This is a genomic window from Rouxiella sp. Mn2063 (assembly GCF_049319665.1).
Taxonomy (GTDB): Bacteria; Pseudomonadota; Gammaproteobacteria; order Enterobacterales; family Enterobacteriaceae; genus JBMOUD01.
In genome coordinates, this window is the sequence record NZ_JBMOUD010000005.1 from 1 (window position 1) to 115,343 (window position 115,343).

Sequence of the window (115,343 nt, forward strand, 5' to 3'; positions counted from 1 at the left end):
ATGGCTGCAATACCTGAGCGCTATTTTCAAGAAAACCACGTGCAATATTGGGAGCGTCCATATACGTCTGCTTTAGGTTGAGCCGGGCAGGACGCCCGTCTCAACCGACCCGTCCGGCCGAAGTAGAGAGTGCGGGCAGTCGCGCAGCGACCCGACAAGCTAAGCGCAGGCGTCGGGTGCAGGGGCCTTCGCCCTAAGGCCCCTGCCGGTCGCGTTCGGCAATCTAGACATATAACTCTGCAAACAAAAAGCGGCCGAACTGGCACAGTTCAGACATGAGTTAAGTAAATTGGCATAACGGCTTTTTGCCCTAAAAGCCACCTACAATGGTTTATTCGCCGTCTCCTTAGCAATAAACACACAACACAAAGTGATCAGCAACGTCACCGTAACATAAGCCGAAATGACCAGCGTGGTGCTGTACTCCTCATAAAGAGAAGTAATAATCAACGGCGCAAAGCCCCCGCCAATAATCCCCGATAAAGTGTAAGCCAAGGATGACCCCGCGTAGCGCACGCGCGTTGGGAATTGTTCGGTGACAAATGCCGCCTGCGGGCCGTACATAATGGCGTGAACCTGCAAACCAATAATCACCGCCAGGCAGATCCATAGCGGTTGGGCGCTATTAAGCAGTACAAAAAAGGTAAATGCCCAGACAATGCCCAACACTGCACCGAGAATAGAAACAGGACGACGCCCCCATTTATCCGACAATGCCCCAAACATCGGCACGGTAATCGCATTCCCTAATGCACCCAACATGGCGGCGGTTAACGCCAACGGGCGAGGAAGATGCAATACGGTCGTGACATAAGTCAGCGTAAAGACCACCACCAATGCATAAAGCACGTCACAACCAATGCGAGCCCCACCGGCTACCAGCAACGAACGAAAATGTTGGGTGAAAACTTCTTTAATTGGCGTATGCGTGGTGTTTTTATTTTTCTCTAGTTTCAGGAAAGCCGGTGTTTCCCCCACGCCACGACGCAACCACAAGCCGAAGATCACCAGCACCAGACTGAGAACAAACGGAATACGCCATCCCCAATGTTGGAAATCATCGGCTGATAACGCCAGCGTAATCAGCGTAATAAGGCCGGTACCAATCAAGGTGCCAAACGATGGACCAACCTGGGCAAAGGAAGCATTGCGTCCGCGCTGATGCGGTTTACCATGTTCCATCGATAACAGCACGGCACCTGCCCATTCGCCACCTAACGCAATACCTTGAATAAAGCGCAAAGAAACCAGCAGCAACGGACTCCAAATCCCCCAGGTTGCATAGCCCGGCAATAATCCCATTAGCGCGGTTGTCACGCCCATCATCACCAGCGTAGTGACCAACACAAAGCGGCGGCCCAGTACATCACCAAGATGGCCAAATACCATGCCGCCAATTGGGCGAGAAATATAACCGACTGCATAGGTGGAGAAGGCCAGAATGGTACCGACCAGCGGATCAAATGACGGGAAAAAAACATGGTTGAAAATAAGCGCCGCCATAATGTTGTAGACGGTAAAATCATACCATTCCAGCGCGGTGCCGATAGAGCTGGCCGCAGCCAGACGCGCCGTTTTTGGCGAACGATCGCCAGCGCCATCTTTGTGATCAAGAGGCGTATTTTCAGTGGAAGAAAGGCTCATTATTTTTGCTCCTGATAACAGTCAGTAAAAAGACAATGAGCGGTAGCGCGCTCTATGTTGTATTCCCGGTCAACCCACTGATTAGCCACAACACCCTGCGTGGCAGCAGAAAGCGGTGCAATAGCAGAAAACATGCCTTGAGAAGAGATTTTCATCGGTCATTTCCTTCACTCAGGTTTAACGGGAGGCGAGCCCCCGTCAGAAGTTAAGCATTTTTCAGGCAATCTTCGATAGCTAATGCCCAGCTCATCATTTCTGCATCCTGCAAAGGTAACGCGGCCACCATCAGTCCAACCGGTGCGCTGCCTCCGGCATGGCAGGGAAGAGAAACGGCACAGCCATCAAGGAAATTGATCACCGAAGGATTACGTAAGGCGGCACCGTTAGCGCGGAAATAAGCCTCTTCACTGGCTTCGAGTTCAGCAATCTGTGGAGCAATAAGTGGCACTGTCGGCATTAACAACGCATCGAAGCCGCCAATCGCCGCACTCACCCGCTGCTGCCAATCGGCACGTTGTTCAAGCAGCCTTTGTCGGTCGGCTTCCCCCAAGGCTTCACCACGACGAATGCGCGATACTACGCGCGGGTCATAACCGGCCTCATTTGAAGCAATTAATGATTCATGCCAGGCCCAGGATTCTAATGCGGTAAATCCACCCGTGGCGTTGATACTCGCCAGTTCAGCGAACTCATGGCATGGGATATCACTAATGCTCGCACCAGCATCACGCAAGCGCTGCAATGCGGCGTTAAATGCATCAGCAACCTGCGGCTCTAGCCCATCAAGCACTAAAGTTTGCGGTACGGCAAAATGCGCATCGGCAAGAGAATAGCGATGTAATTGCAGCGGTTCGTCGGCAATAATTCCATCGAGCGCCACACAGCTGGCAACGTCGTGTGCCAAGGTGCCGACAGAATCAAGCGCCTGCGATAATGGCAGCACGCCCTCCATCGGAATACGCCGGGCGGTAGGTTTAAAGCCAGTTAATCCACAAAATGCGGCCGGAATACGCACCGATCCGCCGGTATCGCTGCCGATAGACCCGAGACACATGCCATCGCTTATTGCCACCGCTGCACCGGAAGAAGAACCGCCGGGAATGCGTCGTGATGCGCGATCGAACGGGTTAGCTGGCGTGCCGTAATGTGGGTTAATACCCAGCCCGGAATAAGCAAACTCGGTCATATTCGTTTTGCCTACCACAATGGCACCGGCAGCCAGTAAGCGGCTAACGACTTGGGCATGAACCTTGGTAGCCAGCGCATCGGCTAATACGCGCGACCCTGCGGTGGTCACTTGGCCGGCGACATCGAACAAGTCTTTAATCGAGACCGGAATACCATCTAACGCAGATAACGGCTTGCCATCCAGACGCCGTTTTAACGAGGCTGACATCTGTTCTTTAGCCCAAGCATCATAGACCTGAGTAAATACCGCTTTGCCTTCACCCTGTGGTTGGTAGATGCATTGCAAGGCGGCTTCACTCAGTTGTTGAGCGTTCAGCTCACCACTCGCCAACCCCTCTACCGCCTGCTGTAAACTCAATGTTGTTTTGTTTTTCATCATGAAATTCCCCGCCATTAAGAGACGATAGGCAGCTCGATGCTGGAATAACTATGTGTGATGGTGCGATCGAGTTTCTCGTCCGCCAGTTCCATATGGAATTCCGTTGCAGGACGGATGCCACCGATTGCCGACATGGTGCCGCAAGTCATCCCGAGTCCATTAGCTGGCAGTTCAGCGCTGGAAAGGTAACGATCCAATAGATCGTTAGGCGCGCGCAGGCTGGCCAAGGTACCTTGCTGGTACAGCACCCACTCGCCCTCTTCTTTGATCCACGAGCGCAGGATCAAATCATCCCAATGTCCAGCCACCTCTTTAAGCGGCCATGCGCTGCGGGCCACCGGCTTGACGCAGATTTGCTTGGAAAGTGCCACGCTGTGCGCTTCTAATTCGCGATCGGTATGATCTGATGCCAGCGAAACGTAGAGTTCGCCCTGGTGGCTAAATAGAAAGACTTCTGCTTCACCTGAACTCGCGTAGCCAACCACTTCGATCTGTTCTTCTTGGGTCAGTTGGTTAGTCGCTACACGATAAAACAGCGGGATTGCACTCGGACGGGGCACGCCGAGCTCAGCTAATTCACTGATATGGTGCTCAAGCGCCTCGGGATCGCGTCCTGCCCATCCGGCGATCACCAGTTGATCGATTGCCGCTTCAATCGTTGTTGCGCCTGTCTTCTCACTCAAGTTGAAGGTTAATTTCATGGTTATTTCCCTTGGATAATATTGCTTCTAAAAAATCACAGTGAAATTTCACTCTAGTTTCTTAAAGAGAAATAAGCGATTTCCATGCCATGTTTTTGTGTAGAATGTCTAAATATTTTTTTCAGCAGGAGCCGGACGTGAAATCTGTTGATGCCGAAACTGAGCAACAACCAGCCTCTGAAGAGCCGGGATTATCCTTAAACGAGCAAGCTTACCGGCGGTTCAAACAGGCATTAGTGACCCTGAGTTATAAGCCGGGCGAATACCTGAACACTGCGCAAGTGATGAACGAGCTGTCCTTTGGCAGAACGCCGGTTAACCAAGCCATTCACCGCTTGGCTAATGAAGGTTTATTGCAGATTATTCCGCGTAAGGGTGTGATGGTATCGCCGCTGTCGATAGACGATGCGCTGGAGTTAATCGAAGTGCGGCTGGCCAATGAAACGCTATGCATGCGCCTGGCGAGCAACAGAGTGACGAAAGCCGATATCTCAGAACTAGAGAACATCAACCACCGTCTTGCTCAAGCAGGTGAGGCACGCGATCGCCACCAAATGATGTTGTTGGATTATCAGTTTCACCAGTTACTTGCCAAGATATCAGGCAACAGCATGTTGGCAGATATCCTCAGCGTACTTCACGCAAGAGCCCAACGTTTCTGGTCGAGCACGCTATCTCAGGAAGGGCATATCCATGAGGTCGTTGCCGAGCATCAAGAGATAATTAATGCGTTGATGGCTTTGGATGCCGAGGCGGCGGCCAGCGCGGCAGAAGTACATATATTATCGTTTAGGAATGCCTTATTGCGAGGGTAATACCCTCTAGGCCGAAAATTATGCTCGTGATACGACAAGTCTCCACTGCGTCGACCACTTGATCTAGTTGGCTCATCCTTGGGCCACACACTGCCGGTTGTCCACATAGATTTCTGGCAGATTTTCCTTTCGATTGAGCATAATGACTTCTCGATGCTTATTAAAAATAAACCTTATTTTTAATAAGCTGATAGACAATGCTAAATATAGTTCTGTATTTTTAGGGAATAAGCATGGTTAATTATCATAAATTTTATCAATTGGGGCATTATCCAGTTCAACACCACAATTTAGGATAAACACTGCCGTCATGATGTAATGGCCAATGAGAAGCGTAAGTTCGACAACTTCTCCCTCACTGAAAAATCTACGTAACTTCGCAAAAGTGGTATCACAAGAAACCTTATCCTTAACGATTTCATCAATATAATCTACCATCGCTTTAATTTCCGCATTGTTAACCCCGCCATCAAGAATACTTTTTATATCCTCCTCTGATAGACCTGATTTTATTCCATTTGGAATATGATGCATTAGCTCATACTCACAGTTAAATAGTTTCGCCACTCGGATAATCGCAGCTTCACGCAATTTATTACCAATTTGTATTGAACCAAACCCCAGGCCAAATTCAGTATATTTACTTGCAATATCAACATCACCTACAAGCATAGTTCTCATTACATTTATAGGGCATTTATTAAATACGGCCTGCTGACTATTATTCATTTTATCTAAAGGTGTAATTCTTTTCATAAAATACCTTCATTAACATTTCCACATTGAACAACGTGGAAATGTATAATTTATTTTTTATAAATAGGAGATGCGTCGATCAAAGCACCAATTAATACACATGGTTTATCATAAACATTCTGCCACCCATGATATGTACCACGCTGTACAATACAATCACCTTTAGAGATAAGCACTTTCTCTCCATCTTCCATTATCATATTCATTTTACCTTCCGCTACGTAAAGATAATCAATACTATTGGTAAAATGCATACTTGGGTGAAGATCTCTTATACTATCAGATGGCGTATTCCCGCTACCAATTGAATCAAAAGCTTCTGATGTATTAATTTCTCCGCTACTTTCCGGTGGAATCTCTACTATTCTAAAGATACTGCCATTTCTTACTGGGTCATGAACTATTTTTCTGGCACCGAGATCGACACTACCACTGTTATCTACCGGTGTTTCTCCGGTTGCCCAAAGATCAGTAATATAACAACCGGCCCATCCATCGACAGCAAGCACATTGCTTGAAATATCATTAAATATAACACCAGCCTTGTTATCTTCTTTTAATCCGGTAACGATTCTCTTAAATTTAAGCATAATAGCCTCTCACTGGTTATTTTTAATAAATTCACCACCTAGTGTATTGACTATTTAAAATTGTGCTATACTAAAAAATTAAAAACACTTTTTAAAAAAATAAAAATGAAAAAAGATATAATACTTACATACTCAACATTCTCCAAAACAATGAGTTATACAAAAACGGCAGCTCAACTCGGCATTTCTATAGGAACAGTCACAAACCATATAAACGAACTTGAAAAAACTTATGGAGTTAAATTAATCAGTCGTAACACACGCCAAGTAGAAATAACGCAAAAAGGAAAAGATTTCCTGATAATATGTGACAACATATTAAATGAGTTTGATAGACTTTTAAATTTAAAATCGGAAAGAAAGCATCAGGAAGAGATAAATATTGACGCACCAATAACTTTAATAAAATCCATAACAAGAATAATAAAAAAAATAACACAACGTTACCCAGAGCTTAAAATACAACTAAATTCAAATGATTCATCATCTCTCATCTCGGGTTCAAAGGCAGATGTTCTATTTAGTCATAAAAAAATTGAAAACTCCAAAATGATTCAGAAAGAGATCGCACATTCAAAAACTGTGTATTGTGCATCTCATGAATATTTAGATAAATACAGCACACCAAGTCACCCAAATGAACTTTTATCACACAAGTTGATTGGTGTTATTTTGCCTAATCATGCAACTTCTTTTGCATGGGTACTCGAGAAGGAGGGAGAAACAGTTAGCATAAAACCTAAAGATTTAATTACTAACACGGTAGATATTGCATTATCAATGTGTAGTGATGGATTAGGTATAACCAGTGTTTTTAACTTTTCATCAAGAACACGTCATGATGATGGCCACCTGATCTATATTCTCGATGATTGGAGTATTCCAGGTCCTATTTTATATGCAAGATATAATCCCGAAAATAGAGGTTCTGAAATAATCAATTTAATTATAAAAGAATCGATATTGTATTTTAATGAGACTCAAGATACGCAGTATCTTTAAAGGCAGAGATGAGATATCCCCGCCTATGACAGATCACTTACATCAAATTTATTTCCCCCCGGCTAATTCAATAAAGCTCCCCGTCACATATGACGCCGCATCCGATAGTAGCCAACTGATTGCCTGCGCAACTTCAATAGGCTCGCCGCCGCGCTGCATTGGCAGCAGGCTTTTTACTCTGTCTACCCGCCCTGCTTCACCACCGCTGGCATGCATTTCGGTATAGATAAAACCCGGTCGCACGCCGTTAACACGGATACCTTGTGCCGCAACTTCTAGTGACAATCCGGTTGTTAGCGTATCCACCGCACCTTTTGACGCCGCATAATCAACATACTCACCTGGTGAACCTAACCTCGCGGCCGCAGAAGAGACATTTACAATGGCGCCGCCGTTACCGCCGTGGCGGGCTGACATGATTTTTACAGCCTCGCGACAACACAGGAAATAACCGGTAACGTTAGTCGACAACACGTTATTGATACGTGCTGCCGTCAGGTTCTCAATCGTTGATTGTTGGAACAAAATTCCGGCGTTATTGACCAATGCCGTAATCGGTCCAAGTTCAGCCATCAGACGAGCGAACATTGCCACCACTTGCTCTTCATCGGCAATATCAGCCTGTAAAGCGACTGCTTTTCCACCCTGTGCAATAATAGCTTCCACCACTTTATTGGCCGCGATGTGATCTTGTCGATAATTCACGCCAACATCGTAACCTTGCTCAGCAAGCAATAACGCCGTGGCTTTACCAATACCTCGGCTCGCGCCGGTGACTAATGCAACCTTCTTCATGCTATATCCTAGTTTGTGAAGCGAGAGCGCGCTTTGGGCGCTTTCTTTGAGCCAGAAAGGCAATCTCGCGTTCGAATCAACGAAAAGATTTAGAAAATGATAGTAAAGTGAGCGTTTCGGCTTATCAAATACCGTGTTCAATATGGCATTGCAGCCTAAGCCGCTTCAAGGGAAGATGCGCTTCCCTTGAAAATCCCGCGCCTTTTTATGGTGTGATATCGGATTCCAATTAGGCTATGTTTCAGATGTCGCAGCGACAGGCGCAAATGTCGCTGCTCCGCAGTACCTTCAGTCGGGATTCGGACTCACTCAATAAAGACTTCGCGATTTCTCACCGCTCCTTCAGCGCCATTTCGAGCGCGCCACTAACCTTTTTACTTCAAAAGCTAAACAGCCTTTGCCTTTGACCTTAAACGCCGCCAAGCGCACTCAAAATTTCACCGGCAAGTGGTGAGAGACAATCGTTTTATCATTGGCTCGAATCCCGTAGACGGGTATCCCGGATGGGATGAAATTTGCGCTATCACGGAAGCCACTGAAACATGGCCTCCGCTGGATGCAGAGTTGAAGTAGCAAAAAGCGTGGGAAGCCTGAAGGGACGGCGCTTACTGTCCCTTCGGTCGGTTTAGGCTGCGAACTCATATTGAGAACCGCAGCTGATAAACCGAAATATTCACCGTTCCGGTTTTACAAAACCGAACAAGCCCGGTCTGGCTTGAAAAACCGCTTAAAGCCTCGGTCAAAGGCTTTAAGCCCTAACGCCCTTCCGGCGCAAGGAAACCGCATAAATCTCGGTCAAGATTTAAAACTATTCGTATTCGCTCATTGGCACGCATGAGCAAAACAGGTTACGGTCGCCGTAAACGTCATCAAGGCGTTTAACGGTTGGCCAATATTTGTTCTCGCTGCCTGCCGGGAATACTGCCAGTTCACGAGTGTAGGCGTGGTTCCACTCGCTAACCAGTTCGGTTTGAGTATGCGGCGCATTAACCAATGGGTTGTCTTCCAGCGTCCATTCACCTTTAGCGACACGCTCAATTTCGCTGCGGATTGACAGTAACGCGTCAACAAAGCGGTCGATTTCGACTTTGCTTTCTGACTCGGTTGGCTCAACCATCAGCGTTCCCGCAACCGGGAATGACATGGTTGGTGCATGGAATCCGTAGTCGATCAAACGCTTAGCAATGTCCATTTCACTGATGCCGACTGCATCTTTCAACGGACGAATGTCCAGGATACATTCGTGCGCCACGCGACCATCGCGGCCGGTGTACAACACGGAGTACGCATCCTTGAGACGAGTCGCAATGTAGTTGGCGTTCAGAATTGCCGTCTGACTGGCTTTTTTCAGGCCTTCCGCGCCCATCATGCGGATGTACATCCAACTGATTGGCAAGATAGATGCACTGCCAAACGGGGCCGCAGATACTGCGCCATTTTGCGTTAACACGCCATCAATCTGTACGACGCTATGGCCTGGAACAAACGGCGCCAGATGCGCTTTGACGCCGATTGGGCCCATACCAGGACCGCCGCCGCCGTGTGGGATACAGAACGTTTTATGCAAGTTAAGGTGAGAAACGTCGGCACCAATGTAGCCCGGCGTGGTGATACCGACCTGCGCATTCATGTTCGCGCCATCGAGGTAAACCTGGCCGCCGTATTGGTGAACGATTTGGCAAACTTCACGGATAGTTTCTTCATAAACACCGTGTGTAGAAGGGTACGTTACCATGATGCAAGAAAGCGCATCACCGGCTTGTGCCGCTTTCTCACGCAGGTCGCTCAGGTCAATGTTGCCTTGTTTATCACAAGCGACGACCACAACGGTCATGCTCGCCATCTGGGCAGACGCTGGGTTAGTTCCGTGCGCTGAGCTTGGGATCAGGCAAATATGACGGCCGCCTTCGTTACGGCTTTCATGATAGTGGCGAATCGCCAGCAGGCCAGCATATTCACCCTGCGCACCGGAGTTCGGCTGCATACAAACCGCATCATAGCCGGTCAGTTGTACTAACCATTGTGACAATTGGCCAATCATCTGCTGATAGCCGCTGGCCTGCTCAACCGGGCAGAACGGGTGCAGTTCAGCAAATTCTGGCCAAGTGATTGGGATCATTTCTGCGGCGGCGTTGAGTTTCATGGTGCAAGAACCCAGCGGGATCATCGCCTGATTCAGCGCCAGATCCTTTTTCTCCAGACGGTGCATATAACGCATCATCTCGGTTTCGCTGTGATACTTATTGAACACTGGATGAGTCAGGATCGGATCCTGGCGCAGCATAGCGGCCGGAATAGACAGGGAATCCACGCTAACGGCTTTATCTAATTGCTCGATATCCTGGCCGTGATTATCGCCCAGCAATACGGAAAACAGCGTTTGTACATCTTCGCGGCTGGTCGCTTCATCAAGGGTAATGCCAACCGCGCCATGAATATCAGTACGCAAGTTGATACCAAAGCTCAGCGCACGATCGAGCACAGCGGCTTTGTCTTTCACTTCAACGGTCAAAGTATCGAACCAGCTATTAAAGCGCAGCGACAGGCCGCCTTTTTGCAGGCCCGCAGCCAAAATGTCGGTCAAACGATGGATACGCCCGGCAATGCGTTGCAGACCTTGTGGGCCGTGGAAAACGGCGTACAGGCTGGCAATATTGGCCAGCAATACCTGTGAAGTACAGATATTGGAGTTAGCTTTTTCGCGACGGATATGTTGCTCACGCGTTTGCATCGCCATACGCAGCGCCGTGTTACCGGCGGCATCGCGTGAAACCCCGATAATACGGCCAGGCATAGAGCGTTTGAATTCATCACGACAAGCGAAGAAGGCAGCATGCGGGCCACCGTAACCCATCGGCACGCCAAAACGTTGCGCGGAACCAAATACCACATCAGCGCCCTGCTTACCCGGCGCGGTTAATAGCACCAGCGCCATCAAGTCAGCGGCTACGCTGGTAATAATTTTACGCGATTTAAGCTCAGCAATCAGCGCAGAGTAATCGTGCACTTCGCCGGTGGTGCCCACTTGCTGCAGCAGCACACCAAACACACCGTCGAGTTCCAGAACCTTCTCGGCTTTATCGACAATAATGTCGAAACCAAAGGTTTCAGCACGGGTGCGAACCACGTCCAGCGTTTGTGGATGTACATCATCAGCAACGAAGAAACGGTTGGCGTCTTTAAGTTTGCTCGCTCGTTTTGCCAGTGCCATCGCTTCCGCCGCCGCGGTAGCTTCATCAAGCAGCGAAGCAGAGGCTAAATCCAGGCCGGTCAGATCGAGTGTTAATTGCTGGAAGTTAAGCAGTGATTCCAAACGACCTTGCGCCACTTCTGGCTGATAAGGAGTATACGCGGTGTACCAGCCCGGATTTTCCAACATATTGCGCAGGATAACCGGCGGCGTCAGTACGGCGGTGTAACCCATACCGATGTAGGATTTGTAACGTTGGTTTTGGCTGGCGATGGCCTTCAACTCAGCCAGCGCCTGATGTTCAGTGACCGCATCGCCAACGGCTGGCGGCCCCGGCAGTTGAATATCTTGCGGGACGATTTGTTGAATCAGCGAATTAAGAGAATCCGCACCAACGGTTGCCAACATCTGCTGTTGTTGTTCAGAGGAAGGACCAATGTGGCGGCCAATGAAGGCTTCGCTGTGTTCTAACTGGCTGAGAGTCTGAGTCATTTGCTACATATTCCTGAAATCTTGCGAGGGTCGAGGAGGAAATCTATGTAGTGCCTCAGCGATGAAAAAGGCGAGGCACCAGCGATGATTAATCTTCCAGCGTTGCCTGATAAGCGTCAGCATCCAGCAGGCCATCAAGTTCTGATTCATCAGACGCTTTGATTTTGAAAAGGAAACCTTCGGTGTATGGCGCGCTGTTTACCAGCTCTGGTGAGCTTTCCAGTTCGCTATTCACTTCCAGAATTTCACCGCTGATTGGCGAGTAAATGTCTGATGCCGCTTTAACAGATTCAGCAACAGCACAATCTTCACCCGCATCAACCACACGGCCAACTTCTGGCAAGTCAACAAACACCATATCGCCCAGTAATTCCTGTGCGTGCTCGGTGATACCTACGCTGTAAACACCTTCACCTTCTGAACGAACCCACTCGTGGGATGAAACGTATTTCAAATCTGCTGGGACAAGGCTCATGAAAATCTCCTGAAAGAATTGCTGCCAAATTAAATTATTTAGGTCACCTCGAAAGGATCAACCCACTAAACTTTTGCCGTTGCGCACAAATCCTGGCTTGGTGACCCGGACCGGCATTTCACGGTTACGAATTTGTACAATAGCCTGCTCACCAATGCCAGCAGGGACGCGGGCCAGTGCAATGCTGTAGCCCAGCGTCGGCGAGAATGAGCCGCTGGTGATCACGCCTTCCAACGTATTGCCATCGGTATCAGTGAAACGCACTGGTAGTTCGTTACGCAGCACGCCTTTTTCAGTCATAATTAAACCGACCAGTTTTTCGCTGCCCTGCTCACGTTGTTTTTCCAGCGCTTCGCGGCCAATGAAATTGCGATCTTCTGGCTGCCAGGCAATCGTCCAGCCCATATTGGCCGCCAGCGGCGAAACGGTTTCATCCATTTCTTGGCCGTATAAGTTCATTCCCGCTTCCAGACGTAGTGTGTCACGTGCGCCTAATCCTGCCGGTTTTACACCTGCGGCCAGCAGTTGCTGCCATAAGGTCGCGACCTGCTCTTGCGGTACGGCAATTTCGTAGCCGTCTTCACCGGTATAACCGGTGGTAGCAATAAAGAAATCTCCCGCCTGTACGCCAAAGAAGGGTTTCATCCCGGCGACAGCTTGCTGTTGCTCACCCGTAAATACTTTTGATGCTTTCTCTTTGGCCTGTGGACCCTGTACTGCCACTAATGCCAAATCTTGGCGTTCGGTCAGCGCCACGCCATAAGGTTCAGCATGCTCGGCGATCCAAGCGAGGTCTTTTTCGCGAGTAGCGGAGTTAACAACTAAGCGGAAGTAGTCTTCGGTAAGGAAATAGACGATCAGGTCATCAATCACGCCGCCAGATGCCGTGAGCATGCCGGTATAAAGCGCTTTGCCCGGCACGGTGAGTTTAGCCACGTCGTTAGCCAGCAGATAACGCAGGAATTCGCGGGTGCGAGCACCGTGCAAATCGACGATAGTCATGTGAGACACGTCAAACATCCCGGCATCTTGGCGCACAGCTTGGTGCTCTTCGAGCTGTGAACCGTAATGCAGAGGCATCATCCAACCGTGGAAATCAACCATGCGTGCACCGCAGGCGACGTGTTGTTCATAGAGCTGGGTCTGCTTTGCCATCTTGTTCCTCATTATTCCCGGCGATGAAGCCGGAACGTCAACGTGGGTCAGGAAATAAACCGGATTTCAATTTCAGCTGTGGTAAAGGTTGCGGGTCATTAACACCTATTTTGACCATCCACTTATTCATTAGTTAGGTTGATGATCAGGTTGACGCAAACGATACCTTTTCCTGAACGTTATCACTGAATCTCCCTGCTAACCATAAGTTAAAATATGTGGAGTTCAGTAAGTGGCAATAATCGCCAGTGGGGATAATGCAGAATATTTGACTAGAAAAATGCGGTTTGTGACGCAAAATATACAAATGCAGGGCGAAAAAATTGACGTTATGTAACGACAAGGCCAAATTCCCCATCATTAACAGTTTGGGAAATCCGGCCTCGCATTATTAAAACTAATGCAAAAAAACAGATGAAATTAGATTATTTCAATCGAATGTCAGGGCTCTGCAACCACTCTGGCAGATCATTGAGTCCCATTGCCTGACGTAACAACTTAGGTTTCACACCCGGCAGGCTGTCGGATAAGCGCAGCCCAATATCACGCAATAGCTTTTTAGCTGGGTTATTACCTTCAAACAGCTCTCTAAAGCCCTGCATTCCAGCCAGCATCAAGGCTGCGCTGTGTTTACGACGACGTTCATAGCGGCGCAAGTACAGGTGCTGTCCGAAGTCTTTGCCTTGCTTTTGCAAACGTTTGATTTCTGAAGCCAGTTCAGCGACATCCATAAATCCTAGGTTTACACCTTGTCCAGCTAATGGATGTATGGTGTGTGCAGCATCACCGACCAATGCCAAGCGTTGCGTGGCAAAGCTGCGGGCATAACGGCCGGTGAGCGGGAAGCTCACTCGCTCGCTCTCAACGCTGCATAATCCCAGGCGCATATCAAAGGTACTACCCAGAATGTTATTGAATTCAGATTCAGGCAAAGCCGCTAAACGCTGCGCTTCATCCGGCGATACCGACCAAACAATCGAGCATAAATGTGGATCGCTGAGCGGCAGGAAGGCCAGAATGCCCTCGCCGTGGAATACCTGACGCGCGACCGACTGGTGAGGCTCAGCAGTCCGTATGGTTGCCACCAGCGCATGATGACGGTAATCCCAGAAAGTTAAGGGGATATCGGCATGTTGGCGCAGCCAAGAGTGCGCGCCGTCAGCGCCCACCACTAGTCGGGCAGTCATTTGGCGCATATCGTCCAGAGTGATGAATGCTTCGTTCTCACCCCAGGCAATATTTTTCATAGTAACCGAGGTAAACAGCGTCACATCATCACAGTTTTCTGCCCGTTGCCACAACGCGCGGTGCACCACCTGATTTTCGATGATGTGGCCGAGATGACTGAAGCCGTATTCGTCACTACGGAAAGCAATTTTGCCAAAGCTGTCGCTTTCCCAGACTTCCATCCCCTGATACGGCGCAGCACGCTGGGCGATAATGCCCGGCCAGGCACCAATGTGTTGTAACAAGCGCTCGCTGGCAGCGTTGATAGCAGACACGCGCAGCCCAGGTTGCTCCGGCAAAGGGCTTTCATCAGGCTGCTGGTGTTCAAGCACCGCAATACGCAAGCCGCTGCCTTGCAGGCTACAGGCCAGCGCCAATCCAACCATACCGCCACCGGCGATAACCACATCAAAAGATTGCATAATTTACTTTATTCCTGTCATTGCGCGGGGTGGATTGCACGACGCGGGCTGGTGTTCTATGTACTTCTATTTTAAGGGTTATGCTCTGAACAGATGTTCTATAGACTGATATTCAGCGGGCTACCCAGCCAAGCGTGCGGCGGGTAAAAGCATCACGTAGTGCGGGCATTCGTTCCATCGCCATTAATCCCAGATTACGTCCGACAACCAACGGCGCATAGCGATTGGCAAACAGATGAATCAAACCATCGGTGACGGCAACGGTTGCCTGTTGATCCGGCTGACGGCGTTGTTGATATTGGCTAAGTACGCGGTAGCTGCCGATATCTTGCCCCTGTACAAAGGCTGAGGCCAAGGTTTCCGCAAGCGTCATCACATCACGTAAACCAAGATTGAATCCCTGCCCGGCGATAGGATGCAGCGTTTGTGCCGCATTCCCCACCAGCGCTAAGCGATGGCTAATATGTTGGTTGGCCGTTGATAAAGCGAGCGGATAACAATGACGTTTACCGACATTGAGCATGGTACCCAATCGCCAACCAAACCCCTGTTGCAACCGTTGCAGAAACTCAGCTTCGCTCCAGCTTTCTACTTCTTCTCGCGCAGAAAGTGGATGGCACCACACTAGCGCACTGCGGCCTTTAGACATCGGTAATAATGCGATAGGGCCATGTTCGGTGAATCGTTCAAACGCCCGGCCTTGATGAGGCTGGCTCGTCGTGACATTAGCGACAATCGCCAATTGCTGGTAGCTCTGCTGCTGCCAACGAATTTGGCATGCCGCAGCCAGCGCTGAGTTTGAACCATCTGCTGCCACTAAAACCTGTGCGCTCAAATGCTGGCCATTATCTAATACAACGCTGGCACTATCGGCCGTGCGTGAAACATCCACCACTTTGGCAGGACAATGCACGGTCACGCCCGGCGCTTTTTGCAGTAGCGCCATCAAACTCTGACCGGCATCGTGCAACTCAATGACATTACCTAATGCTTCAACACCATAATCACCTGCATTGAGATTCACAAAGCCTGCATGGCCCCGGTCACTGACGTGAATATCGTTGATTGGCGTAGCATACCGCGATAATGCCGGCCAAATGCCGATCGCCGCCAACTGTTGACAGGTTCCCTGTGCCAGAGCAATAGAACGGGCATCAAAGCCAGGGTGCTGACGATCGTCAGTGGCCGAAGCTTCAATTAAATGTACCGGCAGTTTACCGCCCGTCAGAGCAGAAACCGCCAATGCCAAGGTTGCGCCTGCCATCCCACCACCAACGATAACAATACTCATAGGATTATCTCGCTGCCGCCATCAGAGCTTCGATATCATCAGCATCTTTCACTACGCCGCTGGTGAAGATTTCGATGCCGGTATCTGTGATTAAGATGTCATCTTCGATACGGATACCAATACCGCGATAGGCCTCAGGTACATCAGCATCTGGCGCAATATACAAGCCCGGTTCAACAGTCAAGACCATGCCAGGTTCGAGTTTACGACTGCGATCAACGCTACCGTAATGACCCACGTCATGCACATCCATACCCAGCCAGTGCGACAGTCCATGCATAAAGAATTGGCGGTGTGCCTGTTCAGCAATTAGTTGCTCGACATCGCCTTGCATTACGCCAAGTTTAACTAAACCTTCGACCATAACGCGTACCGCCGCTTTGGTGGCTTCCTGAATACTGCTCCCCGGACCAAAGACTTCCAGCGCTTTATATTCTGAGGCTAATACGATGTCGTAAATTTCACGCTGAGCGGGGGTGAATTTACCGCTGACCGGGAAGGTACGAGTAATATCCCCGGCGTAACCTTGGTATTCACAACCGGCATCAATCAGCACTAGATCGCCGTCACGCAGCTCACACTCGTTTTCGGTGTAATGCAAAATACAGGCGTTATCACCGCTGCCAACAATGGTGTTGTATGACGGGTAACGTGCACCATGACGGGTAAATTCATGATGAATTTCCCCTTCAAGGTGATATTCAAACAAGCCAGCACGACACTGCTGCATCGCCCGGGTATGTGCCAGCGCAGTAATTTCACCGGCTCGACGCATCACAGCAATTTCCTGCGGCGATTTTATCAGACGCATTTCATGCAGCCACGGACGCCAGTCGGTCATGGTCGCCGGTGCAGATAAGTTCTGACGGAAGCCGTTACGCAGTTTTTCCATTGCCCGATAGACAATTTCATCGGCATAAGCGTAATAGCCTTGTGCGTGATAAACCACGTCCAGACCATTGAGCAACAGGTGCAGCTGCTGGTCGATATCATCGAACGGTAAAGCACGATCGACACCGAGTTTCGCCGGGGCCGCATCTTGTCCCAAACGACGACCAAACCAGATTTCAGCCGTCAGATCACGGATGCGGTTAAACAACACGCTGTGATTATGGTTATCAGTACTTTTAACCAATACCAATACCGCTTCCGGTTCATTAAAACCGGTCAGATAACTGAAATCACTGCTTTGACGGTAAGGATATTCGCTATCTGCATTACGCGTAGCCTCTGGTGCGGCGAAAATAATCGCGGCACTTCCGGGGGCCATTTTGGCAATCAGCGCTTGCCGACGATCCTGATACTCTTGCTGTGTCATTACCTGCTCCTGAAACCTGTCGTGACTTATACCCATTGAGCCTGGAGTTGCGTTTACGCGACAAAACTGCCTCGTAGTGATTAGTGCAACGTAGGCTGGTTTTCTACTGCTGTTGGCTTGGTTTGATTAAATTCGTTGTAGCAAATAATGGCGGCAACGCGCACATACTCAACAACTTCTTCCAAAGACTGCGCCAGCATTTCTTGGTCTTCGTCTTCTTCATAACCCAATTGCGCAATACTGCGCAGATCGTCAATGGCCTCGCCGACTTCACCTTTTACCTTGGCAAGTTTTGGCTGCATCATGCCCAAGCCCAGCAAGAAGTGGTTGACCCAACCCGCCAGTGCATCAGCGCGTTCAAATACGCTGGCATCGTCATTTGGCATCAACATCTTGAATTCAAAACTGTCGTCATCAAGTGTGTCAGAAGTCACTTTGCGTAGTGCTTGCAGCGCATCGGCTAGCGTATGGCTAAAAGCCATGCCTTCATTGGTCAAGTCATGCACCAGCGTCAGCCAGCTACCATCATGGTTGCCACCACAGAGTAAGCCACTGATAAGGCCGTGCATTTCTGCTGCGGTCAGGGCGACGGATTGCTGCTGTAAATTACTATTCAGCGCATCATAGTTTGGATAAGTATTCTCTATAGACATGCGTATTCGCCATCGTTGGCCGGTTAAGTTCGTGTTATGCTACCACCAAGGTCAGTCGCTGTACCAGATTAGCAAGCCTTGCGATCGTACGAGCCTTGCGATGATAATAAGTTGTTATGTCGGTTTTGCTGCCGACTCACCCACTTATCGCAAGGATTTATGCACTTTCGTGGGGTTGTATCCTGGTATTGAGATAGTTATAGTAGCGCCCGCTTTCAACAGGCTGCATCGCAGATGAGTTGGAGGGCGAATAATTAGGCAGGAAGGTGGCATGTCTGCACAACCGGTAGATATACAAATTTTTGGCCGCTCTTTACGAGTGAATTGTCCGCCAGAACAACAAGAAGCGTTGAACATGGCAGCCGAGGACCTCAATCAGCGGTTGCAAGATCTTAAAGTTCGCACTAGAGTCACCAATACAGAGCAATTGGTATTTATCGCGGCGTTGAACGTTTGCCACGAACTTGCTCAGGAAAGGTTGAAAACTCGCGATTACGCGTCCAATATGGAACAGCGTATCCGCATGTTACAACAGACCATTGAGCAAGCGCTGCTCGAGCAAGGCCGGATCTCTGAACGTGAAGGGACGACTTTCGAATAGTTTAAACTGTTGATTAATATAACCATTTAGTGGTATATTCATTTGACAGTCAGTACAAAATTTCTCTGAGATGTTTGCTAGCGGGCCAGTCCCCTGAGCCGATAATTAGTACAAACAGAATGTGATGATCCGCAATCGGTGCGCATGCTCGGTCCGTCCGAGAAGCCTAAAGATTGTGACTGAACGTTCACCTTGAACCATGGGTTCAAGGGTTACAGCCTGCAACGGCATCTCGGAGATTCCCTTCTTTCGTTGTTCATCTATTCCCTTGGATCATCCAAACCTTTATGTCCTTTACAGCTCAATATGCATCGCTTCGGCAAAGCATTCGCAGTGAAGTCCGACAGCGTAGAAAACAACTCAGCACTGAACAGCAGCAGCAATTTGCCATGCAAATTGTCGAGCAAGTCACCCAACATGAAAAAATTCAGCAGGCAACCACGCTATCCGTATTTCTCTCCTTCGATGGCGAGCTTGATACCACACCGCTGATTCGCCACCTTTGGCAACAGGGTAAACAGCTGTGCTTGCCGGTATTGCATCCTTTTAGTTCAGGTAACCTGCTGTTCTTGCGCTATGCGCCAGATACCCCGCTGATCCGTAATCGCTTTAATATTCTCGAACCTGCGCTCGATATTACCCAAATGATTTTGCTATCAGAAGTCGACATCGTGTTCACGCCGCTGGTGGCGTTTGATAGCCATGGACAGCGTCTTGGAATGGGCGGGGGCTTTTACGACCGCACCTTGCAGCATTGGCAGGAAAACGGTCCTTATCCGATCGGTTTGGCACATGATTGTCAGCAGGTAGCACAATTACCCGTTGAAGAGTGGGATATTCCGCTGCCGGAGATTATTACACCGGAGAAAGTATGGCGCTGGTAAAAGCCAGTTAATTAATAATGGGGGCCCAATATTCCCCCATTGATAAATCAACCATATTTACGTGCAAAATCTTCATCAGAAGTACAGATATAAACAATAAATTCGATGAAAGCGATGATTGAAGGAATAAAGGTCCAACAGAAAATCAGATACAGAGCACCCTGCCCGTATTTACCCAGATAAAATTTGTGTACGCCAAACCCGCCCAAAAAGAAAGCCAGCAACGCGGCAGCAAGACGGTTTTTCTCACCTAATGAGCCACTTGTTGGGACACGTTGAGGAGCGCCGCAACTTGGGCAGCTTATCGCGGTTTCGTGTATTTCTTTTCCACATCCACGGCAAAAAACCATCGATGACATATATGTCGTCCTTTTCAATAAAAAATTATACCAACCATATTCTAAATAGCGGGCTAGATAAAATAGGTAAATATCTTACCTGATATCGGTAATGTATTGAATAGCCATAAAGGCGGATACACTATTAATTCTTAGCAGGATGGCGCTTAATCCTGACTTTTCAAAAATTAAAAAGACAGTCTCAATAATCGAGCGTTATCTCTCTATATCCGTAGAAAGCAAAAAGGGCGCTAAGCGCCCTTTTCAATATTATCGATAATTCTGCAACGCAAATTAGTACAGCAAGCGTGCGCGGATAGTACCCGGGATCGCCTTCATTTGTTGCAATGCACTGGCAACGCTATCCAAACTAGCTTCAGCATCAATAACTACATAGCCTACTTCTGGACCAGTTTGCAGATACTGTGCGGCAATGTTGATACCTTGCTCGGCAAAAATCTGGTTGATACTGGTCAAGATACCAGGGCGGTTTTCATGGATGTGCAACAGGCGGCATGCTTTTTCGCTATGTGTCGGCAGAGAAGCTTCTGGGAAGTTAACAGCTGACAACGTTGAACCGTTATCAGAGTACTTAACCAGTTTACCCGCGACTTCCAGACCAATACCTTCCTGCGCTTCCATGGTAGAACCACCGATGTGCGGAGTCAGAATCACGTTATCGAACTCACACAGCGGAGAGTGGAACGGATCGCTATTGGTTGCTGGCTCTTCTGGGAATACGTCGATTGCCGCGCCAGACAGATGCTGGCTACGCAGCGCATCACACAGTGCTGGAATATCAATTACCGTGCCGCGAGAGGCGTTGATCAACAGTGAGCCTGGCTTCATTTGCGCCAACTGTTCGGTGCTGATCATGTTTTTGGTATTTGCCGTTTCAGGTACATGCAACGTGACCACATCGCTGGTATTTAGCAACTCAGAAAGGCTCGCGATCTGCTGTGCGTTACCTAGCGGCAGTTTAGTTTCCACGTCATAGAAATAAACGCGCATTCCCAGGCTTTCAGCCAAAATACCAAGCTGAGTACCGATATGGCCATAACCGACGATACCCAGACGCTTACCACGGGCCTCATAAGAACCAACGGCCAGTTTGTGCCACACGCCACGGTGTGCTTTAGCATTTGCTGCCGGGATGCCGCGCATCATCAACAGCATTTCGCCCAACACCATTTCAGCAACAGAACGGGTATTAGAGAATGGCGCGTTAAATACCGGAATACCACGACGGGTCGCAGCATTGAGATCAACCTGATTGGTTCCGATACAGAAACAACCCACGGCAACCAGTTTTTCAGCCGCAGCAAAAATCTCTTCGGTCATTTGAGTACGGGAGCGAAGCCCAACAAAATGCGCATCACGAATCGACGCTTTTAACGACTCGGAGTCCAACGCGCCTTTGTGAAATTCAATGTTGGTATAGCCTGCAGCACGAAGTGTATCGATTGCACTTTGGTGGACGCCTTCCACTAACAGAAACTTAATCTTGTCTTTCTCAAGTGATACTTTTGCCATTTCCCGACCCTACGATTTATGCGTACTGAAAATTGTTCTGACTGAATGCCGACTTCAGGAATCGCTGTTTTTTGACAGCTCACAGTCAACATAACAAAATTTTTAGTATCAGCAATACAAACGATTGCTTAGAAGGGAGTTAGAACCCGGAAGAGAACAAGTGTTTTTAGAACTAAATGCTAATCGACCACCGGTACATGGTGAAAAAGATGAGATGAATTAATTTATGTGACATAAGTCACCAAATTACGCTTTTTGAAGAAAAGATGATTCAGTCTAAAAATTTATTATCTTCATAATTTTTCACTATGACCTCCCATCCATCGCTAGCGGCCTAAAACATCATTAACTTATGGTAGAAAACATCCTGCGGCGCTCACAAAGAAAAAGATCTGCCCGCCTGCTAACCATCAGACAGATCATCTGCTTATCTCTGCCCGTGCTTATTTGATAACTTTGACGCCGTCACCAGCACCAACCAACACCACATCGGCACCACGATTGGCAAACAAGCCAACCGTTACAACACCGGCAATAGCGTTGATTTTATTTTCCAACGCCACCGCGTCGACAATACTCAGGTTGTGAACATCAAGGATCACATTACCGTTATCAGTCAGCACATTTTGACGATACTCAGGTAAGCCCCCCAGTTTTATCAATTCACGAGCAACATAAGAACGTGCCATTGGGATCACTTCGACCGGCAGAGGGAATTTACCCAATACATCAACCTGCTTGGAGGCATCAACAATACAAACAAATTTACGGGCAATTGCCGCGATGATTTTTTCTCGTGTTAACGCTGCACCACCGCCTTTGATCATCTGCATATGGCCGTTGATTTCATCTGCGCCATCAACATAAACATCCAGTGAATCGACCTCATTACAGTCAAATACCGGGATGCCGAGGCTTTTTAACTTGGCCGTCGAGGCTTCGGAACTCGATACCGCGCCTTCGATTTGGTGTTTGATAGAACCTAATGCATCAATGAAATGGGCAGCTGTAGACCCCGTGCCCACACCAACGATGGTACCTGGCGTCACAAACTCCAATGCGGCCCAACCTACTGCTTTTTTCAGTTCATCCTGAGTCATGGTTACTCTCTCCCGGCCATCAGCCTGTGGTGCGTAATGTAAATAATATCAGTCATTATAAAGCATGCTTTTATAAATTAGGTATGCATGTCAGGCACAAGATCACAGAAAGCCATAAACTGTGGCATAGTGTTGGGATATTATTTTTTAAGACTATGCATGCAAGGGATAACCTCCGATGAAACGCCCAGATTATCGAACGCTACAAGCACTGGACGCTGTGATCCGCGAACGCGGTTTTGAACGCGCGGCACAAAAACTTTGTATTACTCAATCGGCGGTTTCTCAACGTATTAAACAGTTAGAAAACCTGTTCGGCCAACCCTTACTGGTTCGTACCGTTCCGCCTCGCCCTACAGAGCAGGGGCAAAAACTTTTGGCCTTATTACGCCAGGTTGAGCTGTTAGAAGAAGAGTGGCTAGGGAATGAAAGCGGTAATGACAGTAATGATGCGCCATTGTTGCTTTCTCTGGCGGTTAACGCCGACAGTCTGGCAACATGGTTGCTCCCAGCATTGAAATCCGTACTGGTTGATTCACCTATCCGTTTAAATATGCAGGTAGAGGATGAAACCCGTACTCAGGAACGTTTACGCCGTGGGGAGGTTGTCGGTGCAGTCAGTATCCAGCCACAACCGTTACCTAGCTGTCTGGTTGATAAGCTTGGCGCATTGGATTATCTGTTTGTCGCATCAAAAAGCTTTGCTGCGCGTTATTTCCCCAATGGTGTAACACGTTCTGCGCTGTTAAAAGCGCCTGCGGTCGCTTTTGATCATCTTGATGATATGCATCAAGCCTTTTTGCAGCAAAATTTTGATTTGCCGCCCGGCAGCGTTCCTTGCCATATCGTTAACTCATCAGAAGCCTTTGTACAGCTGGCTCGTCAGGGCACAACGTGCTGTATGATCCCACATCTACAGATTGAGAAAGAATTGGAAAGCGGTGAGCTCATTGATTTAACGCCGGGCCTGTTCCAACGCCGAATGCTGTACTGGCATCGTTTTGCACCAGAAAGCCGCATGATGAGAAAAGTGACTGACGCCCTGTTAGAACACGGGCGTCAGGTATTACGGCAGGACTAACAACGCTTATTTAGCAGCTGCAGCTGCGTCGTTTAACTCAAAAACAACATCGACCTGATCGTCAAAGTGGATTGATTGCTGTTCATAGGTTTGAGCAGCATCACTTTGCGCCATCGCACTGGCACTTTTATACATCCGCGCTACCGGCATTGGCTGGTAGTTCGCAACATGATAACGAATGCTGTAAACCGGACCGAGTTTGGCATGGAAACCTTCGGCTAACGCTTTAGCCTGTTGGGTCGCATTATCAATGGCTTTTTGGCGCGCCTGATCGCGATAAGTGTCAGGGTCAGAGACACCCAATTCGATCGCACGAATTTCATTGAGTCCTGCACTTAATGCCCCATCCAGCAAATCATTAAGCTTATCCAAATGACGCAACGTCACCTGAACCTGACGTACAGCGCTATATCCTTTCAATACGCTGCTACCGTCTTTTAAATAGTTATATTCTGGTTGAGTACGCAGATTCGCCGCATTGATATCTTTTTTCTCAATGCCGTTTTTCTGTAGGAAAGCAAAATACTCGGCAACACGCTGATCTGCCTGTTTTTTGGCAGAAGAGGCATCTTTAGCAGATACGCTTACTTCAATTGCCAAAGTGGCAATATCAGGCGTTGCATCAACACTTGCCGTCCCTGATGTCACAACATGTGGCCCCTGCGGAACTTCCGCAGCCTGCAGCGCCAGAGGTAACGTTCCTAATCCCAACATTGCAGCCATAGCCAGTGCTTTTAATTTCACAGTGCCTCCATTAAATATGCTTATATACCCGTTATGAACCCTAACATATTAACCATGCAGCGAAATTAAGATTAGTAGCAAATCATCTAAAAAGCAGAACACTTTGCCAGGCCAGTTGCAACGCAATACCCCACATGATGATCCCAACAATAAAATTGATGATACGCTGTGCTTTTGACGTATTCAGCCAAGGTGATAATCGGGCGGCGAGTAATGCCAAACCAAAGAACCATAAAGCAGAAGCCGTCACTGCGCCAAACGCGAACCACGTCCGCTCTTCACTACCTAAGCGCCCGCCGAGGCTGCCGAGAACGACAAAGGTATCAAGATAAACGTGAGGGTTCAGCCAGGTTACCGCCAACATAGTGACAATAATACGCCAGCGACTTTGCTTCATGACTAAGGCTTCAACCCTATCCATACCTGGGCTAAAAGCGCTACGCAGTGCGCCCCAACCGTACCACAGCAAAAAAGCTACCCCACCCCAGCTCACTAACATCAGCAATGTCGGTGATTGATTAAGCAAAGCACTGCCGCCAAAAATGCCACCACAAATTAGAAGAATATCACTCAGCGCGCAGAGGCAAGCGATCATCAGATGATATTGACGCCGAATCCCCTGATTCAATACAAAGGCATTTTGCGGGCCAATCGGTAAAATCATCGCCGCGCTCATAGCAAGCCCCTGAAAAAAAGTAGCAATCACAAAATCTTCCTTAGCGTTATTTATCATCTTGCCGCGCAGTGTAAGACAGCTCCGTCATTAGATAAAATTTATAATTCTAATATGGTATTAGAAAAAATGATGATCGCATTAGATGGTCAACCAATGATTCGCTTTAGCGAGGCGCTAGACATGGTACGTAATAGAGGATTTGGAAGGTGTCTCGAACATTTGCCTGACGAAAATTGAAGAGGTCGTTGGGCTGTTACTCTGGCTTTGGGTGCTCTGGATCTTTAGTCCTGAGCATCATGTAGTGGACTAAAGAGAAAAGCCCCGAATCGATTAATTCAACCCGAGGCCACTCTAATGCCATACAACATTAGGTTAGCCTTTTACCCTCCGCAAGGCAAGGATATGGAGGCTGTAATGGTACATAAATTAACCGTAATGAGTCTGGTCGTTATCTGTATAACGATTCTGATTTTCACTTGGTTGATCCGAGATTCACGATGTGAATTCACGTTCAAACAAGGTGATACGGAGGTTGCGGCTATTATGGTTTACGAATCCTAAGGTAGGAGAGCAACACAGGTGCGGGAGCGTTTTCCGCACCTGATTGTCTGGCATCAGATCCATGAGCACCCATCCATTAATAGCAAAAGGCACCTCAAACGGTGCCTTTTGCTTTAAACCAATAGCTCGTAATTAGCTATTCGGCTTATCTTGTTCTTGCTTAGCAACCGCTTCTGCTGCGCGATAAAGATGCACATCCATTTGCGGATAAGGGATACCGATATTATTAGCATCCAGCGCACGTTTGAAATTCTCGAGCAGATCCCAGTTTACCTCGGTGGCATCACCGTTAGTTGTCCATACGCGCACGACAAAATTCAGTGTGGAAGCCGCCATCTCATTTAAGCGAACCGTTACACCTTTATCGTGCATAATACGTTTGTCCGCGGCAATGATATCGCCCAGTACTTTCTTCACCACATCAATATCCGCATCGTAAGCAACGCCAACGATAATCTCAGTACGACGGTTAGGCTCGCGTGAGGTATTAATAATATTACCCGCGATCACCTTACCGTTAGGGATAACAATAATTTTGTCATCGACGGTACGTAACGTAGTGGAGAAGATTTGTACCTGTGTCACCGTCCCGGCAGCGCCGCCTAGATCAACATACTCACCGGCACGGAATGGGCGGAATACGACTAACAGCACACCAGCAGCTAAGTTAGAGAGTGAGCCTTGTAACGCTAAACCGACGGCCAAACCTGCGGCACCCAAAACAGCAATCACCGACGTGGTTTGAACACCAATGCGCCCTAATACGGCAATTAGCGTAAAGGCAATAATGGCATAACGAACCATTGCCGACAGAAAATCGGATACCGTCAGATCGATACCGCGTAATTGCATCACACGGCTTACCGCACCGGATACCGCTTTAGCGATAATCAGGCCAATAATAAGAATGGCGATAGCAGAAACAATGTTTACTGCATAATGAATCAACAGTTCCTGATTTCTTACCAGCCAGGAACCGGCGTTATTAATACTGTCTACAACATTTAAATCTTCCATTGAATCACCCCAGGTTAGCCCTTGCGGAAAATAAGAATCAGCTATCACGCGCTTGTTTTCACAGCCTCCAGCCACAATCAATACGGCCTTTAGCACAAGCCCTGTCTTTGGTAAAAGATTCCTCAAACGCTTAAGGTTAACCAAGAATATGCAGAACCGCCAATAACGGCCAACGATACGCCTGTTTTTTAATCAAAAACATGCAATTCAATCAGATAGCTCTTTTTATTACTTTAAAAACAACTCAACGTGCCCTCTTTACCGTACGGCATGTTGTTGATTTTCTGCACGCATTGCTTGATGTAACCAACAAGTACTCAGTATGAATCATTGTTGATATCGTAAAATTCGCTCGCTGAGACAATAAAAAAAGGGGCCGAAGCCCCTTGATACCACAGTTTAGACAAAGAAATTACAGAACGTCGACTGCGTTCAGCTCTTTGAATGCCAGCTCAAGGCGTTTTACCATTGAGCTCTGTGCTTCACGCAGCCATACGCGTGGGTCATAGTATTTCTTGTTAGGTTTGTCCGCGCCTTCCGGGTTACCCAACTGACCTTGCAGGTAAGCTTCGTTTTTCTTGTAGAACTGCAGAATACCGTCCCAGTTAGCCCACTGAGTATCGGTATCGATGTTCATTTTGATCACACCGTAACCTACAGATTCTTTGATTTCTGCTGCAGTTGAACCAGAACCACCGTGGAACACGAAGTTCAGCGCGTTGTGTGGCAGGTTATGTTTCTTGCAAACGTATTCTTGAGAATCACGCAGAATAGTTGGGGTCAGCTTAACGTTGCCTGGTTTGTACACGCCGTGTACGTTACCGAATGATGCAGCGATAGTGAAACGCGGGCTGATTGCATTCAGTTTTTCGTAAGCGTAATCAACATCTTGCGGTTGAGTGTACAGAGCAGATGCGTCCATATGGCTGTTGTCTACGCCATCTTCTTCACCGCCGGTACAACCCAATTCGATTTCCAGAGTCATATCGATTTTTGCCATGCGAGCTAAGTACTTGCTACAAATTTCGATGTTTTCTTCCAGAGATTCTTCTGACAGGTCAATCATGTGAGAAGAGAACAGTGGCTTACCGGTTTTAGCGAAGTGAGCTTCACCTGCGTCCAACAGACCGTCGATCCACGGCAGCAATTTCTTCGCACAGTGGTCAGTGTGCAGAATAACTGGCACACCATAATGTTCAGCCATCTGATGCACATGATGCGCGCCAGAGATTGCACCCAAGATAGCGCCAGCTTGTGGCTTATCAGATTTCAGGCCTTTACCCGCGATGAACGCAGCGCCACCGTTAGAGAACTGAACAATCACTGGAGCACGAACTTTAGCAGCTGCTTCAAGCACAGCATTGATAGAGTCGGTGCCTACGCAGTTAACTGCTGGCAGTGCAAAGTTGTTTTCTTTAGCAATAGCGAAAACTTTCTGAACATCATCACCAGTGATGACGCCTGGTTTTACGAAATCAAAAATTTTAGACATAGTTCTTTGTCCTGTTTCGTCGGCCGTAGATGGATTTGAATCGGTTTGCTATTTCGCCCGAGTTCCACTGTGCAGCCCCTCGCGCGAAATAGAAGAACAAGCAGCCTATGCTGCCCGCTCAGGTTCATTACTTCTTAGCACGCTCTTCCAGCATCACAACCGCTGGCAGTTGTTTCCCTTCAACGAATTCCAGGAACGCGCCACCGCCGGTAGAGATATAGGAAATTTTATCAGCGATATCGAACAGATCAATCGCCGCAAGGGTGTCACCGCCGCCAGCGATAGAGAATGCTTCGCTGTCTGCAATGGCTCTTGCTACGATCTCGGTGCCTTTACGGAAGTTAGGGAATTCAAACACGCCAACCGGGCCATTCCACAGAATGGTTTTGGCGTTTTTAATAATTTCGGCAAGACGGTTAGCAGACACGTCGCCCATATCAAGAATTTGCTCTTCGTCTTTAATCTCAGTAGCAGGTTTTAAGGTTGCTGTCGCAGTCTCAGAGAACTCAGTAGCAACACGCACGTCAGTTGGTACTGGAATATCACAGGTAGTCAGCAATTTCTTCGCAGTATCAAGCAAGTCTGGTTCATACAGAGACTGACCAACATTGTTGCCCTGAGCAGCAACGAAGGTATTGGCAATACCACCGCCAACGATCAGCTGGTCTGCAATTTTAGACAGTGATTCCAATACGGTCAGTTTAGTGGAAACTTTTGAACCACCAACGATAGCAACCATCGGACGTGCCGGGTTACCCAGTGCTTTACCTAAAGCTTCCAGCTCTGCGGACAACAGCGGGCCTGCACAAGCGATTGGTGCGAATTTACCCACGCCGTGAGTAGATGCCTGAGCGCGGTGCGCGGTACCGAAAGCGTCCATGACAAATACGTCGCACAGTGCGGCATATTGCTTAGACAGGGTTTCGTCGTCTTTCTTCTCGCCTTTGTTAAAACGAACGTTTTCCAGAACTACCAGTTCACCTGCGGCAATATCAACGCCATTCAGATAATCTTTAGCTAAACGAACTGGAGAGGACAGCTTTTCTTTCAGGTAGTTAACTACCGGCAATAAAGAAAACTCTTCGTTGTACTCACCTTCGGTAGGACGACCCAGATGTGAGGTTACCATGACATGAGCACCCTGTTTCAGAGCAGCTTCAATCGTTGGCAAAGAAGCACGGATACGTGCATCTGAAGTCACTTTACCGTCTTTAACCGGCACGTTCAGATCCGCACGGATCAATACACGTTTACCTGCCAAGTCCAGATCGTTCATCTTAATTACAGACATGCTGAATCCTCTCGTTGATTCTCTTTAAAATTGCCTGAAGGCGCGTCAATCCAAATTGGACTGGCGTACTAGAAACCACTGGCTGCCATAACCAATGTTGTATCCAACATTCGGTTAGCAAAGCCCCATTCATTATCGCACCAGACCAAAGTTTTGATCAGTTGCTGTCCACTAACCCGAGTTTGCGAACCATCGACGATGGCGCTGTGCGGGTCATGGTTAAAATCTGTCGACACTAATGGTAGTTCGGTATAATCCACAATACCACGAAAAGCCCCCTGAGAGGCTTTTTGCAGCAGATGGTTTACCTTCTCAACCGTGACATTTCCTGCGACGAATACGCTTAAATCAATCGCTGTCACGTTAATGGTAGGTACACGAACCGAGATCGCCTCAAAGCGGTCTTTGAATTTCGGCATGATACGACTAATACCGGCTGCCAGCTTAGTATCAACCGGAATAATCGACTGACTCGCCGCACGAGTGCGTCGTAAATCCTGATGATAAGCATCAATGACTGGTTGATCGTTCATTGAAGAGTGGATAGTAGTCACCGTACCGGATTCGATGTGGTAAGCATCATCAAGCAGCTTGATAATTGGAATAATACAGTTGGTTGTGCAAGAGGCGTTGGAAACGATGCGATGTTCGGGCAGCAATGTGTGATGGTTAACCCCAAACACGATGGTTGCATCTAAGTCGTTACCGCCAGGATGAGCAAAGAGGACTTTTTTAGCTCCTGCTGCCAGATGGGCTTCACCATCGACTCGATGGCCAAACACGCCGCTACAATCGAGTACAACATCGACGCCGAGTTCTCCCCAAGGCAGTTGGGCTATATCTGGCTGATGCAACAAACGAATAGTGTCATCACCGACGGTAAGCTTGTCGCATTCCTGACGAACATCCCAGGCAAAACGGCCATGACTTGAATCATATTTCAACAGGTGAGCCATTCCCTCTGCGCTTGCCAATTCATTGACAGCCACAATAGAAATTTCCGCTCGTCGTCCCGATTCATACAGTGCGCGTAAAACGCTACGGCCAATACGGCCAAAACCGTTTATCGCTATGCGGATTGTCATGCTACTCCCTGAAAAGAGGGCCTTCCTCTCATCGATGTCTACCAAGCTGAGCGATATCGACCAAACTGAGGTGGCGCTGACTGGTTATGATAATAACCGGCATAGAGTACTTTAGGGCGCTACCTGCTGTGAATCGCCAAGTTGAATTATTCGTTAAATCTTACTGCCCGTTATCCATGTTCGCCAATACATTTGACTTAGGAACCACGCCAACTGAAACGCTTCAGCCGAGCATAAACCAAAGCCTTCACAAAGGGAACAGCACCGAGAGTTTGGCAAGTAACCAAGTGGGATTTTGCTAGCATAACATGATCTAGCGCACACTTTTGAACAAGGCGGGTACACCCAAGTAAAGGCTTTTTAGGCTTACAAAATTGAAAAAAACAATTTGGAGATTCCAGGTTTTGGAGACTAACCAAAACCTGGAGCTGGAATCAAAATTCCCGAGAGGAAATACCTTAAGGATTAAATGCCTGTTGTTGCTCAAAGCGGTAAAATTCACCAGCGGCATATACAGACATATTGCTACGATTCTGTCCGACATCAGGTAGAGCAACAAAGTGCCAGTTAAATGGCATATTGTTCAGTTCCGCTTGTTGCTGGGATGCCGTGAAATAGTTTTCTGCACGCTCAAGACGATTATTGCCTTGCGCCGCGATTTGTTTTGAATGCTGTAACTTGTTCTCAGGTTCGTCATCGTTTGCACCGACGGCAATAAGAATAGGTTTGGCAAAATAAGCGGCTAATTGATCGGAACTGACTTTAATCGGCGCTTCGCGTAAACCATAAGGCCAGTGTTGATCCGTCGCTGGTAATGTCCACCAGCCCGCAGCAGAACAGATGGCAGCTTTAACTTCTGGCTGCGGTAATAGTGTCAGCATGCGATGAACAAACTGGCATCCTCCGTTGTTGCCAAACAGATAATATTGCGACTGGGTGGTAATGCCCTGTTTACGCATCGCATCAAAGATATTGTTCACCACGGTGAATGCCCACTGAGATTTTGGCAAACGATGATGCGTTTTCGGATCTTGCAGGTTGCCCAGCATGTAGCCGTTGCTGCCCGGGTAATCCTGCTCACTCAAACGCGGTACAACGATGCGCAAATGATATTGATCCGCAACCTTGATCCAATCATTACGATACGTCACGGCATTACGATCGGCTCCCGGGATCACCATCACTAACGGCGCACTGGCGTCCGTCCCTGCTGGCTGGTAAGTGAATACTTCCACTGTTTTCTTAGTCTGTGCTACAGGAAAATGGAAGCTACCCGTTCCGTCCGCCAAGGTTTTTAGCGCAATAGCATCAACTTTGCTGGCGCTTGCGGCTGCTTTAGGCGTTGCAGCAGCTACCGTCTTTGACACAGAAGCCTCTGCAGATTTCACCGTTGCAGGCTCAGTCGGAAGCAAGGCAAGTGAAATTTCTGCTTTAGCAGCAGAAGAAAAAAGCAGCAACAAAGCAGCCCAACGCAGCAGGTTAATCATTCAAAATCTCAACAGGTTAGTAACCAACGATTCACTGTAAGCCAATGACCCACCCCGAGTAAATACACCAACGCTCAATAGTGATAGGGTAAAACAGCAGATAACTCATGGCGCATAAGCCGCGTTTCCGTTACTATGCGGCGTTTTTTTTAGTCAATGAGACCGAGCCATGATAACCACTTTGTTCAAAGATTTTCAGTTCGAAGCCGCGCACTATTTGCCTCACGTCCCCGCAGGACACAAATGTGGGCGCTTGCACGGCCACTCTTTCACTGTACGCTTAGAAATCACCGGTGAAGTCGATCCTCATACCGGCTGGGTGATGGATTTTGCCGATCTGAAAGCCGCTTTTGCACCTATCCTCGATAGCTTGGATCACTATTACCTTAACGAGATCCCAGGACTTGAGAACCCAACCAGCGAAGTGTTGGCAGAATGGATCTGGAAGAAAGTAAAACCGTTAATTCCGATTCTTAGCGCGGTACGCGTAAAAGAGACTTGCACTGCAGGCTGTGTCTATCGCGGTGAATAACCAAGGGCATTAATAATCAGAAGATAACGCCCCGGTTACTTTTATTTAATACGGTATTGTTGTTTGATGCTGTACTGTTTGTTGCTGTATCGATTGTTGTCAGCAACGTTAGCCACCAGACCCAACTCAGGCAATATTAAGATATTTATGAGTCTGCATCGATAGCCGCCAGTTTTTTGCAATGCATGTTGCAATACACAACTTGGTGGCGTCGTCTTTCTGACTGATCGGTTGCAAAGCAATAATTCGCGCTTTGTCATCGTTCAGGCTCTCGAGTAGTTTTTCTAACGCTTCAATGTCTCGCTGACGAGCGACCGGATGCTTCACCTCATCAGCACGAGTGAGCGCCTGCGGTAGGATGTCATACCCGCCACGCATATTCACTTTCGGCGATACCGTCACCCAAGTATTCACTGAGCAACGTACTTCATGGGTACCGCTGGTTTCTATTTGGCAGCTAAAACCGTTCGCTTCTAGCACGCTGGTAAGCGGTTGCAGGTCATAAATACTCGGTTCACCACCGGTGATCACTACATGGCGCGCAGTATAACCTTGCTGAACGATAACCTGATACAACTGTTCGGCAGTGGCGTTTCCCCAAGCATCGCTCTCCTCGGTTTTGACCAGAATTCGCTGCAAGTCCACTTCACGATCGGCGATTTTTTCCCAGGTATGCTTGGTATCACACCAGCTACAACCTACCGGACAACCTTGTAAGCGAATAAAAATTGCCGGCACGCCGGTAAAGTAGCCTTCCCCTTGCAGGGTTTCGAACATTTCATTAATCGGATATTGCATCAGTGTCTCAATCATTGGGTAAAACGTATGCGCAATGCTTACGGCGAGTCCGCCATTCAATTGCGTATAAATTCTAACCTAGAAAAAAAATAAAAAGCCGCTAAAACGCATAAGCCAGCAAGATAAAAAAGTAAAAAACCCGCCGAAGCGGGTTTCTCAAAAGCTAAGGCAGAAATTACTGGCCTTTAACTTCTTTCAGACCGTTGAACGGTGCTGCATCACCCAGTGCTTCTTCGATACGAATCAGCTGGTTGTATTTAGCAACGCGGTCAGAACGGCTCATAGAACCTGTTTTGATCTGGCCAGCTGCAGTACCTACCGCCAGGTCAGCGATGGTTGCATCTTCAGTTTCACCTGAACGGTGAGAGATAACTGCGGTGTAACCAGCATCTTTCGCCATTTTGATCGCAGCCAGAGTTTCGGTCAGAGAACCGATCTGGTTGAATTTGATCAGGATGGAGTTAGCGATACCTTTTTCGATACCTTCTTTCAGGATCTTGGTGTTAGTTACGAACAGGTCGTCACCAACCAGCTGGATTTTGTCGCCCAGCACTTTGGTCTGGTATGCGAAACCAGCCCAGTCAGATTCGTCCAGACCGTCTTCGATAGAAACGATTGGATATTGCTTGGTCAGGTCTTCCAGGAAGTGAGTGAACTCTTCAGAAGTGAAAGCTTTGTTGCCTTCGCCAGCCAGCACATATTTGCCATCTTTGTAGAATTCAGATGCTGCACAGTCCATCGCCAGGGTAACGTCTTTGCCCAGCTCGTAACCTGCTTGCTTAACCGCTTCAGCGATAACAGCCAGTGCTTCTGCGTTAGAACCCAGGTTTGGCGCATAGCCACCTTCGTCACCAACAGCAGTGCTCATGCCTTTAGCTTTCAGTACTTTAGCCAGAGTATGGAACACTTCAGAACCGATACGAACCGCTTCTTTCAGAGTTTTAGCGCCAACAGGCTGGATCATGAACTCTTGAATGTCGACGTTGTTATCCGCGTGCTCACCGCCGTTGATGATGTTCATCATAGGCAGAGGCATAGAGTATTTGCCTGGGGTGCCATTCAGTTCAGCGATGTGTGCGTACAGAGGCAGGCCTTTAGACGCTGCTGCTGCTTTAGCTGCTGCCAGAGAAACTGCCAGAATCGCGTTTGCACCGAACTGAGATTTGTTTTCGGTACCATCGAGATCGATCATGATCTTGTCGATGTTAGCCTGGTCTTTAGCATCTTTACCCAGTACAGCTTGAGCGATAGGACCGTTTACTGCTGCAACGGCTTTAGTCACGCCCTTGCCCAGGTAACGAGACTTGTCGCCGTCACGCAGTTCCAGTGCTTCACGGGAACCAGTAGAAGCACCAGATGGAGCAGCAGCCAAACCTACGAAACCGCCTTCCAGGTGAACTTCAGCTTCTACAGTCGGGTTACCACGAGAGTCGATAATTTCGCGACCGAGCACTTTAACGATTTTGGACATTAGGATTTCCTCAGTACAAGTTAAACTAAACTCTGTCAGACAAACGATGCGCCGCACTTAGGCCGCGCATCGATTCTCTATATATTCACACTACTTTACTTGGCGCTTCTGATACTCACCGGCAGCCTTCACAAAGCCTGCAAACAACGGGTGACCATCACGTGGCGTTGACGTAAATTCTGGGTGGAATTGGCAAGCCACAAACCACGGGTGATTTGGCAACTCGATAATTTCCACCAATTGCTTGTCACCAGAGCGACCTGCAACGCGTAAGCCCGCAGCTTCAATCTGCTTGAGCAGCATATTGTTCACTTCATAGCGGTGACGGTGACGTTCAGTGATTGTCGCCTCGCCATACATCTGGCGAACCAGGCTGCCTTCAGCCAGATGGCACAACTGACCGCCAACGCGCATAGTACCGCCCAAATCACTCTCTTCAGAACGTACTTCTACATTACCGTCTTCATCGCGCCATTCGGTGATCAATGCGACAACCGGATACTTACAGTCTGGCATAAATTCGGTGGAGTTGGCATTCTCCATTCCGGCGACATGACGAGCAAACTCCATCAATGCCACCTGCATACCCAGGCAGATACCCAGATAAGGAATATTGTTTTCACGCGCATATTGAGCGGTCATTACTTTCCCTTCGACACCACGGTAGCCAAAGCCACCCGGGATAAGGATTGCATCCAGACCTTTCAGAATTTCTACGCCGCGAGTTTCGACATCCTGCGAATCAATAAGTTTAATATTCACGGTCAGACGGTTTTTCAGGCCGCCGTGTTTCAGCGCTTCAATCACTGATTTATAAGCATCTGGCAGCTCGGTGTATTTACCGACCATACCGATGTTTACTTCACCACCAGGATTGGCTTCTTCGTAAATCACCTGCTCCCATTCACCCAAATTAGCTTCAGGTGCATTTAAGCTGAATCGTTTACAAATATAATCGTCTAGGCCCTGAGATTTCAAGAGACCCGGGATTTTATAGATTGAATCGACGTCTTTTAGAGAAATCACCGCTTTTTCTGGCACATTACAGAACAACGCAATTTTTGCGCGCTCGTTGGCAGGCACAGAACGATCTGAACGGCAGATTAAAACGTCTGGCTGAATACCGATAGACAGCAGCTCTTTCACCGAGTGTTGGGTCGGTTTGGTTTTAACTTCACCAGCAGCAGCCATGTAAGGCACCAACGTCAGGTGCATGTACAGCGTGTGCTCACGACCTACGTCAACCGCCATCTGGCGAATAGCTTCTAAGAACGGCAGAGATTCGATATCACCAACAGTACCGCCGATTTCAACCAGCACGACGTCGTGGCCTTCGCCACCTTCGATGATGCGTTCTTTGATAGCGTTAGTGATGTGTGGGATAACCTGAATGGTTGCGCCCAGATAATCGCCACGGCGTTCTTTACGCAGAACGTCGGAGTAGATACGGCCAGTGGTGAAGTTGTTACGACGCGTCATTTTGGTACGGATGAAACGCTCGTAGTGGCCCAAGTCAAGATCGGTTTCTGCCCCGTCTTCGGTAACAAAAACTTCACCGTGCTGAGTTGGGCTCATGGTGCCTGGGTCCACGTTGATATACGGGTCCAGCTTCATGATGGTAACGTTCAAACCACGGGCTTCGAGAATAGCCGCCAGAGAGGCTGCGGCAATGCCTTTACCCAGAGAGGATACAACCCCGCCGGTCACAAAAATATAATTAGTTGTCATGCTGAACCTGAGAGGTTAGGTTTAAAGATGATGGAGTAACCAAGACGGGAAAACAGTATACCCGAACCTTTAGTGCGCCACAAACGTTCGTTTTACTCATTTCGTTTGGTGAGCTTGCAAGATCATGCTGGTTATTCACTTAGTTCCCCTCTCTGCTTTTCCATTTAAAAACAGTTGGATAGGTTTTTAAATACTTGATTACAGCCGCTCAGCTTTAGAAAAACATGTTCATTTTCAATTCATTGGCTTAAATGGCCAATTTACTCATAAATATGACGAAAAGCAGCATAACAGCCGTGCAGAAACTGATCTTGATATTGATCACACCTGCACATTGCCGCAAGAGTAACCTATTATTTTTCCTGCTTTTTTATCTGCTGCCAGGCTTCTTCCATCTGTTCTAGCGTAGCATTTTCCATCGTTAATCCGCGGTCGTGGATAATTTGTTCAACCTGACGAAAACGACGCTCAAATTTACGGTTAGCGGCCTGTAGTGCATTTTCAGCCTTATGCCCTAAATGACGGGATAAGTTTACTGTGGCAAACAGTAAATCACCGATCTCTTCACCCAGTTTCTCTTCGTCGATCACCGCCTGACGGGCTTCAAACATCACTTCATCGATCTCTTCATAAACTTTGTCGAGCACCGGGCCAAGTGTGGTCCAATCAAAACCCACGCTCGCGCAGCGTTTCTGGATCTTGTGGGCTTTCATCAACGCAGGCAACGCAACGGGGATATCATCGAGCGCAGAGTAAAGTGACTTATCGGCGCGTTCACGCGCTTTAGTTTTCTCCCAGTTACCGCCCAACTGAGCACTATCTAAAACCGTTTTCTCTGCACCATCTGCAGCAAAAATATGTGGATGACGGCGCTCGAGTTTATCGGCAATCGAGGTGCAAATGTCGTCAAAGTTAAACAGCCCTTGTTCACTGCCCATCTGCGCGTAAAACACCACCTGAAATAGCAAATCGCCCAACTCATCACGCAAATCACCGTAATCCTGACGTTGGATAGCATCCAGCACTTCGTAGGTTTCTTCCAACGTATAAGGGGCGATGGTTTCGAAGGTTTGTACTTTATCCCAAGCACAGCCAAGATCCGGATCGCGTAAGGTTTTCATCACACCGAGCAGGCGTTGTAACGGGGAAAGAGTCATAAAGGGTCCAACTTTTTAGTATTTAGAAAAAATAAACCGCCACATTTTCCAATCGATGTGGTTGACGAGCAGGCAGTAAAAAGCCCGACTAGCGGGCTCAGACTGCTGACAAAGTCGGTTATTAGGGAAAGTAAGGCGTTGGGGTCGTAGCGAGCTTGCTCGCCGGAGCGCCCCTAGCTTTACTAAACCCGGGTATCTCGATATCGAAGACAACTTTGTCATCAAACTCAGCCCGACTAGCGGGCTTTTTCTATCACATTTAGCTGCCGTGTAAGCGCTTGGCTTCGATGACATCCGGCAGTTGGTTGAGCTTGGCAATAACCCGACTTAACACCTGCGGATTGTAGATTTCAATATCCATATCGATAGTCGCCAACTGCTTTTTAGTATCGCTGCGGCTGGCAACACCGAGTACGTTGACTTTTTCATTAGCCAAAATCGTGGTGATATCTCGCAGCAACCCGCTTCTGTCGTTGGCAATCACACGCAATACTAATGAGTACCCGCTGGAGTAGCTTTCCCCCCACACCGCATCGACAATACGTTCAGGCGCGTGAGATTTCAGATCCTCAAGCTGATCACAATCGGCACGGTGGATCGAGATTCCTCGGCCTTGGGTAATAAAACCGACGATCTCATCGCCTGGGATCGGCTGACAGCAGCGCGCAATGTGGTGCATCAGATTACCTACGCCTTCCACGACAACGCGGCCATTATCTTTGCTGCGCGTCGGTGGTCGTGTAGTTTTCTGAGTCAGTTGGCGCAATGCTGCGTTATCCAACTCCTCTGCGCTCGGCTTTTTCAACTGTGATTGCAGGTAATTCGCCATCTGGTTGACGCGGATATCACCGTTACCAATCGCTGCCAATACTTCATCCAGCGAGTTAACGTTGTAACGCGGCATCAGCAGCTTTTCAGCATCTTTCAGACTGATATCCAAACGATCGAGTTCATCGTCGAGGATCTGTCGCCCAGCCAAAATATTTTTATCGCGATCCTGCTTACGGAACCAGTTTTGGATCTTCGAGCGTCCGCGGCTGGTCGTAATGTACCCCAAACTTGGGTTTAGCCAATCGCGGCTTGGATTCGGATGCTTCTGGGTGATGATATCGATCTGGTCACCCATTTGTAATTGGTAGCTGAACGGGACAATACGCCCACCGATCTTGGCACCAATACAACGATGTCCGATGTCACTATGAATATGATACGCAAAGTCCAACGGCGTCGAGCCCATAGGCAAATCGATCACATCACCTTTTGGTGTAAAGACATAAACGCGATCGTCGAAGACCTGGCTGCGAACTTCGTCGAGCATTTCGCCGGAATCGGACATCTCTTCTTGCCAGGCGATAAGCTTACGTAGCCAGGCAATACGCCCTTCGTAGCTACCACTTCGACCGCCAGGTACGGCTGTCCCTTCTTTATATTTCCAGTGCGCGGCAACGCCTAACTCGGCATCTTCATGCATTTGCCGGGTACGAATCTGCACTTCCAGCGTTTTACCACGCGGGCCGAGTACCACTGTGTGAATTGATTGGTAGCCGTTAGGTTTCGGGTTAGCAACGTAGTCGTCAAATTCATCGGGCAGATGACGAAAATGCGTATGCACAATCCCCAATGCGGCATAACAGTCTTGCAAACGCTCCACGACGATACGCACAGCGCGTACATCAAATAACTCATCAAAAGAGAGCGATTTTTTCTGCATCTTGCGCCAGATGCTATAGATATGTTTCGGGCGGCCATAAACTTCAACCTTAATGCCCTCTTCCACCATGTCTTTGCGCACAGTAGAAACGAAATCATCAATATAGTGCTCACGGTCAATACGACGCTCGTGCAGCAGTTTGGCGATGCGCTTGTATTCATCTGGATGCAAATAACGGAAACAGAAATCCTCCAGCTCCCATTTGAGCTGGCCGATACCTAAACGGTTAGCCAGAGGCGCATAGATATTGGTACATTCTTTGGCCGCCAGAACACGCTCTTCTTCCGGCGCATCTTTTACTTCACGTAGATGAGCAATACGTTCAGCCAGTTTCAGCACGACGCAGCGGAAATCTTCCACCATCGCCAGCAACATGCGGCGAACGTTATCAACCTGCTCAGATCCCATCGAATCATTTTGCGTGGCTTTCAACTGACGAATAGCATCCATATCACGGACGCCATGCACCAAATCTGTGATGCTCTTGCCAAATTCTTGATTTAGCGTTTCTTCGTCAATAACGCCATCATTAACCAACGGGAACAGTAATGCTGCACGCATACTGTCGAGATCCATACTCAGAGTAGAGAGGATCTCGACCATTTCCAAACCACGCCACAACAGCAGGGAAGCATTATCATGCCCCTGAGTTTGTTGTTCGCAGTAACGCCAGGTTTCGGCTAAACGCTCACATGATTCCTGGCTGGCAATGCCTAATGTCGTAATCCACTCGTCGAGCGCAAACTCGCCAGCCGTATTCAAATGCGCACTTCTTACCGCAACCATATCTTCTCCCTACATTCACCCAATGCACTTCACGCACCAGATTGGTCGATATACTCATCGTCCTTCAACATACAGGATATTGACGGCCTGTACCTTAAACTTACTCGAGTATAAACAGCGCCATCGATTCCAGGTGCCCGGTATGCGGAAACATATCCAACATACGCACCTCGGCTAATCGATAACCCGCCTGCAATAAAATTTTGCTGTCCCGTGCCAACGTTGTTGGGTTACATGATACGTAAACCACACGCTGCGGATTAAGCTTAATTATATGCGACATCACACCCGCTGCTCCCGCACGCGCCGGATCCAATAAAATTTTATTGAAACCCTGCTGTGCCCAAGGCTGACGGCTGACATCGTCTTCTAAATTCTCATGGAAGAAAGAGACGTTAGATAAATGATTCCGCCGGGCATTATCTTGCCCATTCGCTACCAACGTAGCAACACCTTCTACCCCAACAACGTGCTTTGCGCGACGGGCTAAAGGTAGTGTGAAATTCCCCATGCCGCAAAACAGGTCTAATACGCGATCTTCGGGCTCGATATTTAACCATTCAATCGCCTGCGCAACCATTTGCTGATTGACCGCATCGTTAACCTGAATGAAATCACGCGGGTTGAACTGTAAGCCTAGACCGTCAACTTGATAAAAAGGTTCATCCCCGCAAAGTTTTTCAATTTCATCACTTTGTGGTGCTAAAAACAGGATCACTGAATGCGTTGTGGCAAAACGTTGCAAACGTTCAGTATCCATTTGGCTGAGTGGGTCTAAATGCCGTAAAACAACAACGGGGCCATTTTCAGCCAGCACCATCTCTACATGCCCAAGACGTTTGAGCGCATCTAAAGAACTCAAACATTGATGTAAAGGAACAAGTAATTGATCTAATTCAGGGCGCAGCACCGGGCAATGACGAATACTCACTAAGTCATTCGAACCTTCCTGACGAAAGCCCATTAACAAAGTGTCAGTCGCCACTGGCTTACCTTTTTGTGACTTGAGCACGGAAAGCTGCAATCCCAGTCTTGCTCGTCTGCGATAACCATAATCAGGCCCAGCAATGACGGCAGCGGGTTCTGCTGTTATACCTGTTTCTTGAGCAATCAACCGCAACAATGACGCAGATTTGCTACGCTGTTGTAGTTCGATGCTCGCGTGCTGCTGTTGACAGCCGCCACAGACAGAAAAATGTGGGCAAGCAGGTTTTACGCGCTGCTCACTACTGCTCAATAAACGCGTTAGGCGCCCCTTAGAAAAGTGGCGTTTATCTTCAGTGAGCATAACTTCAGCCTGTTCACCGGGTAATAACCCGCTGACAAAAACTGCTTTGCCATTATGCCGCGCGACTCCCTGCCCAAAAGCATCGAGGTCAGTCGCGGTGACTGTTATTGTTTGCCGGGTCGTCTTACGCCGGTTAGGAGAGTAGAATTGGGCCATATTGTCGTTTGCACACTGGTTCATTAAGCTTACGTCAGCTGCCAATTCTCCCACATTGGAACCCCATGACCAAATACAGCCTTCGTGCACGGATGATGATTTTGATTTTGGCACCGACTTTACTGATCGGTTTGCTACTTAGCACCTTCTTTGTGGTGCATCGTTATAACGAATTGCAAAAACAAATCATCGAATCAGGCGCCAGTATTATTGAGCCGCTCGCGGTAGCCAGTGAATATGGCATGACCTTTCGTGAGCACGATCCGGTCACCAGATTGATTGACCGTTTGCACCGTACTCACTCTGATATTGTTCGAGCGATCAGTGTATACGACGCCGATAACAAACTTTTTGCTTCATCAAACGCATTGCGCGATCGCCGTTTATTGCAGATAGAGGCCGGCAGAAAAATCCCGGTTAAATTAGACCGCGAACAATTTGGTGATGTGCTGGTATTGCGCACGCCGATTGTGGCGGAGAACTATACGACCGAAGATGACAATGCTTTCCAAATTTCACCACAGCATAATCTCGGTTATATCGCCATCGAGTTGGATCTCAAAGCCGTTCGTTTGCAGCAATATCAAGAAGCATTCATCTCGACGATGATGCTATTGGTGTGTCTGCTAATCGCCACGCTGTTCGCCTATCGATTAGTGCGTGATGTGACAGGCCCAATCCGCAATATGGTCAACACCGTTGACCGTATTCGTCGTGGGCAATTGGACAGCCGTGTCGAAGGGAATATGCTCGGTGAGTTGAATATGCTGAAAAACGGCATTAACTCGATGGCAATGTCATTAACGGCTTATCACGAAGAAGTGCAGCAAAATATCGATCAAGCCACCTCGGATCTGCGCGAAACGCTAGAACAGATGGAAATCCAGAACGTCGAACTCGATTTAGCTAAAAAACGCGCTCAAGAAGCCGCGCGTATTAAATCCGAGTTCCTGGCAAATATGTCGCATGAGCTGCGAACGCCACTTAACGGCGTAATAGGATTCACCCGCCAGACGTTAAAAACTCAGCTATCGCCGACGCAAACTGATTATCTGCAAACCATTGAACGCTCAGCAAATAATCTATTAACCATCATTAACGATGTCCTCGACTTCTCGAAACTAGAAGCGGGCAAATTGGTGTTGGAGCATATTCCATTCTCATTACGAGAAATGCTTGATGAAGTGCTGATCTTGCTGGCACATTCCGCTCATGAAAAAGGGCTGGAAGTGACTATCAATGTACATAATAACGTGCCGGAAAACCTCTTCGGTGATCCGATGCGTTTGCAGCAAGTTGTCACTAACTTGCTGGGTAATGCCATTAAATTTACTGAAAATGGCAACATTGATATTAATGTCGAGTTACGCTCACTCAACAATCAACAAGTCGAGTTAGAAGTACAGATTCACGATACTGGCATCGGTATTTCAGAACGTCAGCAATCACAGCTTTTCCAGGCTTTCCGTCAAGCGGATGCCAGCATTACTCGTCGACACGGCGGAACCGGACTGGGTCTGGTTATCACCCAACGACTGGTGAAAGAAATGGGCGGAGATATTAGCTTCTATAGCCAAATAAACCGCGGCTCAACCTTCTGGTTCCACATCACGCTGGAACTCAATAGCAACTATCACAGCACCCCACTGCTGATGGATAATCTGGTCGGCAAACGTCTGGCTTATATTGAAGCGAATACTGCAGCGACAAAATGTACGCTCGAAATGTTGAGCAAAACCCCGCTAGATATTGCTCAGTACACCAATATTTCCTTGCTGCCAAAAGAGCACTATGACGTTATTTTATACGGCATTCCGATTCGCATAAACCAACAGCTTGCGGAGTATCAAGCGGCGATAGAACAGCTAATGGAAATAAGTGACAAGCTCATCCTTGCCCTGCCGAGCCAATTCCAGATTTATGCCGATCAGCTAAAAACGCAGGGGGTATATGCTTGTATTATTAAGCCAATCTCTAGCGTGCGGTTACTGCCTTATTTACTCGCACCGCGAGAAGGCTCGCCAGAAAAAACATTCAAAGAAGCACGCTTACCACTCACCGCAATGGCAGTAGACGATAACCCGGCGAACTTAAAGCTGATAGGTACGTTACTCGAAGAATTGGTTGAGCATACATTGCTGTGCCACAGTGGTGAGGAAGCTATAGAAATGGCCCGCGACCGCGATCTCGATATCATTTTGATGGATATTCAGATGCCGAAGATTGACGGCATTCGTACCAGCGAGTTAATTCATCAAATTCCAAGGCACATCAATACGCCAATTGTTGCCGTCACCGCACACTCACTTAGTAGCGAGCGGGAACAGCTACTAAAAATGGGAATGGAAGATTATTTGGCAAAACCCATTGATGAAGAGATGTTAAAACGCGTGGTAATGCGTCGTTACTCAACGCAAGAACCTATAGTACAAACGCAGGCCCCGGCACACTTACCAGAAGAAAATAACAAACCTCTCATCACTCTCGATTGGGATTTAGCACTGCGCCAATCAGCCAATAAGGCTGATTTAGCGAAAGATTTATTGCAGATGCTGGTCGAGTTTTTACCGCAAGTTGTCAGTCGAGTTGAAGCCATTTTACAAGGCAAGCCAGACGATGATATTGAAGCACTGATCCATAAACTCCACGGCAGTTGTAGCTATAGCGGTGTACCTCGTTTGAAAGAGTCGTGCCGTTATCTCGAGCAACAATTGCGTCACCATGTGCCGCTCATCGATCTCGAGCCAGAATGGCTGGAATTACTTGATGAAATAGAAAGTGTTACGCAGGCGGCGAAAGACTATTTATAAGGCAAACTGCCTGAGTACAATATCAAAAATTGAATAAAATAAGGCACGCTATCGCGTGCCTTATTTTTATCATGTGGGCCAGAATCAGCCCGCCATTAATCTTGCTGCGCGATTACTGTGCCAGCAAGTAGATTGAGGTATCACCACGCTGAATATCCAGCGCCAGAACAGAAGGTTTGGCATCGAGGATTTTGCGTAATTCACCAAGATTTTCGACTTTCTGCTGGTTCACACCCAGGATAACATCACCTTTCTTCAGACCAACGCGAGCCGCTCTTGAACCTGGTTTCACGTTATCAACTTTAACGCCTTTCTGACCATTAGCATCAGAGTTCGACAATTCAGCACCTTCGATACCGGTGTAGATATTGCCAGAATCAATCTGTGGCGCTTGGCTGCTTTGCTGCAAAGTTACTTCAACGTTGACTGGTTTACCGTTACGCAGCAGGCCCAAGTTGATTTTCGAGCCAACCGGCATCGTACCAATATCTGCGCGGAAAGAGGCGAAGCTGCTAATAGCCTTACCATTCATGCTAACAATCACGTCGCCCGCTTTAATACCGGCTTTCTCTGCCGAAGATTTTGGCAGAACCTGGCTGATAAAGGCACCGCGTTGCGCGTCAACATTCATTGCTTTCGCCAGCTCAGAGTTGAGCTCGGTTCCCATGATGCCAAGCTCGCCGCGTTTAACCTGACCAAATTCGATCATCTGTTTAGACAGGTTTTGCACCATGTTACTTGGGATAGCAAAGCCGATACCGATGTTACCACCATCTGGAGCCAGAATTGCCGTGTTCAAACCAATCAGCTCGCCGTTGAGGTTAACCAATGCACCGCCGGAGTTACCACGGTTGATTGCCGCATCGGTCTGGATAAAGTTTTCATAATTTTCGATGTTCAGGCCGCTACGTCCCAGCGCAGAAACAATACCTGAAGTCGCCGTTTCACCGAGCCCGTAAGGGTTGCCGATAGCTACGGTGTAATCACCGACGCGCAACTGTTCGGAATCTGCAATCTTAATTGCAGTCAGGTTTTTAGCCCCAATCAGCTGGATCACCGCGATATCTGAACGCGGATCTTTGCCGATGACTTTTGCATCAAAACGACGACCATCATTCAGCTGAACGTGGATCTTATCAGCATTCTCAACCACGTGGTTATTGGTCACGACATAGCCTTTATCGGCATCGATAATCACGCCAGAACCCAATGCTTGGAAATCTTGTTTGGCAGGGGCTGCCTGACCATCACCACCGCCCTGCTGGCAAACTGGTGAACCTTGGAATGGAGAACCATCTTGGCAAAGTGGTGAATTCTCACCGAAGAATTGTTGGAATTGTTGCCCCATCCGTGGCGTTTTGACCGGAGCGCTGCCTTCTACATTGATACTCACTACAGAGGGCATGACTTTCGCCAGCATTGGCGCAAGGCTCGGCACTTGCGTTGAGCTAGAAGAAGCCGTTTCAGCTGCAAATGCCGATGAAACTGGCGCCACAGCCATACCGATACTAAGCGCAAGTGCGCTGAGGAATAGAGTAGTTTTTTTCATCAGTCAAAATCTCTTTAAATTAATAATGGCGACAAAATACTTGCCACCTTGCCAGGTATTGGTGTTACTGAGATTTAATTAATCACCTGAAGTTCATAATTCGTCGATCTGACAATGGTAAAAAATTATTGGAGATATTTACAAATGGGCATTTTTTAACCAGCACAAGTCAGACCGATAATTCACCTAAAAAATAAAAGCCTCCTTTGCTTTATTCGGCAGCCATCAACCGCCTATATTCGTCATAAGCATAAATGTCGGTCATACCGCTGATATAATCTTGAATCATCCTCGCTCGATAATAATATTCGAACACCTGATGATACGCGTCTGACTGTGTAGCGAAAGCTTGAACCGCTTCGCTATAAGCCAGTCTATGCTTCGATGAAATTTTATGAAACAACCTAGTTTCAATAGGATAAGAACGATGAGTATCCTCAGTTACCAGCTTTTCAAACTCAGCCAACGGCATATCGAGAATCGGGCTATATATATCAAGTAACCCACTGATTACTCTGTATCCTTGCAATTCCAGCTCTTCAACCTCTGGATGATTAAACACGTGTTTAAGCGCCACATTTTTATATATCTTTAATAAACGATTAGCTTGGCTGACATCTTCAAGCAGCGCCTGATTAAATGTCCCGCTATATATTGCAGAGATATTATCAATAAAACGCGATGCGGCATGTGGTACGAGCTGCTTAACGGTTTGCACCCTTAAATCCATAAAGAAATAATCTACTGGGTGACGGAAGTTTTTGGCATTATTCATTTTTTTGTATGCAGTAGCCACGACCTTCTCAAACCAGTCTCCCGCTTCACTGTTTCCCCACTCGTTTGACAAATGTTTATACAACTGGTCAACAGTGAAAATATTTTTCTCGACCGCATCCTCCAGGTCTGCGATGCAATAAGAAATATCATCCGCGGCTTCCATAATGTAAGTCAGCGGGAAACGCTGAAACTCTCCCAGTTGTAATTCTTGACGCATTCGCTGGATGGCCGGCTCTTCTGCCAGATAAAAACCCGGTTTTTTCATCAGATAGTTAAAGGCATCCGGCAGCGGCTGCGACCAATAAGCAGGACGGGTATATTTGAGAATACACGCCGTTTGGGAGAAGGTTAAATTCAGCTTGAGCAGCGTAAACACCAAGCGCATCGCTTGCGCATTGCCGTCAAAATTGCTCAGGTCATAGCGGATTTTTTGCCGCAATTCATTAAGCGAATCTTGCCCATGCTGCATACGTAAAAAAGTCACCGCGCAGCGATCTTTTTCAGGCTCGGTGCTGATGTCTGCCTGAGCCTTATCCATGTGTTTCGCAAACCAGTTATTAATCGCTGATTCACCAAAATGCCCAAAAGGTGGGTTGCCGATGTCATGCATCAAACAAGCCATTTCTACAACACTTTCAAAAGGATCGCTACAATCATTCAGACCAAGAGCCGCGGTTTTCCCTTGCTGGTGTAAACGATGCAATATCTCTTTGGCGATATGGCGGCCAACCTGTTGGACCTCAAGAGAATGAGTCAATCGGCTGCGAACCGCGGCATTTTTTTCTAGCGGGAAAACCTGCGTTTTTTGCTGCAACCGACGAATAGCCGCAGAGTTGATAATACGCCCGCGGTCACTTTCAAATTGCCGCACCACGTCATATTCATCCTCGGCGTTAATCGGCGAACTAAAGGGGCGCTGAAAATTAAATTTCTGCTTAAAATCGATCCTCGACATATTTCCTGCCTTATTCGTCACATTAGCGCCACGTTTACCGTTTTTTACGGTTAATTTACAGGTAACCTGCCCCCCATACTAGAAGCCAACACCACTGCATCTTGAAGCATGACGGGTAATACCCTATAGACTTCGAGAGGCAGCCAGGCGGCAACCGAGCGAATCCCGATGAGCTTACATAAGTAAGTGATTCGGGTGAACAAGGGAAGCCAACACCGCCGCATCTTCAAGTATGACGGGTAATACCCTATAGACTTCGAGAGGCAGCTAGGCGGCAACCGAGCGAATCCCGATGAGCTTACATAAGTAAGTGATTCGGGTGAACAAGGGAAGCCAACACCGCTGCATCTTGAAGTATGACGGGTATGGTAGACTATGCCGCATCTAATTAGACTGTGTCACTCCAATTAACGTCAGGCTGCTAAATGTTAGCGGCATCAATCATGATTATGCATGGGGATTTATATGAAAGTAGGCATCATTGGCGCAATGGAACAAGAAGTTATCCTGCTGCGTGACAAAATCGAAAATCGCCAAACGCTGCAACGTGGTGGCTGTGAAATTTATACCGGTAAACTGCACGGCGTCGATGTAGCTTTGCTGAAATCAGGTATCGGTAAAGTCTCTGCGGCAATGGGTACGACTTTATTGCTTGAACATTGCCGACCTGATGTGGTGATTAATACTGGTTCTGCCGGCGGTCTTGCATCTTCATTGAAAGTTGGCGATATCGTGGTATCCACCGAAGTACGCTATCACGATGCTGACGTGACTGCCTTTGGTTATGAGCCAGGCCAGATGGCCGGTTGCCCGGCAGCTTTTGTCGCCAATGCGCCGCTGATCGAGTTGGCTGAACGCTGCATTGCAAAATTAGATTTAAATGCGGTCCGCGGCCTGATTTGCAGCGGTGACGCATTTATTAATGGTGCTGAGCCACTGGCACGAATTCGTGCAACTTTCCCGCAGGTTAGCGCGGTAGAAATGGAAGCTGCAGCTATCGGTCATGTCTGCCATCTTTTCGAAACACCTTTCGTGGTTGTACGCGCTATTTCTGATGTTGCCGATAGCGAATCACATCTGAGCTTCGAAGAGTTCTTGGTCGTCGCGGCACAACAATCCACGCTGATGGTTGATGCGATGGTACAGGCGTTGGCGGATAACACATAAGCATGCTCTTGCCAATTCGGTGGATAGTCTGCCTGCTGGTGCTGTGGTTGCCATTGGTCGCCACAGCGCAAATTGCACAGCGTGTAGTAAGTCTGGCTCCGAATCTGACCGAAATGGCCTTTGCCGCAGGTATCGGGGATAAACTAGTGGGAGTTAGTGCTTACTCCGATTATCCCTCTGCGGCAAAACGCATAGAACAAGTTGCCAACTGGCAAGGCGTCAACGTCGAGCGAATTTTAGCATTGAAGCCTGATTTGATTCTGGCCTGGCGCGGTGGTAACCCTCAGCGACCACTGGATCAACTAGCCTCATTTGGCATCAAAGTACTGTATTTAGATCCACAAACTATCGAACAGGTCGCACAAGCACTCGACCAATTGGCAACTTATAGCGCCACGCCGCAGTTAGCCACCCAAACCGCAGAACAGATAAGACAGCAGCAACAAGCACTAGTGGCTCGTTTTGCCCGGCGCACTCCAGTCCCGGTGTTTATCCAGTTTGGTACGCAGCCACTCTTTACCGCCGGCTCGGCTACTTTGCACAGCCAAATCGTGACGCTTTGCGGAGGAAAAAATGTGTTTGCAGATAGCCACGTGCCTTGGCCGCAAGTCAGCCGCGAACAAGTATTGATGCGTCATCCTCAGGCTATTGTCATCACAGGAAGCCAACAACAGGCGCAAGATATTTCAGCCTTCTGGAAACCTGCACTCAACTTACCCATCATCGCTCTCAATCCTGATTGGTTCAGCCGCGCTGGCCCTAGAATCATGCTTGCAGCACAACAACTCTGCTTAAAGCTAGATAAATCAAGAATTAACAAGTAAGCAAATACTCACACACCACCTGCTAAATAAAAACAACCCCCATACTAAAAAACCACTAAACGGTTAAATGTTGTGCCAAATCAATTTATCACCGGTCGTTACTATATAGGATTAATCCTGTGCACCGAGGCTAAAATCTGGTGTTAAAATGGTCAATTGTGTTTTAGACAGAGTATGAATTCGAAATCAGCAGAAACAAGTAAGAAGAAGTGCCGTTGATTTTTTCTGCAAAAAATAGCTGATAAATTAATTCCTATATCCGAATTCTTAATTAAAGCAAATAACAACTTTGACCGATATTCCCTATTGAGCCCCATCTTTTAACACCATTTGGATAAAACCATGAGAAACGCATTACTTTGCGCGTTGCTAGCGCTTAGCCCATTGTCTGCAATCGCAGGCTCCACCGTTGGTCAGATAGGCGTTAGTCTCACTATTTTGCCTAGTTGCCGAATCGATATTGCAGACAATAACCCTGCCGTATCTTGTGCGGGAAATAATCAACAACATCAGAACCAACCCCATATTTCTAAAGTTATTCTTAAAGGAGCACCCGGGATCGCCGTTGATACCAGTTTGATAACCTTAGAGTGGTAAATCATCCGTGAGTACTTACATAATGGGCGTGTTCACCCCACAATAAAAAAAACCGTGTGCTTTTGGCAGACGGTTTTTTTTATTGTGGGGTATGTCACTGGTTTATGCCGCTGGGTTAAGCAACAATTACGCCAGTCAAATCAGATACTAAATGAAGAACCACAACCACAGGTGGTTTTAGCGTTAGGGTTGGTCACGATGAAACGCGATCCTTCCAATCCTTCGGTGTAATCAACAGAACCACCGACTAAATATTGCAGACTCATTGGGTCAACAACCAGCGCCACCCCTGATTTCTCAATGGTCATGTCACCATCGTTAATTTTATCATCGAAAGTGAAACCGTATTGGAAACCGCTGCAACCACCGCCGGTGATATAAACACGCAGTTTCAAGTCTGGGTTTTCTTCGTCAGAAATCAGGTTCTTCACCTTATGAGCCGCGGCCTCAGTAAATTGCAGGGGCAATGCACTGATTTCAGCAGGTACGGCATCACTCATCATCGCTTCACTCATAATTTTTACTCCAATCCGTGTTCTTTTCAGGCTGCCGGATTGACTGTCTGAAGAATGAACTGATTATCTAATACATGTATCTTAGGTTCAAGTATGACCCGCTTTTATGGCTTCGTCCTGCTTATTTTCGCACTTATTTGCTACTTTAGTGCCGTAACCCAAAACCCTTATCACTGCGATTTCGCCATTTCACGTGCTGCAGCCTCAGCCTGATCTCGCTCTTGTTTATGTAAAGTGCGGGTTAAAATAGCAGAATACAAGGGCTTTCCACCCAGAAACTGTGCCAGTAATGTCGCCCCCAAACAGGTGATAATCATCGGCAGAATTAGCTGATAGTTCTCCGTCATCTCCAGTACTAATACAATACCGGTCAAGGGTGCTCGCACCGTAGCGGCAAAAAGCGCGCCCATTCCCGCAATCGCAAATGTGCCCGGCTGAATGGCATATTGTGGAAACCACGCCGCTGCCGCCACGCCAAAAGCCGTGCCCAACAATGTACCAAGCGCCAGCATCGGAGCAAAAATACCGCCAGGTGCGCCAGAGGCAAAACATAATAAGGTGGTTATGATTCTGGCGATGAAGATAAATAGCAGCATACCTAAACTGTATTTACCGGCTGCTGCTAATGGGATCAGAGAGAAACCACCACCGACGAGTTCCGGTTGGAGTATTCCAAGCAGCCCACAAATGCCCCCTAAAACACCGCCAATAAGTAATATCTTGCCTAGCTTTCCTCCGTGCAGGCGAGAAAAACCGTCTTGGATTCGGAATATCAAGGCATTAAAACCAACACCAACCATACCGAAAAGCATTCCCAGAACCAGATACAACCAAAAGGTATTCATTTTAACGTTGGTCAATATGCCCATATCGATCACTGCTCGCTCACCATTAAATAACCGGTAAACAATGCTCGACATGATCACGCCGATAAACACCGCTTTGACCGAAATCAGGCTATAGCGAAACTGTAAGCGCATCTCTTCAATAACAAAGAGTATCCCGGCCAACGGTGCATTGAATGCTGCAGAAAGTCCGGCGGCGGCTCCGGTTGCCAGTAAAGAGTGACGCGCTTCGGCGCTGCGCATTTTGAAGATATCCACCAGCATTTTACCCAGATTCGCGCCCATCTGAACCGTGGGTCCTTCACGCCCTAGCACCATGCCAGCTCCTAAGGTTCCCATCCCGCCTAAAAACTTCACCGGCAAAACCCGCCACCAACGAACTGGACGCAACTCTTCTAGCGCACCTTCAATTTCAGGTATCCCTGATCCCCCCGCTTCTGGGGCAAAGCGGCGCACCAGATAGTAACCAAACATCGCCAGTAATGCTGAAGCAATAAACGCCAGCGGCCAGAGCAGCACCGCCCTCCCCGCGACGCTTTCAAGGGCAGACAATCGTAAATTTTGCACCCAGTTAACAGCATGTTCAAAAGCAACACCGAACAGGCCGGCCAAAATCCCTACCAATCCAGCAACCAGTAAGATAGCTACCGGCGTTTTATCGCGACGTAAAAACTGCGCGAGTACCTCGCTACTTCGGCGACGTTTAGCGAATTTGCTAGAAATAGGGGCAGATACAGACTCAGATTCAGTGGTCATTGCAGTTAGTTATCGGCTATCGAGAAAAGAAGGAGGATGATTTAAGCATATAATTTGTGCCATCGACAGAAACTCTCTGGCAACCCATAGCGACTTTTGTGTAGCAGAATGTGGTTATCGGGCTGGAAAGATTTCATAACGCCGCTCAGTTCACTAGAATAGACGCCATTCGATTCAATCTATCGCCCGTATTTCCAGGAGCAAGGTAATGAGTAAGTCAGAAAATCTATTTTCCCAGGCACAAAAACTGATCCCCGGCGGCGTTAACTCGCCAGTTCGCGCCTTCTCTGGCGTCGGTGGCGTGCCATTATTCATTGAACGTGCAGACGGTGCCTTTTTGTACGATGCCGATGGCAAGTCCTATATTGATTACGTCGGTTCCTGGGGGCCAATGGTGCTCGGGCATAATAATGCCAAGATTCGTGATGCTGTAGTTGAAGCAGCGCAACGCGGTCTGAGCTTTGGCGCACCGACCGAAATGGAAGTCACGATGGCCGAATTGGTGACCAAGCTGGTGCCAAGCATGGACATGGTTCGTATGGTCAACTCCGGTACCGAAGCCACTATGAGCGCAATTCGTCTGGCGCGTGGTTTCACACATCGCGATAAAATCATCAAATTCGAAGGTTGTTATCACGGACACGCAGACTGTCTGTTAGTCAAAGCCGGTTCCGGGGCATTAACGCTCGGTCAGCCTAACTCTCCGGGCGTTCCGGCTGATTTTGCCAAACACACGCTAACCTGCACCTATAACGATCTCGATTCCGTGCGCACGGTATTCGAACAATATCCGCAAGATGTTGCCTGTATTATCGTTGAGCCGGTCGCGGGAAATATGAACTGCGTGCCGCCACTGCCAGAATTCTTGCCGGGCCTGCGTGCCTTGTGTGATGAATTTGGTGCGCTGCTGATTATCGACGAAGTGATGACCGGTTTCCGCGTAGCGCTCGGTGGTGCTCAAGAACATTATCACGTGAAGCCAGATTTGACTTGCCTGGGTAAAATCATCGGCGGCGGCATGCCTGTAGGCGCATTCGGCGGACGCCGCGATGTAATGAATGCGCTGGCGCCAACCGGCCCGGTATATCAAGCCGGTACTTTATCTGGCAACCCAATAGCAATGGCTGCCGGTATTGCCTGTTTGACTCAGGTTGCCGAGTCTGGTGTACATCAGAAACTGACCGAACTGACTGCCCAGTTGGCCGATGGCTTACTAGCAGCAGCAAAAGCGGCAAATATTCCGTTTGTGGTGAACCGCGTTGGCGGCATGTTTGGCCTGTTCTTCACCGATGCCGCGAGCGTGACCAGCTATCAGGACGTAATGAAATGCGACGTTGAGCGTTTCAAACGTTTCTTCCATTTGATGTTAGAAGAAGGCGTATATCTGGCTCCTTCAGCGTTTGAGGCAGGCTTTATGTCAGTAGCGCACACATCAGAAGATATCCAGAAAACTATCGACGCGGCAGCACGCTGTTTCGCTAAGCTGTAAGTTCACTAATCGTCTGAGGCCCCAATTGGGGCCTCCTTTTCCACACTAGTCAATCTGGTCCTCATCGTAATTAATCACTTGTCGTTTGCCCTGAATCTCGACATCAGCCCAACGACGCGGCAGCGGCTTAACTTTTCCGTTGCGAAGTGCATCAACAAGTTCTTCATTCGTCGTACCATTTTCTGAATAGAGATACACGCGGCCTAGCACCGCCCACTTACCAGAGCGTTTCGCATAGATACGACAATCGATGGCAGAAGAATCGGAAGTATCACAGAAAAATTGTTCTTTCTGTTTGTCATTATTCAAATCCACCGCATTGACAATACAGGCATCAGGTACGCTAAAACACTGTTGTAAATCACGATGATACTCTTCCAATTCAGGCAGACTCTTCCACCATAGCTCTTCAGGTTGTGTAGATCCCTTAGCGACCTGGATAACCTTTTTAGCATCCTCAACACGGTAGTTTTTCGCAAACGCTTCGGCATCATCCTGCGCTGACGCCCCCCATTGTGAGGTCTGTGCAATCGCATTCTTTACTGTAACCAGCAGCTTGGGATCATCGACAAAATCAGGATGCTGGAGCAATTCGGTTAACGCTTCATGGCCCCGACGACCGGTATCAAAACTGAGCATTCTCAGATCAAAATCTTGTGCTTCTACCTCTCCCTGATCCAAGCGAGCCATCTGACTATTGACGCTGATCCGATAAGGATCGAGCAGCGGGCTATTGACCGCAACGATCAGTAGCACCACCAGCAATGACAGCGGTTTATTGAACTGTGTTATACGAGGCAGCCAATCTGGACGCTTATCGATTACGGCAAGGCTATAGCAAATCGAGGTAAGCAATGTCATCACGATAATCAACACGCCCCAAACCCGAGAAGGCGTCCAGCCGTATTGTGAAATACGCAGTCCCGATGCATACAACGCTAAAACCGCATAGATAGGCAGCAGCAGGATAGAGGCATTCACCATCAAACGAACCGCTGGCAGATAAGGCTTATCAGGACTATCGGTCTGGCGCACTATATTGACCAGCAGCAGTAAAATTATCGCCATCGTCACCAGCAATCTGGCCGCTGACCACGCTTCAGATAACACTTTTAGCCCGGTAAATGGCAACGCGAATAAGAAGATCAGGGAGACAAAAGATACAAGAGGTAACAACCCCTTGAGAATAAAGCGGAAGATGTTTTTCGTGTTATCAATCAATGCAGATTGCGTACGGCAAAAGACCACGCTAATGCCGAGCATCACGCCATAAACCATCCAGGTAAACCATGGCGTAGAGAAGAGCAACTCATGGAAATATTTAATGCCAATCAGGCCGAACAATGCTGCACACAGCGACATCACAGCCAATGACATCAGCACTAACAATCCGGTGAGCATGGCACAAAGAATATTTTGCCCGTAACAAGCAGCCAGATTGGCGTAGCGATAACGTGTTGCTGACGGGAAAGCTTGCACCTGTAGCCACGGCAGAATGAAGAACACCAATAAGCTCAGGCAAAGATAAAAGGGAAAAATAACGCCATCTTGAGGCATGCCTAAAACATTGCTGTTTGCCCAAGCGGCCAGCCCGACTAATGCAATGGTGAGCAATGCCATCCCGCCCCAAAAGCGGCGATCATTCAATCTGACCAACGATAAAGCGAATAGCAAAGGCAAAGTTAACGCCAGCGTTTGCCCATAAATCGTGCGCGCCGTATTCTCAAGCGTTTGAGAACTTCCGGCAGAGATAAAGAAATATAACAGTCCCCCATGCAGCAGACAGATTGCGATAATCAACCAGCGGCTAGATAAGGGAACAGATGGTATGGCACTGCTGCCTGTAGAATCAAATTGAGACATCCGTGACTCTCCAAAAATATAAAAATAAACCTATAAATTTTGGTCAGTATAAGAGATCCCCGAATAACCTGCTAAAAACTCTTTAATTAACTAGCGATAGATAAACAACAGGCTCCAGAAAGGAGCCCTCAGAGTGCTGACAAAGTCGGTTATTAGGGAAAGTAAGGCGTTGGGGTCGTAGCGAGCCTGCTCGCCGGAGCGCCCCTAGCATTACTAGGCCCGTGTATCTCGATATCGAAGACAACGTTGTCATCAAACTCCAGACTCCAGAAAGGAGCCTGAATGCTAACTGGCCTGCCGACGAAGTAAGTAAATAAAATAAGGCGCGCCAATAAAGGTGGCCAACAGCCCTGCGGGGATCTGCTCTGGGAAGGCGATCATTCTGCCAAGCCAGTCGGCCAAGACCATTAGCACTCCTCCCAGAATGCTGGCAATGGCCCATTGCGGCATCGCACGACGGAAACCCAACATGCGCGCCATATGCGGAGCCATCAAACCGATAAAGCTGAGCGGCCCAACCGTTAAAGTTGCCGCCGCCGTCATCATCGCGGCCAACAGCAGGATTGCCATACGTGTTGGCGTCAGCGCTAATCCCACCGAGCGGGACGTTACGCTGCCAAGAGGTAATACATTCACCCAACGACGGCACAAAGGTACTAACAGCATGAGTACCACCGCAATGGCAGCAGTGCGCCACGCTTGTTCTGCGGTAACTGAATAGGTCGAGCCGGATAACCAGGTCAGCAAGGTTCCCATACGCGGATCGCCGCTTGCCAGTAACAACGAGACTAAGGTGCTAAACGCGGTGCTCAATGCGATACCACTAAGCAACATACGTTCTGGTGAGAAACGCTGTAAGCCCGATGCCAGCATGACCACAAGCAACGTTAACGCAGCGCCAGCACTCCCTGCCGGTAGTAACCAGACAAAAGCGTCTCCTGGCACCAGAAATAGCATCATAACAACACCGAAAGCCGCACCAGAGCTAATACCTAACACTTCCGGGCTGGCCATCGGATTTCCGGTCAGCTTTTGAATCAATACGCCAGATGACGCGAGCATGATACCGGCGGCTAATGCTGCTAGTACGCGCGGTAGCCGCCACGGCAGCAGTGCCTCAAACTGTTGCCCCGTCGCCCAATGCCAGCTGACGCTATTGCGACCTAACATCAATGCAACCACAACGATAGCTAACAGCGCCAATAATCCTAACAGGCTCCAGTTGACGATAGATTGCCGTTCATTAGGCACCCGATCGCCTTGATTCATTGGCGGCGGTGCCATGCTATGACGCAAACGCGGCAGCAGAATAAGTAACAGGGGCGCGCCGATCAAAGCCGTGGCGGCACCGGTTGGGATCTCCTGCCATACCAGCGTTAACCACTGCATGATTTGGTCGGTCAGCCATAGCAACAACGCCCCAATCAACGGCGCGAGTAACAAGCGAGTGGTTAATCGTCGGGCACCCAGCATTTTTGCCAGCAACGGTGCAAACAGGCCGATAAAACCAATAATGCCTACCGCATTCACCAGTTGCGCGCTCATTAAAATCGCTAAACTCAGTACCGCTAATCGCGCGGCAGATAATCCCAGTCCGAGGTTTTTAGCCACGCCATCATCAAGCCCAAGCAAGGTCATTGGGCGCTGCAATAAGAAAGCCAACAACCAAACAATGATCAATCGTGGCAACAGGAAGCTCGCCTGACTCCAGTCCTGCTGGTTCAACGAACCGCTGCTCCACATAAACAAGCTTTGTAATTGTTGATAATGGAACAGCCCAAATAGATTATTCACCGCGCCACAGTACAGCCCTAAGACCAAACCGGCCAAGATCAGCGTGACCGGCGATAGGCGCTTACCCCAGGCAATACCAAATACGAGTAAGCCGACGACGATAGCACCGATCATCGCCGCAAATTGCAACGTCAGTTCACCCCCTGGCAGCGCCCATAATGTCGCAACCGTCAGCCCAAGCTGAGCACCGGCAGACACGCCCAAGGTTGCCGGTTCTGCCAACGGGTTACGTAACACCTGCTGAAACAGCAGGCCAACTAAGCCGAGGCTGGCGCCGGCTAATAGCGCAACCGCAATACGCGGCAACATGCTGTAGTGGAATACCATCTGACGCACATCATCGATATTCGGCTGCCATAACGCGCCTGACCACAATGAGACCGGTAATTGATGCTGTAAGTTGGAGAAGGTCATTGCCAGCGATAGCAGTACCAACAGGACTAACAAGCCCACAGGGAAAATAAAGGAACGGCGAATCATGCGGGTTTACCCAGTAGGTCAGATAACAGATGGCAAAAGCGCATGGCGCTAAAGGTCGAACCGTAATACCAAACCGCAGGCACTACACTAAATTGGTTGCTGCGCACAAAAGACAAGGACTGCCACAACGGCGTGCGGGAAACCTGCGCCACAATATCGCGACTGTCGTGATCAAAGCACAAGACATGCGCATCTTTTATTGCCGCTAAGCGTTCAATACCAATGGAGATACTTCCCCAAAAGCTGGTTTCCTCTTGCCAGGCGTTGGTCAAGCCCACGTCGTCCATCACTTCCTGAAACAAGCTATTGGCCCCAAAAACCAGCACATGGCGTGTATCCAAAAAGGTGATCAACAACAGCGGTTTAGCCGCCGCAGCCTGTACCCGCAAACGGGTTTGTTCTAACAAGGCATGATAGCGAGCAATATGTTCAGCGGCGCGTTGTGGCAACGCCAGATGTGTCGCCAATAAATTAAGCGAACGAATCGATTGTTGCAGCGGTTTGCCGGTACCGTCATTGGCGGTCAACATCAATACCGGCGCAATTGGCGTTAATTGGCTATTGTTCGGGCCATATTCTCGGGAGATCAGTAACAATGATGGCTCGAGTTGTTGCATCAGCTCCATATTCGGCTCGGTGCGCTGCCCCACGTTAATCACGCTGGCCGGTAGCGCGGGCTCTTTTACCCAAACCTGATAATCGTGGGTATCCGCTATCGCCATGGGGACCACGCCCAATGCCATTAATAGTTCGGCGGGTAGCCATTCAAGCGCAATAATTCGCTGTAAATCAGGACGACTGGCCGCCAACGCAGGCCAGGTCGATAACAACGGTGATAGCGCCAACGCCTGCAACAGACGGCGACGGCTGATGCCAGAAAAAATCGGCATCGTTGTGAGAGGTTTTTTTGACATACAGCTCTTAAATATCACTACAAAACAAAACTCACCGGTGCACCACCGGACGGATGCGGTACGGTTCCCATCGGTATCCCGTAAACGCTTTCCAGCACGTTGCCTTGCATCATCTCCAGTGGCGATCCTTGGGCAATCATTTCACCACCGCGCAACGCCACCAGATGGTCGCAATAACGCGCAGCCATATTGATATCGTGCAGTACAGCAATCACCGTTAGCCCTTGTTCATGGCTGAGCCGTTGTATCAACGCCAGCACATCAACCTGATGAGCAATATCCAGCGCTGATGTTGGCTCATCGAGTAACAGGCAACGACTATCTTGTGCCACCATCATTGCCAGCCAGGCGCGCTGACGCTCACCACCGGACAAACTATCGACCAAACGCTGCGCGAAAGGTGCCAAGCCAACCTGTTCTATCGCCTGCTGCACTTTATCGCGATCCTGCTGGCGAAAACGCCCCAATGCACCGTGCCACGGATAGCGGCCAATCGCGACCAGCTCTTGTACCGTCATCCCTTCAGCAGCGGGCAACTGTTGTGGCAAATAGGCCACCTGACGGGCAAAGGCCTTGCTGTCCCACTGTGCAACGGGCACATCGTTTAGCAGAATCTCCCCAGCACTTGCCGACTGATGACGTCCAAGCATCTTCAGCAGTGTTGATTTCCCCGAGCCATTATGACCAATTAAGCCGCAAACTTTGCCTTGTGGGAAACTCAGAGACAACGGTGCCAGCAAGGTGCGACCTGGTACCGTAAAACTGACCTGTTGCAGTTGGAAGGTGCTGTTGTCACCTTGTGCTTGTTGTTTAGAATGTTGCATCGCGACCTACTGATAAAACGGGTACTCAGCAGCGTACCCGTTTGTTGATGATAAAATTGCGGATCAGAAACGGAAGGTCGCGGTTGCTACAACCTCACGTTCAGCCCCCCAGTAACAGGCGTTACTGCTATAACAGCTAGAAACGTATTGACGATTCAGCAGGTTATTCACATTTAATCCAATTGATGATCCTGGCATGCCAAAACGAGCCAGGTCATATTTTAGAGTGGCATCAACCAGTGCATAACTGGCTACAGAGAAGGTCTGATTGATTTGAGGTCCGTCGGCGTAGAAGCTTGATGAAGAGCCGATATAACGCACACCCGAGCCAAGAGTCAACCCGCTAAGCTCCGTTTCATGGAAGGTATAATCTGCCCACAGAGAAGCCATATGACGCGGCACTTCAACCGGTTGTTTGCCTTGCCAGTTGTAGTCCTGAATATACTGCGCGTCGGTGTAAGTATAAGAAGCAATCAGATTAACATTGGCGTTAACTGCCGCTTTAGCCTCAAGCTCGACACCACGTGAGCGAATTTTACCGGTTTGAATTGAGAAAGCAGGATTGGTTGGATCCGTCGTTTTCAGATTATTTTCAGTCAAATTAAAGACGGCGGCAGTCAGGCTGATAGGGCGATCTTTCGGAATATATTTAACACCCGCCTCATACTGCTCACCGTGAGCCGGGTCAAACGGCTTGGCATTAATATCAGCCCCGGTTTGCGGCTCGAACGATTGGCTATAGCTAAAGTAAGGTGAAATCCCATTATCGAACAGATAGTTCAAGCCACCGCGCCAGGTAAACTGGTGGTTATTGTTGACTGCAAGCGTATTCGCGTTGCGATCGAAGGTTGAGGTTTTGGCGTAATCAAAACGACCACCGGCGGTCAGCACCCATTTATTCCACTCGGCCTGTTCTTGCAAATAAGCCCCCGTCTGCTCCTGACGATCGAGGATATTATAGGCAAAGGTTCCGACGACATTCGGGTTGCCATACTGCGGGTTGAGCAAATTGAGATTGCTCGCCGTGCCATATTCGGCATTAACGTCGTTACGCATGCGCATATAATCAAGGCCAACCAGCAGCGTATGATCAATACCGGCGGTGTTAAATTTCGCCTGCGCCTGGGTATCAACATCAAAGTTATTCAGATTTTCTATCGAGCTAAGAGAGCCGCGGCCAAGAACGCCAGGGGAAACGAAGCCGGTGTTATAAACACCAAGGTCATAGCCCGAAATTTTCGTATAGCGCAGATTCTGATGCACCGACCAGGTATCGTTAAAGCTATGGTCAAAGCTGTATCCCACCATTTTCTGGTTACGGGAATATTTTTGGCCGGTGTCGCTATCGGTAAAGTTGGTCGACAGTTTGTGTGAGTTGCCGTTAGCATCGACATAAGGCACCACAGAACCTTGGCGTGGTGTCCAACCATAGAATCCCGTTTGCGGATCGTTTTGGAAGTTACTCAGGAAAGTAAAATTGGTTTTATCATCTGGTCGCCAGCTAAACGATGGCGCGATGGCATAGCGCTTCTCTTTCGCCAGTAATTGCTGACTATCGGCACTGCGAGCCAGGCCTGTTAGACGATATGAATAAACGCCTGCATCATCAATCGCATCGCTAAAATCAAAACCGGTCTGGAACAGATTATCACTGCCCATTTTGAATTGTACTTCTTTCAATGGTTCGGTAGTTGGGCGCTTACTCACCATACTTACCACGCCACCAGGGCTGCTTTTGCCATACAGTACTGAAGCCGGGCCACGCAGAACTTCTACGCGCTCAAGCATATAAGGGTCGATTGAGGCTTCAGAATAGAAATCCCCCTGTAACTTAATACCATCGAGATATTGATTGATGCCGGTCGGTGTAATACCGCGAATCGCAATGAAATCATAAGTACTAGAACTACCACGGCTAGCGAACACACCCGGCGTCATATTCAGCGCTTGCTTCACCGTATCTGGCTGGCGCATATCCATCTCTTGGCGCGTCACGACCGATACCGACTGCGGCGTTTTAACCAGTGGTGTATCAGTTTTTGTGGCCGTTGCACTGTGCTTGGCAGCAATAGTTGCCGTTGGCCCCCACGCTGATTCTTGTGCAACAGGCGTGCTGCCGACGACAGTAATAGTATCGCCATTTTTAGCCGTATCGGCGCTATCAGCCGCAACGGCCTGGAAAGCGAAAGAACTGAAAGCTGCAGCAATGGTTATTGCCAATTTGCCACGTGCGAACTGCCGTTGTGGCAAGTTCACTGCGGGTGCGCGCATTAAGGACATGTTAGTGATCTCTAAACGTTGAATGGTAATAGCAATAGAAATGCAAACGATAATTATTATTATGACGGCGAATAATATATGCCATTACTAGAAAATCGCAAGCCCGCCAAATTCAACCAGCTCGAGTCAAAAATACGGCATATCCAGCTGTTAAATAACATAATTCACAAAATAACAGCGAAATTTAAGGATATAAAAAAGGCGCAATTTTCATTGCGCCTTTAAGAAACTGCTTAGCATATTATGTCTATCAATGAACAAGCCGTTAAGAAATCGTTAGCTCATCGTAGTAAACAATACATTGGCTTTAGTTGCTGCCAAACATCTCTTTTATCCATCCAGGAACACCTTTGCCATCCCCCTCTTCCTGTTTCTGCGGCTGTTGTTGAGCCGGCTGTGAAGATGATGGCTGCTGTTGCACCTGTTGTGCGGCTTGCACCTGTGCCTGTGGTTGTGACTGGCAGAGTGCCTGTGGGTTAGTCGTCCAGACAGGAATACTACGGACTGCACTGCTACCACCAAACATTCCAGTATTACCGTCACAGACAAAGTTGCCGCTAGCATCGATATTCATCAGGCTAACATCTTCTGGCATCTGCAAATTCAACGGTTGCGGTGTTTCATTGGACAGATAGCGGCTGAATAATGCCATTGCACCGGTTGAACCCCAGAGTTTTGACGGGCCATTGTTATCACGACCTACCCAGGTAATCGCAACCTGATTACCATCAACACCCGCGAACCAGCTGTCACGCAGTTCGTTAGATGTCCCGGTTTTTGCTGCCAGGTGCAGATTGCCAAACTTGGTTGCTAGCGCACGTGAGGTACCTTCTGCAACAACCTGTTGCATCGCGTATAGCGTCAGATAAGACGCCTGAGCTGGGATCACTCGTTGAGCCTGCGGGTAGCTTTGATACAACACCGTGCCATCCTCACCGATAACCGAACGCACCGCTGATAGCGTAGCTTTATTACCGCCGCTGGCGATGGTCTGGTATTCCTGCGCCACTTCCATCGGCGTCAGTGCAATCGCACCTAACAGCATGGATGGCGTCTGGCTAAGCGACTCTTTAGGGATACCAAGGTTAATCAGCATATTGGTGATATTAGTCAGCCCAACAGCCATCCCCAAATTCACCGTAGGTACGTTCATAGAACGCGCCAATGCATCAACCAGTAGAACTTGTCCACGGAATTGATGGTCATCATTGTGCGGTGACCAGGTCTGTCCGTTAGAGAGTTTAATGGTAAGGGGCTGATCCGGTAACACCGTATTCAAGCGATACTTATTCGGATCGCTTAACGCCGTTAAGTAAGTCGCCGGTTTTGCCAATGACCCCACCTGACGACGGGCCTGCATCGCACGGTTGAAACCAGCAAATTGCGTCTCAGCACCGCCGACCATAGCGCGAACTTCACCAGTGTAGCGATCGACAATTACCATCGCAGTTTCTATATCGTTGAAACCACTCTTCTTACGTAACTGCGGAATGCCTTCTTCTACTGCTTTTTCCGCCGCATCCTGCGAAACGGGGTCAAGCGTAGTGAAAATTTTCACCCCAGACAGGTCAGTGATTTTATCGCCAAGCTTCTGTTGCAGCTCTTGGCGAACCATTTGCATAAACGCTGGCTGAGGTGAAATTACCCCGCCTTTCGGCTGCACGCCGAGTGGACGCGCACTGAGCATGTTATACAAATCTTGGTCGATAATTTTCTGTTCTTCTAACAGGCGCAATACCACGTTACGACGCTCAAGCGCCAGTTTCGGGTTACGCCAAGGGTTGTACAACGACGCCCCTTTCACCATACCAACCAGCAAGGCCTGCTGATCCAGACTCAGTTCATCAACCGGGCGACCAAAGTAATACAAGCTCGCCAGTGGGAAACCGCGAATCTGATCCGAGCCACTTTGTCCCAGATAGACTTCGTTCAGATACAGTTCAAGAATACGGTCTTTGCTATAGCGCCCATCCATCAGGATCGCCATGTACGCTTCACGCGCTTTACGCCACAGGGTTCTCTGGTTGGTCAGGAACAGGTTTTTAACCAACTGTTGCGTCAGCGTACTGCCGCCCTGTACTGCATGCCCGGCGGTGATATTGGCGACAAAAGCACGACCAATTGAATAAGGGCTGATACCGTCATGCTCATAGAAATGGCGGTCTTCGGTGGCAATCAGAGTTTGTACTAACAGGTCAGGGAAGCCTGAGCGTGGTACAAACAGACGTTGCTCGCCATTAGGTGACTGCAACATGGTAATCAGGCGTGGATCGAGGCGGAATACGCCAAAATCTCGCTGATTGTCGAGGTTTTTAATCTCCGAAAGCTGCCCATTGCTGAAGATCAGGCGCGCGTTAATCTGCCCTTCTTTACCGTCTGGGAAATCAAATGGACGGCGCAGCAGATCAATGTTGTTGCCCTTAACGGTAAATTCGCCCGGACGAGTAATGCGCGTCACCTGACGATATTGCGTCCCTTCGAGCAGGCTAACCATGTCTTTGACATTATATGGCGTGCCCGGCTCAAGCGTGACCATGCGGCCATAAACGGCGGCAGGCAATTGCCACACTTTACCGTCGATACGGCTGCGGATTTCAGAATCCAAATACACGCCATAAGCGGCCATGATCACCACAAAGATGATAAACAGCTTAATGAAAAGCCCTATCCAGCCGCGTTTTTTGCGCGGTTTCTTAGCTTTAGATCCTTTGCGTGAGGCTGTTTTGCGAGTCATTCGCGTCTCCCCACTGTTATCATCATTATCATAGTCGTCATCATGTCCCTGAGTTTCATAGCGATCGTCATAATCATCATCATCCCTGCTTCTACGAGCCGGGCGGGGGCGCTTAGGCTTCGGTGGTGCAGTTTTACCTTTACGGCCTATTGGCTCGCGATCATCGCCTGACATTCATTTCTCTCCACAAACCAGCATTACTGCAAAATAGCGGTGTTAATCGGCGCTTACTCTGTGCTTCGCTTTTAAGGCAAACCACAAGATATTTCTTAAATATACCCGTCGTCCTTCAAGGATGTAGGGGTGTTGGCTGCCATCATTTACCGTCATTGGTATTTTTTAGTCCTGCGCGTCGGTACGGCCAACGCGGGAGAATCCGGCCACGGGTGCTTAGGGTAACGGCCTTTCATCTCTTTTTGTACTTCTCGATACGCCCCCTGCCAGAATGCTGCCAAATCGGCGGTAATCTGCAAAGGTCTATGTGCCGGAGAAAGCAGTTCCAACACAACAGCAATACGTCCTTCCGCCAGTAGCGGACTGCGTTGTTCGCCAAACATTTCCTGCAAACGCACTGATAATACCGGCGGCTGCTCGCTATCATAGCGGATCGGTAATCTACTGCCAGTCGGTACGGTATAATGCGTAGGTAAAACCGACTCTAAACGTTGACGCAAGCTCCAATCGAGCAGGCGCAGCAATGCGTCATAAAGGTCAACCTGCTGTAAAGCACGCAATGTACGAACACCGGTCAACGAAGGCAATAACCATTGCTCAAGATTTTCTAATAAAGTCGTATCATCAACCTGCGGCCAGTCAATTTCCGGTATCCACTTTGCGGCACAAAGCAATCTCAAACGTAGCTGCTCAGCAGGAGTTGACCAATTAAGCGCTTGTAATCCTTGACCACGCACCCAATCGATCAATGCCTGCTGCAATTCTTCATCTTCAGGCTTGGCTAACGGCGTTGCTTTCAATACCAAGCGACCAATCTGCCAACGCCGCCACGCACGCAGCGTGCCTTTCTCTTCATCCCATTCGACTGCCGTCTGCTCTTTCACCACCTGCGGCAAACGCGCAGCAAGCTGCGAAGCATCTATCGACATGCCAAGTAAAATACGGGCATCCGGGCTGTTATTACCCTGTAAAAGCTGTACTGCAATAAGCCAAGGGGCACGCGTCAGCCCCTCTTCTGGCGATAAAGAAGCACCAAGACCGTTCGCCAACAGATAGCGGCCATCAACGCCCCGCTGTTGAGCAATACGATCGGCAAAACCTACCGCTAACAACCATGGAGCCAGTGAAACGTCTATTTGCCCGCTAGCATGACGCGATAAGCGCTGGCACCACTGACGGGCGCGACGTTGCCAGTTAGCCTGTGGGCGACTGAGCCAATAATCGAGGTCTGGCTGTCCACCGCGCGGCGGTTCTTCGATAATGGCAGCCAACATAGCGGCAGTAGCCAAGGCATCAGCCCCTTGTTGTTCTGCATGAACAAGCATCGCAGCCAGTCGCGGATCGCATCCTAGTTTAGCCATTTGCTGGCCGATCGTATTCAAGCGTCCCTGTGTGTCCAGCGCTCCCAGCTCAGTTAATCGTCTTTTCGCTGCCGCCAACGCCTGCGGCGACGGACAATCGAGCCATGTCAATTGCGTAGGCTCCTGACATCCCCACTGTAATAGCTCTAACCATAAGCTACTGAGATCACTATGTAAGATCTCCGGTTCGCCCTGCTGACTGGCACGTTCCGCCTGATCTTTACTGAACAAATGCCAGCATAAACCCGGTTCTAAACGTCCGGCACGCCCCGCCCGCTGGGTCATTGATGCCTGGCTAATGCGTTGAGTGACTAAACGGGTCAGACCGCTGCGCGGGTCAAACTGTGCGCTACGTTCCAGACCGCTATCGACCACTAAGCGAATGCCTTCAATGGTCAAACTGGTTTCAGCAATATTGGTCGCCAGTACTAATTTACGACGACCCGTTGCCGCAGGTTGGATAGCTTTTTGTTGCTGATCTAATGTCAGAGCGCCGTAGAGCGGACAGAGATCAATCTCAGTGCTCACCCGTTCAACTAGCAAGTTCTGCACTCGGTGGATCTCCGCTACGCCGGGCAAAAATAGCAGCATGGACCCGCTATTTTCCGCCATTAATCGACTCACAATACGTGCTACCCCTTCTTCAAGCCGTTCGTGACTAGCTAAGGCAAGATAGTCACGTACCACCGGAAAACTGCGGCCTTCAGAGATAATCACCGGCGCATCCGGCAACAACGGTTGCAGCCGAGCGTTATCCAACGTGGCCGACATGATCAGCAGACGCAAATCCTCACGTAACCCCTGTTGCACGTCGAGCAACAGCGCCAGCGCTAAATCAGCCTGTAGGCTACGCTCATGGAATTCATCGAGGATCACCAAAGAGACATCGTTAAGCTCAGGATCCTGCTGTACCATGCGGGTCAGAATACCTTCTGTCACCACTTCAAGGCGCGTCGCCGCGCTGGTTTTGCTTTCAGCGCGCATGCGATAACCGACGGTCTGGCCCGGCTCTTCACCCAACTGCTGAGCCAAACGGTAAGCGACATTTTTCGCTGCCAGTCGACGCGGCTCCAACAGCAGAATTTTGCCTGAAAAACCAGCATACTGTAGGATCTGCAACGGCAACCAGGTCGATTTCCCGGCACCTGTTGGGGCATGCAACAACACCTGCGGTGCATGTTGTAATGCATCAAGAATCTGATTAAGCACGACACTCACGGGCAAAGATGACAAAACGCTCTCCAGACAAAATAATAACGCGATAAATTGGCATCAATTTGTAAAGATTGTGCCAAAGCGGCAGGAATTGTAGCATTTAGCCTCGCTATCGACACGATTCCTGATGTTGATAGCGGCGCCATCTGTCGTGTCTCGTATTAAAGGAAAACGCATGTCTGCAGAACGCCGCCTGTTCTTTGCTCTGGGGCTACAACCGGCTTTACAACAACAAATTATCCAGTGGCGGGCCGCCCATTTTGCTGCCGAGAGCGGCAGGCCGATAGCCGCTGCAAATTTACATCTGACGCTGGCCTTTCTTGGTGACGTTAGTGACAAAAAAATGCAGGTGCTAACCGAGGTTGCCGGGCGCCTGCGATCACCGGCAATATCGCTGACGCTCGATGATGTTGGGCACTGGCCAGGTTCTGGCGTGGTATGGCTGGGAACCCGCCGCGCGCCGCGTGCACTATTACAGCTGGCCGATCTGCTGCGCTCTCACGCTGCGCGTAATGGCTGTCATCAAAGTACATTACCTTTCCATCCGCATGTTTCATTATTACGCGGGGCGACCAAACCGGTCGCCATTCCATCTGCAACGGATAAATGGGCCTTTGCAGCCAACGAATTCAGCCTCTATCAATCGGTATATCAGCGCGGACGCACGCAATATAAATGTCTGCAAAGTTGGCCGTTACACACAGACATCGAATGATTTACTGCGCATTTCTTACCTCGGGACACGTTTATGCAATTCATTACGCCACTACAATCAGCCACACTTATTAAGCGTTATAAGCGTTTTCTGGCTGATGTTGTCACGCCAGAAGGCCAAGAGCTGACATTGCACTGCGCGAATACTGGCGCGATGACAGGTTGCGCCACGCCGGGTGATACCGTGTGGTATTCCACGTCAGATAATCCTAAACGTAAATATGCCCATAGCTGGGAGCTAACCGAAACCCAGACCGGCCATTGGATTTGTGTTAATACCCTGCGTGCCAACCAACTGGTGCGTGAAGCGATAGAAACTGGGTCGGTTCCCGAATTAAGCGGTTACAGTAAAATAACGGCTGAAGTGCCATATGGTGCGGAAAAAAGCCGTATAGATTTGTTACTACAGGCAGATAGTCTCCCCAACTGCTATATTGAAGTGAAATCTGTCACATTACTGCAACAGGGTTCGGGTTATTTTCCTGATGCGGTGACCTTACGTGGGCAAAAGCATTTGCGAGAGCTGCAAGGAATGGCAGAAATGGGACAGCGAACAATACTTTTTTTCGCTGTATTACATTCAGGCATTGAAACCGTCTCGGCGGCACACCATATTGATCCGCGTTATTCAGAGTTACTAACGCAGGTGCAACAGAAAGGTGTCGAAGTGATGTGCTACGGTGCCAAACTGTCTGCTGAGGGTATCCGCCTCACAGAACGGTTACCTCTGGTCACAAGCCAGTTTGTTGGATAATTCCTATAATTCAGGCCTTAAGCAGAAGAAATACCGTGGTGCGATTACACAGTTCGTCACGTGCTTGTCAAGCATCTGTGAGGAATAATTGCCAAGCCCGCTTGCTTCTGCTATTTATAGCGGCCTGATTTTTCCCCCCTTTGGGGATCAATAGTGCGTGTTATGTTAGGAGAAGCATCATGCAAGAAGGGCAAACCCGTAAGACATCGTCCTTGAGCATTCTCGCCATCGCTGGGGTGGAGCCGTACCAAGAGAAGCCAGGCGAAGAGTATATGAACGATGCTCAGCTCACACACTTCAAAAAAATTCTTGAAGCATGGCGCAACCAGCTCAGGGATGAAGTTGACCGTACCGTGTCGCACATGCAGGAAGAAGCTGCAAACTTCCCTGATCCGGCCGACCGAGCCACGCAGGAAGAAGAATTCAGCCTGGAACTGCGTAACCGCGATCGCGAGCGTAAGCTGATTAAGAAGATTGAAAAGACGTTGAAAAAAGTGGAAGACGAGGATTTCGGTTTTTGTGAATCCTGTGGTGTTGAGATCGGTATTCGCCGTCTTGAAGCCCGTCCTACCGCTGACTTGTGCATTGACTGTAAAACATTGGCAGAAATCCGCGAAAAGCAGATGGCCGGTTAAGCAGCACAGTGACTCTCGCGGTGCATATGCACCGCGTTTCCTTTTCCGTTCCCGCTTGTTTTTATGCCAACTCTAGATTCCTCAAAGACTGCGACCACTGACTCTCAATATATTGGCCGTTTTGCGCCCTCGCCTTCTGGTGACCTGCATTTTGGTTCTCTCATTGCCGCGCTCGGTAGTTATCTGCACGCTCGCGCTCAGGGTGGGCAATGGCGGGTACGTATTGATGATTTAGACCCGCCTCGTGAAGTCGCAGGCTCCGCCACACGGATTTTAACCACGCTGGAACAATACGGTTTGGAATGGGATGGTGAAGTCGTCTGGCAATCGCAGCGCCATGATGCTTACCATGCCGCGCTCGACGAGTTGGAAAAACGCGGGTTAAGCTATTTCTGTACCTGTACTCGCCATCGCATCCAGCAGATTGGCGGCATCTATGACGGCCATTGCCGCATGGCAAAACATGGCCCGCAGCAGGCAGCAATTCGCCTGCATCAAACCCATCCGGTTTATTATTTTACCGATGATTTGCTGGGTGAATTGCAGGCTGATAGCGCACTAGCACAAGAAGACTTTATTATTCGCCGTCGTGATGGCCTGTTTGCGTATAATTTAGCCGTAGTGATTGATGACCATTTTCAGGGAATTACTCATATTGTTCGCGGCGCCGATTTAGTCGAGCCAACGGTAAGACAAATATCTCTTTATCAGCATTTGGGTTATCCGCAACCAGGTTATATTCATCTGCCACTGGCCTGTAATGCTACAGGTGATAAACTCTCTAAACAGAATCATGCTCCAGCGTTACCGGCGGGCGATCCGCGAGCAACGCTTGTTAAGACGTTGGATTTCCTCGGGCAAAAAACGCCAGAAAACTGGCAAGATTTAACCTTGCCCTTATTATTACGCTGGGCCATAAACCATTGGTCATTAGATAAAGTGCCGCGTCAGAATGCAAAAGCGCCACCAGAATTGACTTCGGCATTCTCAAAGTAGTCAGTGTGAGCTATGATTAGCCGCTGTTTTTTTAAGACGCGCTATTTTTATCAGTCACTATCGAGGTGTACCATTTTTACCCGAGTAGCCAATTTCTGCCGTAAGGTGCTAGTTCGTGAAGATAAAATCATTCGTGAAGAGACACCCGATCATGACGATAAGGGCCACCGCGATCAAACGTCTTCCGCTAACAACGATGGCAATATAAAGCGCAATGGTGATGTCAATACGCCGTCGCCAGAACATCGTGAACCCCGCGAAAGACGTGGTGCGAACCGCTCATCGCCTCGTGCACCGCGTCAAGCAAACAACGATACATCGTCTGGCTCATCACGCTCATCGTCCCCGCGTCCAACGTCGGCACGTGCTGGTGCGCCAAGAGCAATTGTGCCTCTGGCGGTTTCTACAGACTCGATGACGGTTGTCCCACGCGAAGATCATAATATTTCGCGCCGAGATATCAGTGACAATGCGCTGAAAGTGCTTTATCGCCTGAATAAATCTGGATTCGAAGCCTATCTGGTTGGCGGCGGTGTTCGTGACTTGCTGCTGGGCAAAAAACCTAAAGATTTCGACATCACCACCAACGCTACGCCAGAACAAGTGCGTAAACTGTTCCGTAACTGCCGTTTGGTCGGTCGCCGTTTCCGTTTGGCCCATGTCATGTTTGGCCCGGAAATTATCGAAGTTGCCACTTTCCGTGGCCACCACGAACAAGTTGAAGAAGTCGAAGATAAAAACTCATCACAGCAGGCCCAAAACGGCATGCTGCTGCGTGATAACATTTTTGGCACCATTGAAGATGACGCTCAGCGCCGCGATTTCACCATTAATAGCTTGTATTACGGCATTGGCGATTTCAGCGTTCGCGATTATACCGGCGGCCTGAAAGATCTAAACGATGGCGTGATTCGTTTGATTGGCGACCCAGAAACCCGTTACCGCGAAGATCCGGTGCGCATGCTGCGTGCGGTGCGTTTCGCGGCCAAACTGGATATGACAATCAGCCCGGAAACCGCTGAGCCTATTCCTCGTCTTGCGAACTTATTGGGGGAAATCCCTCCGGCACGTTTGTTTGAAGAGTCACTGAAACTGCTGCAAGCCGGTTATGGTTATAAAACCTGGCAGTTGTTGCGTCAGTATCAATTGTTCCAGCCGTTGTTCCCGCTGATTGCTCGCCAGTTTACTGAGCATGGCGACAGTCCAATGGAACGCATTCTTAATCAAGTACTTAAGAACACCGATCATCGTTTGCACAACGACATGCGCGTCAACCCGGCGTTCCTGTTCGCCGCTATGCTGTGGTATCCGGTGATTGAACACGCACAGAAGCTGGCGCAAGAAGGCGGATTAACTTATTACGATGCGTTCTCACTGGCGATGAGCGATGTGCTCGACGAACAATGTCGCTCACTGGCGATTCCAAAACGTATCACTACGCTGGTCCGAGATATTTGGGCCTTGCAGTTGCGCCTGTCTCGCCGTCAAGGTAAGCGTGCGCATAAGCTGATGGAACATCCTAAATTCCGTGCGGCATTCGACCTGCTGGCATTACGCGCCGAAGTCGAGCAGCATCGTGAGTTGCAAAGCCTGACACAATGGTGGAGCGAATTCCAGGAAGCCACGCCAGCCTCGCAAAAAAATATGCTCAACACGCTAGGTGATGATGCTGCTGCAGCGCCTCGCCGTAACCGAACCCGCCGCCCGCGCAAGCGCGTACCGCGTTCCGGGAGCAGTCATTGATCCGCGTTTATATTGCGCTGGGCAGCAATCTTGCCCAGCCACTCGATCAAGTGAAATGTGCGCTGGAAGCCCTGGCACACCTTCCGCGAACCGCGTTTATCGGTTGTTCTTCGTTCTATCGCAGTAAGCCTTTAGGACCACAGAATCAACCTGATTATCTTAATGCGGTAGTCGCAATAGATACCGCCCTGCCGGCTAGCGAGCTGCTCGATTGCACCCAGGCCATTGAACAGAATCAGGGCCGCGTGCGCAAAGCTGAACGCTGGGGACCACGTACTTTAGATCTCGATATTTTGCTCTATGGCGATGAGGTGATTGATAACGAGCGTTTGGCCATACCGCATTACGATATGAAAAACCGCGAGTTTATGCTTTATCCACTGGCCGAAATTGCCGCCGAACTGCGCTTCCCTGATGGCGAACTCCTGCAAGATATTCTCACCCGCGTCCCGCTTAATGGCTTGACCCACTGGTGATTTATTGGGGCTCATTTGCCCCTATTCTCTCTACTTCCACCGCACTATTCCGCCTTGGCGATAAACCAAGATCAACATATCCTCACCGCAAACAATGTTAATTTTTCGTAACATTCCTCGACATTGAACGGGTATATCGCCCTTCTCTACAGTAGAATACGCCCAGACTTTTATTATAAAACAGATCGGTCTTGCCTCTATACCAAAGAAACGTCGAGACGCAGGTATACGTGACCGACGATATGTCTAGTAAGGAAAGAATTAATGAAAGCGACTACCATTAGCCAGTTACGCCAGTGGAAACAAGAAAAACATAAGTTCGCCACGATTACCGCTTACGATGCCAGCTTCGCACAACTGTTCGCCGAGCAGGGTATCCCGGTGATGTTAGTCGGTGACTCGCTCGGCATGGTCATGCAAGGGCACGATTCTACGCTGCCCGTAACGCTGGAAGATATTGTCTATCACACCCGCTGTGTTCGTCGCGGCGCACCTAAAGCGCTAGTATTATCTGACTTGCCGTTTATGACTTATTCCACTCCAGAGCAAACCTTCGACAGTGCGGCACAGCTGATGCGCGCCGGCGCCAATATGGTCAAACTTGAAGGCGGAAGCTGGCTATGTGAAACCGTATCCAAGCTGGCTGAACGCGCAGTGCCAGTCTGCGGTCATCTTGGATTAACACCACAGTCAGTCAATATTTTTGGCGGCTATAAAATACAAGGTCGTGGCGAAGCCGCAGCCAAACTGTTAGTCAAAGATGCGCTGGCGTTGGAAAAAGCGGGTGCCCAACTGATGGTGTTAGAGTGTGTGCCGGTCGAGCTAGCTCGTCGCGTCACGCAAGAGCTCACTATCCCAGTTATTGGTATCGGAGCAGGCAATGCGACCGACGGCCAAATTCTGGTCATGCACGATGCCTTTGGCATTACCGGCGGCCACACGCCGAAGTTTGCGAAAGATTTCCTGGCCGAAGCCGGTGACATGCGTGGTGCGGTGCGCCTGTACGTTGAGCAGGTTGCACAAGGTATTTATCCTGGTGAAGAGCATTCATTTAAATAAATTGGGTCACGAGGCTTAAACATGCTAATTATCGAAAACATTCCTCTGCTACGCCGAGAAATTCGCTTTTTTCACCAGAATAATAAGCGTATCGCGTTAGTCCCTACGATGGGCAACCTGCACCAAGGCCATATGACGCTGGTTGATGAAGCTAAAAAACGCGGCGATGTTGTGGTGGTCAGTATCTTCGTTAACCCGATGCAATTTGAACGTGCTGATGATTTAGAACGTTACCCACGCACCTTGCAAGAAGACTGTGAAAAGCTCAATAAACGTGGCGTAGACGTCGTCTTTGCGCCGTCACCTGCTGATATTTATCCCAAAGGATTGGCCAATCAAACTCAGGTTGATGTACCAGGGTTGTCGACTATTTTGGAAGGTGAAAGCCGACCGGGTCATTTCCGTGGCGTCTCCACGATTGTCAGTAAGCTGTTCAACCTGGTACAACCGCACGTTGCCTGTTTCGGACAGAAAGATTTCCAGCAATTAGCGCTGATCCGCGCCATGGTCGAAGACATGGGTTATGATCTGGAAATCATTGGTGTGCCGACAGTGCGCGCTAAAGATGGTTTGGCATTAAGCTCACGCAACGGTTATTTAACCAACGATGAGCGCAAGACTGCCCCTCAGCTATATAAAGTCATGAATCATTTGGCAGATCGTCTGATGCAAGGCGAACGTCATGTTGAAGAACTCCTGGCCGAAGGAGCACAACAGTTACGTGACGCCGGTTTTATTCCCGATGAGCTTTATATCCGCGATGCTAAAAATCTACGCGAGCTGTCTGTTGATAGCACCTCAGCGGTGATTTTAATGGCGGCCTGGCTAGGAAAAGCACGACTGATTGATAATCAAGAAGTAGATTTAACTCTGTAAAAATGGGTTCGACCCAACATTTATAGCCCCCGATACCCAAGACACGTCAAGGTGCAGGCAGGCGACAATCGAGAGACAAATCGGTCAGGAACCGATTTGAACAGCGGTTGCGCTGGGCCGTTAGGCTGAGCCTCAGGGAAGATGCTCATCAATCCCCAGGCGCTTAGATAACTAAGTGACTGGGGTGAACGAGAGCAGCCAACACCCCTGCAACTTGAGGTGTGACGGGTATACATGTAAAGGTACATCGCTATGTTACGCACAATGCTCCAAGGTAAATTGCACCGGGTACACGTCACTCAAGCCGATTTACATTATGAAGGCTCCTGCGCCATCGATCAGGATTTTCTCGAGGCTGCAGGCATTTTGGAAAACGAAGCCATCGACATTTATAACGTCGATAACGGTCAACGTTTTTCAACCTATGCTATCGCCGCTGAACGCGGCTCACGCATCATCTCGGTCAACGGTGCGGCAGCACGTTGTGCCTGTGTTGGCGACCTGCTGATTATCTGTGCCTATGTACAGATGTCGGATGAAGAAGCGCGCCAGCACCAGCCGAAAGTGGCGTATTTTGAAGGCCAAAATGAGCTAAAACGTACCGCTAAAGCCATTCCAGTCCAGGTCGCGTAACCTTTCTATAAAACAGGAGCTTTGAAGGCTCCTGTTCATGTCCAACAAAGTGCAAACGTCAGAGTATTCCACGCCTTGATAAACCATTAATCACAATACGTGATTATTCTCACAATCTACAGATTCTGTTGGCCTGACATCAGCCAATATCCATCCAAAAGAAATATTCCCGCCCCAAAACGTTAATTAAATGTTAATAAAATGATCTTTAAAACGCATTAATTTAACAAAAAGCACAGGTAAAATCTCCCACCAAGGCATAACCAGACAATAAATTAACAATAATTTAACAATAAAAGTCATTAAATTTAACACTAGCGGAGCCGCATCACACTTTGCCGACTTTCCAGCGAGAAGGACATTGGCCCTTTGTTATTCTCGATACGTGGAAAAAATAACCACCCTACAAATAAGAAAGGTACCGCTATGAAATTCAACCTCGCATTACTCGGTGCATGTGTGATTTCTACATGCGCTTTGTTTTCAACACCAAGCTTTGCCGAAAAACCTTATGATATCGCCGTGGTTGCCAAAGTGACCGGTATTCCTTGGTTTACCCGTATGGAAGTCGGCGTGAAAGAGGCAGCAAAAACGCTTAACGTTAATGCTTATCAAGTCGGAGCATCAACGCCAGACCCTGCGGCCCAAGTGAAAGTCATTGAAGACCTTATTGCCAAAAAAGTTAATGCTATTATTGTGGTGCCCAATGATGCCAAAGTATTAGAGCCGGTGCTTAAAAAAGCACGTGATGCCGGTATTGTTGTATTAACGAATGAATCCCCTGATCAACAAATTGGTCAATGGGATGTAGAAACCATTAATAGTGACGAATATGCCAAAGCTAATATGGATGAATTAGCTAAAGATATGGGCGACAAAGGTGGTTATGCTATTTATGTTGGCTCACTCACTGTACCGTTACATAATCAATGGGCAGATGCAGCAATTAAATATCAGAAAGAAAAATATCCGGACATGCACGAAGTTACCTCTCGCTTACCGGTTGCTGAAAGTCTTGATAATTCATATTCCACAACATTGGACTTAATGAAAACCTATCCTGACTTAAAAGGGATAATTGGTTTCGGTTCATTAGGCCCAATAGGTGCAGGACAAGCTATCCAACAAAAACGGGCTAAGAATAAAGTGGCCGTTGTAGGTATCGCTATGCCAGCCCAAGCCGCGCCATACCTGATGCGCGGTGATATCAAAAAAGCTCTGCTGTGGGATCCAAAAGAAGCCGGTTATGCATTAGTTGCCGTGGCAGATCAAATATTACAAGGCAAACCCGTCACCAAAGATCTCACCATTGATGGTCTGGGCAAAGCTGATGTAGATATGGATAAGAAAGTTATTCGCTTTAATAAAATTCTTGAAGTCACAGCAGACAATGCGAAGTCTTTAGGTTTCTAATATCTGCGATTTCGAATAAACGACTTAAGACTTTATTAATATTGCCACACCAGAAAAGTAAAAAAGATACGGTGTGATAAACGCGCCGTATCTATATCCTTCATACTTGAAGTTGCTTCTACGTTGGCAGCGCTCTCTTGCCGCCTTGATGCAACGACAATTACTTGGGTATGTATCCAAGTAATTTCAAGATACAGGGTATATTTACTAATAAAAATAACGAATAAGAACGTAGTAAGGATTCAGTCGATGACGATTAATTCTCGTTCAACCAACTCTGCTATACCCTCTGAGGCTTTTATTAGCCTCGATGGTATCAGTAAAAAATTCCCCGGCGTAATGGCATTAGATAATGTCACTCTGACTTTAAATAAAGGTGAGGTACATTGCCTTGCAGGACAAAATGGTTGCGGAAAAAGCACTATTATTAAAGTTATCTCTGGTGTTTACCAACCAGAAAAAGGGGCGACTATTACCATTGATGGAAAACTATTTCATTCATTAACACCACAACTCTCATCTTATTATGGCATCCAGGTTATTTATCAGGATTTGTCATTATTCCCTAATTTATCGGTTGCCGAAAATATTGCCATTCATCGCTATTTACCGGGCGGGGATTTTTGGGTACATCGTGAAGCTATGCGCAAAAAAGCCTTGGCTGCGATGCAACGCGTCGGCGTCTCTCTGGACCCCGATCGCAAAGTAGAAAAGCTCTCCATCGCCGATCGTCAATTGGTCGCCATATGCCGGGCAATTGCCGCTGATGCGAGCCTGGTTATTATGGATGAACCGACCGCATCACTGACGCGCACCGAAGTGAATGGTTTGCTGAGGGTCGTCAATGAACTGAAAGCCGCTGGCATTTGTGTCGTGTTCGTCAGCCACCGCTTGGACGAAGTCATGGAAGTTGCCGATCGCATTAGCGTAATGCGTGATGGCAAGTTAGTTGGCACTTATCAAGCCCGTGAACTCGACAGCAACGAATTGGCATTTCTGATGACAGGCCAGCGCTTTAGTTATAGCCATTTGCCGCAAATCACTGCCCCAAATACCACGCCATTGTTGGAAATTACTCGTCTTAGTCGCGTCGGGCAATATCAGGACATCTCTTTGTCACTACGCCAGGGGGAAATTACTTCCATTATTGGCCTGCTAGGTTCTGGGCGTACCGAATTATGTATGAGCTTATTTGGTATGAGCCAACCGGACAGTGGTGAAATCAAAGTGAAGGGTAAAAGCGTCACCTTCAACAGTAACCGTGACGCAATTCGTCATGGTATTGCCTATGTGTCGGAAGATCGTCTTACCCAAGGTTTAATCATGGATCAGTCGATTTATGACAATACGCTGGTATCGATTTTCAACAAGTTGCATACCCGTAGCGGCCTGATGGATCACCATAAGGCCGCTTCAGTTGTAAAGGATCTGATTCGTGATCTCAACATTAAAGTCTCGGACAGTAATTTACCGGTAAAAACATTATCTGGCGGCAATGCGCAACGTATTGCCATTGCCAAATGGGTGGCAACCGATCCGCTTATTTTGATCCTCGACTCACCAACGGTCGGCGTAGATATTGCCAATAAAGAAGGTATCTACCGTATAGCCCGCGATCTGGCCGCATCCGGCATGGCTGTGCTCATGATTTGTGATGAGATCCCTGAGGCTTATTACAACAGTCACCGTGTTTTGGTTATGCAAAAAGGGGAACTGATTGCTGAATTTGCTCCGCACCAGTGTAGCGAAGCACAGATTGCGGAGGTGATTAATGGGTAGTTTAAAAATAGAGAGAACGTGGCTAAATAAAGCCATTTCCCGGCATGAATTTTGGCTCGGTTTACTGGTATTGATACTGGCTATCGTCCTGAGTTTTAGCACTAAAGAGTTCCTGACACTGGGTAATTTGACCGATGTCGCTACCAGCTATGCCATCCTCGGCATTTTAGCCTGCGGATTGTTTGTGGTGCTGATTGCCGGTGGCATTGATATCTCCTTCCCGGCCATGACCTCAATTGGTCAATATGTGATGGCCAGCTACATCATTCATCATGGTGGCAGTTTCCCGCTAGCCTTTGCGATGGCAATGAGCGTTGGATTACTGCTCGGGCTAGTGAATGGCTTTCTGGTTTACTGGCTACGCGTACCGGCGATTATTATCACTATCGCCACGCTTAATCTGTTCTACGGCCTGCTGGTTTATCTGACCAACGGTACCTGGCTATATGGCTTCCCAGATTGGTTTATGACCGGTATTAACTGGCTCTCTTTCAAGGCATCTGATGGCTATGATTACGGGCTCACGCTGCCATTGCTCAGCCTGATCGGGGTAATTATTGTCACCGGTGTTCTGATGAACCGTACCCGCGTTGGCCGGCAGATTTATGCCATGGGTAGCAACCGTGATGCTGCATCACGCCTCGGGCTTAATATTTTACGTCTGCATTTTTATGTTTACGGCTTTATGGGGCTGTTAGCCGGCGTGGCTGCCGTTGTTCAGGCGCAAATCACCCAATCTGTCGCCCCCAATTCTCTATTGGGTTATGAGCTAACGGTACTGGCAGCGGTGGTGTTAGGCGGGACCAGCATGACCGGTGGTCGCGGTTCGCTGACCGGGACGGTATTAGGCGTGATGCTCCTGGCATTCCTGCAAAACGGTCTGACGCTGTTGAGCATTTCTTCTTATTGGCATCAAGTTTTCAGTGGTGTGATCATTTTGGTCAGCATTAGTAGCACCGCATGGAACGAAAAACGCAAACTGGCGAAAGGAATGTAACATGACAACCTTAACCCGCTTTCTCCCCAATGATCGCATCATCCGTCTACAGTTGCTGATCATTCTGGCCGTCGCCCTACTGTTCTCCTTTACGCTGGGTGGCCGTTTTTTCAGTTTGGGTAATTTCCAGTCTATCTCGTCCCAGTTACCCATCCTGGGCATGTTAGCCTTGGGAATGGGTATTACCATGTTAACCGGTGGTATTAACCTGTCGGTTATTGCCGGTGCCAATGCTTGCTCACTGGTGATGGCAGCAATATTGGTCGCGCATCCTAATCAACCGCTGTTTTTGTTATTAGCAATACTGGCAGGTTTGGCGGTCGCGCTAGCCATTGGTTCGCTAAATGGGGTATTGATTGCCTACATCGGTGTGTCACCAATTCTGGCATCACTGGGCACCATGACGTTAATTGCTGGATTAAATATTCTATTGACCAACGGCGCGGTGATTTCCGGTTTCCCTCACGCCATCCAGTATCTCAGCAATGGCAGCCTATTAGGCATTCCGGTTGCCCTACTGCTGTTTTTACTGGTGGCCGTGCTGCTTTGGGTTTTACTCGAACACACCACGCTTGGCCGCAGTCTTTACTTGATGGGTTCTAATGAGCAGGCCACTCGTTTTAGTGGCGTCAACACTCATAAAGTTACCATCGCCGTCTATGTACTATCAGCGTTGCTCGGCTGGGGTGCTGCGCTATTGATGATGTCAAAATTCAACTCAGCAAAAGCCGGTTATGGTGATTCTTACTTGTTGGTCACAATCCTGGCCTCAGTACTCGGTGGGATTAATCCAGACGGCGGTTTTGGCCGTGTACTGGGTTTGGTATTAGCGCTCATCGTATTACAAATGCTGGAAAGTGGTTTGAACCTGATGGGAGTCAGTAGTTATTTGACCATGGCGTTATGGGGCGGCGTGCTGATCCTGTTTATCGCTTTACAAAATCGTAAATCCTGATCGACTTAGAGAAAACGATCGGTCTCAAGAAAACGATCGACTTCAAGAAAACTAATGGGAAAAAAACATGGCGAGTTATTTTATTGGCGTAGATGTCGGCACTGGCAGTGCTCGCGCAGGCGTGTTTGATATAACAGGGCACATGATTAGCCAAGCTAGCCGTGAGATCACCTTATTCCGCCCACAGGCTGATTTTGTTGAGCAATCCTCGGATGAAATTTGGCAAGCGGTATGTAACGCGGTGAAAGATGCAATGAATCAGGCTGATATCAACCCGATTCAGGTTAAAGGATTAGGCTTCGATGCCACCTGCTCACTGGTGGTACTCGACAAAGAAGGTAAGCCACTGACAGTCAGCCCGTCTGGACGTAGCGAGCAAAATATTATTGTGTGGATGGATCACCGAGCAATAACTCAGGCTGAGCGAATCAATGCTACCGGCCATCGGGTGTTGGAGTTTGTTGGTGGAATTATTTCGCCGGAAATGCAAACACCGAAACTGCTGTGGCTCAAACAACATATGCCAACAACCTGGAGCAATGTCGGTCATTTATTTGACCTGCCTGACTTCCTGACATGGCGTGCCACGCAAGATCAGACTCGCTCCCTATGCTCTACCGTGTGTAAGTGGACTTATATCGGTCATGAAGATCGTTGGGACCCAAGTTATTTCAAAGAAATCGGGCTGAGTGACTTGCTGGAGAACAATGCCGCGAAAATAGGTAGCGAAGTGAAAACCATGGGCCAACCCTTGGGGCATGGCTTAACCCAGAGAGCAGCCAGCGAAATGGGGTTGATGGCAGGTACGGCTGTCAGCGTATCCATTATTGATGCCCACGCGGGGAGCCTCGGTATTCTGGGTGCCAGCGGCGCGTCAGGAGAAACAGCGGATTTTGATCACCGCATTGCCCTGATTGGCGGCACGTCGACTGCGCATATGGCGATGTCACGCAGTGCACGCTATATCGGTGGTATTTGGGGGCCGTACTATTCCGCTATTCTGCCTGACTACTGGTTAAATGAAGGCGGCCAATCCACTACGGGTGCCTTGATTGATCATGTTATCCAGTCGCACCCTTGCTACCAAGACCTGCTCAAAAAAGGCAAAGATAGTGGCAAAACGATTTATGAAGTACTCAATAGCATTCTGCGTAAGATGGCGGGCGAGCCTGAGAATATTGCGTTCCTGACCAAAGATATTCACATGCTGCCCTATTTCCACGGCAACCGTTCTCCACGTGCTAATCCGACCTTAACGGGTACCTTGACCGGTCTTAAGCTGTCGCGCACGCCTGAAGATATGGCATTGCACTATTTAGCCACTATTCAAGCATTAGCACTGGGAACACGCCACATCATAGAAACCATGAATCAGAGTGGTTATAGCATCGATACCATGATGGCCAGCGGCGGCGGTACCAAAAACCCGGTGTTTGTGCAGGAGCATTCTAACGCCACTGGCTGTGCCATGTTGCTACCAGAAGAAAGTGAAGCCATGCTGCTCGGCAGTGCCATGATGGGCACGGTTGCGGCCGGTGTTTATGATTCGCTGCCAGAAGCGATGGCGGCGATGAGCCGCATCGGTAAAACGGTGACACCGCAAACCAACAAAATAAAAGAGTATTACGACCGCAAATATAAGGTGTTTCATGAGCTTTATCATGACCATATGAAATACCGCCGTTTGATGCAGGAGCAGGCGTAATTACCATAAAAAAACGGGAGCGTTGGTGGCTCCCGTTTTTATTGATGCGCTATTTAGCTTAGCTACGCAGACCGCGGCCGCGCTCAATCAGATACCAAGCCAGAAGGTAGAACACCACGATAAAGGCCAGTAACACACTCATAGTAAAGACCAAAGGCACATCGGTGATACCTAAGAAACCAAAGCGGAAACCACTGATCATATAAACAATCGGGTTAAGCTTGGATACCGCCTGCCAGAACGGTGGCAATAGTGTCACTGAGTAGAATACCCCGCCCAGATACGTCAACGGTGTCAGCACAAAGGTCGGGATCAGGCTGATATCATCAAAGGTGGTAGCAAAGACCGCATTTAAGAGCCCACCTAATGAGAACAGAATAGCCGTCAGCAAAATAGTCAGCGCGACTATCCACCAAGAGTGAATTTGCAGATGGACAAAGAACAGTGAAACGGCTGTCACTAACATTCCGACGCAGATACCGCGAGCCACGCCGCCGCCAACATAACCGGCAATAACGACATGCGTGGGCACCGGCGCCACCAGCAGCTCTTCAATGTTGCGCTGGAATTTAGCGCTAAAGAACGATGACGCCACGTTGGCATAAGAGTTGGTAATAACCGACATCATGATCAGCCCAGGCACGATAAATTGCATATAGCTAAAACCGTGCATATCGCCGATTCTTGAACCGATCAGGTTACCAAAGATAACAAAGTACAAAGACATGGTGATAACCGGTGGCACCAGGGTTTGCACCCAGATGCGGCCAAAGCGGTTAATCTCTTTTGCCCAAATACTTTTTAGCGCCACCCAATAGAGTTGTGACATTATTTTTTCCTCTCACTGCTATTAACCAGGGTGACAAACAATTCTTCTAACCGGTTAGCTTTATTACGCATACTCAATACTTGAATGCCCTGTGAGCTCAACTGACTGAATACAGCGTTAAGCCCTTGCTCACGCATCACTTCAACTTCCAGCGTCGAGGTATCAATCAAGGTACTTTTGTAGCCTTCAAGCTGTGGCAACGGGCTTTTCGCCGCCAAGTCTAAGACGAAGGTTTCTGATTTCTGCTTAGAAAGCAGATTTTTCATGCTGGTGTTTTCCACCAGCTCACCATGCTGAATAATGCCGATATTACGGCACAGCATTTCGGCCTCTTCCAGATAGTGAGTGGTGAGAATAATTGTGGTGCCTTGCGCATTCAGCTCTTGTAAGAAGCTCCACATCGAGCGGCGCAATTCAATATCTACTCCGGCGGTCGGCTCATCCAAAATCAATAATTTTGGTTCGTGCATCAGAGCACGAGCAATCATCAAGCGACGTTTCATCCCGCCCGATAACATGCGAGAACGTTCATTACGTTTGCCCCACAAATCTAACTGAGTGAGGTATTTCTCAGCACGCTCAAGCGCATCTGCACGCTTAACGCCGTAGTAACCAGCCTGATTCGCCACCACTTGCATGACGGTTTCAAACGGGTTGAAGTTAAATTCTTGCGGAACCAGGCCAAGTTGTCTTTTAGCGTTAACGATATCTTTATCAATATCGTAGCCAAAAACGCGAACTTTCCCGGCTGTTTTATTCACCAGAGAACTGATGATACCGATGGTTGTAGACTTCCCTGCACCATTTGGCCCAAGCAGCGCATAAAAATCACCAGCTTCAACACGTAAATCTATTCCGCGTAAAGCCTGGACGCCACCTGCGTAAGTTTTGGTCAACTTCTCCAGTTCTAATGCGTATGTCATAAGTGAAGTCTTACCTTTTTTAGATGTCTTATTTTCTTGTTTACTGCGTCTTGTTTACTGCAATGAACCGCTTATCAGTTTTAAAATCGCGGGCATTCCCCTATATTAACCCATCGCGGTTGGTTCTTTACAGGCTATAAATTCTCATGACGAGCATAGAAACACTTATTAACAACAACGCAGCTTGGTCAAAAATCATGGTCGAGGAAGATCCTGGTTTCTTCGAACGGTTAGCATTGGCCCAGAAGCCGCGGTTTCTGTGGATCGGCTGTTCCGATAGCCGAGTACCTGCCGAAAGATTGACCGGTCTTGAGCCGGGGGAACTTTTTGTGCACCGCAATGTAGCAAATCTGGTCATTCATACCGATCTCAACTGTTTGTCAGTCGTTCAGTACGCGATTGACGTCCTCGAAGTCGAGCATGTGATCATTTGCGGCCACTATGGCTGCGGTGGTGTACAGGCTGCGGTTGAGAATCCAGAGTTAGGTTTGATCGACAACTGGCTGCTGCATATTCGTGATATCTGGTTCAAACATAGTTCGCTGTTAGGAGAACTGCCACCAGATGAACGCTTGAACAGACTGTGCGAACTGAACGTTGTTGAGCAGGTTTACAACCTTGGCCACTCAACGGTGATGCGTTCTGCCTGGAAACGAGGCCAGAAAGTCAGTATTCATGGCTGGGTTTACGGCCTGCAAAACGGTCAACTGAGAGATTTGGACGTGACATCAACCAGCCGAGAAATACTTGAGCAACGGTATCGACAAGGGGTTTCAGCGTTGCTGCAAAAACCGTAGCAGGGGCGGTTTCCTTAAGCCGGAATGGCTTAACATCGTCCAGTTTAAGGGCTGAACCGGCGTACATTTCGATTTGTTCAAGCTTGACCGAGCTTGGGGCGGTTTTGTAAAACCGGTAACGGTGTAAATTTCGGTTTGTTCAAGCTTGACCGGGCTTGGGGCGGTTTTGTAAACCGGTAACGGTGTAAATTTCGGTTTGTTCAAGCTTAACCGAGCTTGGGGCGGTTTTGTAAAACCGGCAACGGTGTAAATTTCGGTTTCTCAAATTCGGAGATCAATTTAGCATTGTAGCCGAAACCGAGCCAAGGGGGGTGGCACCCCCCTTCGCGATCCCACGCCTTTTATCACTTCAATATCCAATCCAGCGGAGGCCATGTTTCAGCAGCTTCCGTGATAGCGCAAATTTCATCCCATCCAGGATACCCGTCTACGGGATTCGAGCCAATGATAAAACGATTGTCTCTCACCACTTGCCGGTGAAATTTTGAGTGCGCTTGGCGGCGTTTAAGGTCAAAGGCGCAGGCAGTTTAGCTTTTGAAGTAAAAAAGTTAGTGGCGCGCTCGAAATGGCGCTGAAGGAGCGGTGAGAAATCGCGAAGTGTTTATTGAGCGAGTCCGAATCCCGACTGAAGGCACTGCGAAGCAGCGGCATTTGCGCCTGTCGTCGCGGTACCTGAAACATGGCCTAATTGGAATCCGCTATAACACCATAAAAAGGCGCGGGATTTTCAAGGGGAGCGCCTCTCCCCTTGAAGCGGCTTAGGCTGCAATGCCATATTAAACACTGCATTTGAGAAGCCGAAACTTACACTACTTTTAAGCCGTTAAGCCGTTAACCCTAAACGGTATTAGGCCCTCCGGGCCTAAAAGCCCTTCTGGCTTAAAGAAACCGCCCAACGTTCGGTCTAACTTACAACGGAATGACTTTACCCACGTATGGCAAATGACGATAGCGCTGCGCGTAGTCAATCCCATAACCGACAACAAATTCGTCAGGAATGGCAAAGCCTACATACTCAACGGTAACGTCAACTTCACGGCGTTCTGGTTTGTCTAGCAAGGTGCAAATAGCCAGAGATTTCGGGCCGCGCAGTTCAAGGATGGCGCGCACTTTGCTCAGGGTGTTGCCTGAGTCGATGATGTCTTCAACGATCAAAACATCTTTACCACGGATATCTTCATCCAGGTCTTTCAAGATTTTTACGTCACGGGTGCTGGACATACCGTTGCCGTAGCTTGATGCGGTCATGAAATCCACTTCATGAGGAACATCAATGGCACGACACAAGTCAGCCATAAACATGAAAGAGCCGCGCAGCAGCCCGACCAGCACCATTTCACTGCCGCTATCGCGGTAGTGCTCGGTGATTTCACGGCCTAACTCGGCAATACGGGTTTTGACTTCCTGCTCGGAAATCATGACGTCTACGCTGTGTTCCATATAAAGCTAACCACCTGAAAAATGAATGTGTATCGCCTCCCGACGGGGAGCACGACCGTTAATGCGCCGGGATTATAACAAACAACCTAGCCAGGAGTCATTCTTACCAAGCAGGGGTGGAGGTATAGCCTTCAGGGTAATGTCGTCTGGTAATCCGCGATACCCGGGCATAGCACACTTAGGGGCGCTCCGGCGGATAAACCGCTATGGCCCCAACAGTGTGCTCTCCCTAATAACGGGCTTTAGCAGCGTCTGAGTGAGTAAAAATTTCTGACCGAGCTAAGGCCAGACAAGGCGTGGTTGCTAAGAAAAAAGCACAGTTTACATCAGTAAATGAGCATTTTTTCGTGCGGCCACAACGTAGTATGGCCGACGCGCAACCCCCTTGACCGAGCGAGCTAAGGCCAGACAAGGCGTGGTTGCTAAGAAAAAAGCGCAGTTTACATCAGTAAATGAGCATTTTTTCGTGCGGCCACAACGCAGTATGGCCGACGCGCAGCTGGTCAGGAGGAGACGGTGAAGCCGAGCATCATCCCCGTATCCTCATGCTCTAACAAATGACAATGCGCCATATAAGCATTCTTTTTATCCGCCAGATGGTTGAACTGCACCAGTACTTCGCTGCGACCACCTTCAACTCTGACGATATCTTTCCAGCCTTGGCGATGGGCCGGAACCGGTTTGCCATTTTCGCTGAGGATACGGAATTGCGTGCCATGAATATGGAAAGGATGCAGCATCATGTCGCCTTCACCAGAAATGGTCCATTTCTCGAACTGGCCCTGTTTGACATCGAACGCTGGGTTGTTCATATCGAAGGCTTTGCCGTTGATTTTATTACCAGACATAAAATCATAAGGCGCTGAGTGAGCCATTGTCATCTTGCTGTGATCGCTATCGGACATCCCAGCCATATCGTGCATACCTGCCATATCGTGCGAGCCAGAAGTGCTTTGCATGCCAGGCATTGAAGCCATATCACCGCTTGCGTGGCTATCCATACTCATACCGGCCATTGCCTGGTGACCGTAACGATCCATCAGGGCTTGCATTCCCTGTTGATCCAGCTGCGGGTCCATCGATAGTTGCAGTAAGCGAGTCGGTAATCCATCGGTCGGAATCAGCGCAGGGACTGGGATCAGCGTATCCGGAATGAGGATCATGCCTTGTGTCGGTGTTGGCTGAATACGCAATACCGGCAAGGGTTGATCGAAAGGCGCGAGCGTCATCCCCATTTGCGTGACGGGCAATGTCACCAAATCAAACGGTTTGGCATCGCTACATTCCACCAACACCTCAAAGCGCTCGCCCATCATCATCGGTAGTTCGGTCACTTTTACCGGTTCAGGTAAGAATCCACCATCGCTGGCGATAACATACATTGGGCGCTGGTCGCTGGTACTGATATTTAGCGAACGCGCATTACAGCCATTGAGCAGGCGCAAGCGTAACCAGCCACGCGAGACGGCAAATTGCGGGTAAATAGCGCCATTAGTCAGCATATGCTGACCGAACCAACCGACCGCCGCGCTCATGATATCGAGTTGATAATCGATTTGTCCGGCATCGTTCAGGCGTTTGTCTTGTAAAATAACCGGGATGTCATCAACTCCCCAGCGCATCGGCAGGGCGAGTTGATCGCTATGTTCATCTTCGATCAGCACTAATCCGGCGAGCCCCATCGCGACCTGATATCCCGATTTTTGATGAGGATGAGGATGGAACCAGCAGGTTGAAGCTGGCTGATCGATCATAAATTCGGTTTGATAACTGGCGCCGGGGGCAATAACAGCTTCAGGCCCGCCGTCAACATTGCCGGGGATAAGCAGCCCGTGCCAGTGCACGGTGCTCGCTTGTGGCAGCCGGTTATTGATGCTGACGTTAACTTTCTTGCCGCTGCGTAATCGCAGGACGGGGCCAAGGACATCAGCATTTACGCCCCAAGTATTGGTTTTGACTCCCGGTAAAAACTGGCTCTGCCCCTGCATTAAATTAAGGGTAAATTTGCCATGGACGTCCGGCTGCAAAACCGAAGGTATTGGCAGTGCTGGCCGCTCTGCAGCAAATGCCATCCGGCTCCAGCCCGGCAATGCGCTAGCCGCACCACACAAGGCGGTCCATTTAATAAAATCACGACGAAGCATAAGCGGTTCCTTGTCTGAATGAAGGGATTTATACGACGATGGCTAGCCTACACTTTCCCCTAAGGACAAGGTCAAGCCTGATTAACTCGACAAACTGATTTTAGGTACTCGTATCTCTTGGGCATAAAAAAGAAATTTGGCGCGAGTCTGAGCAAATATGATAACGTCGATTGCATTTACTATGAGCCACGATCCTGTAAAAAAACAATACTATGAAAAAATTAACACTAAGCGTGTTTTTACTGACTTTGCTTGGATTTTCCACAGCAAGCCAAGCACTCACAGAGCCGGAAGCAGAAGATTTAGCCGATTTAACAGCGGTGTTCGTTTATCTGAAAAATAACTGCGGTTATGAGCAATTACCGAATGCACAGATCAAACGAGCCATTGTGTTTTTCGCGCAACAAAATCGTTGGGATTTAAGCAATTACAATGATTTTAATATGCAAGCAATGGGCGAAGATAGTTATGAAGACTTAAGCGGCATCGCAGTTGCTAAGCCTTTGAAATGCCAATCTCTGGCGCGTGAGTCACTGAGTTTATTGACCTACAGTAACTGATTTAAGACAGATAACGCCGATTCTCCAGCCAACTCCTGCGTCCCTCTTTTGGGGATATGACGCAGGCTATTTTCATCAGGATTTTTCTTATTACCCGCTCTTTTCTCTGTACATCTTTTGTCACTTATTGCTGGCAGACTGTTACCTTCAAACTTTACTCACCGCAGAGACAGCCGTGCATGGCATACCAGAATTGGTTATCATGCCGCGCCTGTTTTCATATCTGAAAATTGTTCAGGAGGAACACCTTAATGTCTGACGATACGTCGAAAAAGCATTTGTGGAATGAGACGCTGCATGACAGCTTCGGCCAATATTTCAGCGTTGAAAAAGTGCTGTATCACGAGAAGACTGATCATCAAGATCTCATTATTTTTGAGAATGCAGCGTTAGGCCGAGTCATGGCATTGGATGGTGTGGTGCAAACCACTGAACGTGATGAGTTTATTTATCACGAAATGATGACTCACGTCCCGCTGCTGGCGCATGGCCATGCCAAGAAGGTGTTGATCATCGGCGGCGGTGATGGCGGAATGTTACGTGAAGTCTGCCGTCATAAAGCGGTTGAACAGATCACCATGGTCGAAATCGATGCTGGCGTGGTCGACTTTTGCCGCCAGTACCTGCCGAACCATAGCGCCGGGGCTTACGAAGATGTGCGTTTCAAACTGGTCATTGAAGATGGCGTTAACTTCGTTAATCAAACCACAGACAAGTTTGATGTGATCATTTCTGATTGCACCGATCCCATTGGCCCCGGAGAGAGTCTGTTCACCTCCGCTTTCTATGAAGGCTGCTCGCGGTGCCTGAATCCAGGTGGGATCTTCGTGGCACAGAATGGCGTTTGTTTCTTGCAGCAGGATGAAGCCATCAATAGCCACCAAAAACTCAGCCGTTATTTTAGCGACGTTAGTTTCTATCAGACCGCTATCCCAACCTATTACGGCGGGATCATGACCTTCGCTTGGGCGACAAATAATCCACAATATCGCCAGATTGATAGCCAGAGGTTGCAGGCGCGTTTTGAGGCAGCAGGCATGATATGCCGCTATTACAACCCAGCTGTCCACATTGGTAGCTTTGCGCTGCCCCAGTATCTATTGAATGCACTGTCTATTAAATAAGGCTGGCATCCATAAGGAGGTGAACTAAATTGCAAAAGCTGAAACTACACGGCTTCAACAATCTGACCAAGAGCCTGAGTTTTTGTATCTACGATATCTGTTATGCCAAAACTGCGGACGATCGCGATGGCTATATCGCTTACATTGACAAAGAATATAACGCCAATCGCCTGACCGAGATCCTGACCGAGACCTGCTCAATTATTGGCGCCAACGTTCTGAACATTGCACGCCAGGATTACGAACCACAGGGTGCCAGCGTAACGATTTTAGTCAGCGAAGAGCCGGTCGATCCTCGTGATGTCGATACCACCGAACACCCTGGCCCGCTGCCAAGTTCAGTGGTTGCTCACCTCGATAAGAGCCACATTTGCGTACATACCTATCCTGAAAGCCATCCCGAAGGCGGACTTTGTACTTTTCGTGCAGATATCGAGGTGTCGACCTGCGGTGTGATCTCTCCGCTGAAGGCACTCAATTATCTGATCCACCAGTTGGAATCTGACATCGTCACTATTGATTATCGCGTGCGTGGCTTCACCCGTGATGTGAACGGTGTGAAGCACTATATCGATCACTCGATCAACTCAATCCAAAACTTCATGTCTCAGGATATCAAAGCGTTATATGACATGATGGACGTCAATGTCTATCAGGAGAACATCTTTCATACCAAGATGAAATTGAAGGCATTCGATCTCAATAATTATCTATTCAACGCCAAGCCGAACGAACTGCATGCCACAGAGCGGCAAGCGATCACCGATCTGTTATACAAAGAGATGCAGGAGATCTATTACGGCAGGAATATTCCGTCTGTGTGATGGCAGTTGGGTGTAATCAAGATGAGGTCGCGATTTAACACTGCGGCCCTTTTCTGACACGTTCTCATAGAAAGTAAATAATATGTACGTAGATAGTATAATCTATCTGATAAGAAATATTCAGCACGCTATATATAAAAACCTATATAAACATTCTATTTATTTTTTCAATGCTGCCTTTCAATTCATTATCAATATATAAATGGTCTACTTTATTTATAACCCCCTTAATTTTATTGAATATTTCTTTTGGGTCTTTCAACTTTTTACTGTCTATTGTAGACAGTGCGGTAATCAGTTCACCATCATAATACTCTCCTGCTAAAGGATCCTCAGTCAATACATTTAAAACATTAGGAATCAAATGCTCAATAAAAACCTCCTGTCTAACTGCTTTGCAAAGATCCCCTATAGCAAGACTATCAATAGGCACATCAAGTACACTCTCAAACCATAGCTCAAGTGGCGATTGTTGGCTTAACTCAGTAGCTGATTTTTTATTTCCCATCAATTCACGAAAAGTAGTCATACGAATAAACCCTAAAACATAAATAACCGAATATTATTTATTGAACAAATCCAATGCAATAGATAAATAAAGTTTATCTTATTTTTTTAATGACCTTGAGTAGTCTAAAACTGACATTTCTTTGATATTTTGAATAGCTTGTTCTTCAAGCGATAATTCAAATTCAACAATAATTCTAGTACGGCTAATTCTAACTCTCTAGTAAGATTAAATTCTCTATAGGTCATTTTAACTACAAGAGAATCATGTTAGCTATCTGGCCACGCAGTTTACGATGAGCATGCGCCAGGATTACCCTTAAAGGCGGCTGTCTGGCTGACGCGGGGTTTGAGACCGGTACGCCGGTTAACGTTCGGGTGCTGCAAGGCTGTTTGATTATTACCGTGCAAGAACCAGAGCAGGAACCCGAGGTGATGCAGACACTGCGCAAAGTCTGCAAGCTTTCAGCCCGCAAGCAGCGGCAGATAACAGAGTTTATCCAGGTGGTTGCAGCGCCGCAGAAGCGGGCAGAGAGGAAGGGATAACTGACTGGTTGATAAAGTAAAATCCCGGCTTGAGGGCCGGGATCTTTGCTATTTTAAAATATAATCGAACTTATCATCCCAAGAAAATTTTATATCTTGCTGTTTTGTCCGCTCAAAAATCTGAATGATTTTATTAAAATAGTCTCCAAGACGTTGTTTTGATAAATCAGAATGCGTCCAAATTATATTTACAGGCCTTTCAACATCCGTACTCAACCGATCCCATAGAGCATCTAAATTGTGTCCATAATAAGGACCAAAATTCAGTAATTCAGCCAAAATACTATGGAACTGAGACTCGGTATATATATTTGATCCGTCGATCATTATGTCATTTTTACTCATTTCCACGTGCCTATTGAAGTCGCTGACTTGTAGTGATCCGTTGTGATATATAGCAAACCATCATCTGAATATAACAATCTTGTTCCTGCCTGATTACTCCTAGACATTGTATTATCTAAGCCTACATCTGCCTCACGCCACGTTCTCCCCGGCATAGAAGGTAATATATTGTTTGAGTTTTCAAAAATATCACCGCCTATCTGACCATTCTTTGGAGTGTTATTCAAGGCTTTACCTGGCTTCCATCCATTAGCCATAGCTTGAGTTTTATCCACATAATTTTGAGGTAATTTCCCAGTATTACGTAAACTATCTACAACTTCATTTGCTGCCTGAGTTGTCTTCAAATCCATCTTCAAACCGGCATAATTGGCTGCATTGTGTGCGGTATTTTCACCGTTGGACGGTTTACTTTCCGGCTGGCTACTGCTTCCCGGCTTGGTTGCAGGTGCTGAGGATTTCACTTCAGGAGTTACCTCTTCTTTGACTCCCTTCGTCCCATATACCCCAGCAAGCGCCGACGTTATCCCATGCAACTGCATCGCCGTATCATAACGGCTCGCCGCTGTCTCCCAGCTCACACCCGATGATTTCGCTATCGCCGTGATGGCCTGGTCACGCGTTACGCTTCCCGCATCCAGTCCCCGTAGTATACCACTGAGATTATTCGCATCTTTTGGATACAGGTCTTTATACAACAGAGAGTAGGTAACATTTTCGCCATACTTTTTCAGCGCTTCTTGGGACGGGGCTATCAAGGCACCACAGGCTCCGCTGCCTTTATTACCATTCGTACAGGCGGCTTGTATCGCCAGATCTCGCGCCTTGTCTGTTTCCTTGAGTTTCTCTAGTTTTTCTTTTTCATCAGGCGTTAGGTTTCCATTTTTCTCTTTACGCTCCAGAACTCCTTTCTGTTCAGCCTCCTGCACACTCAGCCAGTTATTCTCCACAACCGTCTTACCAGTCTGCGCTCCCGCGACTGTATCAGCCGTGCTGTTGCCTATCAACCCACCCGCCAAGCCTGCTGCCAGCGTTGCTAACGCTGAGACCGTTTGTTTCTCTTCTTCACTTAGCTCACTCACCGGTTTGCCGTACGCATCTGATGCTATCTTGCCTATCAACTCGCCGGTCGCCGCGCCTGCTGCACTCACCAGTGCATTGTTACCCTGTGCCGCAGCCAGTGCCGCATTAACTGCCGCGTGCGCTAAGGTCCGGGATGCCAGGTCCGGCAACCCCATTCCACAGCTCACCATTAAAGGCCGTTGGATGGAAGCAGCCGGGTTTGATACCGGTCAGCCGGTGATCATTACCGTTGAAAAAGGCAGGATGGTGATTGAGACCGAGTTTAAGTTTTAAGGCGGCCTAAACGTGAAAATCCCAGCCGAGGCCGGGATTATGGGGCAATTCACTAAATTTAATCAGTCGATTGGCTCTATTTTATAATTATCTTTGGCAACAATCTTCAATAAAACACTATCTCGCCAGACGCCAAAAAAGTTGTAGCAATTAAAATCATTAGCTTCTTCATCTAAAAAGTATTCTAACGTTATCCGTTTAAATTCATCATCTTTAGATATAGCTAAATGTGATAACTCCTCGCCTTCTATACTAATCGACTGAACAGCAAGCACTTCATGAAAGAATAAAGCCCATTTCTTTTCTTTCCAATCTTGGAAAACTAGTTTCAGCCCTTGTAAATCAGATGTAAAACTTAATATTTTTCCATCTGATATTTGAAGTTCATTCATTTGCATAATTACTTTCCAGGATGTTTTTCATTCGGTAAGAAACCTGTTCCATGACCAGGTTTATAATTTTCAGGCTTTACTTTTTGAATAGAATTCTGCTTTTTAGCCTGATTCCAAGTCAAATTATCTGGTTTTACCTCTATATGATAGTGTTCACCATGATGACGAGGATTAAATACACCCTCATCACCCGGGTGACTCTCATAGCGAATTCTAGTATTGCTATTAGGCTCCCAAACCATGCGCGTTGTGCCGTGCTGAGTTGTCGAGACTTTAGGTTCAACACCTAAAGATGCTGTCAAATCTTTAGGATTAGAAGGGAAATGACTCGATGCACTATTTTTCTCGCCAGCATTATTAGCATGACCAGCCTTACCTCCTTTACCAATCCCTCCGGCGATCCCGCCTGCCGAAGCGATCCCCGTACTCCCCATGATATTCGCTATTTCACGACTGGTTTCTTCCGAACCACCGGTCAGTTGAGCGCGATGGATCACCAGATCTCGTGAAGCTTCGATATTCGATAGCGCACCACGCAGATTGGCCCATTCACTGGTTTCCGCTGCGGTCAGGGAGCCTATACCATTCGTTCTGGCTTTCTCCTGCAACTCACCAATTCGCGTACTGTAATCACTCTGTAGAACACGTAATTCTTTGGCTACCGCCACACATTGATCGGCACCGGTACAACTGGTTATCCGTTCCTGAACCGCGTCATATTCCCGACGGTATTTTTCTCTGACCTCTGAGCGACAGCTATCATCACCCTGACACTTGGCCAGTTCTTCACTGCGGCTTTTCTGTTGTGCCGTGCTGAGGTGATTATTCTCCACAACCGTCTTACCAGTCTGCGCTCCCGCGACTGTATCAGCCGTGCTGTTGCCTATCAACCCCCCTGCCAAGCCCGCTGCCAGCGTTGCTAACGCTGAGACCGTTTGTTTCTCTTCTTCACTTAGCTCACTCACCGATTTGCCGTACGCATCTGATGCTATCTTGCCTATCAACTCGCCGGTCGCCGCGCCTGCTGCACTCACCAGTGCATTGTTACCCTGTGCCGCAGCCAATGCCGCATTAACTGCCGCGTGCGCTAAGGTCCGGGATGCCAGGTCCGGCAACGTATCTGCTATCACTTTGGTGATATATGGCGCGGCACCGTTGGCGATGGCTGCCGCCATATCATGTCCAGCTAGCCCCTGCACCGCCGCCGTGGCTGCCTGCATCGCTCGCTGGATATCTCCCCCTGTGCCCCATTTCGCCATCTCAGCTTTATAGGACGCCGTGTTAGCCAGGTCGGCGTTGTATTTCGCCCACTCTTCCTTCGATGCCCCTTTGCCCGGCTCTCTCCCCAGCTCAGCCTTACCGGCGCTGATAGCCCGTATCTGCCCCTCTGTGCGGGCTATATCCATTGCCTGAGTGGCGATTTCCCCTATCACCTGCGCCTGCTGTAGCCGCTGCTGCTCTTTCTCTTTATCAAAGATTGGGCTTAACGTCTGGTTCGCACGCTCTACATCCCGGCTCAGGTCAGCAATATCCTGCTGCTGTTTGTCCTTATCCCTGATGATAATGCTGCCATCCGACACCGCCGCATGCGTGGTGCTGTCAGCATGCCCTTCATGATTGGCCCCCACCAGCAACCCGTTTGCCATGTTCCCTGCAAACTGGCCGCCAATGCTACCGCCCGTGCTGAGCCCAAAACCTTGGTGCTCAGCCTTGAAGTCTGCTTTATTTTCTATGTTCTCAAAGCCCAGCGTGCCTGTCTCTAAGCGGTTTTTATCCGCTGTGGCCGTGCTGCCGATTACCGCCCCGTTTAGCTGAGTGTGCTCCCCAACCTTGATATCAAAACCACCTTTACCGGCGAAAATACCCGTTTGTTCAACCACGCTGTCGTAGTTGCTGTGTATTTTATCGCGACTCAGGTTGACGCTTAGTGAACCACCACCGCCGCCAAAAGTATAACCACCACCAACGCTGGAGTTTTGCTGCGTCGAGTCGTAATAGTCGCTGTCCTGCTGGCTTTCCAGCAGCATATTACGGCCAACGTCAGCCTTCACCGTTTCGCCTGTAACCTGAGCTCCAAGAAGGCTGGTGTCGCGCCCGCTGATAATAGCGACCTGCTTACCGGCATTTAGGGTGGTCTCTGAATGCGTAAGACCATTACCACTCTCACTGCCACGCCCTTGGTTCTGACTGGCAGAAAGGCTCAGCCCGGCACCGCCTGAACCAACGCCTACGCCAACCCCAACATTACTACCATGGCTTTCATTTTTACCAGTGGAAAGCTGCGTGTTCTGTGCTGACTGCAGATTAACATCGCGCTGCGCGTTGAGCATGATGTCTTTACCGGCCTGTAGCTGGCTGCCTTGTACGTTGATATCACCGCTATCGGCCTTACCTCCTTTACCATAAGCCACAACGTTCAGGTTATCCCCAGCGGTCAGACTGCTACCTGACGCAGTGTTCTGCTCGCTGTGCTGGGTAGATTTAGAGGACTGACTGCCATAGGACAGGCTGAGACCCACGGTATTATTATTGCTTGGATCTCCGCCTTTCGCCGCATCTAGCCGTCCGGCCTGTACCGCCTGAATCCCTGACAACGCCGCTTTAGTACCTTGTAGTGCTGACAGTCTTTCATTACTCGAAGATTTAGCCTGCTGAGCACTCTCTACAGCAGAACCCAACGCACTGCCTGCCGTGCCAGATAAAGACACTGTCAGGCCACTGGTTTTCTGCTCGAAGGTTTCATCACTACGATGAATATCACGACCCGGGTCTATCTGTACGCTATCACCGGCAATATTCACGTTTTTACTCGCGATCACATCAGCACCGCCGATATGCGCTTTGCCTCCCGCCACAATATTGACGTCACCGCCGGTTGAACCAATGGTACTGACGCTCTGGCTTTGCGTGGTGCCTTTCTCTTTAGCTTCGTGGCGCGATGAGGTGCTACCGATAGTGAAACCTAATCCACCGCCGCTAAATACCCCTTTCTTTTTCTTCTCTTCCAGCCGGTAGCTCGACCGTTCTTCGGTAGCAGCTGAGATATCGACATTATTACCTGCTTGCAGACTGACTTTATTCTCACCCACGACCGATGAGCCTTTCACCGCCAGATCCTGGCCTGCTAATACCGAGACCTCTTTGCCACTCACCATGCTGCCGTTAGCAGTGCGACTATGTTCTTCCAGTTCGACATTGCTTTGTTTGCTGCTCAGGAAACCTTTTTTCTGACTGCTGCTTTTCTCAGAGAGGTGCTGCTCGTCATAGCTGGCATCCAAGGTGATGTTTTTCTTGGCCTGTAACGCTATCGTGCCATCTTCACTGTGCAGAGTACTACCTTGCAGGGCGATATCTCCCTGATTCGCCGTTGCCGTTATCCCCTCTTTAGCGCTGAAGACGCTGCTTTGTGACGTATCGCGTGAACTCTCAACCTGCCGCTGGCTTTTCGTTTTGCCAACTTTATTGCTTTCGCTGTCACTGTCGCTAACCTGTCGATGCGCTTCTTTTATCACTATCTGCTGCGCACTGAGGTCAATACCACCTGATTCGCTATTAACGAGCGCACCTTCGGCAACGAATTCACCGCCCGACTGGATTGTCACGCCTTTACCACCGCTTAAGGCACTGGTGTGCAACGTTTCTTCCCGGCGTGTGTTATCTACGCTCGATGTAGAGCTATTGGCCTGCAAACGGGTGTTGTTGGTAGTAGTATCAGCGAGCAGTGAGACATTACCACCGGCCTGAACCAGTGCTTTCCCTCCAGCTTCAGCCTGGCTACCTTTCACGGTAAGATCATTACCGGCTTGCAAGCTGAGATTACCGCCTGCATTTAGGCTACTGCCCAGCGCCTGCTGCCATTCGCCGCTGACATGTGCCATTCTTTTGCCAGCTTCTTCCATGCCTTCACTTTTGCGATTCCCCATTGCACCGGAAATCACATCAAGGTCGGCTGTGTGGCTGCTATGAGCGGTGGAAATGCTTAGATTGTTACTGGCACTCAAACTAAGGTTATCTGTAGCGCTAAGCTTGGCACCTTGTAGACTAATATCGCTACCGCTTAGACTAAGTTCACGTGCGCTCATGCTGGCTTGACGCAACGCATCCTGCAAATTTGTACTGAGCTTGATGTTATCTGCCTGCACATTAAGGGTATCAGCGTGGATGTCGCCGCCTTGATGCAAGAGTTGGCTGGTATCAATATTAAGTGCTTTATCGGCAAACAAATTGCCTGCGTTGCTGATGCTATTGGTAGACAGTTGCAAATTGCCCCCCGCAATCACCGCCCCATCGCCAGTTAGCCTCAGGCTGCTGTTAGCCAGGTAGACTTTAGGTACCCAAACCGTTTGTGGTCCTTGTGCGGTATCTACCGTTTCACTCACCATCCAAACAATATCTTGCTGTAGCGCAGCAATTTGTTGCGGCGTTAAGGCCACGCCAGGTACCAAGTGGAAATCATTCGCGACTTTGATACCGTTGTTCATCAAGGATTTATATTGCGCCATCGCATCTTCACCGTGCGATGATGGACGGCCAGTTAAGTTGAGCAACTGTTCACGTACAAGCCGTTGTTCGTAATAGCCATCACCTAAACGCTTATGCGTCTGGCTTGGGTCATAACCCACGCGTTGCAGCATATAGTCACTGCTTATAAAGTTGTTTTTATTGGTAAAACGTGCATCCGTCACCACCAAGTAAGGGCTATTTGGCGCTGCTTGCTGACGGAATAAGGCGTTATCAGGGATAGTTAACCCCACCTTAGCGACGTGTTGTTTATCGGTTAATGCCAGCTCTCCCGGAGTCAGCGGAGCCTTGCCAGCAGCCAGATCGGTATCCGCCGTTTGCCAGTGGCTATCTGACAAAGTCACCGATAACGGATTGCGCTCCCACTCTGCACGTTCCGCCGCGGCCGCCTGTTTAGCGGCTTCTACCGTACTAATTTGCGCCTGATTAACCGTGGTATTTTCCAGATGAGTGCCGGTCAGCACCACATTACCATTGCCACTGATAACCGCATCAATAGTCATCAAAGCCGTGGTGATATCGCTACGGTTTTCAGGGTGCCAATGCTTGGTATCTCGGTCGTAATGGTCAACGATATATTCCTGTTCCCGTTGGTTCACCGAGTAACCTTGGTTAATCACAGAACCGTTGCCATCAATGGTCAGATTGCCATTTGAGCTGACCGTACTGGCATCATTATTCAGCTTTTCGCCAATATGTAGCGTCATATTGCCGCCAGAAAGCAATGTAGCCCCAATGCCAGCAGAAATCAGTTTATCCGTGGTACGTGTCCCACTGACGCCGCGCTCACGCAGATTGTTATAATCGTCAACAAAAGGGATATCCTCACCAGTAATGTGTATCTCTGGGTCAAATTGTTCCACTCGCCCTCGGTTATGCTCTCGCCATACTGTGTTCTGATAAGGGGTTGGAACATTGTTTTGGTGCCATCCACGCGTTTCATAGAACGTCATGTTGTAGCTACCGTCCGCATTCGGTGTTAACGCTTTATAATTGACCCACAAGCTGACGAGTTCACCACGGTTATTTTTCACCTTCACTTCAGCCTTCTTGGCTGTAGCGTCAATATTTAGCAGTGTGCCATAGCGGTTGCTTTCTACGGCAACATCATCACGGAAAGTTAACTTCTGAGTCGTCGCCGCGATGGTACTTTCATCATGATTGACGCCAGATCCATAAGAACGCCAATAGTAGTTATAACGATGCCATTTATAGTCGGTCTTCTCCGCTTCCCGTTCTATCTCCAGTCCTTCTCGCAGATTATTAAAACGTTTAGCCTCAAGGACAATATCGCCTTCCGCTTCAATATTGCTGGCACGGTTTTCAATCAAGTCGTTACTGGATAAATGCAATGTGCCCGCGCTGTAAATAAAACCAGCATCGCGATTGATGAGAGTCTCACCGGTCAACAGGCTGAGTTGCTCGGTCGCCGCAATTAATGCTTCACGGCCGTGATTATCCAACGCTCTGCTGTTAACCGTTATCCGATCGCCCATTAACGTCGCTTGGTTGTCCAGAGTATCGCTTTGGAGTGTCAATTGGTTGGCTTCGATACGTCCTTTATTGAGCACAGTTCCGGTAGCCAAATGAAGATTTTTACCGACCAAAGAGGCCAGGTTAGTAAAATTAGCACTTTGGAGATTGAGATCACCCGGCAATAACCATTCGGCTAAATTGGTTAAAGTTCCCGCCACGGAGAAGGCAACACCGCTGTTACTGCTTATCGTGTCACCAGCCTGATGGGTATAATCCTGTTGAACACTCAGCGCTAACGCCTGCTGGCTGAGCAATGTGCCGCCCTGGTTATTGAGCGACAGAGTATTCGCCGTTAAAGTACCATTGCTTTGAATATTGCCACTTTGGTTCAACAAAGTCAGAGAAGGAGTGCCCCCCGCATTAATGCTAAGCGCATGACCGGATAAGATTTTCCCTTGTTGGTTATCCAGCGTATTCAGTTGAGATAGCGTTAATGTACCTGCACTTTGCAGACGGCCGGCCGTGTTATCTAAAGACTGCGCATTTATCTCAGTATTAGTTGTACCAATTAGCGCACCGCCATCCCGGTTGTTTAACTGCTGGGTATGCACTGTTAGTGCGTCCTGGCTGCTGATAATTCCTTGGTTATGATTATCAATCTGCTGGCTCTTAACATCTAACGCCTGCGCAGAAACCAATTGCCCGCCCTGATTATCCACGGTGTTAGCGCCTAAGCGCAGCCTGCCGCCACTGTGGAGTTTACCCTGCTGATTATTAAGCTGACCGAGTTGATAATCACCCGCTCCTTGGCTAATTATCATCCCTGCGTGGTTATCAAGCTGGTTGGTCGTCAACGCGATATCACCGAGGCTACTGATCGTACCTTGGTGATTTTGGAGTACATCGGCAGAAATCTGCTGCGCCTGATTAGCTCGGAGCGTCCCGCCGTTATTGTCCAATAATCCTGAGATGTGCAAACCGAGATGCTGCTGACTGTCGATGACTCCTTGTGTATTCAACAGTTGCTTAGCGCTGATTTGAGTGCTCTCGCCACTTTGCAGTTTGCCCTGACGGTTATCTAAATTATCATTTAAGGTAAGTTGCAGGTGTTTTTGGCTATAAAGCATGCCGTTTTGTTGGTTATCAATACCCTGAGCATCAACTTGTAGCTGTTCACCGGCTAGCAGTTGTCCGCCAGCATTGTGCAACATCCCTGAAGTCGAAATCTGTGCAGTGCTCTGTAATGTCGGTCCTTGCGCTGCTTCCCCCTGCACCGACAGTCGTAATTGTGCACTGATCTTTCCGGCCTGGTTATAGATATCCTGCAATGTATGTAGCGCCATATTAGCGGCAGACTGCAAGGTACCCTGCTGGTTATCTAGCGTGTTAGTGCTCAGCTCTGTATTTTGCTGGCTCAACACTTCCCCTTTACGGTTATCCAAATGCTGGGTAGCAATCGTCAATGCGCCTGCGCTACCAATACTTCCTTGGTTATTAATAATATTATCAGCCTGTAAACCTAATGCTTTCTGGCTGATGATGTTGCCATCGTGGTTATCCAGGTTCCCCGTTAGCTGCATATCTAACGTATCTAGCGCCTGAATTTCACCGTTGGTATTTAAGAAACCGGAAGCCCGCAAGGTACTACTGCCTGCGCTCGTCAGCTTGCCGACTTGGTTATCCCACTCATTACGTAGCTTCACCTCAAGCGTTTTAAGGCTTTGTACTAGACCTTGCTGACCGTTATGCAACTGTCCGCCTTCAAGCAGCATCGCTCCGTCGCTTAGCAGCTTACCCGCCTCATTGTTCAACAAGCTTTGCGCGCTACCTTGCCAGGTAAAATCTTGCTGAGCAGTTAAAGCACCAGACTGATTATTGATGCCACCAGCGGTTTTAAGCGCCAATCCCCCCCCCGATTGCAGTTTGCCCTCGGTATTGTCGATATCATGTGCCGCAACGTTGACCTGTTTCCTGCCCGTCACTGTACCTTTGCGATTATCCCAGCCACCTTCTGAGTTAACATCAAGTCGGCCTGCCGCTTCGATTACACCTTGCTGGTTATCGATTAATTGCTGGGCCTTGAGCTGTAACTCTCCTTGGCTAACCAACGTACCTTGAGCATTATTGAGTGACTGCGTACCAATCTGTAAATTTTGGCCGTAGATTTTCCCCGTGCGGTTATCAACCGTACCTTGAGTGCTCAACACCAAATTTTGCCCAAGTATCTCCCCCGCGCTGTTATCAAGCGCAGCTTGGGAATTAAGCTTCAGACTGTCCCCAGATAGCAACTTACCTTGGTGGTTGTTTATACCCTGCTGTGCCGAAACTGCCAGCTGTGACTGGCTTTGCAGCGTGCCGTTCTCGTTATCCAACATGTCAGTATCAAGTTGCAAGCGACTATTGCTACCCAGCATCCCATCGTGATTAGTTAACAGCCCACCAACCTGCCAGTGTTGTGCAACACTGCCCAGTGCGGCCAGACGCCCTTGATTATTATTAAGAGCAGCCGTATTGAGGACGAGCTGTTGCGCTTCTATGCTACCGCCTGTGTTATCCAGCCCACCAGTAAGGGTAAAACTGCTTTCACCTTCCCCTACTTGTGACCAAACACCGCCTTGATTCAGTAGATTATCGGCAGAGATATCCCATTGTCCGGCGCGGACTTGCGCCTGTTGTGCTTGTACATTGCCTTGGCTACGTACCGTAAATTGCTGACTATCAACTTGCGCTTGTTGCAGCGATACATGCCCGTTTTTCGCAGTCAGCACCGCCTGTTCAGCTGCAAGGCGACTATTATTTATATCGACCTGCTTACCGGTGATGTTGATTTTCTGCTTACTCAGCAGACTACCGTTGGCATGAATATCGCCTTGACTACTGAGCGTTAAATCTGCGGGGCGAATTAAGGTACTGTTCTGATCGCTACCGGACAACATATGCCCGCTGCTGCTGATCCCTTTTGCCGATTGCAACGTCACATTACCGCTCGCGGCTAGCGTACCCGACTGTCGGATCTCACCTTCACGACTTTGCACATTGAGCTGGCCACCACTATGCAATTTGCCGTGATGCTCGACGGTATCTTTAGCCGCCAGAGTGATATCCCCTCCGGCTTGGGTATAAGGCTCAGATGCCGCTGCCTGCCAGGTTATTTTACCTTCGCTGCTCACGGTTAGCGTCTTGTCAGCCTGAAGATGCCCGCCTTGGTTGCGCACCCCAACGCCGGTTTCGGTACCCACCATGCGGATATAGCCGCTGTACATACCTCCCATCTGCCCCATGTCTATCGCAAGTTCAGGATGAGCCGCATCATTGCCAGCCAAGGCGTCAACACGTTTAGTATCCGCGCTGATCTGATTACGACCAGCCACCACCGTCACACCTTGCTTAGCCCAGATGCCAGCATTCACTTTTACTGCACGCGCCAGGACATCAACATATTCAGTATCATGGCGAGAGTCGCCATTCAGACCGCCGCCCTCAATACGGATCACGCCACGCTCTACCTGGTATCCCGCTAAGCTACCGTCGGCATTCAACTGCGGTTTACCCGTTGTTAACGTCATACGCCCGGCGTTAATGGTGCCGCAACCGTCACACACGATACCGGACGGGTTGGCAACAATCACCTGAGCCTTGCCACCCGCTACTTCAAGAAAGCCGCGTAGTTGGCTCGGATTATTACTATTCACTTCATTAAGAATGACTTTAGCGGGGGCAGAATTTGGGTTGAGTTTAGCGTTCCCCTGAATATAGCCCGCAAGCTGAGTTGAGGTCATTACCGCCGAGTTATTGAGGATTGCACCCTTTTGGTCAACATCAAATTGCTGATATTGGTTGTGCGAAATCCCAGCTTGATTCGGCGCGTTGATATTGACCTGCGGCACCCCATTTTGAGTGACGATCACTTCAGGCCTCAGCCCTGCTACAGCTTGACCATCAGCCACAATACCGTTAGCAGCAACAGGTTCAGCAAATAACACTAGGCTCATTAACCAGATAGCGCGGCGTACTGTTACCCATAAACGCGCGCCGCCGCTGCTTCGGGTTTGCCCAGGCATAGTGCTACAGCTGCGGGCGAGTTCCGACACCACCTGCAACTCACCTTTCGTTCGGCTGTAAATAATGCGATAACAATGCTTGTTCATGGATAACGTCCTTTGTTAAAAACTGTCCAATCAGTGAAAAACTCGAGCTGATTTCCTGCTCTATTAATCACTACATTTGCAAATTGATGCTAAAACCGGCTGTCGCCCCCGAAGTATGGAAGCTGTCTGGCTTATGAAGCGGAACGCCGGCAAACAAGTCATAACTAACGTGTTGTAATATTGCGCCGCGCACACCAAGCACACTGCCCGCCAGCTGTCGTCCAGCCAGATAACGAGTACCGGGCCCATCTACACGACCATAATCCGCCCCTAAATAGAGTTCATGTCCGCTCGATAACACGTTCCACGCCAATTCATTACGCCAAATCAGCCCTTTTTCACCCGATAAACTCTGTTCGCCGTCAAATCCGCGGACAGTGTAACGCCCGGCAATAGCCAAACGATCTTGTGGCGTCAGCGGATGATTGCTCCATTGCCCACGTAAACTGGTGTAATAGCGCCAGGATTGCGCGGCCCATGGCAAAGGCCGGTTAAAGCTGATATCCCCCATTAAGATGCTCGGACGTGAAGAGCCACCATGATAGGCCTCTTCAGGTGCAGGTAACGCGCCGAAAGCACCGGTGCCGCGTCGCCAGGTGATATTGGCATCAAGCACGCTACTGCCTAAATAGCTATGTTGAGAAAGTCCTATCTCCCACCCAGCGGTGCGTCGATGTTGCTGGTCGATGCTCACATCGTTGACAGCATTGGTTGAATGACGGCGATAGACGCTCATATTAAGTGTCGTTTTATGAGCCTGATTACGGAATAACAGACGGGAGGCGGTAAGCTTTGCATTCTGGCTTTTACCACTATAGGTCAGTGGCTCATTGGCATTAGCGATCTGCTGGTGATAATCGTAGTTGTTATAGTTAGCAGAAAAAAGCCAATATCCCATCGGGATGGTGTAGTTCACCGTATTGGAGCGGTTGGCAAACGGCCCATGTTGGAACATGTTTTTGCCGACATTAACGTAGAACAGATCGTTCTGCGCAAAAGGAGAATCAATCGACAAGGTGGCAGAGCCCAGATATTTACCGGTACTTTTAGAGCCACTATCATCAAGACCCAGACTAAGATGAAAAGGACGACTTTCTTTCCACACAATAACTAAATCACTAGTCGCATCCTGTTTTCCTGGGACAATTTGAATATCAGCATCAACATTAGGAACACGTTTAAAGTTCTCTAACGCTTGTTCAATATCTCTTAAATTGAGAATATCACCAGACTTAGCAGGCACCGCATTCCAGAGTCTGGCGCGATAAGAAACCGGCTCTGCAAAACGAACGTTTTCAATCCGACCGGGTTGTAAGGTCAACGTGAATATCCCTTTGGTGAGATCTTGCTCCTGCGCCATCACCCGTGTAGTGACGTAGCCTTTCTCTAAAATGGCATTTTGTACTTTATTAATCACCAGCATGATCCCCTGCGCGCCTAAGCAGCGGCCTTTCGCACTGTCTGCAGCGTTAAGCGCCCATAGGAAACGATTAGCGGAGTCACCTTGTAATTGCAGGGTATTAATCTTAAAACAAGGGGATTCATTGGGTGGATAATCAGGCAATGAAACATCAGGCCGGGCAAGGCGAATATCTGTTTTTGGTGTGTTTTGTTGCTGTAAAGCTCTTTCCCTTTCCTGTTGACGTATTTGTTCTTGGGCATCGATTGCTGCTGCGCCTTTTTCTGCTGGCGATGGAAGGCTTTCAGCTAACAGCGGAGTAATTGGCTGTACACACAGACAGAATAAACTGGCTTTAAAAAGCAGAGCTAACTGATTGCTATAACTGCGAAACATCCCTGTATCCTTTAATAGACTTAAATTAAAGGAAATAGCGATACTCAATAAACCCCAGTTGCGTACGGTTATATATTAAAGAGAGTCTATAGTTCTGCATTCTGAAGTATTATAAGTATATCTACTCAATAAACCTTGAGATACAGACAGGCCGCAAGTATTGGCCTCAACGGTGTAACGCCCTTGAATAGGCCGAGTGAGACAGCCAATAATCATACAACTTGAAGCATAACGAATATATTGTGGATAGAAGGACTACGGCCATATTATTGCCGTTGAATATCCATCACGCTATTTCCATAAGTAAACATCCAATGCCCACACACTATTTTATATCTGAAAAAAACAGTACGTATAAATACAGACGGTGAAGAAATAAGCTCTAATTATGAACATTTGTAAACAAAGGTCAAGATATTTTATTTTGTGCAACAGAGATGTGATATATGAAAAATGTAATTTATTAATTTATTAATTTATTAATGCACTTAGCAATTTTAAAAGACCTATAGGCTTATTTTCTTTTATTGAGTTCATAGCCCGCCGTGCGTCAATGTTTCCCAAGCATAATGGAAACGGCCTGGCGAGGAGAGATCGGTGCTTTTCATCCAGCGAGTAGTATTGGGGAGCGAGAGCTTTTCTTGTCGGGCATAGTGGTTATAGCCAATAAATAATGTACCGGTGAATCCACCTAATCGACTGATTTTGTTTGAGCATAATCCATCAGGAATCACTGGATGCGCGCTGTCCAACGGGGCGTTGAACTCCATGGCGGCGATCAGCCGTTGGCGGCCCTCTTTGTAGAGATCCGTGCCCTGAATACGGGCGATTTCTGCCATATCAATAAAGGCGGCCAGCCCATAAGCAGAATGCTCAAGGTCGCGGCAGGTTTCCTGAATTTGGCCGTTAAAGAAGGTGCCTTGCTTCTGCCCCGACCAGTAGTTTTCTCTCTGTGCGGTGGTGTGTAATTTAGGGCAATCGGCAACGGTCTTAGGCATATCGCCATCTTGTGACAGATAGATATAAGCGGGTAACTCTTGTCGCCAACGTTGCAGCGCCTCGTTATACATGGACTGGTTATCGCTAAAGATAGCAATATTCATTTTGGCTTCGCTGATAGTAGCCAGCCAATTGCCAAAGTAACAACGCGTATCCTGACTATTGATGCTGGCGATATATTGCGTGCTCAGCATTGTCTTGAATTTATCAATGTCGCTATTGGACCAACCAGAATAGGTGGCGCGAATAATCTCCGCCGCTTTGGGCCACATGGCCCCCGTCCAGGCAGCCTGTAATGCCCGGTTGCTATTGGTGTGGCCTTGTTTCAGGGTATTCGCCCACGCGTTCATGATGTTAACGGCGTTTTTGGCGTAGGTTTGATTGCCGGTCATCATCCACAGCAGTGCCTGGCTGTATGCCGCTCTGGCGTCTTTACGTTCCACCGCACAAGCAGGATTGGGAGGCGTGCCATCCCGTGGGCCGCAATCTATTACTGACCAATCCGCCTGTGGCTGGTAGGTCAGACTGCCGGTCGGGTCATGTTGGAGACGTTCAAAAGCCGATTTCCACGGCTGCTCACCGGCAGCGACTTTGGCTTTTACCGCCCGTAAGCTGGAGGTGGTATTGATAATTCCGGGATGAACAAAAGCGAAACTGGCGGTAGAAGTAAGCAATCCGGCCAGCAAAATAACCGTCGACTGAATGGCCATGCTGCTTTTGGCTATCAATATTAATAGGTTTTTTAACATGTTATTTGCTGCCAATCAGGTGATAGAAACGCGCTTAGCGGTAAGTACTCACAAAGGCGCGGTATTTACTCAGTACCAGTAGAAAATCTTCAATGCCGCAGAACGACAGGCTCTCTTCGTCGTAATAGCTCATGCCTTCTTCGATCTCGTCGCCGTCGAATTCTAACTGGTTGGCTCGGATCATCACTTCTTCACCATCGAGCCACAGCGTGTATTCTTTGCCTTCTAGCTGCCAGCTGCGCTCGCTGCCTTTTAACTCGGTGGCGGCGGCCTCGACCTTATCCAGTACCGAGAAATCTCCGGCTACTTCTTCATTTAACCAATGGCCAATGACTTCATGGCCCATAGAGAAACGAACCTGCACCTTGCCAGTGATATCACGCAGAAAATCGTAGTCCATTGTCTCATCTCCGATAAGCGAATCTTGTTAGCGATACCCGCATCTGGACAAATGGCAGGCAATAAAAAAGGAGGCCGAAGCCTCCTTGTCTTTCAATGGCGCAAATATAGCGATTTACACCGCAGTTTGGAAGATCACGCCATCGGCTTTTTCAGTGTACTCAGGCAGCTTGTCGAAGTTCAGATAACGGTAGGTATCTACCGCGGTCTTATCAACTTGCGCCATGTATCCTTGGTACTCTTCTGGCGTTGGCAAGCGTCCCAGCAGGGAAGCAACTGCAGCCAGTTCAGCAGAGGCCAGATACACGTTAGCGCCTGTACCTAAACGGTTAGGGAAGTTACGCGTTGAGGTTGATACCACGGTTGCGCCGTCAGCAACACGCGCCTGGTTACCCATGCACAGTGAACAACCTGGGATCTCAATACGCGCACCGCTCTTACCAAAGACGCTGTAGTAACCTTCTTCAGTCAACTGAGCGGCGTCCATTTTAGTTGGTGGCGCAACCCAAAGGCGAGTTGGCAACTGGCCTTTATGGCTATCAAGCAGTTTACCTGCCGCACGGAAGTGACCGATGTTGGTCATGCAAGAACCGATGAATACTTCGTCGATTTTGCTGTTCTGCACGGTAGACAGCAGACGCGCGTCATCTGGATCGTTTGGTGCACAAAGAATTGGCTCTTTGATGTCAGCCAGATCGATTTCGATCACTGCGGCGTACTCTGCATCGGCATCGCCTTCCAGCAGTTTAGGATCCGCCAACCAAGACTCCATCCCTTTGATACGACGCTCGATGGTACGACGATCGCCGTAGCCTTCAGAGATCATCCATTTCAGCAGGACAATGTTGGAGTTCAGGTATTCGGTAATCGGCGCTTGGTCGAGCTTGATGGTACAACCCGCGGCAGAACGTTCAGCAGAGGCATCCGCCAGTTCAAACGCTTGTTCTACTTTCAGCTCTGGCAAGCCTTCGATTTCCAGAATGCGGCCAGAGAAGATGTTTTTCTTACCTTTCTTCTCAACAGTCAGCAGGCCTTCCTGAATTGCGTAGTAAGGGATGGCATGAACCAGGTCACGTAAGGTGATCCCCGGCTGCATTTTACCTTTGAAACGCACCAGTACAGATTCTGGCATATCCAGTGGCATGACGCCGGTTGCCGCCGCAAAGGCGACCAGACCAGAACCTGCCGGGAAGGAGATCCCGATTGGGAAACGAGTATGGGAGTCACCGCCGGTACCTACGGTGTCTGGCAGCAACATACGGTTCAACCATGAGTGGATGATGCCGTCGCCCGGACGCAGAGAAACCCCGCCACGGTTCATAATGAAGTCTGGCAGCGTGTGGTGAGTGGTCACGTCAACCGGCTTAGGATAAGCGGCGGTATGACAGAATGACTGCATCACCAAATCAGCAGAGAAGCCCAGACAAGCCAAGTCTTTCAGCTCATCGCGGGTCATTGGGCCAGTGGTATCCTGAGAACCAACAGAGGTCATCTTAGGTTCGCAGTATTCTCCTGGACGCACGCCAGCTACGCCACAAGCGCGGCCAACCATTTTCTGTGCCAATGAGAAGCCTTTGTTGCTTGCCGCAACAGGCTTAGCAATACGGAATACTTCGCTTTGTGGCAGTTTCAACGATTCACGGGCTTTCGTGGTTAAACCACGGCCGATAATCAATGGAATACGGCCACCGGCGCGAACTTCATCCAACAAGACGTCGGTTTTCAGCTCGAAAGTGGCGATCACTGCATCGGTGTCGTGGTTACGCACTTCGCCTTTGTATGGATAGATGTCGATAACATCACCCATATTCAGGTTAGAAACGTCCACTTCGATTGGCAATGCACCGGCATCTTCCATGGTGTTGAAGAAGATTGGCGCAATTTTACCACCGAGCACCACGCCGCCGCCGCGCTTGTTTGGCACATGAGGGATATCATCGCCCATGAACCACAGCACGGAGTTAGTCGCAGATTTACGAGAAGAACCGGTACCCACAACGTCACCAACATAAGCCAGAGGGAAGCCTTTCTTGTTCAGCTCTTCGATCTGTTTGATTGGGCCAACAACGCCTGGTTGATCTGGGTTAATACCTTCACGTTCACTTTTCAACATCGCCAGTGCGTGCAGTGGGATATCTGGACGGGACCAGGCATCCGGTGCAGGCGACAGATCGTCGGTGTTGGTTTCGCCGGTCACTTTAAATACAGTGACGGTGATTTTCTCGGCCAATTCCGGGCGAGAAAGATACCATTCGGCATCGGCCCAGGATTGCAGAATTTGTTTAGCGTAGGTATTGCCCGCCTGTGCTTTCTCTTCGACATCATAGAAGTTGTCAAACATCAGCAGAGTGTGCGACAAGGCTTTAGCGGCAGTTGCTGCCAGCTTCTCGTCTTCCAACGCTTCGATTAAAGGATGAATGTTGTAACCGCCCTGCATTGTACCCAACAGTTCAATGGCTTTTTCAGGGGTGACAAGTGGGGAAGTGGTTTCGCCTTTGGCGACAGCAGCCAGGAATCCGGCTTTAACATAGGCGGCTTCATCGACGCCAGGGGGTACACGGTTGATCAGCAGGTCCAACAGGACGTCTTCTTCACCTTTCGGTGGATTTTTCAGGGATTCAACCAGACCGGCCATTTGTGAAGCATCGAGTGGCTTAGGGACGATGCCCTCAGCAGCACGCTCGGCTACGTGCTTACGGTATTCTTCTAGCACGACTCTCTCCTCGCTCATTGTCATTTATTATGTCTTGCTTCCATCATCAAGCCGGATGAAACCTGTAGGTCGTAGAGGGTTTTCAGGCGGTTGATCGCCGGGCAACTGCAGATAGGTCACAGTCTTGATGCTAAGACAGCAGCGCAAAGGACAGCGCCCGGGTGAACGGAGCCAGCATAGCAGGATTTCTGCTAGTTGTTAATTCGTTCACATAAAAGCAACATTAAATCTTTGCTGAATCGTTGCACGCAGAGTAATCACCTCCACTCTGTGACACTCACGCATAAAGATGGCGTATCGCGCCGCCCTTTTCACCTTTCAAGCACATCCTGCTAATCTGGCAAATATGTCAAATCAACCAGTTAGGTAATTAAATATAATAAGTGTGTCCAAACTGGCCTATGACTTGCATCAACCCTACTGTTTTCTCATTCTTATAAGGCAATAAAAATCATGTCTCTGAATAAATTTCATAAAATTGCACTCTGTAGTCTTATTCTCTGTGGTTATGCGCATGCGGAAACCCTGACCGGTACCCTAAAAAAAATTGACGATCAGAATCTGATTACCGTCGGTTATCGCGAGTCTAATACCCCGTTCTCTTATAAAACAGACGGTGTGCAACCTATTGGTTACTCTCAGGAATACTCCAACAAGATTGTTGACGCCATTAAAAAGCGTCTGCACAAAGATAATTTGACGGTTAAGTATATTTCGATCACTTCTCCAAATCGTATCCCGTTGTTAAGAAACGGTGTTTACGATTTTGAATGTGGTTCGACAACCAATAATCCAGAACGCCAACAACAGGTCGAGTTTTCTAACAGCATCTTTGTGATTGGTACTCGTTTATTAGTAAACAAGAATTCAGGTATTCATGATTTCGCTGATCTAGCCGGTAAAGCAGTCTCCACCACCGGCGGGACCACATCTGAGATCATACTGAATAAAATGAATGCTGACAAAAAGATGCAAATGCGCATTATTAGTGCACAAGAAGGGGGAGCATCTGCGTTTTATACCCTGGAAACTGGACGCGCAGCTGCCTTTATGATGGATGATGCCCTGCTAGCCGGAGAGCGCGCTAAAGCACGCAAGCCGGGAGATTGGGATATTGTCGGCACACCGCAATCGCACGAAGCTTACGGCTGTATGATGCGTAAGGACGACCCGCAATTTGCCAAGCTAGTCAACGACACCATTGCTGAGGCGCAAACCTCCGGTGAAGCAGAAAAATGGTATACACGCTGGTTTACCCAACCTATTCCACCAAAAAATATGAATCTGAATTTTGCGCTATCTGACGATATGAAAGCATTGTTCAAGCATCCGAATAATCAGGCGCTGTGATGATAAAACATATCCATCATGACAGTGATTGCTATGTGAAAGCATAAAATCAAACATAAAAAAACGGCACCTTTTCGGATGCCGTTTTTATCGTCCAACCACTATCTTCTAACGACTAAGAAATATTACTTTTTCTTAGCTTTAGGGTTAGGCAAGTCGGTGATGCTACCTTCGTAGATCTCGGCTGCCAGACCAACAGATTCGTGCAGCGTTGGGTGAGCATGAATGGTCAATGCCAGGTCTTCTGCATCACAACCCATCTCGATTGCCAGGCCGATTTCGCCCAACAGTTCGCCGCCGTTGCTACCAACAATCGCACCACCGATAACACGGTGAGATTCTTTGTCGAAGATAAGCTTGGTGATACCTTCTGCGCAATCGGAAGCGATAGCACGGCCAGACGCCGCCCAAGGGAAGGTCGCAGTTTCGTAACTGATGCCTTTCTCTTTTGCTTCTTTCTCGGTCAGGCCAACCCAAGCAACTTCTGGCTCGGTGTAAGCAATCGATGGGATCACTTTCGGATCGAAGTAATGTTTCATGCCGGCGATAACTTCTGCTGCAACGTGACCTTCGTGCACACCTTTGTGTGCCAGCATTGGCTGACCGACGATGTCGCCGATAGCAAAGATGTGAGGTACGTTAGTACGCAGTTGTTTGTCAACGTGGATGAAGCCACGGTCGTCAACTTCAACGCCAGCAGCGCCAGCATTCAGAGACTTACCGTTAGGTACGCGGCCGATAGCAACCAGTACCGCGTCATAACGCTGTGGTTCTGCCGGTGCTTTTTTACCTTCCATTGTCACGTAGATGCCGTCTTCTTTGGCTTCTACCGCAGTGACTTTGGTTTCCAGCATCAGATTGAACTGCTTGCTGATTTTCTTGGTAAAGACTTTAACCACGTCTTTATCAGCAGCCGGGATAACCTGGTCAAACATTTCTACCACGTCAATCTGTGAACCCAGCGCGTGATAAACGGTACCCATTTCCAGACCGATGATACCACCGCCCATGACCAGCAGACGTTCTGGGACTGATTTCAGCTCCAGTGCATCTGTAGAGTCCCATACGCGTGGGTCTTCATGTGGAATGAATGGCAGATTGATTGGACGGGAACCCGCCGCAATGATCGCATTGTCGAAGGTGATAGTCGTTGGACCATTTTCGCCTTCCACAACCATAGTATTCGCGCCAGTAAATTTGCCCAAGCCGTTAACGACTTTGACTTTACGGCCTTTTGCCATACCAGCCAGACCACCGGTCAGTTGGTTGATGACTTTTTCTTTCCAGAGACGGACTTTATCAATGTCGGTTTTCGGCTCACCGAAAACGATGCCGTGCTCAGCCAAAGCTTTAGCTTCAGAAATCACTTTAGCAACGTGCAGCAGGGCTTTAGAAGGGATACAACCCACGTTCAGACATACGCCACCCAGGGTGGAATAACGCTCAACGATGATGGTTTCGAGACCTAAATCAGCGCAACGGAAAGCGGCAGAATAACCAGCAGGACCAGCCCCAAGTACCACGACCTGAGTTTTAATTTCAGTACTCATCATGACCTCTTAATTGATTGTCCGGCGGGTCAGACGTCAATTTAACGCGCGTCCATTTGCGAACGCAGTACGCAACGTCCTTCATCCACCGGGACGCATACACCGCGAGAAGTTTACAGAATTGTTAATAATCTGCAAACAAAGTTCGGGTGACCTGAGTCTCAACAATCTTGTCGACTCATGTAATAACAGCCAACAAGACACAAAAACTAGCTTATACCCGCTACCATTTGAGTGACAGGAGTAATCGCGCGATATCGAACCGGGACTAAAAATAAGGCCGGCAAACTGGCCGGCCTTACCGAGATTACATCACCAGACGACGAATATCTGATAGTACGTTGTTAATAATGGTAATGAAGCGTGCACCATCAGCACCGTCAATTACACGGTGGTCGAAGGAGAGCGACATTGGCATCATCAGACGCGGTACGAACTCTTTACCGTTCCACACTGGCTCCATCGCGGACTTGGAGACACCCAGGATAGCCACTTCTGGCGCGTTAACGATTGGCGCGAAGTGAGTCGTCCCGATACCGCCCAAGCTAGAGATAGTGAAGCAACCGCCCTGCATTTCGCCAGCAGTCAACTTACCATCACGCGCTTTCTTGGAGATAGCCATCAGTTCACGAGATAGCTCAGCAATGCCTTTCTTGTTCACGTCTTTGAAGACTGGAACAACCAGACCGTTTGGCGTATCAACCGCAACACCGATGTTGATGTATTTTTTCAACGTCAGTTTCTGGCCATCTTCAGACAGAGAGCTGTTGAAGCGTGGCATTTGCTCAAGCGCCGCGGCAACCGCTTTCATGATGAAGACCACTGGGGTGAATTTCACATCCAGTTTGCGTTTAGCCGCTTCATCATTCTGTTGCTTACGGAACGCTTCCAACTCAGTGATATCGGTTTTGTCGAAATGCGTAACGTGCGGGATCATCACCCAGTTACGGCTCAGGTTAGCACCAGAGATTTTCTGGATACGACCCAATTCAACTTCTTCGATTTCACCAAACTTGCTGAAGTCAACTTTCGGCCATGGCAACATGCCTGGCAGACCGCCGCCCGTTGCCGCAGCTGGTGCTGCTTCCGCACGTTTAACCGCGTCTTTCACGTAAGCCTGTACGTCTTCGCGCAGGATACGGCCTTTACGACCCGTCCCTTTAACTTTCGCCAGGTTAACGCCAAATTCACGAGCCAAGCGACGAATAACCGGCGTTGCATGCACATAGGCAGCATTCTCGGTGAATTCGCTCTTACCCGCAGAGGCCGCTGGTGCCGCTGCTTTTTGCTCTTGCTTAGCTGGAGCAGGCGCTGCCGCTTGTTCTTGTTTCGCTGCAGGGGCCGCTGCTGGTGCAGCACCTTCTACTTCGAAGACCATGATCAGAGAGCCGGTGCTAACTTTATCGCCAGCAGCAATTTTGATCTCTTTAACAGTACCGGCAAATGGTGCTGGTACTTCCATTGAGGCTTTGTCGCCTTCAACGGTGATCAGAGACTGTTCAGCCGCAACTTTGTCGCCAACTTTAACCATGATCTCGGTCACTTCAACTTCATCACCGCCGATGTCTGGTACGTTAACGTCTTTGCT

Annotated in this window: 88 protein-coding genes, 1 other RNA gene and 2 pseudogenes (1 of these 91 running past the window's edge); 34 read left to right on the top strand and 57 right to left on the bottom strand. The window is 48.6% G+C overall.

Going from position 1 to position 115,343, the window contains the following annotated elements; genetic code table 11:
• Positions 1-321 precede the first annotated feature (321 nt).
• From ACL9RG_RS09480 to ACL9RG_RS09495, 4 genes are read right to left on the bottom strand one after another with little or no spacing between them, the layout of a single operon-like run.
• Positions 322-1,644: an MFS transporter gene (locus tag ACL9RG_RS09480; protein ID WP_422792359.1), complete on the bottom strand. Its 1,323-nt coding sequence runs from the start codon at positions 1,642-1,644 to the stop codon at positions 322-324.
• A complete protein-coding gene (locus ACL9RG_RS09485; RefSeq protein WP_422792360.1) occupies positions 1,644-1,799 on the bottom strand; it encodes a hypothetical protein in 156 nt (51 codons plus the stop codon). The genes ACL9RG_RS09480 and ACL9RG_RS09485 overlap by 1 nt, the downstream gene beginning before the upstream one ends.
• A gap of 50 nt (positions 1,800-1,849) precedes the next feature.
• The gene (locus ACL9RG_RS09490) at positions 1,850-3,208 is read right to left on the bottom strand and encodes an amidase (RefSeq protein ID WP_422792593.1); all 1,359 of its coding nucleotides are present in this window, start codon (positions 3,206-3,208) and stop codon (positions 1,850-1,852) included.
• 17 nt (positions 3,209-3,225) lie between these two features.
• Entirely contained in the window at positions 3,226-3,912 is a 687-nt protein-coding gene (locus ACL9RG_RS09495) for a DUF2848 domain-containing protein (protein ID WP_422792361.1), read from the bottom strand.
• A gap of 104 nt (positions 3,913-4,016) precedes the next feature.
• Here ACL9RG_RS09495 and ACL9RG_RS09500 point away from each other — a divergent pair, with 104 nt between their 5' ends.
• On the top strand, positions 4,017-4,727 hold the full coding sequence (locus tag ACL9RG_RS09500; protein WP_422792362.1) for a GntR family transcriptional regulator: 711 nt from the start codon (positions 4,017-4,019) through the stop codon (positions 4,725-4,727).
• A gap of 237 nt (positions 4,728-4,964) precedes the next feature.
• Here ACL9RG_RS09500 and ACL9RG_RS09505 read toward each other — a convergent pair whose 3' ends face one another.
• Both ACL9RG_RS09505 and ACL9RG_RS09510 read right to left on the bottom strand, forming a co-directional pair.
• Entirely contained in the window at positions 4,965-5,483 is a 519-nt protein-coding gene (locus ACL9RG_RS09505) for a carboxymuconolactone decarboxylase family protein (protein ID WP_422792363.1), read from the bottom strand.
• A 50-nt stretch (positions 5,484-5,533) separates the two neighbouring features.
• The gene (locus tag ACL9RG_RS09510) at positions 5,534-6,073 is read right to left on the bottom strand and encodes a cupin domain-containing protein (RefSeq protein ID WP_422792364.1); all 540 of its coding nucleotides are present in this window, start codon (positions 6,071-6,073) and stop codon (positions 5,534-5,536) included.
• 105 nt (positions 6,074-6,178) lie between these two features.
• On the opposite strand from ACL9RG_RS09510, the gene ACL9RG_RS09515 reads away from it, so the two are divergent.
• Entirely contained in the window at positions 6,179-7,075 is an 897-nt protein-coding gene (locus ACL9RG_RS09515; RefSeq protein ID WP_422792365.1) for a LysR family transcriptional regulator, read from the top strand.
• Positions 7,076-7,123: 48 nt separating this feature from the next.
• Here the strand turns inward: ACL9RG_RS09515 and ACL9RG_RS09520 are convergent, their stop codons facing one another.
• From ACL9RG_RS09520 to ACL9RG_RS09555, 8 genes are all read right to left on the bottom strand, one after another.
• Positions 7,124-7,870, bottom strand: coding sequence for an SDR family oxidoreductase (locus tag ACL9RG_RS09520; RefSeq protein WP_422792366.1), 747 nt, complete (start codon positions 7,868-7,870; stop codon positions 7,124-7,126).
• A gap of 808 nt (positions 7,871-8,678) precedes the next feature.
• A complete protein-coding gene (gcvP, locus tag ACL9RG_RS09525) occupies positions 8,679-11,552 on the bottom strand; it encodes an aminomethyl-transferring glycine dehydrogenase (protein WP_422792367.1) in 2,874 nt (957 codons plus the stop codon).
• 88 nt (positions 11,553-11,640) lie between these two features.
• Entirely contained in the window at positions 11,641-12,027 is a 387-nt protein-coding gene (gene gcvH, locus ACL9RG_RS09530; RefSeq protein WP_422792368.1) for a glycine cleavage system protein GcvH, read from the bottom strand.
• Between the two features lie 57 nt (positions 12,028-12,084).
• The gene (gcvT, locus tag ACL9RG_RS09535; RefSeq protein ID WP_422792369.1) at positions 12,085-13,182 is read right to left on the bottom strand and encodes a glycine cleavage system aminomethyltransferase GcvT; all 1,098 of its coding nucleotides are present in this window, start codon (positions 13,180-13,182) and stop codon (positions 12,085-12,087) included.
• A 425-nt stretch (positions 13,183-13,607) separates the two neighbouring features.
• Positions 13,608-14,831, bottom strand: coding sequence for an FAD-dependent 2-octaprenylphenol hydroxylase (gene ubiI, locus ACL9RG_RS09540; RefSeq protein WP_422792370.1), 1,224 nt, complete (start codon positions 14,829-14,831; stop codon positions 13,608-13,610).
• A 112-nt stretch (positions 14,832-14,943) separates the two neighbouring features.
• Positions 14,944-16,122: a 2-octaprenyl-6-methoxyphenyl hydroxylase gene (gene ubiH / locus ACL9RG_RS09545; RefSeq protein ID WP_422792371.1), complete on the bottom strand. Its 1,179-nt coding sequence runs from the start codon at positions 16,120-16,122 to the stop codon at positions 14,944-14,946.
• Positions 16,123-16,126: 4 nt separating this feature from the next.
• Positions 16,127-17,440 (bottom strand): Xaa-Pro aminopeptidase, encoded by a 1,314-nt coding sequence (gene pepP / locus ACL9RG_RS09550; RefSeq protein ID WP_422792372.1) that lies wholly within the window; start codon positions 17,438-17,440, stop codon positions 16,127-16,129.
• Positions 17,441-17,520: 80 nt separating this feature from the next.
• Positions 17,521-18,093: a YecA family protein gene (locus ACL9RG_RS09555; protein ID WP_422792373.1), complete on the bottom strand. Its 573-nt coding sequence runs from the start codon at positions 18,091-18,093 to the stop codon at positions 17,521-17,523.
• A 271-nt stretch (positions 18,094-18,364) separates the two neighbouring features.
• Here ACL9RG_RS09555 and zapA point away from each other — a divergent pair, with 271 nt between their 5' ends.
• From zapA to ACL9RG_RS09570, 3 genes are all read left to right on the top strand, one after another.
• Complete coding sequence (gene zapA / locus ACL9RG_RS09560; RefSeq protein WP_422792374.1) at positions 18,365-18,694, top strand: cell division protein ZapA; 330 nt, start codon at positions 18,365-18,367, stop codon at positions 18,692-18,694.
• A gap of 59 nt (positions 18,695-18,753) precedes the next feature.
• Positions 18,754-18,937, top strand: a non-coding RNA gene (gene ssrS, locus ACL9RG_RS09565) — 6S RNA.
• 44 nt (positions 18,938-18,981) lie between these two features.
• Positions 18,982-19,578, top strand: a complete 597-nt coding sequence (locus tag ACL9RG_RS09570; protein WP_422792375.1) for a 5-formyltetrahydrofolate cyclo-ligase — start codon at positions 18,982-18,984, stop codon at positions 19,576-19,578.
• 47 nt (positions 19,579-19,625) lie between these two features.
• On the opposite strand, the gene ACL9RG_RS09575 is transcribed toward ACL9RG_RS09570, so the two are convergent.
• From ACL9RG_RS09575 to rpiA, 3 genes are all read right to left on the bottom strand, one after another.
• Positions 19,626-19,937 carry an NINE protein gene (locus ACL9RG_RS09575; RefSeq protein WP_422792376.1) on the bottom strand — a complete coding sequence of 104 codons (312 nt, stop codon included), beginning with the start codon at positions 19,935-19,937 and terminating at the stop codon, positions 19,626-19,628.
• 273 nt (positions 19,938-20,210) lie between these two features.
• Positions 20,211-21,449 carry a phosphoglycerate dehydrogenase gene (serA, locus tag ACL9RG_RS09580; protein ID WP_422792377.1) on the bottom strand — a complete coding sequence of 413 codons (1,239 nt, stop codon included), beginning with the start codon at positions 21,447-21,449 and terminating at the stop codon, positions 20,211-20,213.
• A 443-nt stretch (positions 21,450-21,892) separates the two neighbouring features.
• Complete coding sequence (gene rpiA, locus ACL9RG_RS09585; protein WP_422792378.1) at positions 21,893-22,549, bottom strand: ribose-5-phosphate isomerase RpiA; 657 nt, start codon at positions 22,547-22,549, stop codon at positions 21,893-21,895.
• 178 nt (positions 22,550-22,727) lie between these two features.
• Here rpiA and ACL9RG_RS09590 point away from each other — a divergent pair, with 178 nt between their 5' ends.
• The gene (locus tag ACL9RG_RS09590; protein ID WP_422792379.1) at positions 22,728-23,630 is read left to right on the top strand and encodes a LysR family transcriptional regulator ArgP; all 903 of its coding nucleotides are present in this window, start codon (positions 22,728-22,730) and stop codon (positions 23,628-23,630) included.
• Positions 23,631-23,636: 6 nt separating this feature from the next.
• Here ACL9RG_RS09590 and ACL9RG_RS09595 read toward each other — a convergent pair whose 3' ends face one another.
• Together ACL9RG_RS09595 and argO are read right to left on the bottom strand one after the other, a co-directional pair.
• Entirely contained in the window at positions 23,637-24,374 is a 738-nt protein-coding gene (locus tag ACL9RG_RS09595) for an oxidative stress defense protein (RefSeq protein ID WP_422792380.1), read from the bottom strand.
• 82 nt (positions 24,375-24,456) lie between these two features.
• The gene (gene argO / locus ACL9RG_RS09600) at positions 24,457-25,080 is read right to left on the bottom strand and encodes an arginine exporter ArgO (protein ID WP_422792381.1); all 624 of its coding nucleotides are present in this window, start codon (positions 25,078-25,080) and stop codon (positions 24,457-24,459) included.
• Between the two features lie 405 nt (positions 25,081-25,485).
• Between argO and ACL9RG_RS09605 the strand changes: the two genes are divergently transcribed.
• Complete coding sequence (locus ACL9RG_RS09605) at positions 25,486-25,611, top strand: Hok/Gef family protein (protein WP_422792594.1); 126 nt, start codon at positions 25,486-25,488, stop codon at positions 25,609-25,611.
• Between the two features lie 132 nt (positions 25,612-25,743).
• Here the strand turns inward: ACL9RG_RS09605 and mscS are convergent, their stop codons facing one another.
• The 5 genes from mscS to ACL9RG_RS09630 form a co-directional block, all read right to left on the bottom strand.
• Positions 25,744-26,628 carry a small-conductance mechanosensitive channel MscS gene (mscS, locus tag ACL9RG_RS09610; RefSeq protein WP_422792382.1) on the bottom strand — a complete coding sequence of 295 codons (885 nt, stop codon included), beginning with the start codon at positions 26,626-26,628 and terminating at the stop codon, positions 25,744-25,746.
• Between the two features lie 412 nt (positions 26,629-27,040).
• Positions 27,041-28,120 (bottom strand): class II fructose-bisphosphate aldolase, encoded by a 1,080-nt coding sequence (gene fbaA / locus ACL9RG_RS09615; protein WP_422792383.1) that lies wholly within the window; start codon positions 28,118-28,120, stop codon positions 27,041-27,043.
• A 127-nt stretch (positions 28,121-28,247) separates the two neighbouring features.
• Entirely contained in the window at positions 28,248-29,411 is a 1,164-nt protein-coding gene (gene pgk / locus ACL9RG_RS09620; protein WP_422792384.1) for a phosphoglycerate kinase, read from the bottom strand.
• A 68-nt stretch (positions 29,412-29,479) separates the two neighbouring features.
• Entirely contained in the window at positions 29,480-30,496 is a 1,017-nt protein-coding gene (epd, locus tag ACL9RG_RS09625; protein ID WP_422792385.1) for an erythrose-4-phosphate dehydrogenase, read from the bottom strand.
• 458 nt (positions 30,497-30,954) lie between these two features.
• Complete coding sequence (locus ACL9RG_RS09630) at positions 30,955-31,983, bottom strand: hypothetical protein (RefSeq protein ID WP_422792386.1); 1,029 nt, start codon at positions 31,981-31,983, stop codon at positions 30,955-30,957.
• Positions 31,984-32,152: 169 nt separating this feature from the next.
• Here ACL9RG_RS09630 and queD point away from each other — a divergent pair, with 169 nt between their 5' ends.
• A complete protein-coding gene (gene queD / locus ACL9RG_RS09635) occupies positions 32,153-32,515 on the top strand; it encodes a 6-carboxytetrahydropterin synthase QueD (protein WP_422792387.1) in 363 nt (120 codons plus the stop codon).
• A 126-nt stretch (positions 32,516-32,641) separates the two neighbouring features.
• On the opposite strand, the gene queE is transcribed toward queD, so the two are convergent.
• The 6 genes from queE to rlmD form a co-directional block, all read right to left on the bottom strand.
• Positions 32,642-33,313: a 7-carboxy-7-deazaguanine synthase QueE gene (gene queE / locus ACL9RG_RS09640; RefSeq protein ID WP_422792388.1), complete on the bottom strand. Its 672-nt coding sequence runs from the start codon at positions 33,311-33,313 to the stop codon at positions 32,642-32,644.
• A 175-nt stretch (positions 33,314-33,488) separates the two neighbouring features.
• Complete coding sequence (gene eno / locus ACL9RG_RS09645) at positions 33,489-34,784, bottom strand: phosphopyruvate hydratase (RefSeq protein WP_422792389.1); 1,296 nt, start codon at positions 34,782-34,784, stop codon at positions 33,489-33,491.
• Between the two features lie 90 nt (positions 34,785-34,874).
• Positions 34,875-36,512 carry a glutamine hydrolyzing CTP synthase gene (gene pyrG, locus ACL9RG_RS09650; RefSeq protein ID WP_422792390.1) on the bottom strand — a complete coding sequence of 546 codons (1,638 nt, stop codon included), beginning with the start codon at positions 36,510-36,512 and terminating at the stop codon, positions 34,875-34,877.
• Positions 36,513-36,865: 353 nt separating this feature from the next.
• Entirely contained in the window at positions 36,866-37,669 is an 804-nt protein-coding gene (mazG, locus tag ACL9RG_RS09655) for a nucleoside triphosphate pyrophosphohydrolase (protein WP_422792391.1), read from the bottom strand.
• Positions 37,670-37,928: 259 nt separating this feature from the next.
• On the bottom strand, positions 37,929-40,166 hold the full coding sequence (relA, locus tag ACL9RG_RS09660; protein ID WP_422792392.1) for a GTP diphosphokinase: 2,238 nt from the start codon (positions 40,164-40,166) through the stop codon (positions 37,929-37,931).
• A gap of 100 nt (positions 40,167-40,266) precedes the next feature.
• Positions 40,267-41,610, bottom strand: coding sequence for a 23S rRNA (uracil(1939)-C(5))-methyltransferase RlmD (gene rlmD / locus ACL9RG_RS09665; protein WP_422792595.1), 1,344 nt, complete (start codon positions 41,608-41,610; stop codon positions 40,267-40,269).
• Between the two features lie 65 nt (positions 41,611-41,675).
• On the opposite strand from rlmD, the gene barA reads away from it, so the two are divergent.
• A complete protein-coding gene (gene barA, locus ACL9RG_RS09670) occupies positions 41,676-44,420 on the top strand; it encodes a two-component sensor histidine kinase BarA (RefSeq protein WP_422792393.1) in 2,745 nt (914 codons plus the stop codon).
• Positions 44,421-44,532: 112 nt separating this feature from the next.
• Here barA and degP read toward each other — a convergent pair whose 3' ends face one another.
• Both degP and dgt read right to left on the bottom strand, forming a co-directional pair.
• The gene (gene degP, locus ACL9RG_RS09675; protein ID WP_422792394.1) at positions 44,533-45,969 is read right to left on the bottom strand and encodes a serine endoprotease DegP; all 1,437 of its coding nucleotides are present in this window, start codon (positions 45,967-45,969) and stop codon (positions 44,533-44,535) included.
• A gap of 211 nt (positions 45,970-46,180) precedes the next feature.
• Positions 46,181-47,701, bottom strand: a complete 1,521-nt coding sequence (dgt, locus tag ACL9RG_RS09680) for a dGTPase (RefSeq protein WP_422792395.1) — start codon at positions 47,699-47,701, stop codon at positions 46,181-46,183.
• A gap of 465 nt (positions 47,702-48,166) precedes the next feature.
• Between dgt and mtnN the strand changes: the two genes are divergently transcribed.
• The 3 genes from mtnN to ACL9RG_RS09695 all read left to right on the top strand — a co-directional run bounded on the left by mtnN (position 48,167) and on the right by ACL9RG_RS09695 (position 50,289).
• The gene (gene mtnN / locus ACL9RG_RS09685) at positions 48,167-48,868 is read left to right on the top strand and encodes a 5'-methylthioadenosine/S-adenosylhomocysteine nucleosidase (RefSeq protein WP_422792396.1); all 702 of its coding nucleotides are present in this window, start codon (positions 48,167-48,169) and stop codon (positions 48,866-48,868) included.
• A 2-nt stretch (positions 48,869-48,870) separates the two neighbouring features.
• Positions 48,871-49,692: a vitamin B12 ABC transporter substrate-binding protein BtuF gene (gene btuF / locus ACL9RG_RS09690; protein ID WP_422792397.1), complete on the top strand. Its 822-nt coding sequence runs from the start codon at positions 48,871-48,873 to the stop codon at positions 49,690-49,692.
• A gap of 342 nt (positions 49,693-50,034) precedes the next feature.
• Positions 50,035-50,289, top strand: a complete 255-nt coding sequence (locus tag ACL9RG_RS09695) for a hypothetical protein (RefSeq protein WP_422792398.1) — start codon at positions 50,035-50,037, stop codon at positions 50,287-50,289.
• Between the two features lie 140 nt (positions 50,290-50,429).
• On the opposite strand, the gene erpA is transcribed toward ACL9RG_RS09695, so the two are convergent.
• Together erpA and clcA are read right to left on the bottom strand one after the other, a co-directional pair.
• Positions 50,430-50,789, bottom strand: coding sequence for an iron-sulfur cluster insertion protein ErpA (erpA, locus tag ACL9RG_RS09700; RefSeq protein WP_422792596.1), 360 nt, complete (start codon positions 50,787-50,789; stop codon positions 50,430-50,432).
• A gap of 185 nt (positions 50,790-50,974) precedes the next feature.
• Entirely contained in the window at positions 50,975-52,405 is a 1,431-nt protein-coding gene (gene clcA / locus ACL9RG_RS09705; RefSeq protein WP_422792399.1) for a H(+)/Cl(-) exchange transporter ClcA, read from the bottom strand.
• A gap of 208 nt (positions 52,406-52,613) precedes the next feature.
• Between clcA and hemL the strand changes: the two genes are divergently transcribed.
• Positions 52,614-53,894, top strand: a complete 1,281-nt coding sequence (gene hemL, locus ACL9RG_RS09710; protein WP_422792400.1) for a glutamate-1-semialdehyde 2,1-aminomutase — start codon at positions 52,614-52,616, stop codon at positions 53,892-53,894.
• A 45-nt stretch (positions 53,895-53,939) separates the two neighbouring features.
• On the opposite strand, the gene ACL9RG_RS09715 is transcribed toward hemL, so the two are convergent.
• The 7 genes from ACL9RG_RS09715 to hrpB form a co-directional block, all read right to left on the bottom strand.
• Positions 53,940-55,757: a DUF4153 domain-containing protein gene (locus ACL9RG_RS09715; RefSeq protein WP_422792401.1), complete on the bottom strand. Its 1,818-nt coding sequence runs from the start codon at positions 55,755-55,757 to the stop codon at positions 53,940-53,942.
• A gap of 285 nt (positions 55,758-56,042) precedes the next feature.
• Positions 56,043-58,031, bottom strand: a complete 1,989-nt coding sequence (gene fhuB / locus ACL9RG_RS09720; protein ID WP_422792402.1) for a Fe(3+)-hydroxamate ABC transporter permease FhuB — start codon at positions 58,029-58,031, stop codon at positions 56,043-56,045.
• Positions 58,028-58,945 (bottom strand): Fe(3+)-hydroxamate ABC transporter substrate-binding protein FhuD, encoded by a 918-nt coding sequence (fhuD, locus tag ACL9RG_RS09725; RefSeq protein ID WP_422792403.1) that lies wholly within the window; start codon positions 58,943-58,945, stop codon positions 58,028-58,030. The genes fhuB and fhuD overlap by 4 nt, the downstream gene beginning before the upstream one ends.
• Before the next feature lie 17 nt (positions 58,946-58,962).
• Positions 58,963-59,769, bottom strand: a complete 807-nt coding sequence (fhuC, locus tag ACL9RG_RS09730) for a Fe3+-hydroxamate ABC transporter ATP-binding protein FhuC (protein ID WP_422792404.1) — start codon at positions 59,767-59,769, stop codon at positions 58,963-58,965.
• A 63-nt stretch (positions 59,770-59,832) separates the two neighbouring features.
• The gene (gene fhuA, locus ACL9RG_RS09735) at positions 59,833-62,040 is read right to left on the bottom strand and encodes a ferrichrome porin FhuA (protein ID WP_422792597.1); all 2,208 of its coding nucleotides are present in this window, start codon (positions 62,038-62,040) and stop codon (positions 59,833-59,835) included.
• Between the two features lie 316 nt (positions 62,041-62,356).
• Complete coding sequence (gene mrcB / locus ACL9RG_RS09740) at positions 62,357-64,957, bottom strand: bifunctional glycosyl transferase/transpeptidase (protein WP_422792405.1); 2,601 nt, start codon at positions 64,955-64,957, stop codon at positions 62,357-62,359.
• Positions 64,958-65,109: 152 nt separating this feature from the next.
• Positions 65,110-67,551 (bottom strand): ATP-dependent helicase HrpB, encoded by a 2,442-nt coding sequence (gene hrpB / locus ACL9RG_RS09745; protein ID WP_422792406.1) that lies wholly within the window; start codon positions 67,549-67,551, stop codon positions 65,110-65,112.
• Positions 67,552-67,708: 157 nt separating this feature from the next.
• Here hrpB and thpR point away from each other — a divergent pair, with 157 nt between their 5' ends.
• From thpR to ACL9RG_RS09815, 14 genes are all read left to right on the top strand, one after another.
• Positions 67,709-68,248: an RNA 2',3'-cyclic phosphodiesterase gene (gene thpR / locus ACL9RG_RS09750; protein WP_422792407.1), complete on the top strand. Its 540-nt coding sequence runs from the start codon at positions 67,709-67,711 to the stop codon at positions 68,246-68,248.
• 33 nt (positions 68,249-68,281) lie between these two features.
• Positions 68,282-69,001 carry a DNA/RNA nuclease SfsA gene (gene sfsA, locus ACL9RG_RS09755; RefSeq protein WP_422792408.1) on the top strand — a complete coding sequence of 240 codons (720 nt, stop codon included), beginning with the start codon at positions 68,282-68,284 and terminating at the stop codon, positions 68,999-69,001.
• 179 nt (positions 69,002-69,180) lie between these two features.
• Entirely contained in the window at positions 69,181-69,636 is a 456-nt protein-coding gene (gene dksA / locus ACL9RG_RS09760; RefSeq protein ID WP_422792409.1) for an RNA polymerase-binding protein DksA, read from the top strand.
• 63 nt (positions 69,637-69,699) lie between these two features.
• The gene (gene gluQRS / locus ACL9RG_RS09765; protein WP_422792410.1) at positions 69,700-70,632 is read left to right on the top strand and encodes a tRNA glutamyl-Q(34) synthetase GluQRS; all 933 of its coding nucleotides are present in this window, start codon (positions 69,700-69,702) and stop codon (positions 70,630-70,632) included.
• 414 nt (positions 70,633-71,046) lie between these two features.
• On the top strand, positions 71,047-72,375 hold the full coding sequence (gene pcnB / locus ACL9RG_RS09770; RefSeq protein WP_422792598.1) for a polynucleotide adenylyltransferase PcnB: 1,329 nt from the start codon (positions 71,047-71,049) through the stop codon (positions 72,373-72,375).
• Positions 72,372-72,851, top strand: a complete 480-nt coding sequence (folK, locus tag ACL9RG_RS09775) for a 2-amino-4-hydroxy-6-hydroxymethyldihydropteridine diphosphokinase (RefSeq protein WP_422792411.1) — start codon at positions 72,372-72,374, stop codon at positions 72,849-72,851. The genes pcnB and folK overlap by 4 nt, the downstream gene beginning before the upstream one ends.
• A gap of 264 nt (positions 72,852-73,115) precedes the next feature.
• A complete protein-coding gene (gene panB / locus ACL9RG_RS09780; RefSeq protein ID WP_422792412.1) occupies positions 73,116-73,910 on the top strand; it encodes a 3-methyl-2-oxobutanoate hydroxymethyltransferase in 795 nt (264 codons plus the stop codon).
• A 21-nt stretch (positions 73,911-73,931) separates the two neighbouring features.
• Complete coding sequence (panC, locus tag ACL9RG_RS09785; protein ID WP_422792413.1) at positions 73,932-74,786, top strand: pantoate--beta-alanine ligase; 855 nt, start codon at positions 73,932-73,934, stop codon at positions 74,784-74,786.
• 252 nt (positions 74,787-75,038) lie between these two features.
• Entirely contained in the window at positions 75,039-75,419 is a 381-nt protein-coding gene (panD, locus tag ACL9RG_RS09790) for an aspartate 1-decarboxylase (RefSeq protein ID WP_422792414.1), read from the top strand.
• Positions 75,420-75,845: 426 nt separating this feature from the next.
• The gene (locus tag ACL9RG_RS09795; RefSeq protein ID WP_422792599.1) at positions 75,846-76,832 is read left to right on the top strand and encodes an autoinducer 2 ABC transporter substrate-binding protein; all 987 of its coding nucleotides are present in this window, start codon (positions 75,846-75,848) and stop codon (positions 76,830-76,832) included.
• Between the two features lie 249 nt (positions 76,833-77,081).
• Positions 77,082-78,611, top strand: a complete 1,530-nt coding sequence (locus ACL9RG_RS09800; RefSeq protein WP_422792415.1) for a sugar ABC transporter ATP-binding protein — start codon at positions 77,082-77,084, stop codon at positions 78,609-78,611.
• Entirely contained in the window at positions 78,604-79,608 is a 1,005-nt protein-coding gene (locus ACL9RG_RS09805) for an ABC transporter permease (RefSeq protein WP_422792416.1), read from the top strand. The genes ACL9RG_RS09800 and ACL9RG_RS09805 overlap by 8 nt, the downstream gene beginning before the upstream one ends.
• Before the next feature lies 1 nt (position 79,609).
• Positions 79,610-80,563 carry an ABC transporter permease gene (locus ACL9RG_RS09810; RefSeq protein WP_422792417.1) on the top strand — a complete coding sequence of 318 codons (954 nt, stop codon included), beginning with the start codon at positions 79,610-79,612 and terminating at the stop codon, positions 80,561-80,563.
• A gap of 67 nt (positions 80,564-80,630) precedes the next feature.
• Positions 80,631-82,268 (top strand): FGGY-family carbohydrate kinase, encoded by a 1,638-nt coding sequence (locus ACL9RG_RS09815; RefSeq protein WP_422792418.1) that lies wholly within the window; start codon positions 80,631-80,633, stop codon positions 82,266-82,268.
• Between the two features lie 58 nt (positions 82,269-82,326).
• Here ACL9RG_RS09815 and ACL9RG_RS09820 read toward each other — a convergent pair whose 3' ends face one another.
• Both ACL9RG_RS09820 and ACL9RG_RS09825 read right to left on the bottom strand, forming a co-directional pair.
• On the bottom strand, positions 82,327-83,097 hold the full coding sequence (locus tag ACL9RG_RS09820; RefSeq protein WP_422792419.1) for an ABC transporter permease: 771 nt from the start codon (positions 83,095-83,097) through the stop codon (positions 82,327-82,329).
• On the bottom strand, positions 83,097-84,020 hold the full coding sequence (locus ACL9RG_RS09825) for an ABC transporter ATP-binding protein (RefSeq protein ID WP_422792420.1): 924 nt from the start codon (positions 84,018-84,020) through the stop codon (positions 83,097-83,099). Before ACL9RG_RS09825 ends, ACL9RG_RS09820 begins: the two co-directional genes overlap by 1 nt.
• A gap of 146 nt (positions 84,021-84,166) precedes the next feature.
• On the opposite strand from ACL9RG_RS09825, the gene can reads away from it, so the two are divergent.
• Positions 84,167-84,817, top strand: a complete 651-nt coding sequence (gene can, locus ACL9RG_RS09830) for a carbonate dehydratase (RefSeq protein ID WP_422792421.1) — start codon at positions 84,167-84,169, stop codon at positions 84,815-84,817.
• A gap of 909 nt (positions 84,818-85,726) precedes the next feature.
• Here can and hpt read toward each other — a convergent pair.
• On the bottom strand, positions 85,727-86,257 hold the full coding sequence (gene hpt / locus ACL9RG_RS09835; RefSeq protein ID WP_422792422.1) for a hypoxanthine phosphoribosyltransferase: 531 nt from the start codon (positions 86,255-86,257) through the stop codon (positions 85,727-85,729).
• A 503-nt stretch (positions 86,258-86,760) separates the two neighbouring features.
• Positions 86,761-88,401 carry a multicopper oxidase CueO gene (gene cueO / locus ACL9RG_RS09840; protein WP_422792423.1) on the bottom strand — a complete coding sequence of 547 codons (1,641 nt, stop codon included), beginning with the start codon at positions 88,399-88,401 and terminating at the stop codon, positions 86,761-86,763.
• A gap of 212 nt (positions 88,402-88,613) precedes the next feature.
• On the opposite strand from cueO, the gene ACL9RG_RS09845 reads away from it, so the two are divergent.
• The 3 genes from ACL9RG_RS09845 (at position 88,614) to speD (ending at position 90,909) form a co-directional block, all read left to right on the top strand.
• Positions 88,614-88,961 (top strand): YacC family pilotin-like protein, encoded by a 348-nt coding sequence (locus tag ACL9RG_RS09845; protein WP_422792424.1) that lies wholly within the window; start codon positions 88,614-88,616, stop codon positions 88,959-88,961.
• Positions 88,962-89,212: 251 nt separating this feature from the next.
• On the top strand, positions 89,213-90,085 hold the full coding sequence (speE, locus tag ACL9RG_RS09850; RefSeq protein WP_422792425.1) for a polyamine aminopropyltransferase: 873 nt from the start codon (positions 89,213-89,215) through the stop codon (positions 90,083-90,085).
• A 29-nt stretch (positions 90,086-90,114) separates the two neighbouring features.
• Positions 90,115-90,909, top strand: coding sequence for an adenosylmethionine decarboxylase (gene speD, locus ACL9RG_RS09855; RefSeq protein WP_422792426.1), 795 nt, complete (start codon positions 90,115-90,117; stop codon positions 90,907-90,909).
• Positions 90,910-91,051: 142 nt separating this feature from the next.
• On the opposite strand, the gene ACL9RG_RS09860 is transcribed toward speD, so the two are convergent.
• The gene (locus ACL9RG_RS09860) at positions 91,052-91,438 is read right to left on the bottom strand and encodes a contact-dependent growth inhibition system immunity protein (RefSeq protein ID WP_422792427.1); all 387 of its coding nucleotides are present in this window, start codon (positions 91,436-91,438) and stop codon (positions 91,052-91,054) included.
• A 290-nt stretch (positions 91,439-91,728) separates the two neighbouring features.
• On the opposite strand from ACL9RG_RS09860, the gene ACL9RG_RS09865 reads away from it, so the two are divergent.
• Positions 91,729-91,962: a SymE family type I addiction module toxin gene (locus ACL9RG_RS09865; protein ID WP_422792600.1), complete on the top strand. Its 234-nt coding sequence runs from the start codon at positions 91,729-91,731 to the stop codon at positions 91,960-91,962.
• Positions 91,963-92,010: 48 nt separating this feature from the next.
• Here the strand turns inward: ACL9RG_RS09865 and ACL9RG_RS09870 are convergent, their stop codons facing one another.
• The 3 genes and pseudogenes from ACL9RG_RS09870 to ACL9RG_RS09880 all read right to left on the bottom strand — a co-directional run.
• Positions 92,011-92,307, bottom strand: a complete 297-nt coding sequence (locus tag ACL9RG_RS09870; protein WP_422792428.1) for a barstar family protein — start codon at positions 92,305-92,307, stop codon at positions 92,011-92,013.
• A complete protein-coding gene (locus tag ACL9RG_RS09875; protein WP_422792601.1) occupies positions 92,304-93,257 on the bottom strand; it encodes a DUF6862 domain-containing protein in 954 nt (317 codons plus the stop codon). The genes ACL9RG_RS09870 and ACL9RG_RS09875 overlap by 4 nt, the downstream gene beginning before the upstream one ends.
• A gap of 39 nt (positions 93,258-93,296) precedes the next feature.
• Positions 93,297-93,560 (bottom strand): annotated as a pseudogene (locus tag ACL9RG_RS09880) (VENN motif pre-toxin domain-containing protein); the annotation flags it as partial.
• Here ACL9RG_RS09880 and ACL9RG_RS09885 point away from each other — a divergent pair.
• Positions 93,538-93,663, top strand: a pseudogene (locus ACL9RG_RS09885) (SymE family type I addiction module toxin); the annotation flags it as partial. The pseudogenes ACL9RG_RS09880 and ACL9RG_RS09885 overlap by 23 nt on opposite strands.
• Before the next feature lie 62 nt (positions 93,664-93,725).
• On the opposite strand, the gene ACL9RG_RS09890 reads toward ACL9RG_RS09885, so the two are convergent.
• From ACL9RG_RS09890 to acnB, 6 genes are all read right to left on the bottom strand, one after another.
• Positions 93,726-94,061, bottom strand: coding sequence for a hypothetical protein (locus tag ACL9RG_RS09890; RefSeq protein ID WP_422792429.1), 336 nt, complete (start codon positions 94,059-94,061; stop codon positions 93,726-93,728).
• Positions 94,062-94,063: 2 nt separating this feature from the next.
• Positions 94,064-104,200, bottom strand: a complete 10,137-nt coding sequence (locus ACL9RG_RS09895; RefSeq protein ID WP_422792430.1) for a hemagglutinin repeat-containing protein — start codon at positions 104,198-104,200, stop codon at positions 94,064-94,066.
• 70 nt (positions 104,201-104,270) lie between these two features.
• Complete coding sequence (locus ACL9RG_RS09900) at positions 104,271-105,995, bottom strand: ShlB/FhaC/HecB family hemolysin secretion/activation protein (RefSeq protein ID WP_422792431.1); 1,725 nt, start codon at positions 105,993-105,995, stop codon at positions 104,271-104,273.
• A gap of 533 nt (positions 105,996-106,528) precedes the next feature.
• Entirely contained in the window at positions 106,529-107,743 is a 1,215-nt protein-coding gene (locus ACL9RG_RS09905) for an alginate lyase family protein (protein ID WP_422792432.1), read from the bottom strand.
• Positions 107,744-107,777: 34 nt separating this feature from the next.
• The gene (gene yacL, locus ACL9RG_RS09910) at positions 107,778-108,143 is read right to left on the bottom strand and encodes a protein YacL (protein ID WP_422792433.1); all 366 of its coding nucleotides are present in this window, start codon (positions 108,141-108,143) and stop codon (positions 107,778-107,780) included.
• 114 nt (positions 108,144-108,257) lie between these two features.
• Positions 108,258-110,855, bottom strand: coding sequence for a bifunctional aconitate hydratase 2/2-methylisocitrate dehydratase (gene acnB, locus ACL9RG_RS09915; RefSeq protein ID WP_422792434.1), 2,598 nt, complete (start codon positions 110,853-110,855; stop codon positions 108,258-108,260).
• 453 nt (positions 110,856-111,308) lie between these two features.
• Between acnB and ACL9RG_RS09920 the strand changes: the two genes are divergently transcribed.
• On the top strand, positions 111,309-112,205 hold the full coding sequence (locus ACL9RG_RS09920) for a glutamate/aspartate ABC transporter substrate-binding protein (RefSeq protein ID WP_422792435.1): 897 nt from the start codon (positions 111,309-111,311) through the stop codon (positions 112,203-112,205).
• A 125-nt stretch (positions 112,206-112,330) separates the two neighbouring features.
• Here the strand turns inward: ACL9RG_RS09920 and lpdA are convergent, their stop codons facing one another.
• Positions 112,331-113,755, bottom strand: a complete 1,425-nt coding sequence (gene lpdA, locus ACL9RG_RS09925) for a dihydrolipoyl dehydrogenase (RefSeq protein ID WP_422792602.1) — start codon at positions 113,753-113,755, stop codon at positions 112,331-112,333.
• A gap of 307 nt (positions 113,756-114,062) precedes the next feature.
• Positions 114,063-115,343, bottom strand: partial view of a pyruvate dehydrogenase complex dihydrolipoyllysine-residue acetyltransferase gene (gene aceF, locus ACL9RG_RS09930; protein WP_422792436.1) — the 3' portion only. The gene runs 612 nt beyond the window's last position; the window shows 1,281 of its 1,893 coding nt (coding positions 613-1,893); the start codon falls outside the window, past its right edge — the gene reads right to left on this strand; its stop codon occupies positions 114,063-114,065.

What these genes read in the sequence shown, in the direction of transcription:
- ACL9RG_RS09920 (WP_422792435.1), top strand. Translation starts at nt 111,309, where the DNA reads ATGTCTCTGAATAAATTTCATAAAATTGCACTCTGTAGTCTTATTCTC.
- clcA (WP_422792399.1), bottom strand. Translation starts at nt 52,405, where the DNA reads ATGACCACTGAATCTGAGTCTGTATCTGCCCCTATTTCTAGCAAATTC.
- cueO (WP_422792423.1), bottom strand. Translation starts at nt 88,401, where the DNA reads ATGCTTCGTCGTGATTTTATTAAATGGACCGCCTTGTGTGGTGCGGCT.
- relA (WP_422792392.1), bottom strand. Translation starts at nt 40,166, where the DNA reads ATGGTTGCGGTAAGAAGTGCGCATTTGAATACGGCTGGCGAGTTTGCG.
- fhuD (WP_422792403.1), bottom strand. Translation starts at nt 58,945, where the DNA reads ATGTCAAAAAAACCTCTCACAACGATGCCGATTTTTTCTGGCATCAGC.
- ubiH (WP_422792371.1), bottom strand. Translation starts at nt 16,122, where the DNA reads ATGAGTATTGTTATCGTTGGTGGTGGGATGGCAGGCGCAACCTTGGCA.
- ACL9RG_RS09495 (WP_422792361.1), bottom strand. Translation starts at nt 3,912, where the DNA reads ATGAAATTAACCTTCAACTTGAGTGAGAAGACAGGCGCAACAACGATT.
- fhuA (WP_422792597.1), bottom strand. Translation starts at nt 62,040, where the DNA reads ATGCGCGCACCCGCAGTGAACTTGCCACAACGGCAGTTCGCACGTGGC.
- panC (WP_422792413.1), top strand. Translation starts at nt 73,932, where the DNA reads ATGCTAATTATCGAAAACATTCCTCTGCTACGCCGAGAAATTCGCTTT.
- queD (WP_422792387.1), top strand. Translation starts at nt 32,153, where the DNA reads ATGATAACCACTTTGTTCAAAGATTTTCAGTTCGAAGCCGCGCACTAT.
- degP (WP_422792394.1), bottom strand. Translation starts at nt 45,969, where the DNA reads ATGAAAAAAACTACTCTATTCCTCAGCGCACTTGCGCTTAGTATCGGT.
- ACL9RG_RS09485 (WP_422792360.1), bottom strand. Translation starts at nt 1,799, where the DNA reads ATGAAAATCTCTTCTCAAGGCATGTTTTCTGCTATTGCACCGCTTTCT.
- rpiA (WP_422792378.1), bottom strand. Translation starts at nt 22,549, where the DNA reads ATGACTCAGGATGAACTGAAAAAAGCAGTAGGTTGGGCCGCATTGGAG.
- ACL9RG_RS09505 (WP_422792363.1), bottom strand. Translation starts at nt 5,483, where the DNA reads ATGAAAAGAATTACACCTTTAGATAAAATGAATAATAGTCAGCAGGCC.
- rlmD (WP_422792595.1), bottom strand. Translation starts at nt 41,610, where the DNA reads ATGGCCCAATTCTACTCTCCTAACCGGCGTAAGACGACCCGGCAAACA.
- ACL9RG_RS09810 (WP_422792417.1), top strand. Translation starts at nt 79,610, where the DNA reads ATGACAACCTTAACCCGCTTTCTCCCCAATGATCGCATCATCCGTCTA.
- dgt (WP_422792395.1), bottom strand. Translation starts at nt 47,701, where the DNA reads ATGTCGAGGATCGATTTTAAGCAGAAATTTAATTTTCAGCGCCCCTTT.
- gcvP (WP_422792367.1), bottom strand. Translation starts at nt 11,552, where the DNA reads ATGACTCAGACTCTCAGCCAGTTAGAACACAGCGAAGCCTTCATTGGC.
- mrcB (WP_422792405.1), bottom strand. Translation starts at nt 64,957, where the DNA reads ATGTCAGGCGATGATCGCGAGCCAATAGGCCGTAAAGGTAAAACTGCA.
- ACL9RG_RS09805 (WP_422792416.1), top strand. Translation starts at nt 78,604, where the DNA reads ATGGGTAGTTTAAAAATAGAGAGAACGTGGCTAAATAAAGCCATTTCC.
- ACL9RG_RS09895 (WP_422792430.1), bottom strand. Translation starts at nt 104,200, where the DNA reads ATGAACAAGCATTGTTATCGCATTATTTACAGCCGAACGAAAGGTGAG.
- ACL9RG_RS09905 (WP_422792432.1), bottom strand. Translation starts at nt 107,743, where the DNA reads ATGTTAAAAAACCTATTAATATTGATAGCCAAAAGCAGCATGGCCATT.
- hemL (WP_422792400.1), top strand. Translation starts at nt 52,614, where the DNA reads ATGAGTAAGTCAGAAAATCTATTTTCCCAGGCACAAAAACTGATCCCC.
- ACL9RG_RS09825 (WP_422792420.1), bottom strand. Translation starts at nt 84,020, where the DNA reads ATGACATACGCATTAGAACTGGAGAAGTTGACCAAAACTTACGCAGGT.
- mscS (WP_422792382.1), bottom strand. Translation starts at nt 26,628, where the DNA reads ATGGAAGATTTAAATGTTGTAGACAGTATTAATAACGCCGGTTCCTGG.
- ACL9RG_RS09555 (WP_422792373.1), bottom strand. Translation starts at nt 18,093, where the DNA reads ATGTCTATAGAGAATACTTATCCAAACTATGATGCGCTGAATAGTAAT.
- thpR (WP_422792407.1), top strand. Translation starts at nt 67,709, where the DNA reads ATGTCTGCAGAACGCCGCCTGTTCTTTGCTCTGGGGCTACAACCGGCT.
- erpA (WP_422792596.1), bottom strand. Translation starts at nt 50,789, where the DNA reads ATGAGTGATGCCGTACCTGCTGAAATCAGTGCATTGCCCCTGCAATTT.
- ACL9RG_RS09510 (WP_422792364.1), bottom strand. Translation starts at nt 6,073, where the DNA reads ATGCTTAAATTTAAGAGAATCGTTACCGGATTAAAAGAAGATAACAAG.
- gluQRS (WP_422792410.1), top strand. Translation starts at nt 69,700, where the DNA reads ATGCCAACTCTAGATTCCTCAAAGACTGCGACCACTGACTCTCAATAT.
- pepP (WP_422792372.1), bottom strand. Translation starts at nt 17,440, where the DNA reads ATGACACAGCAAGAGTATCAGGATCGTCGGCAAGCGCTGATTGCCAAA.
- ACL9RG_RS09570 (WP_422792375.1), top strand. Translation starts at nt 18,982, where the DNA reads ATGTCCTTTACAGCTCAATATGCATCGCTTCGGCAAAGCATTCGCAGT.
- queE (WP_422792388.1), bottom strand. Translation starts at nt 33,313, where the DNA reads ATGCAATATCCGATTAATGAAATGTTCGAAACCCTGCAAGGGGAAGGC.
- ACL9RG_RS09515 (WP_422792365.1), top strand. Translation starts at nt 6,179, where the DNA reads ATGAAAAAAGATATAATACTTACATACTCAACATTCTCCAAAACAATG.
- ACL9RG_RS09900 (WP_422792431.1), bottom strand. Translation starts at nt 105,995, where the DNA reads ATGTTTCGCAGTTATAGCAATCAGTTAGCTCTGCTTTTTAAAGCCAGT.
- ACL9RG_RS09695 (WP_422792398.1), top strand. Translation starts at nt 50,035, where the DNA reads ATGAGAAACGCATTACTTTGCGCGTTGCTAGCGCTTAGCCCATTGTCT.
- fhuC (WP_422792404.1), bottom strand. Translation starts at nt 59,769, where the DNA reads ATGCAACATTCTAAACAACAAGCACAAGGTGACAACAGCACCTTCCAA.
- ACL9RG_RS09870 (WP_422792428.1), bottom strand. Translation starts at nt 92,307, where the DNA reads ATGAGTAAAAATGACATAATGATCGACGGATCAAATATATATACCGAG.
- sfsA (WP_422792408.1), top strand. Translation starts at nt 68,282, where the DNA reads ATGCAATTCATTACGCCACTACAATCAGCCACACTTATTAAGCGTTAT.
- pgk (WP_422792384.1), bottom strand. Translation starts at nt 29,411, where the DNA reads ATGTCTGTAATTAAGATGAACGATCTGGACTTGGCAGGTAAACGTGTA.
- epd (WP_422792385.1), bottom strand. Translation starts at nt 30,496, where the DNA reads ATGACAATCCGCATAGCGATAAACGGTTTTGGCCGTATTGGCCGTAGC.
- ACL9RG_RS09815 (WP_422792418.1), top strand. Translation starts at nt 80,631, where the DNA reads ATGGCGAGTTATTTTATTGGCGTAGATGTCGGCACTGGCAGTGCTCGC.
- can (WP_422792421.1), top strand. Translation starts at nt 84,167, where the DNA reads ATGACGAGCATAGAAACACTTATTAACAACAACGCAGCTTGGTCAAAA.
- fbaA (WP_422792383.1), bottom strand. Translation starts at nt 28,120, where the DNA reads ATGTCTAAAATTTTTGATTTCGTAAAACCAGGCGTCATCACTGGTGAT.
- mazG (WP_422792391.1), bottom strand. Translation starts at nt 37,669, where the DNA reads ATGACTCTTTCCCCGTTACAACGCCTGCTCGGTGTGATGAAAACCTTA.
- ACL9RG_RS09520 (WP_422792366.1), bottom strand. Translation starts at nt 7,870, where the DNA reads ATGAAGAAGGTTGCATTAGTCACCGGCGCGAGCCGAGGTATTGGTAAA.
- pcnB (WP_422792598.1), top strand. Translation starts at nt 71,047, where the DNA reads ATGACGGTTGTCCCACGCGAAGATCATAATATTTCGCGCCGAGATATC.
- ACL9RG_RS09500 (WP_422792362.1), top strand. Translation starts at nt 4,017, where the DNA reads ATGTCTAAATATTTTTTTCAGCAGGAGCCGGACGTGAAATCTGTTGAT.
- ACL9RG_RS09490 (WP_422792593.1), bottom strand. Translation starts at nt 3,208, where the DNA reads ATGAAAAACAAAACAACATTGAGTTTACAGCAGGCGGTAGAGGGGTTG.
- btuF (WP_422792397.1), top strand. Translation starts at nt 48,871, where the DNA reads ATGCTCTTGCCAATTCGGTGGATAGTCTGCCTGCTGGTGCTGTGGTTG.
- ACL9RG_RS09575 (WP_422792376.1), bottom strand. Translation starts at nt 19,937, where the DNA reads ATGTCATCGATGGTTTTTTGCCGTGGATGTGGAAAAGAAATACACGAA.
- fhuB (WP_422792402.1), bottom strand. Translation starts at nt 58,031, where the DNA reads ATGATTCGCCGTTCCTTTATTTTCCCTGTGGGCTTGTTAGTCCTGTTG.
- ACL9RG_RS09860 (WP_422792427.1), bottom strand. Translation starts at nt 91,438, where the DNA reads ATGACTACTTTTCGTGAATTGATGGGAAATAAAAAATCAGCTACTGAG.
- eno (WP_422792389.1), bottom strand. Translation starts at nt 34,784, where the DNA reads ATGTCCAAAATCGTTAAAGTGCTCGGTCGCGAAATTATCGACTCTCGT.
- pyrG (WP_422792390.1), bottom strand. Translation starts at nt 36,512, where the DNA reads ATGACAACTAATTATATTTTTGTGACCGGCGGGGTTGTATCCTCTCTG.
- gcvT (WP_422792369.1), bottom strand. Translation starts at nt 13,182, where the DNA reads ATGGCAAAGCAGACCCAGCTCTATGAACAACACGTCGCCTGCGGTGCA.
- panB (WP_422792412.1), top strand. Translation starts at nt 73,116, where the DNA reads ATGAAAGCGACTACCATTAGCCAGTTACGCCAGTGGAAACAAGAAAAA.
- ACL9RG_RS09820 (WP_422792419.1), bottom strand. Translation starts at nt 83,097, where the DNA reads ATGTCACAACTCTATTGGGTGGCGCTAAAAAGTATTTGGGCAAAAGAG.
- ACL9RG_RS09845 (WP_422792424.1), top strand. Translation starts at nt 88,614, where the DNA reads ATGAAAAAATTAACACTAAGCGTGTTTTTACTGACTTTGCTTGGATTT.
- lpdA (WP_422792602.1), bottom strand. Translation starts at nt 113,755, where the DNA reads ATGAGTACTGAAATTAAAACTCAGGTCGTGGTACTTGGGGCTGGTCCT.
- panD (WP_422792414.1), top strand. Translation starts at nt 75,039, where the DNA reads ATGTTACGCACAATGCTCCAAGGTAAATTGCACCGGGTACACGTCACT.
- mtnN (WP_422792396.1), top strand. Translation starts at nt 48,167, where the DNA reads ATGAAAGTAGGCATCATTGGCGCAATGGAACAAGAAGTTATCCTGCTG.
- ACL9RG_RS09715 (WP_422792401.1), bottom strand. Translation starts at nt 55,757, where the DNA reads ATGTCTCAATTTGATTCTACAGGCAGCAGTGCCATACCATCTGTTCCC.
- serA (WP_422792377.1), bottom strand. Translation starts at nt 21,449, where the DNA reads ATGGCAAAAGTATCACTTGAGAAAGACAAGATTAAGTTTCTGTTAGTG.
- hpt (WP_422792422.1), bottom strand. Translation starts at nt 86,257, where the DNA reads ATGGAACACAGCGTAGACGTCATGATTTCCGAGCAGGAAGTCAAAACC.
- ACL9RG_RS09480 (WP_422792359.1), bottom strand. Translation starts at nt 1,644, where the DNA reads ATGAGCCTTTCTTCCACTGAAAATACGCCTCTTGATCACAAAGATGGC.
- ACL9RG_RS09630 (WP_422792386.1), bottom strand. Translation starts at nt 31,983, where the DNA reads ATGATTAACCTGCTGCGTTGGGCTGCTTTGTTGCTGCTTTTTTCTTCT.
- ACL9RG_RS09605 (WP_422792594.1), top strand. Translation starts at nt 25,486, where the DNA reads ATGAGTCTGGTCGTTATCTGTATAACGATTCTGATTTTCACTTGGTTG.
- yacL (WP_422792433.1), bottom strand. Translation starts at nt 108,143, where the DNA reads ATGGACTACGATTTTCTGCGTGATATCACTGGCAAGGTGCAGGTTCGT.
- barA (WP_422792393.1), top strand. Translation starts at nt 41,676, where the DNA reads ATGACCAAATACAGCCTTCGTGCACGGATGATGATTTTGATTTTGGCA.
- dksA (WP_422792409.1), top strand. Translation starts at nt 69,181, where the DNA reads ATGCAAGAAGGGCAAACCCGTAAGACATCGTCCTTGAGCATTCTCGCC.
- gcvH (WP_422792368.1), bottom strand. Translation starts at nt 12,027, where the DNA reads ATGAGCCTTGTCCCAGCAGATTTGAAATACGTTTCATCCCACGAGTGG.
- ACL9RG_RS09890 (WP_422792429.1), bottom strand. Translation starts at nt 94,061, where the DNA reads ATGCAAATGAATGAACTTCAAATATCAGATGGAAAAATATTAAGTTTT.
- ubiI (WP_422792370.1), bottom strand. Translation starts at nt 14,831, where the DNA reads ATGCAATCTTTTGATGTGGTTATCGCCGGTGGCGGTATGGTTGGATTG.
- ACL9RG_RS09795 (WP_422792599.1), top strand. Translation starts at nt 75,846, where the DNA reads ATGAAATTCAACCTCGCATTACTCGGTGCATGTGTGATTTCTACATGC.
- speE (WP_422792425.1), top strand. Translation starts at nt 89,213, where the DNA reads ATGTCTGACGATACGTCGAAAAAGCATTTGTGGAATGAGACGCTGCAT.
- zapA (WP_422792374.1), top strand. Translation starts at nt 18,365, where the DNA reads ATGTCTGCACAACCGGTAGATATACAAATTTTTGGCCGCTCTTTACGA.
- ACL9RG_RS09800 (WP_422792415.1), top strand. Translation starts at nt 77,082, where the DNA reads ATGACGATTAATTCTCGTTCAACCAACTCTGCTATACCCTCTGAGGCT.
- ACL9RG_RS09590 (WP_422792379.1), top strand. Translation starts at nt 22,728, where the DNA reads ATGAAACGCCCAGATTATCGAACGCTACAAGCACTGGACGCTGTGATC.